Origin of the sequence: Erythrobacter sp. W302b, from assembly GCF_046452395.1 — a bacterium.
GTDB lineage: Bacteria > Pseudomonadota > Alphaproteobacteria > Sphingomonadales > Sphingomonadaceae > Erythrobacter.
In genome coordinates this window covers 667941-779609 of record NZ_JBKFDH010000001.1, presented here as the reverse complement: position 1 = coordinate 779609, position 111669 = coordinate 667941, and the positions used below count along the sequence as shown (strand labels likewise).

The following is a 111669-nucleotide window of genomic DNA, read 5'->3' as shown; positions in this document are numbered from 1 at the left end:
CCAATCGGAAAAATTCAATCTTTCTTCGCAAACGTTCTAAAATATGAATGATTGAAGATTGGCGTCCGCCCATCACGCGCGCGGCTTGAAACCTTGGCCCTGCGGGGGCATCACAAGCGCGGGAGAAGAGGGGACACATGATCATGACCATCGCTGGATTGCGGGCAGGCGCGGCATTCGCGCTGCTGGGGGCGCTGCCGTGCGCGTCGATGCTGGCCGCGCAGGAGCCTCCGTCGCCGCCTACCGCGAGCGAGTCGACCCGCGCCGCGCAGGCCAAGGTTGCGGCCAATCTGCCCGCCGAAGGCACGCGCGACAGCGCGTTTTCGACCCGCGGCTTCCTTGCCACCCGCAGCGATCCGGTGATCGTCAATGCGGCGGGCAAGCCGGTCTGGAACCTTGCCGCCTATGCCTTTGTCACCGGCCCTGCCCCGGACACGGTCAACCCCAGCCTGTGGCGGCACATGACCCATCTGAAGCATCACGGGCTCTATCAGGTGGCGGCGGGCGTATGGCAGGTGCGCGGCTTCGATGTGTCAAACATGACGATCATTCGCGGGGCCACGGGCTGGATCGTGATCGACCCGCTGACCAGTGTCGAAGCGGCGCAGGCGGCGATGGAGCTGGTCAATGCGACGCTGGGCCAGCGGCCGGTCAGCGCCATGATCTATTCGCACAGCCACGGCGACCACTTCGGCGGGGCGCGCGGGGTGGTCGATCCGGCGGACGTGGCGGCGGGCCGCGTGCCGGTGATCGCACCTGAGGGCTTCATGGAGGAAGCGACGTCCGAAAACGTCATGGCCGGGCCCGCGATGATGCGCCGCGCCGCCTTCCAGTTCGGCACCGGACTCGCGCCAGGTGCGACCGGGCAGATGGGCAGCGGCATCGGCATGGGTCTCTCGGCCGGCACGCTTTCGCTGATCGCGCCGACAGACACCGTCGCTGCGACCGGCGACCGGCGGGTAGTGGACGGCGTCGCGCTTGAATTCCAGATTGTCTCAGGGACCGAAGCACCGTCCGAATTCAACATCTTCATCGCGCCCGAAAAAACCTTCCTCGCCGCCGAGATTGCGACCTGTTCCTTCCACAACATCCTCACTCCGCGCGGGGCGAAGGTGCGCGATGCGCGCGCCTGGGCGCATTACCTGGACGAGGCGGCGACCCGCTATGCTCCGCAGAGCGAGGCCGTGATTTCGAGCCATTGCTGGCCGATCTTCGGGCGCGAGGCGGGGACAGCGTGGCTTTCCGCCCAGCGCGACAATTACCGCTGGATCCACGATCAGACCGTGCGCCGCATGAACCGCGGCGAGACCATGCATGAAATCGCCGAAGGGCTGGAGAAAGCCGTCCCGCCCGGGCTGGCGGCGGAATGGTCGACCCACGGCTATTACGGCACGGTCAGCCACAACGCCAAGGCGATCTACCAGTTCTATCTGGGCTGGTATGATGCGGTGCCCGCCAATCTCCATGCCCACCCCCCGGTCGAACGCGCCACACGGCTGATCGCGGCACTAGGCGGTGCGGATCGCACGCTGGCGTTGGCGCAGAACGCGATGGCGGAGGGCGATTATCGCTGGGCCTCCGATCTTCTGCAGAACCTCGTCTTTGCCGCACCGGACAATGCGGCCGCCAAGGCGATGCTGGCGCAGAGCTATCAGCAGCAGGGCTTTCAGGCCGAGAGCGCGATCTGGCGCAACCAGTTCCTTTCCGCCGCGTCCGATCTCACGCGGGGTCGCCCATCGATGAACGCGGCGCAAAGCAACGACATGATCGCCGCGATTTCGACGCAGGAATTGCTCGATTCTGCCGCCACTCTGTTCGCGCCCGAGCGTCCGGGACGGCGCGGGTTCACGGTCGCGATTGATCTGACCGATCGCAAGGAGGCCGCGATGCTTGAGGTCGGCGAGCAGGCGATCATCGGCCGCGTGGGGGCGCTGCCCGCCAAGGCCGACGTCACCTTGCGCGGGCCGCGCCGCGCGTTGCTGGCGCTGCTGTTCGTGCGGATGCCGGTGAGCGCGGTGGCGGGGATGGACGGCGTGAGGATCGAGGGCGATCAGGCGGCGTTGCAGGCGCTGGTCGATGCGCTCGACCCGATGCCCCATGGCTTCGATATCGTCACGCCGTAAAATTCCGGCATCCCCGCGCGAAGGATCAGGCCCATTCAGGCGTTGATCAGGGGTAGCATGGCCAGTGGCCGTGCCGCCCCATTTCGCAGAGCGAGGAAGCCCAGCCATGCGCGTGACCGCCGCCAGCAAGGCCCGCCGATGAGCCCGGCCAGCATTGCACTCAACCGCTTCGGCTATGGCTTCAGCGCAAAGGACGGCGCGGTGGGCGATCCGCGCGCTTTCCTGCTGCGCCAGTTCGATGCTTTCGATCCCTCGCCCGCCGCCATCGCCGCCCGACTGGACACCCGCGCCAGGACCGGCGAAATGCTCGAACTGCTGCGGCGGCTGCGGCAGGATGCCCGCGCGATGACCGCGATGGAGCAGGCCGGCGCGCCCGCCATGGCCGAGGGGATGACGCGGCAGGAGGCGCGCGCCGCCGCGCTCGATGGCTTGCCGCCCGCATATCGCCAACAGCTGGTCGAGGCGCGCCGCGTGCTCGCCGATGACATCGCGGTGCGCGTGAACACCGCCGTCACCAGCCCCGCCCCCATGGTGGAGCGGCTGGTGCATTTCTGGGCGAACCATTTCAGCATCTCGGTCGGGAAGCCCGGCACCCAGTTCGAGGCTGGCCCGCACGAATTCACCGCGATCCGCCCGCATGTGCTGGGGCGGTTCTCGGATATGCTCAAGGCGGCGGTGCTGCACCCGGCGATGCTGATCTATCTCGATCAGTTCCAGTCGATCGGCCCCAATGCGCCCTTCGCGCAGCGGCGTGCAAAGCGGGGCGGCGATCAGCAGCGTCCGCGCGGGCTCAACGAAAATCTCGCTCGCGAAGTGCTGGAATTGCACACGCTGGGTGTGGACGGCGGCTACACCCAGACCGACGTGACCGAGCTCGCCCGCGCGCTCACGGGGTGGACGGTGCCGGGGATAGGCCGGGTGGGCCGCTTTGCCGAGGATCAGCCAAGCGGCGCGGCGTTTGTCGCGCTGGTGCATGAACCGGGCGCGCGGCAGGTCTTGGGGCGCACCTATCCGGCGGGCGAGGCAAAGCAGGCGCTGGCGATCCTCGACGATCTTGCCACGCATCCCGCCACTGCGCGGCACATCGCAACCAAGTTTGCGCGGCACTTCGCCGGAGACACGCCCCCACCGGCGCTGGTGGCGCGGCTGGAGGCGGATTTCCTGACGTCGGGCGGCGATCTCGCCAGCCTCACCCGCACCCTGATCGCAGCGCCGGAGGCATGGGCGCCCGGCCCGGTCAAGTTCCGCGCCCCGTTCGAATGGCTCATCGCCGCGCTGCGGCTGACCGGCACCACCACCCTCCCCCCGCAGCGGATCGTCGGCGCTTTGACCGAGCTGGGGCAGGTGCCGTGGCGCGCGCCCTCGCCTGCCGGATATGATGATGATGCTGCCAGCTGGGCCGGGCCAGACGCGCTGATCCGCCGGGTGGAACTGGCCGAACGGATCGCGCGCAATGCGCCGCACGATGGCGTGATCCCCCGCGCCGAGGTGGCCTTCCCCGGCGCGCTGGGCGAGACCACGCTCACCCAGTTGAAGCGCGCCGAAAGCGGCCAGCAAGCCCTCGCGCTGCTGCTGGTTTCGCCCGAAATGATGCGGAGATAGACGCCATGACCGCCGGATTTGATCGCCGCTCCTTGCTCGCCGGATCGCTTATCGGAGCAGGCAGCCTCGCCCTGCCCCGCCTCGCCTTTGCCCAAGGCACCGGAAGCCGCAATCTGCTGTTCGTGCTGCTGCGCGGCGCGGCGGACGGAATGGCGGTGCTCGCGCCGGTCGGCGATCCGGGCTTCGCGGCTTTGCGCGGCGCGGCCCTCGCCGATTACGACAGCGCGCCCCGCATTGGCAGCTTCTTCGCGGTGCACCCCGCGATGGCGGAAATCGCCAAGGCGACGACGGCGGGCGAGGCGCTGTTCGTTCACGCTGCGGCCACCGCCTATCGCGCGCGTTCGCACTTCGATGGGCAGAACCTGCTGGAGAGCGGCGGCACCGCGCCCTATGCGACCAAGGACGGCTGGCTCAACCGGCTCGTCGGGCTGATGAACGAGGACGCCCCTGCGCCCCTGCGCGCACTGGCGATTGCCTCTGCCGTGCCGCTGGCGCTGCGCGGCGAAGCGCCGGTATCGAACTACGCGCCCTCCGCCCTGCCGCAAGCGAGCGAGGATCTGCTGGCGCGGGTCAGCCTGCTTTACGGCGCCGATGGCGAGCTTGGCCCGCTGTGGGCGCGCGCCTTGGAGACACGGGCCATGGCGGCGGATGACGGCCTCACAAACCTGCGCGATGCCAGCGCGGCAGGGGAGCTTGCTGCGTCACTCATGCGCGGGGCAGGCGGCGCGCGGTTCGGGATGATCGAGCTCGGCGGGTGGGACACCCACGCCAATCAGCGCGGGGCCTTCGCCCGCTCCGCCCGGCAGCTCGATGCGCTGCTGGCGGCCTATCGCACGGGCATGGACGCGGCTTGGGCGGACACCATGGTGGTGGTCGCCACCGAGTTTGGCCGCACGGCGAGGCTCAACGGCACGGGCGGCACCGATCACGGCACGGCGTCGGCGGCGCTGGTGATGGGCGGCGCGGTGCGCGGCGGACGGGTGATTGCCGACTGGCCGGGCCTCGCAGACGGCCAGCTATACGAAGGCCGCGACCTCGCGCCCACCATCGCGCTGGAAAGCGTGATCGCAGGCGCCGTGGCCGAGCATCTGCGGCTCGATCCCACGCTGGCGATGGCGCGGCTGTTCCCCGGTCGCAGCGCTGCACCGCTCGCGGGGATCATCAACGCCTAGAACGAGCACTCCGCTTCGGCGGCGCCCTCATCCCGCGCGATCTCGCTGATCTGCACCGTGAAAGCCCCCTTCGAGGCGAAGGTCAGATTGCCGCCCGTCGTGCCGAGACACTGCGCGCTCAGCACCATCTCGCGCCAGCCCTTGCCCTCGGCAACCGAGAGGCGCTGGGTAATATCGAGCACCTTGCCGCCCGCCGTCACCGTTACGGCCGCGCCGGGCCGCGTGGTGACCTGATAGGTGATGCGCCAGGCAGCGACGCTGTCCGGCCCGGTCAGGGAGAGCCTGGCGCCCGGCGCAAAGGCGATCTTGCGCGCGTCTTCCTGCGCCTTGCGATCGATGCCGGTTGCCGTGATGCCGTTGCCCGCACCGCGCAGATCGGGGAGCAGTGCATTGTCCGCCACCGCCTGCACCTGCATCCCGAGCTTGCCGTTCGCGAACCACACCGCGCCGGTATCCGCTGAAAGCGCGGCGCAGGTCTCATCGAGCGGAACAAACGGCGCACTCGCCCCGAGATCGAGGCCGTAGCCCAGCGGGAACAGCGCGCCTTTGGGCCCATTCACCGGCGTGCCGTCGCAATGCGCAGGCCAGCTGAACGAGAGCCGCCCGGTGGCAGGCCGTGCGCCGAACAGGACATCGGCCACGCCCGCGCCCTCGCTGCCCGGCAACCAGGCGGCGACGAACGCGTCAGCGGCGTTGAGCTCGCGGTTGACCCACATCGGCCGGCCCGAAAGGAACACGGCCACGGTCGGAATGCCGCGCGCGCGGTAGGACTTGAGCAGCGTCAGGCCTTCTTCGTCGCGGAAGGCGAGATCCTTCCGGTCGCCGACGAATTCGGCATAGGGTTCCTCACCGAAGACGACGATCGCGACATCGGGCTTGCTGGTGGCGTTGCCCTTAGGCGCCAGCACCGCCTCGCCCCCGCCTGCCTTGGCCGCCGCGGCGATGCCCGCATAGATCGAGGTCGCGCCGGGGAAATCGGCCGCGGTCAGATCGCCACCGCCTTGCCATGTCACCGACCAGCCGCCCGCCTGCTGCGGCACATTGTCCGCCGCACGCCCAGCCACCTCGATCCGCGCGCCCGCCTTCAAGGGCAGCACGCCCGCGTTCTTGAGCAGCACCTGCGACTTCGCCACCGCCTCACGCGCAATCGCGCGGTGTTCCGCCGAACCGAGCTTGTCCCACTTGCCGCCCAGTGGACGCGCGGAAGGCTTCACCTCGCCCGCGAAAATGCCGAGCTGCTGCTTCAGCCGCAGCACCCGCAGCACCGCTTCATCGAGCCGCGCCATCGGGATCGTGCCGTCCTTGACCTGCTTCAGCAGCGATGCGTGGAGCGCCTTCCAATCCTCGGGCACCATATAGACATCGAGCCCCGCCAGCAGCGCCTGCGGGCAGTTGCCGTTGGTGCAGCCTTCGACCTGCCCATGGCCGTTCCAGTCGCCCACCACGACACCGCCAAAGCCCAGCGCGCCGCGCAGCTCGCCCGTCAGCAGCGGTGCGTTGCCGTGCATTTTGGTGCCGTTGATCGAGTTGAAGCTCGCCATGACGCTGGCGACCCCAGCCTTGATCGCCGCCGGGTAAGGCGCAGCGTGGATCGCCATCAATTCCTTGAGATCGCCGTTGACGTCGCCCTGATCGACGCCCTGCGCAGTACCGCCGTCGCCGAAGAAGTGCTTGGCAGTGGCAGCGACCTTGCCTTCGCCGAGGAAGCCGGGTTCGCCCGGGCGTCCTTGCAGGCCTTCGACCATCGCCGCGCCCAGCGTGGTGACCAGCGCGGGATTTTCCGAATAGCTTTCGTAGGTGCGGCCCCAGCGGTCATCCCGCGCCACGGCAATCGTCGGCGCGAAGGTCCAGTCGATCCCGGTCACTTCGATCTCGACCGCAGTGGCCGCGCCGATGCGTCGGATCAGGTCCGCATCCCCGGTCGCGCCGAGGGCGATATTGTGCGGAAAAACGGTCGCGCCCACGACATTGGCATGGCCGTGCACAGCGTCGGTCGCCCAGACCGCCGGGATCGCCGGTTCACCCTTGGGCAGCGGGGCGGTGGAGGCGGCCCAGTATTCGTCCGCCAGCTTCAGCCAGTCGGCCGCCGGGGCCTTGTCATTGCCATAGGGACCGGAATTGCCGCCATTGAGGATCGTGCCGAAGCGGTATTTGCGCACATCGGCCGGGGTGATCGAGCCGATGTCCGGCATCACCAGTTGCGCGACCTTGTGCTTGAGGCTCATCCGGGCGAGCAAACCCTCGGCCGTGTTCGCGTCCGCCGATGCGGGCACTGTCTCGCTCGCCGAGCGCACATCCGGCGCCGTGCTGCACCCGGCCAAAAGCGCCGCCAGCGCCGCCCCGCAGGCCAGCGGCCCAAACCCGTTTCGTGCCATGCACTCAGTCCCTCCCAAGACCGCGATTTTCTTTGTGAACGTTATCAATCTATGCCGCCGCTCGCCCGCTTTGGCAAGCATCAAGCGCAGGCATCACCTTCGGCGGGCAAAGCTCGCCAGCAGCGCCGCGCTCCCCAGCGACAGGGCGGCAAACAGCACGAACAGCGCGCCATAACCGAAGCGCGGGACCAGCAACACGGTGAGCCACGGCATCACCATGCCCGGCACCGTGTTGGTGAGGTTGAACACGCCCAGATCGCGCGCGCGGTGCTGCGGGGCGGGCAGGACGCGCAGGGTCTGGCTGGCGTGGAGCGCGAGAAAGATCGCCGCCGCGATTGCGAACAGGACATAGCCCGCAATCGCCAGCGCCAGCGTCTCCGCCGCCGCCATCACCAGCATCCCGCAGGCGCACAGCACCGCGGTCGCCACCAGCGGCTGGATCGGGCGGCCGTGCCGGTCGGACCAGCGCCCCAGCAGCAGCGATATGGGCACTGCGCAGACCAGCACGGCACTGAAGATATTGGCCGCGCCGTTTTCGGGATAATCGGGTGCAAGCGAACGCAACCAGTAAAGCAGGAAGGCGAACATCCCGCCTTCCGCGACCTGCACCAGCAGCCGCGCGGCCCACATGCGCGCGACAACCCTTTGGCGGAAGGGGCGGGGTTCGCGGGTGCGCAGGATGGGTTCCATCAGGGCAGGACGCTCTCGCCCCTTGCCCAGCACCACCGCGGGCAGCACCAGCGCGCTCACCAGCACCGCGACCAGCATCAACCGCGCTTCGGGCGCAACCAGACCCGCATAGGTCACGAGCGATCCCGCCAGCGCGCCCAACGCGGGCGAGAGCGCCAGCGCGCCGCCCAGCACGCCCTTCTGTTCGTCTGGAAAGCAATCGCCTGCCCAGGCCATCAGCGGCGCGAGCATCAGGTTGAGCGCGACCTGCCAGACCATCACGAGCACGATGATGTACGTGACGCTCTGCGCCTTGCCAACGGCGAGCAGCAGCAGGTTGGAGGCGATCAGGCCAACGATGATCCACGGTCGGCGCATACGCGTGTAATCGCTGAGCATACCGACCGCGATATTGGCGAGGCTCGCCATCAGCGCGCCGAGGAAGGTGACCTGCGCCAGTGCGGCGACATCCTCGCTCCCTTGTAGATCGGCGATCCGCTGCGGCAACAGCACTGTCAGCAGCGGGACATAGGCGACCGCCCCGCCCGCCGCCGCCAGCGCAAACAGCGCGAGGAACCAGCCGGGCTGGCGCTGCGGCGGCGGATCGGCTGGGGCGGCGTTCAAGCCCGGCCCGGCGCGTGGGCGTGAGCCTGAGCGGGTGCCTCGACGGGGGGCGGCGCGGTGGAGGATCGTTCGACCAGACCGGCAGCGACTTCGATCACCGCGTCATCATCGCCGTCCGGCCCGCGCGCAATCAACTGTTCGACCGCGCGGCTGACTGTCTCGGCAATCGGTTGATCGACCGCGGTGAGCGGCGGCTGGGAGAAGCGCACGATCGGGGTGTTATCGAAAGAGATGAGCGAAAGGTCGTGCGGCACCGACAGCCCCCGGTCACGTGCGACCTCCAGCGCGGCAAGGGTCATCTGGTCGCTCGATCCGATGATCGCGGTCAGATCGGCGTGGCGATCCAGCAGGGCGCGCGCAGCGCGGGTGCCGGAGGCATAGCCGAAGTCGCCCACTTCGAGCAGTCCGTCATGCGGCAGACCCGCCTCGTCCAGCGCGCGCTTCCAGCCATCGATCCGCCAACCGCTCAGGCTGTATTGCGGAGGTCCCGCAATCATCGCGATGCGCCGGTGGCCGAGCTCGATCAGCCGCGACGTGGCGAGATGCGCTGCGCTTTCATCACCCATGGTCAGCGGGATGCCGGGCCCGGGCGCATTGGAGCCGATGCGGGCAAAGGGAATGTTCCGCTCAGCCAGAAGCTGCGTGATCAGACGGTTTTCCGAGTGCGGCGGGGTGAGGAGCACGCCATCGGGCTGCAAGGCGGACAGCGCCGCGCCCAATTCACGCTCGACGTGATCGGAATGGGTATCGACCAGCTCCACCATCATCCGGTAGCCGTGCTGCGAGCAGGTCAGGATCCCGCCAAGCAGCATCTGGTCGACCCAGTCCGTACCGAGCCGCGCGCGCCAATCGGCCAGCGTGCGTTCCCGGTCATTGATGGCGAGAATGATGTAGGAGCGCGATCCGCTCATCCGCTGGGCGGCGAGGCTGGGGACATAACCCAGCCGGTCAATCGAGGCACGCACCTTGTCGCGCAGCTGTGGTCGCACGTTCGGCCCGCCGTTCACCACCCGGCTTACGGTCTGGAGCGAAACGCCCGCATCCTCCGCGACATCCCTGATCGTGACTGTCTTGCGCACCCGCGCCATTGCCCGTCAAACCTCGTCCCGTTTACCGCATGCACGCGCGTCCCGTCGCCGGATCGCTGGCGCAGCGATAGACCCTGATCCAGTCGATTGCGAATTGCGCGGGAAAGGTATCCGCTGCAAGCCCCTTGGCATTGTTTTCTTCCGACAATCGACCGCCCACGGCAAGGTTGGCCATAACATAGAAGGGTTGATCGAACGGCGCCGCCGGGCGGCCCTTGGCGTTCGCTGCGGCAGTGCTCCACTGTTCGGCCGTGACGGTGAGATGCACCCGGTCATCCACCAGAAAACGGATCAGCCCCTCGCCCCATTCGACGGCATAGACGTGGAAATCATCTGACGGCAGGGCCAGATCGGGCAGCGCATTGCGGTGATCGACAAATTTGTTCTGCGGCGCGAAATCGCCGAAATGGAGCGCGCTGATGGTCCGGTTTTCGCCGCGACCGCCTTCGCATTGCTTGCATTTGGCGCCGATATTGACCGCTTCGAGAATGTCGATTTCGCCCGAGCGCGGCCACGCGCCATAGACGTTGTCTTCCGGCATCATCCATACCGCCGGCCATGTTCCCTGCCCCGGCGGCACCTTGGCGCGCACTTCGATCCGGCCATATTTCCACGCGTGCTGGCCGATCGTGCGAACCTTTCCGGAGGTGTGCGACTGGGTAACGCTCGGGTTGCCATGCTCTGCAATCTCGGGCGGACGCGCGGGGCCGGTGAAGCGCTCCTTGCGCGCCTTCAGCAGCAACATCCCGCCTTCGACCGCGATATTATCCGGCCGGTCAGTGTAGCATTGCCGTTCCGCATTGCCGCCGCCCCAGCACGAGACTTCGGGCGTCCACTTGGAGCGGTCGAGCGCCGTGCCTTCAAACTCGTCGGCCCATACCAGCTCCCAGCCCGCCCCTTCCAGCGGAGCGAGCGCTTGCTTCTCACCCGGGGCCGTCGCCCCCAAAAGCAGCAGGGCCGCTGTCAGCGTCCCCGCCTTCAGCAGCCCTGCGATTGTCATATCGTACTCTCTGATCAGAAGTCGAAGCGGGCGATGAAGGTGTAGCGGCGATCATTGCGGAACACCGCACTGATCGGACGCGTTCCGTCATAGTCGATGACCGTCGACAGCTGGGTGGTCTCGTCGAGCAGGTTCACGCCCTGCACGCCCAGCTTGATGTTGTCGGTCAGGCTGTAAAGGATCGTCCCGTCAAGCTGGCCGCCGGCCTCCTGGAAGATCGGCGCGAAGGGGAAGAGATCGTCCCGCTGCGTCACCAGGAAGGCGCTGCGCCAGTTATAGGCGGCGCGCATCGACAGCGGCCCCTTTTCATAGAACAGCGTGGCGTTGACCGTGTGCTTGGAAATCCCGGCAAGCGGCAGCTGACCGGCGAACGGGCCATTGTTGAGCGGCTGTCCGCTCGAATTGACCGAGGGCGAACCGATGCCCGAGATGTTCGGGTTCGGGAAATCGCTGCCGTCGACGTAGGTGTACGTCACGGCCATCCCGAGTCCGTTCAGCAGTCCGGGCAGGAAGTCATAGGTTTGCTGGTAGGCCAGTTCGAGACCCTTAAGAACACCGGAGAGATCGTTGGCCGGACCATTGATGATCACTTCTTCGGTATCGCCATTGGGCGGGTCGTAATTGACGAGGCCCGTTCCGTTGGTAACGATCCCCTTGATATCCTTGACGAAGAAGGCCGCGCTCAGCTGGCCGAGCTTGCCGAAATACCACTCTGCGCTGAGATCGTAGTTCCAGGATTCGGTCGGCCGCAAATTGCGGTTCCCGGTTGCCACGGAGAGCAGCGGCCCATCCGTCACGCGGCCGCTGAAGCCCAGCACACCGCCTGCGTTGAACAGGTTCAGGTCGGGACGACTGATCCCCTTCGACACTGCACCGCGAACAACGATCCCGCTGCCGTTGTCGTAGCGGACGTTGAGGGCTGGCAGGAAGTGATCGAAGTTGATGTCGCGATCGTCGCGGATGAGGGCGCCGGTGTGCAGGGCCGCAAATTCGGCGAGGCGTGAACCGGTGAGCTGGCAGAAGACCTGCTGCGGCACGCCCGGGCCAGCCCCGCGGCAGGCGGCGGCGATTTCAGCCACCTGCACCGTGCCGTCGCCATTGCCGCCGACCGAGGTTGCATCGAAGCGCGCCGGATCGGGGAAGGCCAGCAGCGAATTGTTGCTGACGTTAGTGCGGACGTAACGCAGGCCGATATTCCCCGCGAGCGAAGCGCCTCCGCCAAAATCGGTACCGAAATCAAGGCGCGCATAGGCGGCCGACGTAATTTCGGTGACATCCGAAACTTCCCCGGGGCAGAACGGACCGCAGGCCACCGTCGTACCATCCAGCAGCACACGGGTGCGGCCATTGACGCCGAGGTTGAAGCGTTCCGGCGACTGACCAAGGGTGCTGATCTGGTCCCACTGCTGATCTGTCACGCCCGACAGATATTCGCCAAGGAAGTCATCCCCGCCATAGAAGAACGCACCGCCGCCCGCGATCGGGGTGCTGGCCTCGCCCCGCTGGAAGTTGTCGGCAAAGGGCGTGCGATAGGCAGATGCATCGGGAACTTCATCGGTGAAGACACCACCCGCGATCGCGAATTCCTGCCCGGGCAGACCGGTGAAGAAGCGGCCCGGCTGGAACCCGCCAGTCGCAGCGCAGCCCGGACCTTCGTTCCACGGTGCACAGCCCGCCCGTCCGGCCCAGGGTGCCGAAAGGTTGCCCCAGGTGCTGAAATTGGTGTTGCGGTTGATACGATCACGCGCCGCCCAGCGACCGCCAACCTCGACCTTGCGGAAGAACCCATCGTCGCTGAGGTCATATTCGAGACTGCCGGCAAGGCTGAACAATTCGCCCTCATTCGCCTCGCGGCTGTCGAGACCGAACCAGTAATAGTTATTGCGCCCGCTGGTGAAGTAATCGGTGGGTGCGCCGACCGGAGCCAGGAACTGGATATCCGGCGTCTTGCCCCGCAGATCGATGGAGATGTCACTCCAGGTGCTCAAAGCGCCGAACACCGCATCGCGGCGCAGGTTCGAGTTGAGGCTCTGCAGCTCGACCTTGCCGCGGAAGCGCTCGGTGAAGTTCATCTTCGCGTCGAACGAGATGTCCTGCGTGACCGAATTGACTTCACGCAGGAAGCGCAGCGAATCCGTGGGGATACCACCGCGGCCGAACGGGTTGGCATAGGCATTGCCGACATTCTGCGTGAGTATGCCGCTGACGAAGTTGCCGTTTGCATCAAATTCGAAATTGGTGCCCGGACGCGGCTGGTTGGTCGACACGCCATCGTCGATCCGGCCAAGCAGCGCATATTCCTCCGTAGCAAAGGTCGTTTCCGAACGCAGGTATTCCAGCGTCATCACCAGATCGCCATCCAGCGTTTCGAACTGACCGATCGCCGAGATCGCCTCGCGATCGCGATCCAGCGTGGTCGAACGCACGTTGGCGAACTGCGGCACGACGACCGAGTTGGCCGGCGGGAAGTTTTCCGGCGTGAAGTTGGGCACATCGCCGAACCCGCCCGAGTTGAGGTTGAAAATGCGCGCACAGCCGCCGGAAAGGTCGGCCGGACGATAGCAGTAATCGACCAGCTGCGAGGCATCGGTCCGGCTCTTCAGCTTCGACTTCGAATAGCTCAGCTGAAGCCCGAAGGTGCCCTGTCCGGTATCGAAGGTGTTCGAGGCAAGGATGTTGTAGGTCGGCGACCATTCTTGCCGCAGATCGCCGTAGTTCGCTTCGATCGATCCAGCGACATGGAAGCCGCGCCGGTCGAGCGGCTTGCGGGTGACGAGGTTGACGAGGCCCGCGATATGGCCTTCGATCTGGTCGGCGGTAATGTTCTTGTAGACTTCGACACGGCCCACAAGTTCGGGCGACACGTCTTCAAAGCTCAGCGCCCGGCCACCATTGGCCGAGAAGATGTCGCGTCCGTTCAGCTGCGAACTGACGAAGGGCAAGCCACGAATGATCACGCCCGTGCCTTCGACCGAGAAGCGCGTGGGGTCAGACGTCTTTTCGAAACGGCCGATGTTGACGCCGGGGATACGCTGGAGCGTTTCCGCCACCGAGCGGTCGGGCAGCGCGCCGATATCTTCCGCCGAGATCACGTCGACCACGGTATCGGCATTGCGCTTGATGTTCTGAGCGGATTGCAGCGAGGCGCGGAAACCGGTGACGATGATATCGCCCACTTCCTCTTCGGAAGCGGGGGCCTCTTGCGCGGCGGCGCCAGCATCTTGCGCCCATGCAGGAGCCGCGGTTGCCGCGGAAATCGCCAGCAAGGATGCGGTCCCAAGTGCGAACGGGCGCCGACGCGGCGCAACACTAGCGGTGGTCATAAGTTTCATCTCTCCCCATGCCGCGCGACAGATTCGTGCCTGACGCTGCGGGCTGCGGCACATTCTTAGCGCATCTTGAGAGCGTTCTCAAGACTTGTAATCTCGCGTTCATATTGCATTCTGGCAACACTTCGCAGGGTGATGTAACGCCCGCTGGAATAGCCCGCAGAGGCGCGATCGGGATTGGGGAAAACGTGGCAATAGAACGGATTATCATCGTCGGCGGTGGAACGGCCGGGTGGATGGCGGCGGCGGCTTTGTCGCGGATCAAGGCCGGGCGGGCTGTGGAAATCACGCTCATCGAATCCGAAGCCATCGGCACGGTCGGCGTTGGCGAGGCAACGATTCCACCCTTTGTGGGCTTCAACGATCTGCTGGGCATCAAGGAAAGCGAGATGCTGGCGGCCGTCGGTGGCACCTTCAAACTGGGTATCCAGTTCGAAAACTGGGGCAATCTGGGCGAAAGCTACATCCACCCCTTCGGCGCCTATGGCTACACGATGGGCGGGGTCAGCTTCCACCATGTCTGGCACCGCATGAACAAGGCGGGAGACAAGCGCCCGATCCAGGTCTTCAATCTGGAAACGATGGCTGCCTATTTCGGCAAGTTCGCCCGGACCGAAGATTACGCGCGCGAAGATCTGCCGCCGGTCAATTACGCCTACCACCTTGATGCGGGCCGTTACGCCGCGTTCCTGCGCCGCTTTGCCGAGGAACGCGGCGTGGTGCGGCAGGAGGGGAAGGTCGCCGATGTCGCGCTCGATGCCGAGAGCGGCTTTGTCACCGGGGTCACGCTCGATGATGGCCGCCAGTTTGCAGGCGACCTGTTCATCGATTGCTCGGGCTTCCGCGGCCTGCTGATCGAGCAGGCGCTGAAAACCGGCTATGACGACTGGAGCCACTACCTGCCCTGCAACCGCGCGGTTGCCCTGCCCTGCCAGCGCGAGGACGGCAGCCCGCCCCCGCCCTTCACCCGCGCCACCGCCCACAGCGCCGGGTGGCAATGGCAGGTGCCGCTCCAGCACCGCAACGGCAACGGTCATGTCTATTGTTCGAGCTACATGGAGGACCAGCAAGCGCTCGACATCCTGCTCGGCAATATCGCGGGCAAGCCGCAGGCCGAACCCAACTGGCTGCGCTTCGTCACCGGGCGGCGCAAGAAGTTCTGGAACAAGAATGTCGTCGCGCTGGGCCTTGCGGCGGGCTTCATGGAGCCGCTCGAATCGACCTCGATCCACCTCATCAACACCGGGATCGACAAGCTGATCTCGCTGCTCTCGCTGGACGGGATCACACAGGTACAGGAGGATACCTTCAACCGGCTGACGGGGCGCGAATATGCCCGCATCCGCGACTTCCTGATCCTGCACTACAACGCCACCCAGCGCACCGATTCCGACTTCTGGAATTACGTCCGCACGATGGACGTCCCGGACACGCTCAAGGAAAAGGTCGAGATTTTCCGGGCCAACGGCCAGATCTTCCGCGAGGAGGACGAATTGTTCACGGAAACCAGCTGGGCGGCGGTGATGATGGGTCAGGGGATCACCATGGGCGGCCACAATGCAATGGCCGACGCGCTCGATCCGGCCACAACCCGCACGGAGGTGGACGAGATGGAACGATCGATCCGCTACCTCGTCCAGCATATGCCGGGGCATGGCGATTATCTGGCGCGCTATTGCCCTGCACCCATCGCAGCGTGACGCGCGGCTAGCGGGCGATTCTTGACAAACGCGGGCGGCGCTTGAAAGGGGAAACGTCGCCCCTCCCCGTTCGCCCCGAGGTTTCGCCCCGCCATGACCCCCGATCCGCACGGCTGGACCGCGCTCGTGCTGGCCGGACAGCGCCCGGGCGTTGACCCGGTGGCCGCGCATTTCGGGCTGGACGCCAAAGCGCTGGTGCCGGTCGCCGGTGAATTGATGCTGGGCCGGGTGCTGATGGCGCTGGCCGACACCCCGCAGGTCGCGCGGATCATCGTGCTGGCGCAAAACACGCTCAGGTTGCGAGCGCACCCCGATCTGGCCTGGGCGGTGGAAGAGCCGCGGATCACGTTTCAGGTTTCAGGCCCCACGATCAGCGGCTCGGTTCTCGCAGCCGTGAATGATCCGGCGATTGGCCTGCCAGTGCTGGTCACCACCGCCGACAATGTGATGCTGACGCCCGCCACCCTTGCCGAATTCATCGCGGGTGCCGGGGCGAGCGACGTCAGCGTGGCGATGGTCGAGCGCGCCCGGTTGGAAGCCGCTGTCGGCCCCAACCGGCGGACGTGGCTGGCCTTCAAGGGCGGCGCCTACACCGGCGCGAACCTGTTCGCCCTGACCGGCCCGGCGGCGCGCAATGCGCTGGCGTTCTGGGAGCGCGTCGAGCAGGATCGCAAATCGGTGCTGCGGCTCGCCTCCCACTTTGGTCCGGTCTTGATGGCCAAACTCCTGCTGCGGCGAATGACCGTCCACCAAGCGCTCGCGGCCGCAGGCGCGAAGCTTGGCGCGAGCGCCGCGCCGGTGCTGCTCAGCGACGGGCGCATGGGTGTCGATGTCGACAAGGTCGAGGATCACGCGCTGGCCGAGCGCTTGCTGGCAGAACGGGGCTGACTGCCGGTGCAGCGCATTGCCCTCTATGATCTCGACCGCACGGTGACCCACGCGCCGACCTTCACGCCGTTTCTCGTCCATATGGCAGCAAGCAGCAATCCGTTACGGCTGCTCGGCGTACCACTGTGGGTGTTGGCGATGCTGGGCTACAAGGCGAAATTTTACGGGAGAAAGCCGCTCAAGCAGTTCGGCCTGCGCCTGCTGGTCGGGCGCGAGGTGCGCAATGGGCGGTTGCAACCCCGGATCGACGCCTTCGTCGCCCGGCAGCTGGCGCGCAATATCCAGCCGGGTGCGCGGGCAAAGATCGCCGCCGACCGGGCGGCGGGCGTTCGCCTTGTCCTCGTCACGGCGGCGCCGGAAATCTACGCCGAGGCATTGGCGCAGGCGCTCGGGTTTGAGGCCTGTATCGCCACCCGCCACCAGCGCGATGGTGCGGGCAACCTCCTCGCGCTGATCGACGGTGAGAACAATTACGGCGCGCATAAGGTCGCCCGCGTCGAGGATTGGCTGGCAAGCCAAGGCCTCACCCGCACGGATTGCCACCTCACCGCCTATACCGACCACGCCAGCGATGCGCCGATCCTGAACTATGCCGACACCGGCGTGCTGGTCGGCCGCTACGCCAAGGTGCAGCGCGGCTGGACGCAGGTCGATTGGAGCACGCCTGAACAGGGCCAGGCCGCCGCATGAGCCGCATCTGTTTCCTGTTCAACCATGATCAGACGCACCAATTGGCGCATTCGCTCCCCATTGCGATGGCGCTGGCGGCGCGGAGCGAACACCAGATCGTCCTCGCTTACACCAAGCCTGCGATGAGGGCCGAGATCAAGCGGCAGGCCGATCCTGCGCTGCTCGCAAAAGTGGAACTGGTGCGGCTCACTCTCAAGCAGAGCGGCTCGCAAGCGCTTGCGAGCTTGCTTGAGCGGGTGGTTCCGGCGCGCAAACTGCTCATCTACCGCGACAATCTCGATTTCTTTGCCAGTTTTGATGCGGTGGTTGTCTCGGAAAAGACCTCCCTTCTGCTCAAGACCCTCTATGGTCTGGACAACGTCAAGCTAATCCACACCCGCCACGGTGCGGGCGACCGGGCGATCGGCTTCAACAAGGAAAGCGCCGGTTTCGATCTGGTGCTCGTCTCCGGCCCCAAGATCCGCGACCGGCTGATCGCGGAAGCCGGGCTCACGCCGGACCAGATTGCGCTGGTCGGCTATCCCAAGTTCGATCTGTGCGCGAAGAACCGCTTTGCGGATACCTTCCCCGCGCCCGAGCGGCCAACCGTGATCTACAACCCCCATCCCTCGCCCAAGCTATCGAGCTGGTTCAAACATGGCGCGGCGGTGATCGCGGCGTTTCGCAATCAGGATCGCTACAATCTGATCTTTGCGCCGCACGTGATGCTGTTTGAGCGCAAGTGGGTGGTCACGCTCGACCCGCCGAGCCTTGCGCGGGTGGTGCCGCCCGGCGCACAGTACCGCGCCGAACGCCGCATCCACATCGACACCGGCAGTGCCGCCAGCAGCGACATGAGCTACACCAACCGCGCGGATATCTACCTCGGTGATGTCAGCAGCCAGGTCTATGAGTTCCTGCGCGCACCCCGTCCGTGCCTGTTCCTGAACTCGCACGGCGTGGATTGGCACGATGATCCGAGCTACCTCCACTGGCATGCGGGCCCGGTGCTGGATTCGCCTGCCGATCTGCTTGATGCGATTGATGCTGCGGTCGCTGCGCATCCCGACTATGTCCCGACCCAGCAGGCGCTGATCGACGCGACCTTCTCTCTCAGCGAGCGCGCCTCGGCCGAGCGGGCGGCGGAGGCGATTGGCGCGTTTCTTAAAGGAACCAAGCCTCTTGGGTAGTCTCGGCGATTTCTGGCGTTACGGTGTGGTCAAGACAGCGCGCAAGCTGAAGGCGGCCGCATTATCGCCAGTGTTGGCGGCGCGCGGCGATGGGCCGGTGCGCTCGGCTTACGGCGTGCTGATGGTGCCCAACTGGCAGGACACGACCTTCCGTTATTGCATTTTCGGCACTTATGGCAGCGATCTGTCCGACCTGCTGCTGGGCCAGCGGGAGCCGTTCGTGTTTGTCGATATCGGCGCCAATCAGGGGCTCTATTCGCTGATCGCCCCCCAGAACCCCGCGTGCCGACAGATCATCGCTTTTGAACCCGTGCCTGCCACCCATGCGCGGCTGACGGCGAATGTGGCGCTGAATGGCGGGGCAGAGCGCACGGTGCTACACCAGCTCGCTATTGCCGACAAGGTGGGCGCCGTGGAGATCAGCGTCGCCGCTGACCATACCGGCACGGCAACGCTGGCCGGACGCGAAGGACAGAGCGGTGGCGGCGTAGTGATCCACACCATCGACGCGCCGCTGGTCGATCCGCTATTGGCGGGCGAATTGCCGATATTCGTCAAGATCGACGTCGAGGGGCTGGAGGCGGTGGTCATCGCCGAACTCGCCAAGACCAAGGCCTTTGCGCGGGCTCAGGCCATTTTCTACGAGGTCGATGACCGCTGGGCCAGCGCGCGCGAGATCGAGACTCTGCTACGTGCCAGCGGCTTTACCCGCTTCGCCAAATACGGGCGCGGGCATCACTACGACGTGCTGGCGACCCGCTCCTGAAGCACCGCCTGCGCGAGCGCGCGGCCTGACAGCCACGCCCCTTCCACCCGCGGGCTGTGAAGGTAATCGCCTGTGATCCCGATCCGCAAAGCGGCGTCGAAGCGCGCGCCTTCGCCCCGCAGCGCTTGCGGCAGGGCGTACAGCCAGCGATGCGCGTCGAGATGTTGCGGCACGGCCGGCGCAGCGCCGGTGGCGGCGAAGAAGTCGGCTAGCAGAATTTCTGCAACCTCATGCTTGGGCAGGTCGATCAGTTCCCGGCTGCGGGCGGGCGAGGCGTGGATCACCCAGGTCTCCACCCCGCCACGCCCGGGCTTTGCCGAGTTGCGCGCGGCCCAGCTGACGGGGCCGGTATCGGACCGGTAGGTGTCCGCAGCAACCGGCAGCCGTGCATCGAACCCTGCCATGACGGCCCAGCACGGCGCGGATGGGACATTCCCCGCCAGCGTTGCGAGTTCGGGCGCAGGTTCAGCCAGCAGCACGGCGGCCTGTTCGGCAGGGACAGCCACGAGCACCGTAGCGGCGGTGAAGCTCTGATCGCCTGTCGCGATCCGCCAAACCGCACCGCTGCGCTCCAATCGCTCGGCTCGGAGGCCCCAGCGCACGTCCAATGCCTCGGCCATCGCCTTTACACAGGCGTTCATCCCCGGCGTGCCGACCCACGCATCCGTGCCCGCCGCAGGCCATCGGGCGGCAACGCCTGCCGCTTCCCACGCCGCCACCGCCTCGCGGAATGCTGCGTCGCGGGCGGTGAAATACTGCGCACCGTGATCGAAACCGACCTGCGCGCCGCCGATCTCCGCCCGCCGCGCCGCCATGCGGCCGCCCGGGCCGCGGCCCTTGTCGAGCACGATGATCCGCTGACCCGCAGCCGCCAAAGCGGTGGCCGCGGAAAGTCCCGCCATGCCGCCGCCGATCATCAGAATATCACACTGTTCGTCCATCCTGCGCCAACGCACAGGCAACGGCGAAGTTTCACGGCGCAGACCGCGGCGCGCGGGCTTCGGCCAGCAGCAGGGAGAATTGCTTCGCCTCGTCAGTCCAGCGCGCCCGTGGCTCCCAGCCGCCCGCCGCCAGCAGCATCTGACCCGACCGCTTGGTGAACTTGTGGCTGTTCTCGGTGTGGATGCTCTCCCCCTCCCGCATGGAGAAGACCTGCTCGTTGACCGTGAAAGCGAGATCGTGCCGCGCAACCAGATGCATCTCGATCCGCGCGAAGGTGTCATTCCAGCGCGCTTCATGGCGGAAGGCGTCCACCGGAATGTCTCCGCCCAGCTCGCGATTGATGCGGGTCAGCAGGTTGAGGTTGAATTGCGCGGTCACCCCTGCCGCGTCGTCATAGGCGGCGAGCAGGACGCCCTCGTCCTTCACCAGATCCATCCCGATCAGCAGCAGTGCGCCCTCCCCCAAAGTCTCGCGCATTGAGCGGAGCAGATCGGTGGCGGTGCGGGCGATCATGTTGCCGATGGTCGAGCCGGGGAAGAAGCCGAGCTTGGGCAGGCTGGCGACCTCTGCGGGAAGCTCGACCCGGCGCATGAAATCGGCCTCGACCGGATAGACCGGCAGGCCCGAGAACTTCTCAGCCAGCGCCGCCGAGGACGCGCGCAGGAAATCGCCCGCGATGTCGAGCGGGACATAGGCCGAGGGCGAGATCGCCGACAGCAGCAAGGGCGTCTTGACCGATGAGCCCGAGCCGAACTCCACCACCGCCCGGCCCGGTCCGATCAGCTCGGCAATCTCTTCCGACCGACCGCGCAGGATCGCCGTCTCGGCGCGGGTCGGGTAATATTCGGGGAGCTGCGTGATGTCCTCAAACAGCTGCGATCCGGCATCGTCATAGAACCAGCGCGCCGGGATGGCCTTCTGCTCGGCCGCAAGCCCCGCCAGCACATCAGCGCGGAACGCCAGATCGACCCCGCCCGCATCGCGATTGACCAGCATGAGGCCCTTGGCAAATGTCATGTCAAACGTCCTTGGCCAGCCGCAGGCCGGTGAACTGCCAGCGCTGGTGGGGGTAGAAGAAATTGCGGTAGGAGACGCGGGAGTGTCCACGCACCGTGGCACAGGACGCGCCGCGCAGCACCACCTGACCGCTCATGAACTTGCCGTTGTATTCGCCCACCGCGCCCTCGGCGACGCGGAAGCCGGGATAGGGCAAGTAGGCCGAGCGGGTGAACTGCCAGCAATCACCGAACAGGCCGGGCGAACCCATCGGCATGACCGGTCCCGCACAATAGAGCTGGTTGCCAGCCGAGGGATGATGCGCCGGCGCGCTGGAAGCACCATCCTGTCCGCGCGCGATCGCTTCCCATTCGAACTCGGTCGGCAGGCGCGCGCCGGCCCAGGTCGCAAAGGCATCAGCCTCGAAATGCGAGATATGGGTGACGGGTGCGTGGGGGTCGCGGGTCTGCCAGCCCTGGTGGGTGAAGTGCTCATCCTCGCGCCAATAGAGCGGTGCGGTGATGTCCTCGCGCTGCACCCAGCCCCAGCCATCGGCGAGCCACAGGCGGGCATTGCGGTAGCCGCCATCGGCGATGAAGGCGTCCCACTCACCATTGGTGACCAGCCGATCAGCCAGCGCAAAGGGTTCGAGCAGCACGCGGTGGCGGGGGCCTTCATTGTCGAAGGCGAAGCCCTCCCCCTGATGCCCGACCAGCGCGATCCCGCCGGGATGCGCGTACCACCCGATAGATGCGGCAGGCGCAGCGGCTGCGGGCAGCGCTCCCTCCCACATCGCCGGGCCGAGCGGGTTCTGGAACAGCGCGTGCTTGATATCGGTGAGCAGCAATTCGATGTGCTGCTGTTCATGCGCCACGCCGAGCGCAATCAGCGGCGCGAGAGCGGGGTCATCGAGCAGTGGCACCATGGCGTCATTCACCACCGCGCGCCATTCCAGCACCTCTTGCAAGCGAGGGCGCGATAGCATCCCGCGCGCTGCCCGGCTGATCCTTGCGCCTTCCGCCTCGTAGTACGAATTGAACAGGAACGGCCAGTCTTCCCGGTGGAGCCGATACCCCGGCGCGTGTTCGCGCAGCAGGAAGGTTTCCCAGAACCAGGTCGTATGCGCGAGGTGCCACTTGGCAGGGCTCGCATCCTCCATCGATTGGATACTGGCATCGGCGTCGCTCAGCGGCGCGACCAGCGCTTCAGTCAACGCGCGCGTCGCCCGGAACCGATCGACCAAACCGGCACGCTCGTCGGCGCTGGCAGCCGTCTGTCGTTCGTTGCGCTGCAACCCGCGTCTCCCGTTCCACCCTGCAACGGCAGATACGGATCATGTCCGCCTGCCGTTACACAAAGAAGACGCAACATAGGCATGAAACGCCGGGAAAATCATCACACGCATCAGATTTTCCGGCCGGACAGGGGCGGACAGAGCCCGCCTCCACCCGAAATCAGGCCGCGTTGGCGCTGATTTCGGTCTCACGTTCGCCTGCGGCGGAGTTCAGCATCTCGGCCACCAGGAACGCCAGTTCGAGCGATTGCTCGGCGTTGAGGCGCGGATCGCAATGGGTGTGATAGCGGTCACCAAGGCGCTCCTCGGTGATCGCCACGGCCCCGCCGACACATTCGGTGACGTCCTGTCCGGTCATCTCGATATGAATGCCGCCGGGGTGCGAGCCTTCGGCGCGGTGGACGGCGAAGAAGCCCTTCACTTCGCGCGTAATCCGGTCGAATGGGCGGGTCTTGAAGCCGGTGTCGGACTTCACGACGTTGCCATGCATCGGATCACAGCTCCACACCACCGGATGCCCCTCGCGCTGCACCGCGCGCACGAGGCGTGGCAGGCCATCTTCGACTTTGTCATGGCCGAAGCGGCTGATGAGCGTAATGCGCCCCGCTTCCCGCTTGGGATTGAGATCGTCGAGCAGGCGCAGCAGAGCGTCAGGCTCCAGCGAAGGCCCGCACTTCATGCCCAGCGGATTGCCGATCCCGCGCGCATATTCGATATGCGCCGAGCCGGGGAACCGCGTGCGATCACCGATCCACAGCATGTGGGCCGAGGTCGCATACCAATCGCCGGTCAGCGAATCCTGCCGCGTCATCGCCTGCTCGTAGGGCAACAGCAGGCTTTCGTGGCTGGTGTAAAAGCTCGTGCCCTTCAATTGCGGCACGGTGCCCGGATCGACCCCGCAGGCCTCCATGAAATCGAGCGCTTCGCCGATGCGGTCGGCCATCTCGCTGAACTTTTCGGTCCAGGGCGTGCGGCCCATGAAATCGAGCGTCCACTGGTGGACCTGCCGCAGATTGGCATAGCCGCCGCCCGCAAAAGCGCGCAGCAGGTTGAGCGTGGCGGCCGCCTGCGAGTACGCCTTGACCATGCGGGCCGGATCATTGCGGCGGCTGACCGGATCGAACTCGATCCCGTTGATATTGTCGCCCAGGTAGCTCGGCAGAGTCACGCCATCGATCGTTTCCGTCGGCGCCGAGCGCGGCTTGGCGAACTGGCCCGCCATGCGGCCGACCTTCACCACCGGACGCTTGCTGGCGAAGGTCATGACGACCGCCATTTGCAGCAGCACGCGGAAGGTGTCGCGGATGTTGTTGGGGTGGAATTCGGCGAAGCTCTCCGCGCAGTCCCCACCTTGCAGCAGGAAGCCGTGGCCATTCGCGACCTGCGCCAGATCGGCCTTGAGCGCGCGCGCTTCACCCGCAAACACCAGCGGAGGATAGTGCGCGAGGGTCTTTTCCGCTTCCGCCAGCTCGGCCGCATCTTCGTAATGCGGCAAGTGGCGCGCTTCGTGGGCCTTCCAGCTATCCGGGGTCCAGGTCTCGGGCACAGTCAAACTCTTTCTTCTCAGTGGCGCGCGGCAAGGTTTGCGCGGGGGCGCCCGCTACAGGAGCGGGGCACGAATTGTAAAGCAGCAATGCCGCTCAAAACAACTTTATTTCCCGAACAGTGTCAGTGAGCGCAGCGATCAGCGTCCCGCGGGCGCTGACAGCGCAGCATTTGCACGCGCCCCGCCAGCGGGAGCCTCGGCCAAGGTCTGGCCTTCGGGGATGATGGCAAGGCGGAACGGCGAAGCCTTGGCCAGATAGCGCTCAGCCAGGAACTGCATCACCTGCGGGCTGGTCTGCGAATAATCCGCCAGCAGGCTGCGCAGCAGCACGACACGCTGGGGATCCTGCGTCGCGCCCTCCAGATTGTAGAGCCAGAACTGGTTGCCGGTCGATGCCCGGCGGATCATCTGGCTGAGCGGCTCGGTCACCCGCGCGAGTTCATCGGCAGTGGGCGGGCTGGCGGCGAGATCCTTGGCGATCTTCTCGGCCTCGGCAAAGAACACCGGCACAAACTCAGGTTCAAGCTGGGCCAGCGCGGTGATCCGCCCGCCGCTGGCGAGATCGGTCGGCCAATTCGAGAACACCTGCGGCGAATAGCTCGCCCCGGCACGCTCGCGCAGCGCATCCATCAGACGGTTGTTGAACAGCTGGGTGAGGATTTCGAGCTGGCGGCTTTCGCGCAGGCTCGCGACCCCGCCCCCACTCGGCCAGGCGACCACGGCGGCGGCCTGATTGGCATCGCCGCGGTGGGTCACGACCGAAGGGGTTGCCGAAGCCGGCGCGAACGGCGGAACACGTGCAGCGACATCAGCCGGGATCGGCTCCCGTGGCGCCAGCGCGCCGAAGGTGAGGCGCAACTGCTCGATCACGGCGGGTTGATCGAATTCACCGAACACCAGCACTTCGATCGGGCCCTGCTTCAGCAACGGTTCCCACACCGCGCGGAAGCCTTCGGGCGTTACGGTCTTGAGCGCGGCCGGATCGGGCGTCGCAAACCGCGCGTCACCGCCGGTCACGAGATATTCGAGATCGCGGTTGAGAATACCGCCGGGGCTGGTGGAATAGGTGTTGTAGGCCAGCTCCGCCGCCGCCTTGGCACGGATCACGGGGTCCTTGTCCCAGCGCGGCATCCCGAGCTTGGCGGCGAACAGATAGAGCTGGTCGTTCACATCTTCCGACCGGGTCTGCGCGGTGAAGGTGAACACCGCCTCGTCGATCGCGAAGTCAAAGCCGATCTTGCGGCCGGTCGCCAAACGGTCGAGCTCGTTCTGGCCGAGCTCGCCCACGCCCGATCCGACCAATGCGCCCTGGCCCAGCGCGGCATAGACCGCGTTGTCCTTGTCAAAAGCGCGGTAGCCTGCGCCAAAGCGCACACGCACCGTCACGCGGCCCGGCTCGGCATCATTGGCCCACACCAGCGCCTTGACGCCGTTGGCGAAGTCGACCTGTTCGATCTCGAGCACGCCGAGCGGCTTTTGTGCAGTGATCGCCCCGGGGGCACCGACCGGGGGCAGTTCGTCGAAGGAGAGCGATTGCGCAGCCAGACGCGCAGAGCCATCAACCTTGGCTTCGGCGGCAAGTGCCAGCTTGAGCGCACCCACATCGGCCTCACCCGCGGTCGGCGTGACATAGACCGAACGGGTCACGGTGCCTTCAAACAGCCCGCGCGTCCGCTCCAGCACCACGTCTGGCGTCAGGCGCGGCTTCATGCCCCGGAACACGTCGAGCACCACCTTGGGCGCGGCCACGGTCTCGCGGATATCGACCGCGTTGACGAGATTATTGGCGAGATCGGAACCCGATTGCACGGTTTCCTGCTCGACGCCGTTGGCAAAGACCACGTCGAACTCAGCCACTTCGCGGTCGATTTCTTCCTGCGTCGGCGGGTTGGTGAGCGCGTCGGCGATCACGGCCCGAACATCGGCGAGCGCCGCCTGCCAGTCGCCCGTGAGCGGGGCAAAGGTCACAAAGGTCGCATCGGTCGAGCGCGAGACATCGTCCTGCTGCACCTGCGCATAAAGGAAGCTGCCCCCGCCGCGGGCGCGCGATTCGAGCCGGCGGTTGATGATCGCCTGGGCGACGGCATCGGTCAGCAAGCCTTCATTATACGCGATCGTATCGGTCACCTGCCGCCACGGACGCATCACCGCATAGGTCAGGCTGCGCGGCAAATCAGGTTCGACGCCAACCGCCAGCTGACCAATCGGAGCGCCGGTCACGCCGTCATCCTGCGCCCCGGCAGGAGGAATGGGATCGCCGAAATCGGGGGCGACGCCGGGCTTGCCGGTGCCTTTCCAGTCTCCGAACCACTGCTCCACGAGCCCTGCCAGCACCATCGGATCGGCATCGCCCGCAACCACGATCACGGTGTTCTCCGGGCGATACCAACGGTCATAGAACGCCTTCACGTCCTTTCCATTGGCGGCCTTCAGGGTCTCGTCCGTGCCAATCGGGCTGCGGGTGGCAAGGCGCTGTCCGGCAAAGAAGGTCTGCCGCGTGAGATCCGCCATGCGCAGCCCCGCGCCGCCGCGCTCGCGCTTCTCGGCGAGCACAATCGGGCGTTCGGCCGCGACATTGGCGTCGTTCAGCACCGGCTCGCGGATCATGCCCGAAAGCAGCTTGAAGCTTTCGCGGAGCTTGGCATCGTCGATATTGGGAATGTCGAGCTTGTAGGCGGTGTGGGTCGGGGTGGTTTCAGCGTTGGCATCGCTGCCGAAGGTCGCGCCCAGACGCTGCCAGGCGTAGATCGCCTCGGCCTGCCCGAGATACTTGCTCTCCCGGAACAGCAAATGTTCGAGCAGGTGCGCATAGCCCTGCTCCTTGTCGGTTTCGTGCAGCGAGCCCGCATCGATCCGCACCCGGATCGAAACCTGGCGCGGCGGCACGCCATTGCGGCGCACCGCATAGCGCACGCCGTTCTTCATCTGCCCGAACAGCCACTTCTCATCGACCGGAACGTCCGAGCCCTTGTACAGCCACGGCACTTCGCTGCCGGTCTGGAGCGCCTGCGGCTGAGGCACCGGCGGGAGCGGTTGCACTTCGATCGGCGGCGGAGGCGCGGCCTGCTGGGCGAGCAGCGGCTGCACCAGCGCAAAGGGGGCGACGAGAATGGCGAGAGCGCGACCAGCACGGGAAAACGACGTCATATCCCGCTTATAGGGCGGCAAAGTGTGAAGCGATAGTGAATGGTTCTCGGCCCATGCGCCCTTGCCCCGCGCAGCCGCCGCACCTAGATTGGGGGCATGTTCATAGAAACCGAAACCACCCCGAACCCCGCTGCCCTCAAGTTCCTGCCGGGCACCCCCGTGATGCCCGCCGGCAGCCGCGAATTTGCCACGCCCGAAGCGGCCGAAGCGAGCCCGCTAGCGCAGGCGATCTTTGACACGGGCGAGGTCGTGAACGTGTTCTTCGGCGCCGATTTCGTCAGCGTCACCGCCGCGCCGGGTGCCGATTGGAGCGCGCTGAAACCGCAGATCATCGCGATCCTGCTCGATCACTTTGTCTCGGAAGCCCCGCTGTTTGCGGGTGGGAGCGGCAACGGGATTGCCGTTCCGCCCGAAGACGAAGCGGTGGTGGAAGAGCGTCCCGAAGATGCCGAGGTGATCGCCGCCATCAACGAACTGCTCGAAACCCGCGTGCGCCCCGCCGTGGCGGGTGACGGCGGCGACATCGCCTATCGCGGCTTCCGCGACGGGGTGGTCTATCTGACGTTGCAAGGCTCATGCTCGGGCTGCCCGTCGAGCACCGCTACGCTGAAGCATGGCATCGAAGGCCTGCTGAAGCACTATGTCCCCGAAGTGACCGAGGTGCGTGCGGCATGACGGTGCAATTTCACGACCACGTCCTTTCGAACGCGGCGCTTGACCAGCTGTTCAATGAAGCGCGCAGCTATAATGGCTGGCTGGACAAAACTGTGTCGGACGAACAGCTTCACGCGATCTGGGACCTGATGAAGATGGCCCCCACTTCGGCGAATATGCAGCCGGTGCGGATCGTGTGGGTCAAGTCGGACGAGGCCAAGGCCAAGCTGGTCGAATGCGTATCCGAGGGCAACAAGGCCAAGGTCGCTGCCGCCCCCGTTACCGCTGTGATCGGTTACGACATCGATTTCCACGAGGAGCTGCCGTGGCTGTTCCCGCACACCGATGCGAAGAGCTGGTTCGAGGGTGACGAGCAGGCGCGCGAGCAAGGCGCGTTCCGCAACTCCTCGCTGCAAGGGGCCTATCTGATGCTCGCCGCACGTGCGCTGGGCCTCGATTGCGGCCCGATGTCGGGCTTCGACGGCGATGCGGTGAATGCCGCCTTCTTCGCCGATGAACCGCGCCACCGGGTCAATTTCATCTGCTCGGTTGGCTATGGCGATCCCGCCAGCATCTTCGAACGCAGCCCACGGCCCGAATTCGCGACCTTCAACCGCATCGCCTGACACAAATCTCACGCTTGCACGGGCGCGCGGTGTGAGGCATCGCGCAGCGCCATGCGCGTGCTTGCCATCGAAACCGCCTCAGAGGCGTGCAGCATCGCCCTTACCGAGGGCGGGGCGATGCTTGCGCATGATCACCGCGTCATGGCCCGCGGCCATGCCGAGGCGCTGGTGCCCATGATCGCCGCCTTGCCGGACAAGGGCCGCGCGGATCGCCTTCTTGTCAGCCTCGGGCCGGGCAGTTTCACAGGGGTGCGCATTGGCCTCGCGACCGCCCGCGCGCTCGGGTTTGCGTGGGCCGCAGAGGTGTTCGGCTATCCGACCCTCGCCCTCATCGCAGCGCAGGCGCAAGCACTGCATCCGGGCGAACCGGTGACGGTCTGCATGAACGGTGGGCATGGCGAATGGTTCGTGCAGGATTTCGACGCCCGCGGAATGCCAGCCGGTGAGCTATCCTCCATGGCCCCTGCGGCGGCGATGGCAGCCGGAGCGCGGAGCCTGATCGCGGGCAATCGCGCCGCAGAATTTGCCGCTCTGCTGGGTGATGCACGCCAAATCGTCCCGCTGCTGCCAGACGCAGGGCACGTCGGCCTGGTGCCGGACGCGCTGCTCTCGACGCACCTCGCGCCCATCTATGGCCGGGGGGCCGATGCCACCCCGATGGCGCTGCGCAAACCCGCATGACCCCCCGCCCCGCCCCCAGTCCCGCTCTCATCGACCGGATCATGGTGGTGATGGAAGCAGCGTTCGACCCAGCCTATGGCGAGGCCTGGAACCGGCGGCAGGTGACTGATGCGCTGACGCTTTCCAGCACCCATGCGCTGGTGGTCGATGCTGACGGCGCGCCGATCCCCGATGTCGGCGACGGCGATGAAGGCCCCGCACCCGCCGGATTCGTGCTGACCCGCTATGTGCTCGACGAAGAAGAACTGCTGCTGATCGCGGTGGTACCCGACGCGCGGCGGCGCGGCGTGGGCGCGGCGCTGCTCGAACACCTGTTCGCCGCTGCCCGAACACGCGGCGTCACGCGAATCTTCTTGGAAATGCGGCGCGGAAATCCTGCCATCCAACTGTATCACAAGTTTGGTTTTGAACCGATTGGTGAGCGGCGTAACTATTACCGCATGGCAAATGGCGAGCGTGTCGACGCGATTACTTTCGGTCGATCAATCTAGTAGAACTCCACTCATCGCAAATCGATGTGCAGGCGGACCACACCAGTTGCCAAGATTGACGACTTGCGCCATGGCGCAGTAACCGGTGCACCTTGAACGCCGTGCAAGAGGAACTCATGCAGGATCTGGAAATTGATATGAACGAAACACTTATCACGCTGACGAGCGACATTGTCGCTGCGCATGTCAGCAACAATGATGTGGCGGTGACTGACGTTCCGGCACTTATCACCAACGTCTACAACGCGCTTGTCAATCTGGGTGAGAAGGTTGAGATCGAAGAACCCAAGCCCAAGCCTGCGGTTGCGATCCGCAATTCGGTCAAGCCGGATCACATCGTCTGTCTTGAAGATGGCAAGGAGCTGAAGATGCTCAAGCGCTATCTTCGCACCAATTACAACATGACGCCCGAAGACTACCGGGCGCGTTGGGGTCTGCCGGCCGATTACCCCATGGTCGCTCCCAACTATGCCGAAAAGCGCCGCGATCTGGCCAAGAAGATCGGTCTCGGCCGCAAGCCCGGCACTGTGATGGCGCCCAAGGGACGCCGGACCAAGAAGACGGCGTAAGGCCGCGCCTTCCGGTCGCATTGTCCATGAGCTGGCCCGACTGCCCCTGTTGAGAGGGTGGACGGCCCGCTTGAGCAAGCAGCCTCGTCCCTGTAGGGATGAGGCTGTCTTGCTTTCGGGCGATCGCATCCCACAGGGGCGGCGCACTCGGCGATGGAGCGTTCCTTGACCCAGAAAATCGATCTCGAACAACTTTGCGCCGAAAAAGGCCTGCGCATTACCGAACAGCGCCGGGTGATCGCCAAGGTCTTGTCGGAAAGTGACGATCACCCCGATGTCGAGCTGCTGCACAGCCGCGCGGCCGCGGTCGATCCGCGGATCTCGATTGCGACCGTGTACCGCACCGTGCGCCTGTTCGAGGAAGCAGGCATCCTCGATCGCCACGATTTCGGCGATGGCCGCTCGCGCTATGAACCCGTGCCCGAAGCGCACCACGATCACCTGATCGACGTGGAAACCGGCAAGGTCGTCGAATTCGTCGACCCCGAAGTCGAAGCGCTCCAGCGCCAGATTGCCGAGCGACTGGGCTACCGTCTCGTCGATCACCGCATGGAGCTTTACGGCGTACGCCTGTCCCGCAATGACTGACGCAGAGTTACGAGCAGCGGCCGCTCGCGGGGAAAGCACGCCGCTGACCCTTGCCGGGTGGTTGCGGCTGATGGCGCGCGCGCTGGCGCTGGTTGGTCTCATCATCGTCTTCGTGCCGTTGCACTATCTTTATCGGGTGGTGTCCTATGGATCACCCTTCCCGATGCTGTTCCTGCGCTATGCGGCGCGGGTGTGCGGGGCCAAGGTCGAGGTGATCGGCACCCATCTGAAGCGCGACGTTTTCTTCGTCGCCAATCACCTGTCATGGGTCGACATCCTCGCGCTGGCCGGGGCCAGCGGCACGGCTTTCGTCGCCAAGGCGGAATTGGCCGAAGCGCCGGTGGTTGGCTGGCTTGCGAGCCTCAACCGCACGGTCTTCGTCAAACGCGAACATCGCATGGGCGTTGCCGAGCAGATCAATGCGCTGAAGGAAGCGCTGGTCGATAACTGGTCGGTCACGGTCTTTCCCGAAGGCACAACGACAGACGGCCAATCGCTGCTGCCGTTCAAGACCTCGATGCTCTCGGTGCTCGAGCCGCCGCCGCCGGGCGTGCTCGTCCAGCCGGTCATCCTGGATTACGGCCCCGTGGCCGAATGGATCGGCTGGATTGGCGAGGAAAGCGGCGTCAACAACGCCAAGCGTGTCCTGTCACGCAAGGGCAGCTTCAAGGTCCGGCTGCACTACCTCGAACCCTTCAGCCCGGAGGACTTCCGCGGCCGCAAGGCGATCAGCCACGAATCGCGCCGCCGGATCGAGGAAGCTCTGATCGAGATACTCGGCAAGCCCCTGCGCCCCTTCGCGCACTCGGTTGGCCCGGTTCGCTATGAGCCGAAAATAAGCGCGGCAGATTAAAGCCCCGCCCTGACCAGCCAATCGTGGAAGATCCGCACCGGACGGCTTTCCAGCGCGACCGGCTTGCACACGAACCAGTAGCTATAGGGGCTCTCGACCGGCTTGCCGGGCAGGTTCGTCAAACGATTGTCGTTGGCGCGGCGCAGGTGATCGTCGTGCATGATCGCGATGCCAAGACCCTGTGCGGCCGCCTCCAGCATCAACGCGCCGGAATCGTAATGGTCGATCGCGGCCGGGTCCATCGTGTCGAGCCCGTTCGCCTTCTTCCACGCCATGAAACTTTCGGGCAATTCGTTGTGGATCAGGAAGGTCTGCTTGGCCATCACCTCGGGGGTGATCTCCGGGATATTGCGCGCGGTCTCCTTCGAGCAGATCGCGTGGACCAGATTGTGGTCGAGGCGCACGGCGTGCAGCCCGCTCGCCGGCCCGCGCGAGAGGATGATCGCGGCGTCGAGCGTGTCGCCCACCCGGTCTTCAAGGTGCGGCGCGGTGTCGATGTCGATGTGCAGCAGGGGGTGGCGCTTGCGCAGTTCGCCCAACCGCGGGAACAGGCGCTGGCTGCCGAACATCGGCAAGACGCCCAGCCGCAGGCGCAGCAGCGCGATATTGTCCGACTGGCTCTCCACCGCACGCGCGAGCGCTTCCATGTGCGGGTTCACCGCCTCGTAGAAAGCCTGGCCCTCATCCGTGAGCTGCATCGACTGGCGCGCGCGGGTGAACAGCTTCTTGCCGACAAATTCCTCGAGATTGCTGATCCGCCGCGACAGCGCCGAGGGGGAAAGCCCGATCTCCTCCGCCGCCGCCCGGGCAGAACCCAGACGGACCGTGCGCATGAAGGCTTCAAGCGCGCGCAGGGGGGGAAGACGACGTGCAGGCATGGACTCTCTCCTTGGTGAGAAGAGATACGCCCGAGACGCCGATTGGATGCAAAAAATCGAAGAAAAAATGCGTGGAGGACGGAAAAGTTGCGCCTACTGCATGTCACTCGCATCTTCGGGCGGGTGCAGGCGCAACCGGGTGACGTGAGTTTCGTCACCCGCTGTCACTTCAATGCGCCAGCCGCTCGCATGTTCCAGCACCGTGCCGACCGGCGGCACCTGCTCGGCGAGCACGAAGGCGAGGCCGCCCAACGTGTCGACCGATTCCGCCACTTCGGCGAGACGGGGGTCGATCCGCTCGGCAATGTCGTCCAGCTCGGCGCGCGCGTCCACGTCCCACATGCCTTCGCCGATGGGGACGATCAGTTCTTCAGGCGTCTCGTCGTGCTCATCCTCGATCTCGCCGACGATTTCCTCGACCAGATCCTCGATCGTGATGAGCCCGTCGGTCCCCGAGAATTCATCGAGGACGATGGCAAGGTGCACGCGCTGCGTGCGCATGTCGGCCAGAACGTCCAGCGCACCCCGCGCCTGGGGCACGTAAAGCGGCTGGCGCATCAGCGTGGTCCAGTCAGCGGGCGGCGGCGTGCCGTTGGCGAGGAAGGGGAACACGTCCTTGATGTGGATCATGCCGACCACGCTATCGAGCGTCTCGCGATAGACCGGCATCCGGGAATGGCCATGCTCGCTGAAGGCGGCGACCATGTCTTCCCAGCTGATTGACGCATCGACCGCGATGATCTCGCCGCGCGGCACAGCCACGTCATCGGCATCATGTTCGGAGAAATGGAGGAGGTTGCGCAGCATCTGCCGCTCGACCCGCGACAGGTCGCCCCCGCCGCTGCCGCCGGTATCGGAACCGGGGCCGCCGTTTTCGTCCTCGTGCTCGTCGATGGCTTCTTCAAGCTGCTCGCGCAGAGAGCGGGCGCCTTCGAGCTTCAGGAGCTTGCGCAGCACAGGCCACAGCCCGCTGCTACTGTCCGCGTCTCCTGATTGAGATGCGGGCGAATGGGAATCGGCCATGGCCTTGAATGGGGCTCCTATGCAGTTTCAAGCGCCATATGGGTCAGCGATGCCCAGTTTGGCAAGTATCGCTGTCTCCAAGGCCTCCATCGCCTCGGCCTGGGCGTCGCTGTCGACATGGTCGTGCCCAGCAAGATGGAGCAGGCCGTGGACGATGAGATGAGTCGCGTGAGCTTCCAGCGACACGCCCTTCTCTGCCGCTTCGCGCGCGCAAGTTTCATAGGCCAGCGCGATGTCGCCGAGCATTTCGGGCGGGCCGTGTGATGCCAGAGCTTCAAGTTCCTCGCGCTCCAGCATCGGGAAGCTGAGGACGTTGGTCGGCTTGTCGCGCGCGCGCCATTCGCGGTTCAGGGTGTGGACCTCGGCATCGCTGGTGAACAACAGGCTCGCGATCAGACGCGGGTTGGCGAGCAGCGGTTCGCCTTCCGCCGCAGCCAAGGCGGCGCGGTCCGCCAGCGCGTCCCAATCGCCCGCAGGCCAGTCTTCGATGTCAATGTCGAGTTGCATGATGGCGCGGTCCTTAGCGCGGAAAGCGCCGCCGCGAAACGCTGGGCTGCGTGACGCGGCCGGCTATTCGTGTCGCAGCGCGTCAATCGGATCGAGCTTGGAGGCGCGGCTGGCGGGATAGTACCCGAACACGATCCCCATACCCGCCGCGAACAGGAAGCTCACCAGATTGATCATCGGATCGAACACGAAGGGCACATCAATCGCCGCGGCGAGCCCGATCGAGGCGCCGAAGCCCAAGGCAATCCCCACCAATCCGCCCAGCGAGCAGAGCACCACCGCCTCGGTCAGGAACTGCAAGCGCACCTCCCGTGCGAGCGCCCCGATGGCAAGGCGGATGCCGATTTCGCGGGTTCGTTCGGTCACGGACACCAGCATGATGTTCATGATCCCGATCCCGCCGACCAAGAGGCTGATCGAGGCAATCACCGCCACCATCGCGGTCAGCGCGCCCGTCGCCGCGCCCAGCGCCTGGTTGACCTGTGCGGTGTCGATGACGTTGAAGTCATTGGGCTGTTCGCCCTGCAACAGCCGGCGCTCCCGCAGCAGATCAACCAGCGAATCCTGAATGACAGACGGCGCATAGGAAGGATCATACTTCAGCACGAAGTAATCGAGGTTGTCGTTGCCGCGGAACCGCCGCTGGACGTTCTTGAGCGGCAGATAGACCGCATCATCATCATCCGCGCCATTGCCGCCCTGCCCGCGTTCTTCCATCACGCCGATAACCTGGCACGAGACATCGCCGAGCCGCATCCGCGCACCGATCGGGCTGGTGCCGGGCACGAAGATGGCTTCGCGCACCTTGAGGCCGAGCAGACAGACATTCTTGCCTGCCTCTTCCTCGTCCTTGCTGAAGGGGCGGCCTTCCTCGACTGTGATCGACTGTGCATCGAGGAAGTCGTTGTTGGCGCCGACGACCCGCGTGTCCCAATCCTGCCCGTTGTAGAAAGCCGTGGCATTGGCGGCGACAGTGCCGGCCGCGATTGTCACCCCGGCGATTTGCTGCCCGACCGCCTTCACATCGGCCTCGTCGAATGGACGGATCGTACCGCGATCGGTGCGGACCGGGAAGACGATGAAGTTGCTCGCACCTAGCGAGGAAATCTCTTCCTGCACCGACGCGGTGACCCCGTTGCCGAGGGTGACCATCGTCACCACCGCCGCCACCCCGATAATGATCCCGAGCGTGGTCAGGATCGAGCGCAGGATGTGGCGGCGGATTTCGCGCAGGGCCAGAAGGAGAGTCGATCCGAGCATCAGGCCGGACTGCCTTCCACGGCATGCGCACTGCGCTCGATCCGTTCGACCAGCCCATCACGGAAGCGTACGATGGTCTTGGCGTAGGCGGCCATGTCCTCCTCGTGCGTGACCATCAGCACGGTGATACCCTCGCCATTCAGGCGTTGCAGCAGCTCCATGATCTCGACCGAGCGTTCGCTATCGAGGTTGCCGGTTGGTTCATCCGCGAGCAGCACATCGGGCTGCGTCACCAGCGCCCGCGCGATGGCGACGCGCTGTTGCTGGCCGCCGGATAGCTCTGCCGGACTGTGCGAGGCCCACGGCACCAGCCCGACCTGATCGAGCGCCCGCATGGCCGCTTCGCGCCGCTGGGTCTTGTTCTCCCCGCGATAGAGCAGCGGCAGTTCGACATTCTCAAGCGCGGTGGTGCGGGCCAGCAGGTTGAAGCCCTGAAACACGAAACCGAGATAGCGGCGGCGCAGCAGACTGCGTTGGTCGCGGTCGAGCTTTTGCACCTCGACCCCGCGAAACCGGAAGATGCCACCGGTCGGCACATCGAGGCAGCCGAGGATATTCATGGTGGTCGACTTGCCCGAACCTGAGGGCCCCATGATGGCAACGAACTCGCCGCGATTGATGGTGAGGTCGACCCCCTTCAGCGCCTGAAACGCCGCCGCTCCGCTGCCGAAGGTCTTGGTGATGCCTTCGAGCTGGATCAGGGGCTCGGCCGTCACTGGGCCGCTGCCTTGATCCCGGTGACGACTTTCATCCCCGGCTTCAGTGCCTTGGACGTGACGACGGTCCGCCGCCCGTCGCTGCGGCCGGTCACGACTTCGATGGCTTTCAGCGTGCCATCGGCTTGCAGTACCTGCACCAACTGGCGGCTGCCTTCGCCGATGCTCGCCTGCTGCTTGCCATCCTCAAGCCCGATCTGCGGATTGAACACGCCACCGCTGGCTTCCTCTTCAGTTTCCGGGCGGAAGCGCAGCGCGGCGTTGGGCACCAGCATCGCGCGACCGGTGTTCTGCGTTGCGATGGTCGCGGTCGCCGTCATCCCGGGACGCAGCAGGCCATCGGGGTTTTGCACGGTAAGCCGCGCTTCATAGCTGACCACGGTACCGCCCGTAGCCGACGCGGTGCCGCCGCCCGCCGCCGCCTGCGTCGTGCCGGTCGAGGCCAGATCGATCCGCTCGACCGTCGCCGGGAACTGCCGACCGGGATAGGCATCGACCGTAAAGGTCGACTTCTGGCCCGGCTTGACCTGCCCCACATCGGCCTCGTCGATCGAAACGCGCAGCTGCATGGCCGACAGGTCTTCCGCGATCACGAACAGGGTCACGGTGTTGAAGCTGGCAACCACGGTCTGCCCCGGCTCGACCCGGCGGGCGAGCACGACGCCGGTGACCGGCGCCCGGATCACCGCACGGGTGCGGGTGGTGAGGTTGCCATTGAGCGATGCCTGAGCCGCTTCGATATTGGCGCGCGCGGAAGCAACGGCGGCGCGATCACGCTCGACGGCCGCCTCGGCCCGCTCAACCTCGATCTGAGACGGCACGCGCCCACCTGACAGGCGGCGCACCTCCTCAAGCCGCGCGAGCTGAACCTGATCGATCTCGATCGTCGCCTGCGCCTGCGCCAGCGCGGCGCGCGCGGCATTGAGGTTGGCGCGCGACTGAGCGATCTGCTGGTCGATGATCTCGGTGTTGATGACGGCGATCACCTGCCCTTTGGTCACGCGGTCATTGACATCGACGAGCACACTGTCGAGCGGGCCGGTGACTTCCGCGCCGACTTCGACCTGATTGGTCGGGCGCAGGTTGCCCGTTGCGGTGACCGACAGCGACAGCGATTCCTGCTCCACCGGGGCGGTGATGTAATCCGGCTTTGGCGCCTCCCCGGTGCATTGCGCGATGCCGAGGATCAGCAGCACCACAATCAGGCCGGGCAGCCAGTATTTCATCCACCGCCGCCAGCGCGGGCGCGGCTTGGTGCCGAGGAATTCATCGACGCTCGGCTGTTCGTCCGGCTTGCTCAAATCGATCACTTGGTGGGCCCCTTCGCCGCAATGTCGTCAAGGCCGGCGCCCTCGGGCATCGACCATCCCCCGCCCAGCGCGCGCGCCAGACTGATAAAGGCGAGCGCGCGCGACGCCTGAGCGTTGACCTCGGCCGTGCGCGTGCTCAGCAGCTGGCTTTCGGTCACCAGCAGCGTCTGAAAATCGATCAGCCCCGCCTGGTACTGGCTGCGAGCGAGGATCGCGGCGTTCTGCGCGCCGTCACTGGCCTCGAGCAGCGCCGTGACCCGCGTGCCACTGGTCTCCAGATCAACGCCTGCGCTCTCAACCTCTTCGAGCGCCACGAGAATACTTTGCCGCCATGCCGCGAGCGAGCCATCGGCAATCGCCTCCGCGCTCTCGATCTGTCCGCGCACCCGGCCGCCATCGAAGATCAGTTGCGTGAGGCCCGCGAAGATATTGCCGGTGACGAGGTCGAACAGGCTGCCCACATCGGTCGCCCGTGTGCCAATCGTGCCAGTCAGCCGCACAAGCGGGTAAAGTTGCGCGCGGGCCACCCCGATACGGTCAAGATCGGCGGCCAGCCGGGCCTCGGCGCCGCTCACATCGGGGCGGCGGCGCAGCATGTCGGCGGGAGCGGACAAAGCAACATCGGCCGGCGGCACAGGAACGGCGCGCGGCGCTTCAGTCAGGGCGCGATAGACCCGGCCGGGCGGCTCGCCGATCAGGGTCGAGATCGCATTCGCCACCGCCACCAGATCGCTCTCCAGCAGCGGAATGCTGGCCGCGGTCTGAGCGCGCTGGGTGCGAGCCTGTTCGACGTCGAGGCTGTCAACCAGCCCTGCCTGGTTGCGCCACCGCGCAATCTGGAGGTTGTCGTCCTGATTGGCGAGAGTTTCGCGCGCGATGGCCAGCTGCGCTGCGAGAGAGCGCGCGTTCACCACCTGGCTTGCCACCTGCGCGACGATCACCCGCTCCAAATCGCCGACCGAATAGCCTGCCGATTGCAGATCGGATCGCGCGGCATCGACCGAGGCGTCGAGCCGACCAAACACATCGGCCTCCCATGCGATATCGCTGCCGAGCGAGAACTGCACATCATCGCTTGCCAGATCGCCGACATCCCGGCTCGCACCGCCGCTTCCGGTGATTTGCGGCAAGCGGGCCGCGCGGGCCTGCCGCAAGCCTGCTCTTGCCGAACGCAGCCGGGTCACCGCTTGCGCCAGATCGAGGTTGCTGGTTTGCGCCTGCGCGACGAATTCCTCGACCAGCGGATCGTTCAGCAGCACCCAATAGCGATCAAGCGGAACATCGGCCCCGGCAGGCTCGGCCAGAACCCATCGGTCCGGGACAGGCTGAGCGCTCGCGATGGCTGGCGGCGCGGCGCGCGGAAGGGCACAACCGGAAAGCGCCAGCACCGCAAGCGACAGCGGTACAATTCCGCGCGACACCGCAGCGCGACCCCGAGGGCGATGAGCGGTCATGCGCAATCCCGAAATTGGTGATGAACCACAACGCCCGCCCCTGTGTTGCCGCATAGATCGGAAGAACTATTCCGGCCGTTGGCGCGGGAATAAAACTTCGCCCTTGGCGACTGAAAAATCATTATGTTGCTAACATTGCGCTCCGATCCTCACAACGCAGTTTCGTCGGACGGACTGCATCGCTCATCGAACAGGCACACCCCGCAGTGCCGTCAGTTGTCCTCGCCCCCGCCCTCATAGGCCTCGACAATCCGCCCCACGATCGGGTGGCGCACCACGTCGGCGGCCGTGAAGCGGATCGTGCCGAAACCTTCGACGCCCTCGAGCCGTTCGACCGCGTCATTGAGCCCGCTCATGCGCGGGCCGCCGGGGATGTCGACCTGCCGCGGGTCGCCGCAGATCACCATGCGGCTGTTCTGGCCGAAACGGGTGAGGAACATCTTCATCTGCTCGCGCGTGGTGTTCTGCGCCTCATCGAGGATGATGAAGCTGTCCGCCAGCGTCCGCCCGCGCATGAAGGCGATGGGAGCGATCTCGATCTCGCCATTGGCGAGGCGCCGCTCCACCTGTTCGGGGGGCATGCAGTCGTTCAGGGCATCATAGAGCGGCCGCAGATAGGGATCGACCTTCTCCTTCATGTCGCCGGGAAGGAAGCCGAGCTTCTCCCCCGCCTCGACCGCCGGACGCGACAGGATCAGGCGCTGGACGCTTCCCGTGATCAGTTGGCTGACCGCCTGCGCCACTGCGATATAGGTCTTGCCGGTGCCCGCCGGGCCGAGAGCGAAGATGATGTCATCCTTGGCCAGCGACCGCATATATTCGATCTGCGTCGCGGAACGCGGGACGATGGTTTTCTTGCGCGTGCGGATCATGATCGGCGGCGCATCCATGTCGCCCGAGATGATCCCTTCCAGCGTCGGTTCGGCCGACATCGCGATCAGCGACTCCACTGCGCCGGCATCCAGCGCCTCACCGCGCGCAAGCCGGTCATACATGGTCTTCAATGTCTCACGCGCCCGGGCGACGTCATCCTCCGGGCCTTCGATCACCACCTGATGGCCGCGGGCGTGGATATAGACGCCGAGCCGGTTTTCCACCTGCACCAGATTGGCGTCGAACTGCCCGAACAACGGCCCCAGCAAAGCCTGGTTCTCAAAGGTCAGATCAACCCGCGCGCGCCGCGGTTCCGGAATGCCGCGCGGATCGGGCGAGAGCGCCGGGTGTCCGGCACGGGAGGGTCGTCGGCCCATAGGTTCCTTTGGCTGCGGCCGTGGGACAATCCCTCGTCCGTGAGTCGCGAGCGTAAGCGGCCGCCCACGCAAAGCAAGCAGGCTGCGGCGAGATGGTGGTGGAAAGTCATCGAAACGCCGCCAAACGAGGTCGCACAAGAGTGGAATTGGACTTGGCCGGATGAGCCGCATTCACCCGGGATTAAGCTTTAACATGTTGATATTTAGCAGAAGGAGTCGCTATCAATGAAGCATAGCCTCGCAGTCCTTGCCGCGCTCACGACCGCGATCAGCATCCCTGCCGCCGCCGAAGACGCGTCCCCTGTAGACGATGCAGTGGTGAACTGGGGGCTTGCGCTGGCCGGGAATGTGCTGCCCGACGGCAAGCTCCACAAGCTGCGCTACCCGATGTGCCTGCTGGTGGCTGCCGAGGATCAAGCTCTCGCGAAAACCGTGGCAGAGCGCGTTGTCGAGAATGCCGAGCAGGCAGGCGTCGCCGTCAAGCGCGGACGCTGCGCTCCCAACACGCTGATCGCCTTCACCGACGACGCGGTCGGGCAACTGCGCGAGATGCGCAATAACTACCTCCAGTTCTATGGCTCGCACTATCTCCAGCAGCTTGACGAGATGTTCGAAACCGAAACTGCCAGCTTCGCTTTCCACGAACCGATGCAACTCTGGATGGGGCCCGAAGTCTTCCAGGGACAGCGCGAGGTGATCGGTCAGCCAGACGTGTTCGGCGCGGCGGTGGTGATCGAACAAGCAGCAACCGAGGGGCTCGATCCGATGCGGCTCGCCGATTACGCGACGCTCCGCCTGCTGGCCCCAACCATCAACGCCAGCAAGATGCCGCAGGACGCCCCAGCCGGCGCGACAACGATTCTCACGCTGTTCAGCGGCCACGACAGCGCGCCGAATATGATGACCGACTTCGACCGCGCCTATTTGCGCTCGCTTTACGCCATGCCGCGCGGGAGCACGGCGAAGGGTGTGATGGCGCACGCTTCCAAGATCGCTCAGGCTGACGCGGGGTCGTAATGGCGGGGCTGGTTCAGCTTGCAGCCCTTCTGACCGCGCAACAACCTGCTCCCGCCCCCGCCCCAGAGCCGGAGCCGCCTGCGATCGTGGTCGAAAGCGAAAGGCCCCGAACCGAACGGGAACTGGCCGAACTCGCCAGCGATCTGGCTGAAAACCCCCGGCCGGATCGCCCGCTGGCCCGGTTCGAAGCGCCGCTCTGCCTTATGGTCGCATCCGGGGACGCGGCGCTGGGGCAGGAGATCGCAGCGCGGCTCATCGCCAATGCCAAGGCCGCCAAGGTCAAGGTGCGCGGCAACGGCTGCTCTACCAATGCGCTGGTGATGATCGCGGATGATGCTCGCCAGCAGTTGCAGGCTGTGCGCTCCAGCGGGCGCCGCCTGTTCGCCGGGCTCAATGCGCGCGATATTGACGCAGCGCTGGGCGCGCGCGATCCGGTCTATGTGTTTCAGGCAAGCCAGACCACCGCAGCCTCCGGACAGGCGATGCTGCGCGCCATGCCAGATACCCCGCCGGAAAACAGGGTTACCGCCATGGGCCGGCTCTCCCGTCTGACGCGCGAGGATATGCTGGCGGCGCTGGTGGTGATCGACAGGGAGGCGGTGGCAGGCCTCAGTCCGGTGCAGATCGCCGATTATGCCAGCTTGCGCCTGCTCGCCCCCACAGGCGAAGTCGATGTGGCCGAGGCCGGAGCGGATGGGCCGCGCACGATCATGACTCTCTTCGCCGCCCCCGCCAGCGCCCCCGAACAGATGACCCGTTTCGACCGCGCCTACCTCAAGGCGCTTTACCGTATGCCCCCCGGCGCCTTCGCCCGCGAAGTCCTTCGCGCTGCGGTGGTGGAAAGCGCGGGCAAGGGTGGCGGGGATGGCGAGGATTAGACGAGGTCGGCACCGCCACGGGGCTTCGGCGAAAAGGAGATGCAGGTGACCTCTTGGATTAATGTGGTTGCGGCGGTTGCCGGAGCGACCGTGCAGACCGCGCCGCCCCCGGCACCGCCAAGCGATCCGATTATCGTCGAGGGCGAGAAGGTTCAGAGCGAGCAGGCGCTCTCCGAACTTGCGCGCGACATCGCCGGGAACCCGCGCCCGCGCCGCCCGCTGGCGCGGTTCGAGCGGCCGCTGTGCCTCATGGTCGCTGCCGCCGATACCGCGCTGGGGCAGCAAGTGGCCGAGCGGATCATCGAAAACGCACGGGATGCAAGGGTGCCTGTACGGGGCAAGGGGTGCAAGCCCAATGCTCTGCTGGCGTTGTCCGATAATGCGCAAGCGCAATTGCGGGACGTCAAGGCGAGCGGGCGACGGCTGTTTGCCGGGCTGAGCGCGCGCGAGATCGACGCGGCGCTGGGCGCGCGCGATCCGGTCTATGTGTTTCAGGCGAGCAGGCAGGCGTCAAACACCGGAGAGCCGATCGTCAATAGTCCGGAGGCCGCCGGGCCGAACGGCTTGCCCGGACCGCCGAACAAGATCTGGAGCGCCGGGCGGCTCAAACGCGATCTGCGCGAGGATATGCTCGCCGCGCTGGTGGTGGTCGACAATGCCGCGGTGGCAGGGCTGACCCCGATCCAGATCGCCGACTATGCCAGCCTGCGCCTGCTCGCCCCAACGGGTGAAGTGGACTTGGCTGAAGCCGGTGCGCCGCATACCATCATGACCCTGTTCGTCTCACCCCAGAACGCGCCGCAGACCCTCAGCCGCTTCGACCGCGCCTACCTGAAGGCCCTCTATCGCCTGCCCGCCGGTTCATTCGCCAGCGAAGTGCTCCGCGCGGCCGTGCTGGAGACGGCACGCAGCGCAGAGCAAGGGGATGATTAGAGCACCAGCCCCTTGAGCGAGTTCGGCCCGGCTTCGGCGAGTGTCACTTCGACCAGATCACCAATCGCGGCGGGGGCTTCGAACCACACCGATTGCAGCCAGGGCGATTTGCCAAGCCACTGGCCGGGGTGCCGTCCGGTGCGCTCAACCAGCACTTCGCAACGCTTGCCAGCGCTCGCCTGATTGAAGGCATACTGATGCGCGCCGATACGCTGCTGGAGGCGCTGGAGGCGCTCGTCCATCACTTCGGGCGCAATCTGGCCGTCCATGGTCGCAGCAGGCGTGCCGGGGCGCGGGGAGTATTTGAAGCTGAAGCACGCGGCGTAGCGAACTTCGTCAACGATCCGCAGCGTGTCTTGAAACTCCGCCTCGGTCTCGCCCGGAAAGCCGACAATGAAATCGCCTGACAGCGCGATATCGGGCCGCGCCGCGCGAAAGCGTTCGATGATCTTGAGGTAGCTTTCCGCCGTGTGCTGGCGGTTCATCGCCTTCAAAATGCGGTCATTCCCAGCCTGCACCGGCAGGTGCAGATAGGGCATGAGCTTGGCCACCTCGCCATGCGCAGCGATCAGGTCGTCGTCCATGTCGTTGGGGTGGCTGGTGGTGTAGCGGATGCGCGCGAGGCCATCGATCTGTGCCAACACGCGGATCAGTCCGCCGAGGCCCACGCGGCGCCCCTTGTCGTCTTCGCCGCTCCACGCATTGACGTTCTGGCCGAGCAGCGTGATCTCCCTCGCCCCCGCTTCAAGCAGTTTCTGCGCCTCGGCGACCAGATGCGCGAAGGGCCGCGAGATTTCCGCGCCGCGGGTATAGGGCACCACGCAATAGGTGCAGAACTTGTCGCAGCCTTCCTGCACGGTGAGGAAGGCGCTCGGGCCGCGCTTCCGGCGCGCCGGGAGCGCGTCGAACTTGGCGATGGCCGGCATGTCGGTATCGGTCGCGCGCTCGCCTTTTGTCGCCTTGTCGAGCATCTCGGGCAGGCGGTGATAGGCCTGCGGGCCGACCACGATGCTGACCGCTGGGGCGCGCGCCATGATTTCCTCACCCTCGGCCTGCGCGACGCAGCCTGCGACCGCAATGAGAGGCTTCTTCCCCGCCTCCTCGCCCGCCTTCACGAGGCGGCCAATGTCCGAATAGACCTTTTCGGCGGCCTTCTCGCGGATGTGGCAGGTGTTGAGGATGACGAGATCGGCGTCCTCACCCTCGGGCGCGGGCGCAATGCCGCGTTCTCCCAGAAGCTCGGCCATCCGCTCGCCATCATAGACGTTCATCTGGCAGCCGAAGCTTTTGACGCGGTAGGTTTTGGGAGGGGCGGCGGCGGGCTTCATCAGGCCCGCGCCTTTAGCGCCGATGATGCGCGCGTTCAATCACCGCTGCGCCCGGTGGCTACTTGCGCTTGCCTTTGGGCTCGCGCAGGCTGTTGTGGATGCAGGGCTCGTCCGGCTTGGTGCCCGGCCCCGGGTGCGGCTTGTCCTCAGGCCCGCACTCCACGAAAGGCTTGGTGATGCCATTGGCCTTCATCACCTCGAAGGCGTCGCGGCTGGCATAGGCCGCAATCCAGGTGATGCAATCGGCGAGCGGGCGCACCTTATGCTTGGTGATGCTGCCCTTGCGCGGCTCGCAATTAATGGTGAAGACATTGGCCGCAGGCGGCTCGCTGCTGCGCGCAAACCGCCGCAAGAACTCGCCGCGCTCGTTGAAGACGGTTCGCCGCAGGGCATTGGCGCGCACTTCGTCGCGGTAGAAGGGCGAGGTGTTGAACAGGAAGGCGCGCACTTCGGGATGCGCATTGGAAACCTCCGTCGCCAAAGCGCCGCCGAGCGAATGGCCGACCACCACCCACGGCAGATCATTGCCCAGACGCGCGCGTTCGGCATCGAAATAGCGCAACGCCAGTTCGATCTGGTCATTGCGCAATGTGCCGAAGAAGATGTCCGAGAGGCCCTTGAAGTCGGTGCCGCGGAAAGCAAGCACCCGCGCGACAGGCTTGCGCGCCGCATCGCTGCCCGAGCCCGGCGCGTACTGGTTGAACAGCTCGTAGCTGAAGCCCTTGCCCGCATCCTCGGGCGCGATCGGCAGGTGCTCGATCCGCTGGAGCACGCGGCCCGGCTTGGCGAAAAGATCATCGTCACCGGTGTAGGCGTTGGTCGATGCGACCGCATAGGGCCAGGCTTCGACCGCTGCGTCGCGCACAAAGCCGCACCACCCGCCCGGCTCAAGCTGGCAGGGCGAGCGCGACTGCGAGATGTCGGGCAAGGTCGCGCAGGCTGACGCCAGCAGCGCGCAAAGCGCTGCCGCCGTCGCCCGGACTGCCGCCCCCTTGCCCTCCATTGCGATCTTAGGCGACCGTCGCCTTGACGATCTTGCCGGGGTTGCGCGGCGGTTCGCCCTTGGGGAGGGCATGGACGTGTTCCATGCCGCTCGTGACCTGACCCCACACGGTGTACTGCTTGTCGAGGAAGCGCGCATCATCAAGGCAGATGAAGAACTGCGAGTTGGCGCTGTTGGGGTTCTGCGCGCGGGCCATCGAGCACACGCCTTCGACGTGGGGTTCGGCGTTGAATTCGGCCGGGAGGTCGGGCTTGTCACTGCCGCCCATGCCGGTGCCGGTCGGGTCACCACCCTGTGCCATGAAGCCGCCGATCACGCGGTGGAAGATCACGCCGTCATAGAAGCCTTCGCTCGCCAGCTCGGTGATGCGCGCGACGTGGCCCGGCGCGAGATCGGGGCGCAGCTTGATCACAACGTCGCGGGATTCGCCATCGCCGGTGTCGAGAGTGAAGGTGAGGGTATCGGCCATTGTTCGGATCTCCGCATGTCATTCCTGTTCGTGCTGAGCCTGTCGAAGCACCCTTCCTCCTTGCGTCACGCAGTGGACCAGAAGAAGAATGCGGCCTTTCGACAAGCTCAGGGCGAACGGGATGGGTTGTTCGCAGGCGGCTTTACGCACCCAATCCGCGCCTGTCACCCTCCAGCCTTGCTTTTCACCCTCCCCTCCGTAAACGCCTCTCATATGGCCGAAGATCGCATCCACGACGACGACCTTGCCCTCGCCGATCACGGTGAGGGTGAAGTGCGTCCGGATGACCGGGTTGATGATGAACGCCATGACGAGGAAAACCGCCTGAAGCCCAGCTTCGTCAGCGCGGTCCACGAAGCGCTGGAGGCGGGCGACAAGGGCGGGGTCTATGATCTGGTCGAGCCGCTCCATGCGGCCGACATCGCCGACCTGATCGAACTGCTCGAACCGCGTGAACGCGCGCAGCTCGCCTCCGCGATCAGCGATCTGATGACCAGCGACGTCATCGCGGAGCTGAACGATTACGTTCGCGAAGACCTGATGGACACCTTGTCCGCACAGGCCGTCGCCACCATCGCCGAACAGCTCGACACCGACGATGCGGTGCAGCTGATCGAGGATCTAGACGAAGCCGATCAGCGTGCGGTGATGGCCGAGCTCGAGCCGGAGACGCGCGAGGCGGTCTCGAGCGCGCTCGCCTACCCCGAGGAGACCGCCGGGCGCCTGATGAGCCGTCACTTCGTGGCGGTGCCCGAGCATCTCACGGTCGGGGATCTGATCGATTACCTGCGCGAGGACGGCGATCTGGAGCACGACTTCTTCGAAGTCTTCGTGATCGACGAGCGGCACCATCCGGTCGGCACCTGCGCGCTCTCGTGGATCCTCACCACGCCGCGCAGCGTCAGGCTGACCGACGTGATGAAGCGCGACCAGACCCTGATCCCGGTGACGATGGATCAGGAAGAGGCCGCGCTGATGTTCCAGAAATACGCGCTGATCTCGGCTGCGGTGGTGGACGAAAGTGGGCGGCTGGTCGGGCAGATGACGGTCGACGACATCGTCCACATCATCTCCGAAGAGGCGGGCGAGGACGCGCTGCTGCTGAGCGGTGCGGGCGACGGCGACATCAACGAGCCGATCCGCGAGGCCTATGGCGCGCGCGTGCGGTGGCTGATCGCCAATCTGGGGACGGCGGTCGTGGCCTCCTCGATCATCGCCTTCTTCGGCGCGGCGATCGAGCAGCTGGTGGCGCTCGCGGTGCTCATGCCGATTGTCGCCAGCATCGGCGGCAATGCGGGCACGCAGACCATGGCGGTGGCGGTGCGCGCGATTGCGACCAATCAGCTGACCCGCTCGAACACGCGGCGCATCCTGTGGCGCGAGTTCCGCGTTGCGCTGCTCAATGGCGGGACCATCGCGGTGCTGATTGGCCTCGCGGCGGCGGTGCTGTTCACCCCGATGATGGGCGTCGTGATTGCTCTCGCCATGATCATCAACATCGCCATTGCCGGCCTTGCGGGCGTGCTGGTGCCGGTGATTTTCGAACGGTTGGATCAGGACCCGGCGGTCGCATCCAGCGTGTTTGTCACCATGATCACGGATTCGATGGGCTTCTTCGCCTTCTTAGGTTTGGCAGTGGCGATGGGTCTGGCCACGTTCTAACTTTCTCCCAGAGGATAAAGGGAGAGAGTGATGGCAGGACGTGTGGCAGGCAAAGTGGTGCTGCTGACAGGCGGCGCTATGGGTCTGGGCAAGGCCGCGACAAAGGCCCTGATGGCCGAGGGCGCGACGGTCATCATCACCGATATCGACGAGGCCGCAGGCCGCGCGACGGCAGCGGAACTCGGCTGCGATTACCTTCATCAGGACGTCACCGACTGGGCGCGCTGGCAGGCGATCATGGCCGAGGTTGAAGCCAGCCATGGGCGGCTCGACGTGCTGGTCAACAATGCCGCGATCACCGTGTTCGGTTCCATCGCCGACATCTCGCCAGAGGATTTCAAGCGCTGTTACACGGTCGATGTCGATTCGATCTTCATGGGCTGCAAGGCGGCGATCCCGCTGATGGCCAAGGGCGGCGGCGGCTCGATCGTCAATTTCTCCAGCGCGGCCGGGAACAAGCCCTCCCCCGATCTCGCCGCCTATAACAGCGCCAAGGCGGCGGTGGTGACGCTGACCAAGTCGATTGCGCTCTACTGCGCGCGCGAAAAGAACGGCGTGCGGGTGAATTCGGTGCAGCCGGGCACGATCCTGACCCCCAATGTGGAAAGCGTCATCGCCGGCACCCCCGACCCTGAGGCGACTCGCGCAGCCTTCTCCATCGCCCAGCCGATTGGCCGCATGGGCGAGGTTGAGGATATCGCGCATCTCGTCGTCTATCTCGCCAGCGACGAGAGCAAGTTCGCCACCGGCGCGCCGTTTATCGTCGATGGCGGCCTGAGCATCGCGTGATGGGCACCGCTGACGATCGCTTCGCCATCATCGACCTTGCCGCGCACTACATGCGCGGGCTTGACCGGCTCGATGGCGACTTGCTGCTGGCCCAGTTCTGGCCCGGGGCGCGCTGCGAATACGGGGTGTTCAGCGGCCCGGCGGAAGACTTCGCCGCGTTCTGCATGGAGATGCTCAAGGAGCACCAGCGCAACCACCACATGCTCGGCCAGCATCTCATCGACTTCACCGGACCCAACGAGGCCTATGGCGAGGTCTATTATCAGGCCTACCACCGCGTGTTCGATGACAGCGGGAGCCCGCGCGATCTGTTTATCGCGGGCCGCTATGTCGACCGGTACGAGCGGCGCGATGGCGTCTGGAAGTTCGCCTACCGTAGCGAGTTGGTCGACTGGGTGCGCGACGATCCGGCCACCGACGGCATGGTCGCAGTCGCCCCCTTCATCATGGGCCAGCGTAAGCCCGACGATTCCCTCTACAACCGCCAAGCGATGAGACACCCATGACCCGACCCAATCTGACCGCTCCGTCGGACCCTGCCCTCGCCCCCGGCGCGGCGCGCTGTCCCGGCCCGTCGATGCAGGACATCCTCGATGCGGACGGCGACAATCCCCCCGCCGCGATGCGTGAGGAATCCTACACCTTCCTCGGCGACGAAGACGTGCCCTTTGCCCGCTACACCGACCCGGCCTTCCACGACCTCGAAATGGCGCGGCTGTGGCCCAACGTCTGGCAATGGGCCTGCCGCGAGGAGCATATTCCCGGCGTCGGCGACCGCTACGTTTATGACGTCGGGCATCATTCGGTGCTGGTCGTGCGCGGGGCCGACATGGCGATCCGCGCCTTCGTCAACTCCTGCCCGCACCGCGGGATGAAGTTTGCCGCCGAAGGCTCCCGCGGGGTCAGGCGCGCCAACATCCGCTGCCCCTTCCACGGGATGAGCTGGAACCTCGACGGAAGCCTGCGTGAAATCCCCTGCCGCTGGGACTTTCCCCACGTGTCGGACGATACCTTCGGCCTGGATGAAGTCGCCTGCGACACCTGGGGCGGGTTCGTGTTCATCCACATGGGCGACAATCCCCCGCCGCTCGCCGAGCAGCTTGAGGTGATGCCGGAGCACTTCAAGCTCTGGCCGATGGATGATCGCTATGTCGCGCTTCATACCGAAAAGGTGCTGCCGGCCAACTGGAAGATGGCGATGGAGGCCTTCCTCGAAGCCTTCCACGTGCTCGAAACCCACGCGCAGGCGGTCTACACTGCTGCTGACGCCAACGCGCAATACGACATCTTCGGCAAGCACGTCTCGCGCTTCATCCATGCGATCGGCGTCCCCAGCCCACATCTGAAGCAGGACATCAGCGAGCAGACCCTGTTCGGCAAGCTCGGGCGCGATCCCGCTACGCTGCCGCCGGGCGTCAGGGCCCGAGCCGAACACGCGCGGCTGCTGCGCGAGGAGCTGGGCGCGGCCTTCGGCACCGATCTGTCGCAGGTCTCCACCACCGAGATGATGGATTCGATCGAGTATTTCCTGTTCCCCAATGCCTTCTTCTTCCCCGGCATCAGCATCCGCCTGTGTTATCGCTTCCGCCCGCTGGGCCCTGACGAGTGCCTGCACGAAATCCTTGTTCTCCAGCCGCTGCCCGCCGACGGCGAGCGCCCCGCCCCTGCCACCCCGATCCGCCTCGGGGTCGAGGACAGCTACACCACCGTCCCCGGCTTCGCGCTCGCCGAGATTCTCGATCAGGATACCGATAACCTCGCGCTCCAGCGGGACGGGGCCAAGGCCTCGCGCAAGGGCGCGCAGACGCTCGGCAATTATCAGGAGGCGCGCATCCGCCAGCTGCAACTGACGCTCGACTCCTATCTCGCCGGTTGACACGCGCGCAGGGGCGCGTGACAGCAGGGCCATGCCGCTTCACCTGACCAAGATCGCCTTCGGGGCGAAAAGCTATGATCATCTCGAAAGCTGGTATGAGGGGCGCGGCGAGATCCGCCTCACCACCCGCAACCGGCCCACGCGGCACGAAGAGGTGGTGGGCGGCTCGCTCTATTGGATCATCAACCACGCGATCGTGGCGCGCTCCCCGATTCTCGGCTTCGTGAAGACCGATGATGGGCGCTGGGACATCGTGCTCGAACCCACCCTGATCCGCGTCCATCAGCAGGCCAAGCGGGCGCATCAGGGCTGGCGCTATCTGACGGACGAGAAAGCGCCCAAAGATCTCGCCGCCGGTGAGGATATCGGCGACGCGCTGCCCGGCAAGCTGGCGATGAAGCTGGAGCGGCTTGGGCTGGTTTAGGCCCAGTCCGTCACCCCGGCGCAGGCCGGGGCCCCGTGAAACGAAGCGCAGCACTGGCCGCACTGGGTCCCGGCCTGCGCCGGGATGACGATGATTTAATGGGCTGCCCGCGTCTTTTCCGCCACCCGGCGCAATGCGTTGACATAGACCTCAGGGGCCTGCGCGCCGGGGATAAGGAACTTGTTCTCCACAATCATCGCCGGAACGCCCGAGATGTTCAGGTCCCACGCCTGCGCTTCTTCCGCGAGGACACGGGCCTCGAGGTCGGGATCGTCCAGCGCCGCCTTGGCCGCCACGCGGTGAAGGCCCGCATCGGCCGCGATGTCGAGCAGAACAGCCCTGTCGGAGAGGTTCCGCCGCTCGTTGAAATGGGCGCGGAACAGGGCGAGCTTCAAGGCGGTCTGGACCTCAGGCCCGGCCTGTTCCAGCGCGAAGGTCAGCAGCTTGTGGCAGTCCCGCGTGTTCCACATCATCGCCGGGGGCGCTTCGCCCTCGCCCTCGTAGGACAGCGAAACGCCCGCGCTGTCCGCAATCGCCTTCATCTGCCCGCGAATGCGCGCGCCTTCCTCGGCGGGGCGGCCATATTTGCGCTGGAGGTGCGCTTCCTGCTCTTCGCCCTCGGCCGGCATCTGCGGGTTCAGCTCGAACGGCCGCCAGCGGATCTCCGCCGCGATTTCGCCCTCCAGTTCGCGCAAAGCCTTGGTCAGCTGGCCATAGCCGATCAGGCACCACGGGCACATGACATCGGAATATATGTCGATGGTGAGGCGATGAGTCGTCAACGGTCGAGCCACCAAGCGACCAGATGATGCGCGATTGCGAAGGGGCGCGGGAAGTAAAGGAGCTCAGTGCCATGCTCCCCGGCCGCGCGCGCCTCTTCCAGCTCGGCGCGGGTGAACCAGCGCGCGTCTTCGAGTTCGGTGGTGTCGATGTTGAGCGTGGGGTCGTCGGCGACCGACGTGCAGCCGATCATCAACTGGCTCGGGAAGGGCCACGGCTGGCTGGCGATATAGCGCACATCGCGCACCCTTACCCCCGCCTCCTCATGAATTTCGCGCGCAACGGCTTCCTCGATCGTCTCGCCCGGTTCGACGAAGCCCGCAAGCGCGGAGTACATTTTGGGCGGGAACCGCGGCTGGCGGCCGAGCAACAGCTTGTCCTCATGCTCGACCAGCATGATGGTCACCGGATCGGTGCGTGGGAAGTGATCCGCGCCGCAATTGTCGCAATGGCGCTGCCATCCGCCCTTCACCAGCTTCGTCGCCCCGCCGCAGCGCGCGCAGAACCGGTGTCGGGCGTGCCAATCGACCAGGCTCCTCGCCCCGCCATAGATCGCGAGATCGGGCGGCGAGAGCAGCTGCATCAGCTGCCACGCCGCGGGCTGCGCATAGGCTGGGCCTTCCGCTCCGGCAGGCGGCACGGGCGCAAAATGCGCCTTGCCGTCCATCATCCCGAGGAACACCAGCTCGGCATCCTCGGCCACATCGGCAAGCGAGCCCCAGACGAGGCCGCCCACATCGTCCACGCCCGGCAGCAAGCCTTCAAGCAACAGCACTCGCGCGCGCCAGTTCATCAGGCCCGCCAGCGCGTCATCATCCACGCGGATATGGTCCGCCCGGTCGAGCGGCGAGCCTGCGAAAGCCATCATGGGCGCGGCGGCGGGCGCGTGCATCAGGCGGCCTTCTTCTTGGTGCGCATCGCGGCAAGGTCGGCTTCCATCGCCGCGATGAACTCGTCGCGGATCGGATAGGCTTCAGACGGCATATACTGGGTCCACAGGCACGAGCGCAGGTTGAGGTCGAAATCGACCGCGGCCAGCGTCCCCGCGGCCCCGCCCCAGCCGAAGGTCGATCCCTTGGAGCGGCCACCTGCACCGTGGCCTTCGCCCTCGAGCCAGCTGCCGGTCAAATCGACCGTCGCCGGGATCAGATCGGACACGCCCACGCGCACCGCTTCCTCGCTCATCACGAACTTGCCGTCGATCCTGCCGTAGCCGAGCAGCATCCGCAGGAAGCGGTCGTAATCCTTGGGGCTCGACACCAGCCCGCCGCCGCCAGCGGGAACTTCGGGCGCATCAAGGTAAATCGAATTTGCCGCCGGATCGAGCGGGAAGACGTTGCCGCCCAGCACACCGATATTGTCGGTCAGGCGATGCGCCTCGCTGGCGGGAACCTGCATCCAGGTGCTGGTCATGCCGCAGGGGTCGAAGATACGCTTCTTGAGAAACGCTTCAAACTCCATCCCGCTCGCCACTTCGATCACTCGGCCGAGAAGGTCGATCGAGCAGGAATAGCTCCACTTGGTCGCGGGTTGATACATCAGCGGCAATTCGGCCAGGCGGTCGGCCCAGGCGGCAAGGCCCGGCGCCGGGGTGACGACCGGGAAGCCGGGAATCGGCATCCGGCTGACCCGCCCGCCCACAAGGCCCTGTTCGTTGTAAGCGGCCTGAAGCGGCCCCTTGCTGATGATCTGGTAGCCCAGTCCCGCGGTGTGCGTGAGCAGCTGGCGGATCGTGATCGGGCGGTCTGCGGGGACCGTGTTCTGAAGATCGCCCGCCGGATCGACCAGCACCCGCATGTCGCGGAACGCGGGCAGGATCTCGGCGACGGGCTGATCGAGGCCGAGCTTGCCTTCGTCGATCAGGATCATCGTCGCCATGCCGGTGATCGGCTTCGACATCGAATAGATGCGATAGAGCGAGTTTTCATCCACCGCCCCCGGCTTGGCGAGCGACAGGTTGCCGCCTCCCACGGTGTGGGCGTGATCTTCTTGCCCCCAGCCGAAGGTCAGCAGCAGGTTCGCCAGCTTGCGCTCGGCCACATACCGGTTCGCCATCGCCGCAACGTTCGGCCAGTTTTCCGCCACATCATGGGCCAGCAGCTGACGGCCAAACGGAAGGCTGGCCAGCGCCGCCCCACCTGCGAGCAGCGCGCTATGGCGAAACAGGGCGCGGCGCGAGAGAGCGGTCGAGGCGATGTCGTGAACAGGCATGAAGGAGAATCTCCGAAGCGACGTTTGATGCCGTGTCTGCGGCAGGTGGCGGCGTCGGTCAATCGCGGGATCAGCCGGAAGGCTTGCAATCGCAAGGTGTCTTGCGCATATAAGACACATGCTCAACGTTCTTGCCTATCTCATCGGCCTCGTCAGCCTCATCATCGTCATTCCGGCGCAGATTCCTTTGCTCGGCTGGGCCAACTGGTTCGCGCTGCCACTGATCGTGGTCGGCATCATTCTTGGCGCCTTGTCGTCGAAGGATGGCGGGCGCAATTTCTGCCTTGTGGTTCTGCTGATTGCCGCCGTGCGTCTGGCGCTGGGCGGCGGGCTGATCTAGTCCGCCGCTAGCGCAAGCTGCGCTGCCTTGGCGAACAGGGTCGCGAGGCCCGCATCGCCAATCTGGCTGACCGGCCACCACGCGCCCGCGCCGTCCGGTTCCTGCGCCGTTTCCAAGGCCATCACCGTCAGCGTCAACTGGGCGTGGCTGAAACCATGCCGTACCGCGCCAAGGCTGCGCCATGCGCCGGCAAGTGGCGGCACAGCTGATCCGTCCGCGCGCGCCGTCCAGCCATCATCGGGCAGCGCGCGCATTCCGCCGAGCATCCCGGTGCCGGGCCGGGTGACGAGCCAGACGTCGGCACCGCCCCCCGACGCACGGGGGCGCGTGATCCAGAACGCCATGCCCTGCCGCTCGGGCACGGCCTTCTTCGCTGGCTTGACCGGGAGGCGCTCGGGCTCGCCCGCCTTGCGGCCCGCGCAGGCTTCGGCCAGCGGGCAGAGCAGGCAGCGCGGGGCGCGGCTGGTGCAGATGTGGGAGCCGAGGTCCATCATCGCTTGCGCAAAGTCGCCCGAACGCGCGTCCGGCGTGATCTGATCGGCGGCGGCGCGGATGGCCTTTCGCGCCTTGGGCAGCGGTTCGTCGATCGCGAAGAGCCGCGCGGTCACCCGCTCGACATTGGCATCCACCACCACGGCGCGCCGCCCGAAGGCAATCGCGGCGATGGCCGCGGCGGTGTAGTCGCCCAGTCCGGGGAGCTTCCTCAGCTCCGACTCAGTGTCGGGAAAGCCGCCCAACTCGGCCACGGCGCGGGCGCATTTGAGCAGGTTGCGGGCGCGCGAATAATAGCCCAGCCCGGCCCAGGCCGCCATGACCTCCTCGTCCGAGGCCGCCGCGAGCGCCTCGACCGTGGGCCAGGTCGCAGTGAACTTGGCGTAGTACGGCTTCACCGCCGCCACGGTGGTCTGCTGGAGCATCACCTCGGACAGCCACACCCGGTAAGGCCACGCGGGGTCATTCGGCGTCGCGCTCCCCGGCGGTATGCGCCACGGCAGATCGCGGGCGTGTGTGTCATACCACGCGAGCAGGTTGTCGGAGATGCTGGCAGTCACGCGCCGCCTATGGCATGGGGCAAGCACACATGGGAAGCTCGAAGAAAACCCCCCCGGCCTCAAGCAGCGAAGCGGCAGGCCGACAAGGCAAGCCCTACGCGCGCCCCCGCGGGACAGGCGCGCGTGCCATCGGCGACCTGATGCCCGAAATCGGCCGCACCGCCTTTCGCCGCTTCGGCTTTGTGCAAAGCTCGGTCGTCACCCGCTGGCCCGAGATCGTCGGCCCGCAACATGCCCGCGTTTGCAGCCCCGAAGCGATCCGCTTTCCCCCCGGCGAGAAGGCGGAAGGCATCCTCGATCTGGTGGTTGTCCCGGCCCATGCGCCGCTGATCACGCAGGTCATCCCCGAGATTATCGAGCGGGTGAACCGCTTTTTCGGTTACCGCGCCGTCGCCCGCATCAAGCTGCGCCAGGGCGCGGTCACGCCGCCCCCCGATGGCCGCCCCGCCAAGCCTCCGCCGTCGTTGAAGCCGATCCCGCTGGAATTGGGCGACAGCTTGCGCGATATCGGCGATCCCGAACTGCGCACCGTGCTCGAATCGCTTGCCCGCAGTCTTGGCAACAGCGAACCTGCCCCTTCACAGGAAAACGACCCGCAATGATCAAGCCCCTCATCCTTGCCGCTGCTGCGCTGGCTCTGACGACCGGCCCTGCGCTTGCACAGCAAGACCTTTCGCGCCCGGACAGCAGCTTCCAGTCGAAGGACAATCCCGGCAACTGGCAGAGCACGATCGCGCGGACGGATCGCGGGCACCTGATCGGTGATCCCAAGGCGGATACCAGGCTGGTCGAATTCATCAGCTACACCTGCCCGCACTGCGCCGATTTTGCCGCACGCGGCGAACCGGCGCTGGAGCTCGTGTTGCTGACGCCGGGCAAGATCAGCTTGGAAGTGCGCCCGGTGATCCGCAACGCGCTCGACCTGACCGTCACCTTGCTCGCTCAATGCGGCGACCCTTCCGGGTTCAAGAGCCGCCATCAGGCGCTAATGCTGGCGCAGGCCGATTGGCTCGGCAAGGCGCGCGCCGCGCCCGAAAGCCAGCGCGCGATCTGGCTGCGGGGTGACAAGGCGGGCCGAATGAATGCCGCCAGCGCGCTCGGCCTGACGACGATGCTCGTCAACCGCGGCCAGTCGCAATCGGAACTCGATGCCTGCGTGATGAATGACGCCGCCGCCAAGCAATTGCTCGATAATGGCCGCGCGGATTTTGACGAACTTGGCGTCAACAGCACGCCCAGCTTCGCGCTCGATGGCAAGCTGCTCAACGAGGTTCACAGCTGGGAGGATCTCTACCCGGTGCTCTCAGCCAAATTCAGCGCCGCCCCCGGCTGAGCGAATTGTTCACAGCCTCATGGCCGGGTGCTTGCTGCATTGGGGCGTGAGGGGTTAGGTTCTCCCTCTTAGACATCCCAAGGATTGGTGCCACGATGACCGTCTCCCGCCTGTTTTCGCTCCCCCTGCTTGCGCTTGCCCCGCTGATGCTGGCAGCCTGCGACGATGCCGCCACCGCGGACGGCGCGGCGAATGGCGAGCCGCTGCCCGCAATCGCTGCTCCGGCGGGTGCCAAGTGGACCGAGACGGTCACGGTCACGCCCGAAGGCGGCTTCCTGCTCGGCAACCCCGATGCGCCGCTGAAGCTGGTCGAATATGCCTCGCACACCTGCACGCACTGCGCCGAATTCGCCAAGACCGGCAAGGAAACACTCAAGAACAAGTACGTCGCCAGCGGCGTTGTCAGCTTTGAACAGCGCGAGGCGTTTCTCAATCCGTTCGACGTGGTGATCGCCGGTCTCGCCCAATGCGGCGCGAAGGAGCAGATGCAGCCCCTGTCCGATGAAGTGTGGCAGAACCTCGATAGTGTCTTCGCAGGGCTTCAGGGCAATCCGCAGGCCGTGCAGGCCGCGGCGCAATTGCCGCTCAATCAGCGCTTTGTCGCGATTGCCGAGGCGACCGGACTGCTCGAATTCTTCGCCGCGCGCGGGCTCTCCGCCGATCAGGGCCGCTCCTGCCTGGCCGATACCGCCAAGATCGAAGCGCTGGTGAAGACCGTCGAAGCCAATAACGCCAAGGACAAGATCGAAGGCACCCCGACCTTCTTCCTCAACGGCAAGAAGATCGACGGCACGACCTGGGAAGTGGTCGAGCCGGTGCTCAAGAGCGCGGGCGCGCGCTAAGGCCGACGGGCGGGGGCGCCGACATAGATGCAGATCCACCGGCTCAAGCTCAGCGGTTTCAAGAGCTTCGTCGAGCCGGCGGAACTGCGCATTGAACCCGGCCTGACCGGCGTCGTCGGCCCCAACGGCTGCGGCAAATCCAATCTGCTCGAAGCGATCCGCTGGGTCATGGGGGAAACCTCGGCCAAGTCGATGCGCTCGGGCGGGATGGAGGATGTGATCTTCGCGGGCACCTCGACCCGCCCCCCGCGCGACTTTGCCGAGGTGGTGCTTCACGCGCAGGATGATGCAGGTGAGGAGCTGGTCGTCACCCGCCGGATCGAGCGCGGGGCAGGTTCGGCCTACCGCGTCAACGGCCGTGATGTGCGGGCCAAGGATGTCGCGCTCACCTTCGCCGATGCCGCCACCGGCGCCCACTCCCCTGCCCTCGTCAGTCAGGGCAAGATCGCGCAGGTGATCGCCGCCAAGCCCGCCGAACGCCGCGCGATGCTGGAGGAGGCCGCCGGGATCGCGGGCCTGCACGTCCGGCGCAAGGATGCCGAGAGCAAGCTGCGGGGGGCCGAGGCGAACCTCGCCCGCCTCGAAGACCTGATGGCCGGGCTGGACGCCCAGATCGCATCGCTGCGGCGGCAGGCCAAGCAGGCGGAACGCTACACCGAACTGACCCACAAGATTCAAGCCGCCGAGGCCCGCCTGCTGTTCGCCCGTTGGCGCGAAGCCGCCGCCGCAGCAAAGGCCGCGCGCGCTGCGGCCGAGACCGCCACCGCGCAGGTTGCCGAGGCGCAAAGCGCTGTCGAGGTGGCGCAGAAGGAGCAGGCCGCCGCCGCCCATGCGCTGGCCGAAGCGCGCGATGAGCTCGCGGACCGGCGCGATGATGCCAGCGCGCATGGACACCGCATGGCCGCGCTGGCCGAAAAGCTGGAGGCTGCCGAAACCCGACTGCGCGATCTGGAACGCCAGCGCATACGGCTGGAGGAAGACCGCGAAGATGCCGACCGGCTGACCTCAGCCGCTGTCGAGGCGCTGGGGCGGCTCACCGGTGAACTCGCCGCCAGCCGTACCGCCGTAAGCGACGCCGAGGCTGCGCGCCCTGCCCTTGCCGAAAAGGCCGAAGACCGCGAACGCGCGCACCGCGCCGCCGAGCTCGCTCTGGCGAAAGCCACCGCCGATCACGCCGGGGTCGAGGCGGAATGGCGCGTGGCCGAAGCGGCGGTGGAACAGGCCGAACAGCGCCTTGCCCGCATAGAAGCCGAAGCCGCCCGGATTGGCCGCGCCCGCGCTGAACTTGCGGCGAGCGGCGACCCGGAAGCCGACGTTATCGCCGCACGCGACGCTGCCGAAGAAGCGGCGAGCGAAGTCGTCCGTCTGCGTGCCCGGCTGACCGCCGATCAGGCGCGCAAGGGCGAATTGCAGGTGCAGCGCGATGACGCCGCGAGCGCCCTCGCCTCCGCCCGCGCCGAACTCGCCGGGATCGAACGCGAGCACACGGCGCTGGCCCGCGACCGCGAAGCCCGCGCCAAGCGCGAAGCCGGGCGGCAGGGCATGGCCACCGCGCTTGATCGGGTGAGTGTCGCACCGGGCTACGAACGCGCACTCGCCGCCGTGCTGGGACGGGACGGCAAATCGCCGCTGGGCGCGCCAGCTGCTGCGCAGGACGGACGGTTCTGGACCGGAGCCGCCGCCCCCGCACAGGTCGCCGACAGTCTGCTCGCCCGCCTCACCCAGTGCCCGCCCGAACTCGCTGCCCGCCTCGCGCTGGTGCACTGCGTCGAGGCCGATGATGGCCGCACGCTCGGCCCGGGTGAATGGCTCGTCACCCGCGCCGGGCACCTGCGCCGCTGGGATGGCTTCGTCGCGCGCGGTGAAGGCGGCGCTGAGGCCGCCCAACTCGAAGCCGCCAACCGCTTTGCCGAACTCGACGCCGCGCTGCCGCCCTTGCGCGAAGCGGCCGCCCGCGCCGAGGCCGAAGACCGGGCAGTGCGGGAAGAACTAAGCCACTTGCAGACCGCGCTGATCGCGCAGGAGCGCAGCATCGCGGGGGCAATCGAGGCAGAACGCCACGCGCTCCGCCGGCTCGACCAGGCCGAAGCCGCCAGAGAACGCCTCGCCGCCCGCCTCGCTGAACTGGCGGCCAGCGCCAGCGAAATCGAGACCCAGATTGCCGCCGCCAAAGCCGATGTGACCGCCGCACGCGCGGCACGCGAACGCCTGCCTGCGCGCGATGCCGAGCGCGCCGCGCTCGAAGCCGCACAAGCCAAAAACGCTGCCGCCCGCGCCGCGGTGCAGGCCGCGCTCGCCGAACTCGCGGCGCAGGATCAGGCGCTGGCGGTGGCGCGCGAACGGCTCGCCGCGCAGACGGCCGATCACGCGGGATGGCAGGCGCGCTCCTCCGATGCCGAGCGGCGCATGGCCGAGACCACGCGGCGCCTCGCAGAAATCGCCGAGGATCACGCCGTCCACGCCGCCAAGCCCGCCGCGCTCACCGCCGAAATCGAAGCGGGCGAGGAAGCGCGCACCCGGATCGCCGCCGATCTTGCCGCTGCCGAGGCCGTGATGCGCGAGGCGGAAGCCCGGCAGCGCGCCGCTGACATGGCGCTGGCCGCGCGGACCGAGGCCCTCGCCCAGGCCCGCGAAAGCCGCGCCAGCCTCGCCGCGCGGGCCGAGAACGAGGAACTACGCCGCGCCGAGATGGCGCGCATTTCGGGGGAGCGGTTCCAGTGCCCCCCGCCCTTGCTGGGCGAACGCTTCGGCTTCGCGGAAGGCGATCTTGCACCTGCCGCGGATGAATCCACCGAACTGGAAAAGCTCACCGCCGCGCGTGAACGGATCGGGCCGGTTAACCTGGTCGCGGCCGATGAACTCGCCCGGATCGAGACCGAGCACGGCACCAGCGCCGACGAGCAGGCGGAGTTGCTCGAAGCCATCGCCCGCCTGCGCGGCTCGATCGGCAGCCTCAACCGCGAGGGCCGCGAGCGGCTGCGCGCGGCTTTCGAGGAGGTCGACGGCCATTTCCGCGTGCTGTTCACGCGCCTGTTCGAAGGCGGGCAGGCGCATCTCGCGCTGATCGACAGCGACGATCCGCTGGAGGCGGGGCTCGAAATCTACGCCCAGCCGCCGGGGAAGCGGTTGCAATCGCTGTCCCTGCTGTCCGGCGGGGAGCAGGCGCTGACGGCAACCGCGCTGATTTTCGCGCTGTTCCTCACCAACCCCGCACCGATCTGCGTGCTCGACGAAGTCGACGCGCCATTGGATGACGCAAACGTCGAACGCTTCTGCGATCTGCTCGATTCGATGGTGCGCGCCGCCACCACCCGCTACCTGATCGTCACCCACAACGCGGTGACGATGAGCCGGATGCACCGCCTGTTCGGGGTGACCATGGCGGAAAAGGGCGTGTCGCGCCTGGTGAGTGTGGATCTGGGAGAAGCCGCGCTGTTGGCGGCGGAGTAGGTTGACTTCGGAGTTTTTGTAGTTACATATTTAAGAAAGCGCGTGGAGATAATCCGGTGCTACCGGCAAAGGAGGCCGTCGTTCCGAGTTGACGTAGTCGGAGGCTGCCTTTGAAGATCGAGTTTGACCCGGCCAAGCGTCTGAAGACGTTGCAAGAGCGAGGACTCGATTTTGCCCGGGCCGGGGAAGTGTTTGCAAACGATAGCATCGATGTTCCCGACGACAGGGTCGACTACGGAGAGCAACGCTGGCTGACATTCGGACTGCTCGACGGCCGTCATATTGCAGTTGTCTGGACGGTAAGAGAAGACCGCAGGCGCATTATCTCGATGAGGCACATGCATGAGCGCGAAATCAAAGTCAGGCGAGGCACATTGGATTGACCCGGATGACGCGCCCGAACTCACCGAGGAAATGGCACGTCACGCCGCAATCTATCGCGGCGGCGTTCTCATCCGCCCTGCTACTGGCAAGCTTGGTCCCAACGGAATCATTCCGCTCCAACCCGGCGACCGTGGCGCTGGCCGCCCGCCTTCGTCCAATCCCAAGCAGCAGGTGACTCTGCGCCTCGACCCGGACGTACTCGAAAAATTCCGCGCCACAGGTAAGGGCTGGCAATCGCGGATCAATGCTGAACTGCGCAAGGCGCTCGGTATCTAAGCCTAAGCCTCCAGCGCAGCCGCCAGCCGGGCGCGGATTGCCTTCAAGGCGGTGATGGTTTCGGCCATGTCGGGGCTTTCCGTGACCATCAGCCTCACGCCGGGTCCGCCATCAGCATCGCTGTCGGCCCGGCGATCGCCGCTGCGGCGGTCATCGGTGCGGCGGTCGAGATCGGATTTGCCCGCTGACCGAAGCACCGCTTCGGCGCCCTTGAGGGTGTAACCTTCGCGGTTGACCAGCCGGTTGATCGTTTCGACCAGCGCGACATCGGTCGGGCGGTAATAGCGCCGTCCACCGCTGCGTTTCAGCGGTTTGAGCAGCGGGAACTGCGCTTCCCAATAGCGCAAGACGTGAGGTTTGATGCCCAGCGCCTCGCTGACTTCGCCGATGGTGCGCAGGGCGTTATCGTCCTTGCCGTCGTCGAAAGCGGTCATCAAACCTCACCTGTCCGCATGTTCCCTGGGCCTGTCAGCCTTTGGCAATGCGTTCCTTGAGCAGCTGGCTCGCGCGGAACGTCATCACCCGACGCGGCGTGATCGGCACTTCGATCCCGGTCTTGGGATTGCGGCCGATCCGTTCATTCTTGTCACGCAGCACAAAGCTGCCAAAGCCAGAAATCTTGACGTTCTCGCCCCGCGAGAGCGCATCGCTCATCTTGTCGAGGATTGCTTCGACCATATCGAGCGATTCAGCCCGGCTGAATCCCATCTTGCGATTGATGGTCTCCGCCAGATCGGCGCGAGTCAAAGTGCCAACGGAACGCATCATGCGTATTCTCCTTCGCGGCGCGACCCGAAAGAAGGCGAAAAGCTTACAAATTTCCTGCGTTTTTGCAATGCGATGCCCTGCGTAATGTCGAGTTTTCAGCAATAGTGTTAGTGAACGGGACACGTGGTGCCCGCACCCGTTACATCCTGATCAGGCTCGCACCCCAGGTAAAGCCGCCGCCCATCGCTTCGAGCATCACCAGATCGCCCGCCTTGATCCGCCCGTCCTTGCGCGCGACATCCAGCGCGAGCGGGACGGAGGCGGCCGAAGTGTTGGCGTGGCGGTCGACCGTGATGACCACCTTATCGGGCGCGATGCCGAGCTTTTTCGCGGTCGCATCAAGGATCCGGGCATTGGCCTGATGCGGAACGACCCAGTCGATCGCCTCAACGCAAACCCCTGCGTCCTCAATGACTTCTCGCAGCACGGCGGCCAGGTTCACCACCGCGTGGCGGAACACTTCGGGGCCTTTCATGCGGACATGCCCCACGGTCTGCGTGGTCGAAGGCCCGCCATCGACATAGAGCAGATCATGCTGCGCCCCATCGGCATGGAGCCGGCTGCACAATATCCCTGGAGCGTCCTTGCCCCCATTTTCGGCGCTGGGCGCGTCGAGCACCACGGCCCCTGCCCCGTCACCGAACAGCACACAGGTGGTGCGGTCTTCCCAGTCGAGGATGCGGCTGAAGGTTTCGGCACCAATCACCAGCGCGCGCTTGGCCATGCCGGTCTTGAGCAGCGAATCGGCGACGCTCAGCGCATAGAGAAAGCCTGAACAGACGGCGGCAACATCAAAGGCGATGCCGCCATTGCAGCCGAGCGCGTCCTGCACCTTGGTGGCGGTGGCCGGGAAGGTGTTGTCGGGCGTAGCGGTGGCAAGCACGATCAGGTCGATGCTTGCCGCGTCCACCCCCGCATCGGCCAGCGCCGCGCGAGCGGCTGCGGTCGCCAGCGTGGCGGTGGTCTCATCCTCTCCGGCAACATGGCGCTGGCGGATGCCGGTGCGCGCGGTGATCCATTCATCCGAGGTGTCGACCCGCTCAGCGAGTTCGGCATTGGTGACCACCCTGCGCGGCAGGGCCGAACCCGTTCCGAGTATCCGTGCACCGTTCACGCAGGAGTCTCGCTGTCCTTGGACGCGGCGCCGCGGCCGTTCTTGCGCAGGGTTTCCTCGCCCAGCTGCGACAGATCATGCGCGATCCGTTCGGTCAGCTTGTTTTCGAGCAGCCGCGCGGTCACCGCCACCGCATGGGCGACACCCTTGGCCGTCGCGCTGCCGTGGCTTTTGACCACCACGCCATTGAGGCCGAGGAATACCGCGCCATTGTGGTTGTTCGGATCGAGGTGATGCTTGAGCAACTCGGTCGCCGGGCGCGAGACCAGAAAGCCGATCTTGGAGCGCAGCGAGGACGTGAACGCCTGCCGCAGCAGGTCGGTGACGAAGCGCGCCGAACCCTCGATCGCCTTCAGCGCGATATTGCCCGAAAAGCCGTCGGTTACGACAACATGGGTTTCGCCGCGGTTGATCTTGTCGCTTTCGACAAAGCCGTCGAATTGCAGCGCCAGCGTGCCTCCCAGCGAAGCGGCGGTGAGCATGGCCGCGGCATCACGGAGCTCTTCGGTGCCTTTGATCTCTTCGGTGCCGATGTTGAGCAACCGGACGATCGGCTTTTCAAAACCGGTGACGATCCGCGAATACGCGGCGCCCATCACGGCATATTGCACCAGGTTGCGGGCGTCCGCTTCGGTGTTGGCACCGAGATCAAGCATCACCACGTCATGCGCCTGCAAGGTCGGCATGATTGCGGCAAGCGCAGGGCGGTCAATCCCCGGCATGGTGCGCAGCGCGAGCTTGCTCATCGCCATCAGCGCGCCGGTGTTGCCTGCACTGACCGCAGCGCCGGCATCGCCGGTCTTCACGGCATTGACCGCAAGGCCCATGCTGGTGGTCTTGGCGCGGCGAATCGCCTTGCTGGGCAGCTCATCGCCGCCCACCACGTCATCGCAATGGAGGATTTCGGAGGCCGCCCGGAGATTGGGGTGGTTTTGCAGCGCGGCTTCGATCCGCTGGCCGTCGCCGACGAGCAGGAAATTGAAGCTGTCATGATCACGGCGGGCAAGCGCCGCACCTTCGATCATCACGCGCACGCCTTCGTCGCCCCCCATCGCATCGACAGCGATACGCGGGAGGCTCATGATGCGTTGCTCCGGTCTATGGTCCGAGCCACCGGCAATCAGCCGACGGCGACGACCTGACGCCCGTTGTAGTGGCCGCAGTGGCCGCAGATGTTGTGCGGGCGCTTCAGCTCACCGCAGTTGGGGCATTCGTGGAATGCTTCAACCTTGAGCGCGTCGTGCGAACGACGCATGCCGCGACGGGAAGGCGATACTTTTCTCTTGGGGACAGCCATGGTGGCACCAATTCCTCAAATAATACGTGTGTTCGCGCCACCGGCGCCATGATTCTCGAAGGCCGCCCTTAGGGCAAGGAAGCCGCCCGCACAAGCATCAGCACGTGCGCGCATTCCTTGGCCAGCCGTGGCGGGAAGGCGCGCGCTATAGCGGAAAAATCGCGCGTTGCAACCCGCGCTGGCGCGCCCTAGCACCGTGGTCACATAATCGAGGGGATCTCACTATGATCGTGCTACCTGTAACGCTCGCCGCCGCGGCGGCGGCCGCCGTGCTCAATATCTGGCTGGGGATTCGCATCGGCGCACTGCGCACCGCGCTCCAGATCAGCGTCGGCGACGGCGGGAGCGAGGCGCTGCAACGCCGGATGCGGGCACAGTTGAACTATGTCGAGAACACCGGATTCGTGCTGGTGCTGATCGCCGCCATCGAGCTGGCGGGTGCAGGCAGCTGGTGGCTGGCCTATGTCGCGGCCGCCTATTTCCTGGCCCGGATCGCGCACGGCTTCGGCATGGACGGCGGCAAGGCGCAGGTTGGCCGGATGATCGGCACGCTCACGACGATGCTGGTGCAACTGGGGCTGGCGGTGGTCGCGGCACTGGTGGCGGCGGGAGTGATGTAGGCCGCCCGGTCCCTCCCCGTCCCGGACCTGATCCGGGATGGGAAGGCACTTCACACATCAGCTCAGCGCGTAGTCGCTCACGAAGGCATTGGTCTTGCGCTCGCGCCCGAAGGTGCTCGTCGGGCCATGGCCGGGGATGAACATCACATCCTCGCCCAAGGGCCAGAGGCGCTGGGTGATCGAATCGATCAGGTCCTGATGATTGCCGCGCGGGAAATCGGTGCGGCCGATTGAGCCCTGAAACAGCACATCGCCAACGATCGCGAAGCGGCTGGGTTCGTGGAAGAACACCACATGGCCCGGGGTGTGGCCGGGGCAGTGGATCACGTCGAGTGTGAGTTCACCTACCGTCACCGTGTCGCCGTGCTTGAGCCAGCGGGTGGGCGTGAAGCTCTTCGCCACCATCCCCCAGCGCGGACCGTCATCGTCGAGCTGGTCGATCCAGAAGCGGTCATCCTCATGCGGGCCTTCGATAGGCAGGCCAAGTTCCTCGGCCAGCATCCCGGTCTGCCCGCAATGATCGAGATGCCCGTGGGTGACGAGCAGCTTTTCGAGGGTAACGCCCGCCTTGGCGACGCCCTCCCTCAGCTTGTCCAGATCCCCGCCGGGATCGACCAGCGCGCCTTTCATGGTGGCGGTGCACCAGATCAGCGAGCAGTTCTGCTGGAGCGGCGTCACGGGGATGATCGCGGCGCGCATGGGGAGTTGGGCTTGGTCGGTCATGCAGGAGGGATGGCGAGAGCGGGAGCCAATTGCAAGACCCGCCATAGCCCCGCCCCGGACCTGACCCGGGGCCCCGCTCCTGGGAAACAGTGCAAGACAAGCGGGGCCCCGGATCACATCCGGGGCGGGGGGACGTTGGCGAACGACATCACACGCGCCCCCCCTTCCACACAACCCGCCCGATAATCGTCACCTCATCCGCCGCCACCTCAACCGGCGGATAGGCGAAGTTCTGCGAGAGCAGCGCCAGCCGCCCTGCCCCTACGCTCGCAACACGCTTCACCATCAGCGTTTCGCCCAGCCGCACCACATGAATGCCGTCACGAAACGGAAGCGGGCTGCAATCGACGAGGATTTCATCCCCGTCATTGAGCAGCGGCTCCATCGAATCCCCCTCGACCCGGATCGCGGAAAGCTGCGCGCGGGCGAGGCCCTGTTCCTCCAGCCAGCGGCGCGAGAAGCGGAAGGTGTCGAACGCGGCCTCACCGCCCGCGACCCGGCCCGGCCCCGCCGAAGCGCCAAGATCGAGCCGGGGCACATCAAGCCAGCCGCCGGTCTCACGCCGGCTAGGGACTTCCGTATAGGAATTTTCCTGCGCCTCACGCAACTCCTCTTCCCCGACACCAAGGAACCGAGCCAGGGTGGCGCGGTCCTGCTCCTCCAGCTTGCGCGGACTGCCCTTACGAATAAATTGCTGAAGATAGCTGGGATTGCGTCCAATAATTTCGGACAGCGCCGCCAAGCTCACCCCCCGCGCCTGCGACAATTCGAGTAGCCGCGCACGCGGGCCGGTGATGGCATCACGGGCATTCTGTTGGGTTTCCTGCATGGGAATATCCTACACGAAGGATTTTTCCTAGACAAGTAGGAAATGGCGTTATTATACAAAAGGTACCCAACCTATGCCTAGGATGATAAAAGCCATAACGATTGAGGACTTGGCGCGAGTCTCGTTCCCCAATCGGGGCGCAGCCGGAGGCAGGTTTGTCATGCTGGAATTCTACTACGACGACAGTGGCACCCACGGTCACTCGAACGTGATCGTTTGGGGCGGTGTGAGTGGTCACAAGCAAATCATGGATGAATTAGATAAGGCGTGGAGCGCGAGGCTCGCCCGTCCAACCGGCAATCGTCCTCCGATTAGCAAGTTCAGAATGTACGACCTCATGCACGCACAGAACGAATTCGAGGGCTATTCCGAAGGGGAGAAGCTGCGTGTTCGTCGAAATTTTCGTAAGTGCATCGTCGATTCAGGAGCGTCGGTGATAGCTTATGCGATATCTAGGCGTGACTGGGATGCGGTCGCCACCCCTGCTGCTAAGCTAATCTTGGCTGGTGCCGAGCGCACCATCTTTGGCGTAGCGGTAATGGAGAGCTGCAAGATCGCCGAAAAATACGGAGAACCCATTTCGTTCATCTTCGACAAGGGGCGCAGTCCTCAGTTAGACAGCATCATCGCACCAGCCATTGAAGCAGCCGACTTTGATCCCAATCGTGTCAGTTATGGGTTCAGGACGGTTGCTTCTGTTAACGGGCTCCAAGCCGCTGACCTTGTTGCTTATGAAGCGTATCAGTTTGGTTGCGACTACCTTGAGGACAATAGCGCCGACCCGAACCCACACATGCGCGCGCTACTCGATCAATGCCACGACCACCGGATAGGCTGGATTGGGCGCGATCAGATCCAGGCGGTAATTGATGGAACTGCGGATATGGTGAAGAAGCTGGGGCTTGCCTGATCCCGATTATCCGCTTGATGCATTTTTAGGTCTGATGTTGTGTAGGACTGATTCAAGCAGGAGGCTGATATGCAGAAACTCACCGTTCACGCCCGCATTGAGGTCGCAATCGTCGCGGTTCTGCTGCTGTCCAGTTGTACACTCGACGACCAGCAACAGGATGAGGTTTCGGACATAGCCGCCGATGTGGCTTACGACGTTGTGCTAGAGCACGAAAAAATCGCGGACTTAGAGAGCCGTATTGAGGCGCTAGAGTCAGTTAACCCCTACTGAGGTTGCCAATCAGTGCCTCAGAGGTTTGAATATACCGACGATATTCTCTGGGGTTCGCACGGCAATTTGCACGTGAGTTTTGTCTAGAAATGCACACCCATCGTAGACGGGGGCGCCCTCGGTGAACATCCCTCTGACCGTATCAAAAGGCGGTGGGCCTACACCCTCATCGAATCCGCGCTCCATCATCGTGTGTAAGCGCTGTAGCACCGCGTAATCAAGAAAGCGCAGAAGCCTATCGCCATACGGATCGGCTTTGGTGCCTTCATTTTTCGGCATGGGGGAACCTACCGTTTCGGTATAGTCCTTCAAGGCTTCAAACGCGCCACGAAGTAGGTCTAAGTTTTTTCGATTAGACAGATCAAGGCAATTACCCAAATCAAGCACCGCCCCCACAACTGCTGCTTTGTCGTATTCCCCGCGCGAGACTTTCCACTCAGCGAACTCCATTGCGCGTTGAGGGTCAGACTCCCAAAAATATACACCGCTACCCAGCCAGTCATAATCCTGACTGCTTGGTATCATTCGATCGTTGCCGGATATGAGTTTGGACGCGACCTTCGCGTCGCAGCCGTGGTAACCTAAAACAAACGACGTAGCGAGGCGGCTCAAGCGACCGCGACCGCCCTCTTGCGAGTGCCGCCGAACCGAACGCGCAAGCGCCCCTTGGTAGTATACGTGCCGTCAGCAGCGAGAGCGGCGCGCGCAGTGGAAATAGACGCGGTTTCACGTCTTGTCTGCTCGGCCATCATTTCCAAAATTTGGGCGTTTCGTTGCTCAAGGGTCATGCCTGTCTCCCACGGTCAGAAGATAGGGCACACACCAGAATACACCAAACCCTACGGGGATGCCCCGCAAAATACATGGGTGGGGTGTTGTCGCGATGACGCGCGTATGGTAAGGGCGCGCCATGAATGACATCCTTGAACAACTTAAAGACCGTCATGCAAAGGCGAAGGCAAGGCTTGAAAAAGCGGAAAAAGCTTTGGAATCAGCCCGTTCAGAATTTTCTGACATTGAAACAGCTTTGCGCGTTCTTCAGGAAATGCAGGGAATCGGCGCGTCAGGGGGCGTCAAAAGCGTTGCAACCGAAGTGGTGGCTGAACGGCAGTCGAACATCCTGAAGGTCTTGAGAGAGGGGCGTAATTCAGCTCTAGAGCCCAAGGAACTCTACGTATACTACTCCCTGACATTTGGCGATGACGTTAGTCTTGACACTTTCAGGACAACCATCTGGCGTATGAAAGATCGCGGACCGTTCGCTGATGGCGAAACGCGTTGGACGGTCGAGAATGAGGATGGCCGCTATTGGAAAGAGCGGATACCGCAGGACTACGACGATATTTTTTAGGATTTGGTGGGGCCGGAGGTCAGGTGACCGGGATGCATTTAGAGGTACGCCCATGGGGTTCAATTCCCCCCGGCTCCACACCAGTTTTCGTACCAGCTTGGGTGCCGCAAACACCTTGGCTGGATGTAAGTTCAACCCTCTATCACGCCTAGCAGAGCAGAAAGTGAGTATCCCTATGTGGCAAGCCGTCACATTAGTCGGGCCCACCGGGGCGGGGTGCTGAAGCGCCCTGCCCTTGGTGGGTTTACTAGCAGAGTCTCAAGAATCCGTCTATAGGCCTTGCGTTGAGCGAGCCCCTTTGCGGACTAGGGCCTCAAGTGCCTTATCGGCCTCGATGGGGCTTAGTTCGCCAGCGTCGATTAGCTTTTGCGCCTCGGCCTTGAACCGGGCGCTTTGCTCCGCTGGCGTCTCCTTGCGCTTCTGCTTTGGCATTAGGCCCTCGCACTAGTTGTTTCATAGGTGAGGCGCTTGCCGATGACTCCGCGTAGGATCAAGTCGGCGCGCTCGGTGTCCTCGATACCAGTTGCCGAGCGGTTGGTGTAGCGGAAGTCATATTCCGCAAGATAGCGGTGCAGGTGCTTCTTGCTGCAATGCTGGTAGATGCCCCGCATCCCGCGCTTGAAGATGCTGAAGAAGCCTTCGATGGTGTTGGTGTGAACGGTGCCACGCACGTATTCGCCAGCGCCGTGGTTCACGCGCTTGTGGTCGGCAACGTAGAACGGAACGAAGCGGTAAACGGGGCTTTCGTCGGTCATAATGCGGGTTTCGCGACGGACGTTTGCGGCAACAATCGGCTCAATTTCGTCGGCGCTCACCTTGTCCACCACGTATGAACGGGCGCGGCCCGAACCACGCTCAACAAGCGAAACCACTTTCATCTTATGGTGATACGACTGGCGAACTTCGGTGCCGGGTTCACGCCCGATGAAGGTTTCATCGACCTCGACAACCGAGCCGATCCCGCCAAGCGGGAAGCCGCTATCGTCGCGCATAGCTTCACGGATGCGGTGGGACATGAACCACGCAGTCTTGAGGGTAACACCAAGGATGCGGTGAAGCTGGTTGCTGGAAATGCCCTTCTTGCTGCCAGCGATCAGGTACATCGCCTGCAACCACAGACGCATGGGAACCTTGCTGTCCTCAAAGATGGTGCCGATCTTCACGGTGAACGGCTTGCGGCACTGGTAGCACTTCCACAGACCAGCACGGGTGGTCTTGCCCTTCAGCTTACCGACGCGATCCACGCCCCCGCAATGCGGGCAAACGGCACCCTGCGGCCACAGGCGGGCCTCAATGTACTCGTAGGCTTTTTCCTCATCATGGAAGTGCGGGGCGGAAATGTTCGACACGGCTCTAACTCCTTGGGATTCTGTCTATCCCTCGGAAGTGGGTACGTCAAGTATAATAACGCCTAGGAAATGGGATTGAACAAATATAGAACATCGGGCGAATCGTTCGGTGGATGCCAACCCAAACAGCACTTTAGAGGGACGCGAAACCATGCTGCTTCGGACCATCGAGACCTTCTTGCGAACCCATGCCATGCCCGCCACCAAGTTCGGGCGGCTCGCAGCCCATGATCCGCGCTTCGTGCTTGACCTGCGGATGGGGCGCATCCCCCGCCCCGATACCGAACTGCGCATCCGCGCCTGGATGCAAGGCTATGCCGACCGCGCGGCGGCTTGCACGCAGGAGGCCGCATGATGCTGACCGAAAGCTTCGGCGATCCCTTCGCCCACCTCAATGCCGGGTTCGACCAGATCGAGGTCAAGTCTGCCCCCCCTCCTCGGCCTTACCCGCTTCCAGCGACCGCGCCGCACGCTCGCCGACCGAGTCCGCGCCGCGCTGCTGCTGATCACCGCCGGTGAAGGGACGGTGCTGTCCCACGAGGAGAAATGCTGGGCCTCGATCACCTTTTCGGGCACGCGCCACGAGGTGGTGATGGAGTTCTGCGGCCCCGAAGCTGTCCTTGCGGGCGAGGGGCTGATCGAGCAGCTGCCCGATCACGAATTCACCCTCCCCGGCCAGCTCGTCGCCGATGCGACCATCGCCAAGGTCGACCACCGCTTCGGCGCGATGGAACGGCTTGAGGTGACCGCGGTGCTGCTGCTGCTTGAGGAGGGGTAATCCTCCCCTGCAAGGGGAGGGGGACCAGACGAAGTCTGGTGGAGGGGCACGGGCAGTTTTTCCGAAACGCCGCCGTCGCGATCCGCCGCGCCTGCCCCTCCACCATGCTTCGCATGGTTCCCCTCCCCGTTCCGGGGAGGATTATGTCCGCCGCACGATCAGATTCCGGATCTCGCTCATGTCCTCCATCGCGAAGCGCACGCCCTCGCGCCCCAGGCCTGAGTCCTTCACCCCGCCGTAGGGCATGTTGTCGACACGGTAGCTCGGCACATCATTGATCACCACGCCGCCGACATCGAGCCGGTCCCATGCGTCGAACATCTGGAACAGGTCACGGGTGAAGATGCCCGCCTGCAGGCCGAATTTGGAGTTGTTGACCTCCTCCAGCGCCTCGTCGAAGTGGGTGAACTTCTGGAGGATGGCCAGCGGACCGAAGGCTTCCTCGTTCTTCGCCTTGGCATCATCCGGCACGCCTTCGAGCAGGGTCGCTTCCAGCATATTGCCGCGCGACAGGCCTCCGCCGCACAGCAGGGTCGCGCCTGCGGCCACCGCTTCGTCGATCCAGCCCTTGAGGCGCTTGGCCTCGCCGTCCGAGATCATGGGGCCGATGAAGGTATCACGGTGCTTGGGATCGCCTGCGACCAGCGTTTTCGTCTTGGCGACCAGCATCGCCTTGAAGCGATCGTAAACGTCGGCGTGGATCAGGATGCGCTGCACCCCGATGCAGGACTGGCCCGACTGGTAGAAGGCGCCGAAGATCACCCGCTCCAAGGCGTCGGCAAGGTCCGCGTCCTTGTCGATGATAACCGCCGCATTGCCGCCGAGTTCGAGCACGACCTTCTTCTTGCCCGCCTTGGCCTTCAAGTCCCAGCCCACGCCCGGCGAGCCGGTAAAGGAAAGCAGCTTCAGCCGCTCATCCTCGGTAAACAGGTCCGCGCCGTCCCGGCTGGCGGGAAGGATGCTGAAAGCGCCCTCGGGCAGGATGTCACACTCGGCAAGCACCTCGCCCATGATGATCGCGCCCAGCGGAGTCTTGGACGCGGGCTTCATCACGAAGGGGCAACCGACCGCGATGGCCGGCGCGATCTTGTGCGCGGCGAGGTTGAGCGGGAAATTGAACGGTGAGATGAAGCTGCACGGCCCGATGGGCACGCGCTTCCACATCCCCATGTAGCCCTTGGCCCGCGCCGAGATGTCGAGCGGCTGGACCTCGCCGTAGTTCCTGACCGCCTCTTCGGCGGCGATGCGGAAAGTGTCGATCAGGCGCGTGACTTCGCCCTCGGCGTCCTTGATCGGCTTGCCCGCTTCGACACACAGCGCAAAGGCGAGTTCCTCGAAGCGCTCCCGGAACCGCGCGACGCAGTGCATCAGCACATCCTGCTTCTCGTAGGACGCCAGCCGCGCCATCGGTTCTGCCGCGCGCACGGCACCGGCGATGGCCTCCTCGATCACATCGGGGGTGGCGAGCGCGGTGCGAAAGGCGACCTCGCCTGTGTACTTGTCAGTCACCTCGAGATCGGTGTTGGGCTGCACCGCCTTGTTGTTGAGGTACAGGGGATATACGTCTTTGAGCATGGTCACTTCCTTCCCCCCTTCCCGCCTGCGGGAGGGGTACGAGGTTACAGCTCCTTCGACAGCCGTTTGATATCATGGTTCAGGATCTGATCGTTCTCGGTGTAGTCAACCGGGCAATCGATCAGATGCACCCCCGGCGTGCTGAGGCAATGGGTAAGCAGATCGGTGAGGTGTTCCGAAGACGTGACTCGGTGACCGTTCGCACCGTAGCTTTCCGCATACTTCACGAAATCGGGATTGCCATAAGTAAGGCCGAAATCGGCAAAACCCATATTGGCCTGCTTCCAGCGGATCATCCCGTAGGCATTGTCGCGCAGGATCAGCACGGTGAGGTTGAGGCCGAGCCGGACCGCCGTCTCCATCTCCTGGCTGTTCATCATGAAGCCGCCGTCGCCGCAGATCGCCATGACCTTGCGGTCGGGGTAGAGCATCGCGCTCATCATCGCGCTCGGCAGGCCAGCGCCCATTGTCGCCAATGCGTTGTCGAGCAGCACGGTGTTGGGGAGGTAGGCGGTGTAGCCGCGCGCGAACCAGATCTTGTAGACCCCGTTGTCGAGGCAGATGATCCCGTCCTCCGGCATCGCCCCGCGCACTTGCTGCACCAGATGCGGCGGGAAAATCGGGAAGCGCGTGTCGGCGGCAAGGCCCGCGGTATGGGCGACCTCGGCCACGCGATATTCCAGCATCCGCCGGACATCCCACCGCCCCTGCGGCACGATGTCTTCCTTGATCTGCCAGATCGCGTTGGCGATATCGCCGATCACCTCGATCTGCGGGAAATAGACCGGATCGACCTCGGCCGTGCGGGTCGAGACATGGATCACGGTCGGCCCGCCCGCCTGCATGAAGAACGGGGGCTTTTCGATCACGTCATGGCCGATATTGACGATGCAATCCGCGTCCTGAATCGCGCGGTGAACGAAGTCCCCGGCCGACAGCGCCGCGCAGCCCAGGAACAGCGGGTGGCGTTCATCGACCACGCCTTTGCCCATCTGGGTGGTAAGGAAGGGAATGCCGGTCTTGTCGATCAGCTGGCGCAGCATCCGCCCCGTCATCTTGCGGTTCGCGCCCGCACCGATGACGAGGATGGGCGCCTTCGCCCCCTCAATCGCCAGCACGGCCTGACGCACGGCCTTTTGCTCGGCCGAGGGCCGCCGCGCGAGGCTGGCGGGGATCGGCTGACTGGCTGTGTATTCCTCGGCGATGTCTTCCGGGAATTCGAGGTGGACCGCGCCCGGCTTTTCCTCCTCGGCCAGCCGGATCGCCTCGCGCACGCGGCTCGGGATGTTGTCGGCACTGGCGAGCTGGTGGGCATATTTGGTGATCGGCCCCATCATCGCCACGACATCGAGGATCTGGAACCGGCCCTGCTTCGATTTCTTGATCGGCTTCTGCCCAGTGATCGCCAGGGTCGGCATCCCGCCCAGCTGCGAGTAGGCGACCGCGGTCACCATATTGGTCGCACCCGGCCCCAAGGTGGCGAGGAACACCCCGGTCTTGCCGGTGTGCCGCCCGTAGGTCGCCGCCATGAAGCCGGCGCCCTGTTCGTGGCGGGTGAGGATCAGCTTGATTGTCTCGGACTTCGACAGGCTTTCGAGGAAATCGAGGTTCTCTTCGCCGGGCACCCCGAAAATGTACTCGACGCCCTCGGCCTCAAGACACTTGATGAACAGGTCCGAGGCTTTCTGTGTCTCGCTCATGCTCGCCAATCCCCCCTCTGCTGCGATCAGCCCCCAAGCCCGTTAGTGTGCGTCTGTGACTGCTGCGTGATGACGCAACACCAGCAACAGGTATCGCAGAAAAGCGCCAAAGCGCACAGCCGCAATGTCGGGTGGAGACGATCAGTAGCCGAGGCGCGGATCAAACACCGGCGCGACCGGCTCACCCCGCAGATATTTCCCGAGATTGTCGAGGAAACGGTCGCCGCTGCGCTGGAACATCTTGCTCTGCGCGCGGCCTGACAGGTGCATCGAAATATGCGCGTTATCAAGCGCCCATAGGGGATGATCGGCAGGTAGCGGCTCGGGCGTGGTAACGTCGAGGAACGCCCCGCCGATGGCCTTCTTGTCCAGCGCTTCGATCAGCGCGGGCTGATCGATCACACTGCCGCGGGCGATGTTGATGATGACGGCATCGGACTTCATCGCCGCCAACTCGGCCGCGCCGATCATGCCTTCGGTCTCTGGCGTGGCGGGGACGGCGAGGATGATCCAGTCGAACTCCCCCAGCCGCGCGCGCCATTCATCCGGCCCGAGGGTCTTGGGGTCGCCAGAGACAGGGGACGAGCGGCGGACGACGGAGACCTCGACATCAAAGGCGGCCAGGCGCGGCGCGATCAGCTTGCCGATCGCGCCATAGCCGAGAAGCAACGCCTTCGATCCCGCCAGCTCGCGCTTGCCGGGCGAATCGAGCAGCCATTCGCGCCGCTCCTGCGCGCGCACCACCTCGCGATAGCCCTTCGCGATATTGAGCATCCCCATCACCACATATTCGGCGATGGTGATGGCATTGATCCCGGCCCCGTTGGTCACGGTGATCCCGTGTTCGATCAGCACGTCCATGGGGAGGAAATCCAGCCCGGCGTAGATCGAATTGAGCCACTTCAGCTTTGTCGCCGCGCGCAGGGTGTCGGCCATGGCAGCCTGATCGTTCATGTCAAACCAGCCGATTTCCGCCTCGGCCACGGCAGCGAGCGCCTCCTCGTGGGTCATGAACCAGCGCACGTCGAGGCCCTCGGGCAGGCGGTGTTCGAGCATCGGGCGGATCAAGCCGGAAATGGCAAGAATGGTCATGGATGGTCCTCTGTTCCCCGCCCCGGGCTTGACCCGGGGCCCAGCTTTTCTTGCGCCCGGGTTGGAGGCAGCGGGGTCCCGGGTCAAGCCCGGGACGGGGGAGAGGGTCAACCCAGCTTCCACTCCCAGCCGAGCGGATCGCCGTCCATTACCTCGACCCCTTGCGCCGCGAGTTCATCACGGATCGCGTCGGAAGTGGCAAAGTCCTTGGCGGCGCGCGCTTCCTTGCGGCGGGCGAGCGCGGCTTCGATGTCGGCTTCGGTGATGGTCGCCGTCTTGGGGCGGATGCGCAGATCGGCACGGGTGAGGTTCAGCAGGTTGAGGCCCAGCACCGCGTCCATCGCGGCCGCCAAATTCGCCTTCACCTCGGGATCAATCTTTTTAGCCGCCAAAACGTCGTCGAACGCGGTGAGCGCAATGGCCGTGTTGAGGTCGTCAGCAATAGCCGCATCGAACTTGTCGAGCGCAGGCTGTAACTTGCCCCAGTCGTCACCCCGGCGCAGGCCGGAGCCCATCGCTTCTGGATCCATGCCTTCGCCGGGAAGACGGGCCTTGAGTTGCTCGACCGCCATCACCATCCGCTTCAATCGCGTCAGCGCAGCGCCCAGCCCCTCCCAGCTGAACTCCAGCTCGCTGCGGTAATGCGCAGCCAAGCACATCAGCCGATAGGCGAGCGGGTGGTAGCCCTTGTCGACCAGCAATTGCAGCCGCAGGAACTCGCCCGAGGACTTCGACATCTTGCCCGAGCGTTCGACGAGGAAGTTGTTGTGCATCCAGAAGCGCGCGCCGGAATTGCGCGGATTATCCAAGCCATTCGTGCAGCAATAGGCCTGGTTCTGCGCGATCTCGTTGGGGTGATGGATCTCGCGGTGATCGATCCCGCCGGTGTGAATGTCGAAGGGGAAGCCCAGCAGCGCCTCACCCATGACCGAGCATTCGAGATGCCAGCCGGGCGCGCCCCGGCCCCACGGCGAATCCCATTCCATCTGCCGCGTCTCGCCAGCGGGGGTCTTGCGCCAGATCGCGAAGTCGGCGGCGTTGCGCTTGCCTTCGACGCTTTCGATCCGGCCCTCCCCGTCTTCGGTGACCGCGCGCGCCAGCCGGCCATAATCCGCGACCGTCGAGACATCGAAATAGAGCCCGCTCTCCAGCTCGTAGCAGTGCTTGTCCGCGATGGACTTGCCCCATTCGATCATCGCCGCGACATATTCGGTCGCGCGCGGGTGCTGCTTGGGCTGGACATTGAGCCGCGCGAGGTCCTGCTCGAAATCGGCCTGATAGAACTTGGCGATATCCCACGCGCTCTTGCCCTCGCGCGCGGCCATCTTCTCCATCTTGTCCTCGCCCTCATCCGCGTCCGAAGTGAGGTGGCCGACATCGGTGATGTTGACGACATGGGTGAGCTTGTAGCCCTTCCACTGGAGCGTCCGTCCCAGCGTGTCGGCAAAGACATAGGCCCGCATGTTGCCAATGTGCTGGTAGTTGTAGACCGTCGGCCCGCACGAATAGACGCGCGCCTCGCCCGGATGGACGGGCTCGAACACCTCGAGCGAGCGGGTGAGCGAGTTGAACAGTTTGAGCGGCGTATCGGTCATGGCCGGGGCCTTTGCCTATTCCGTCATCCCAGCGCAAGCTGGGACCTAGGGCCGCAAGCACTGAGCCCGTCGCCCTAGGCCCCAGCTTTCGCTGGGGTGACGCCCCTTATTCAAACCCGATGAACTTGACGTGCTCCTCGAGCGGCACGCGCTGGCGTTCGAAATTGTTCACCGGCGCCTCGGGATCGCGATACCCGATCGCCATGCCGCAGAAGAACATGTAGCGTTCGTGATCGAGGCCGAGGAACTCGCGGATCGTGTGCGCGAAGATCGCCATGTATTCCTGGAAGCAGCTATCGAGCCCCTCCTCGCGCAGCAGCAGCGCGACGGTCTGGAGCCACATGCCGACATCCGACCACTGCGGCTCCTTCATCAGGCGCGGGAAATAGACGAACAGCACCGCGGGCGCTTCGAAGCTGGTGGTGTTGCGCGCCATAGCGGCCATCCGCCCCGCGCCGTCTTCGCGCGCGATCCCCATCGCGCCGAACATCCCGGCCGAGACCGCGTCAAGCCGCGCCTTGTAGGCCTGTTCCTGCCCCGGAGCGGCCCAGTCATACTCGGCCGCCTTGGGCCCCTCGGCGAGCATCTTTGCTTGCAAGTCCTTCAAGGGTTGACCGGTGACGATGCTCGCTTCCCACGGCTGGTAATTGCACCCCGACGCCGCCCAACGGGCCTTGTCCATTACGCGGGTGAGCGTTTCGAGATCGACCGGCTTGTCGAGAAAGGCGCGGATCGAGCGGCGGGTGGTGACGGCTTCAGTGACGTTCATGAGACAAGCCTTCGTTGGCGGTGATGTGGCCGGTGTCTTGCCGACATAGGGAGCGGGACCGCAAGCGACAAAATCGCCAGCGGCCCCGACTTATTCTTTCAACCGGCGAACCGGAAGGATCAGGGGTAGTTGGTCGCCTTGACCGCTTCCGACATGTCCTCGGCATCGACCAGCTTGGGGTTCTTGTGCTTGGTGCGGAACTCGGTCTCGGTGCTAGGGCCGATGTCGGCGCGGCCCGACATGAAGCCGGTCTTGATCTTGCAGCGCACGAACTGGGTCTCGCCTTCCTCGATCTCGAGGGTGAGCGCGTCCTTCGTCTCGAGCGACTTGACGGTGAAGCTGCGCGGCCCGGGGTCGGACACGAGAATAAAGTACTTGCCCGCGCCGAGCGAGGAGAGCTTGTCGGCAGCGCCCACATCGAACACCGCGCAGCCCAATGCCGCACCGCTGAGGCCGCCGGTGCGGTAGAACAGCACTTGGCCCTTGCCCGGCGGGGGCGTGGGTATGGTCAATTCGCCCTCGGCCTCTGCCTGAGCCAGCGCAGCCGGGGCAGCGCCAGTCATCGCCAGTGGTGCAGCAGCCGCAAGAACGGCGGCAGCAATCAATTTCTTCATGGATTTTCCTCCCTCGTTTCAACCTGTGGTTCGGCGGGTGCCGCCGCCTGGGCAGCGGGCCGCGCGAAAAGCTCGTCATTGCGGGTCTTGGCGTTGGCGATGGTGCCCGGTGGGACATTGGTGTTGCCGCCGCCGATGAAGAACCCGAGCGGTCCGGCAAGCGCAGTGGTCACGTTGGAGACGCCGGTATTGTCCTGCCCCTTGCCGAGCGAGGCCTCGCCCGCCTCCATGAAGCGGAAGCTGCGCAGCGCGATCCGGCGCTCGCCCAGATCGAGATAGCGCGCCGCGAGCACCAGTTCGCCCGCAGCGCCCGCCAGCCCCGCCTTCTTGGCGTGCACGACCTCGCCCTGTCCGGTGATCCCGGCGGGGAGCACCTCGACCCCTTCGACCAAGACCGGCTTCACCAGCCGGATCGGGAAGGTTTCGCCGGTCGTGCTGATCTTGGAGCCAAGCTCCTTGTCGATGGCGATGATGAGGGGCGTGGTCTTGGGGAGCAACAGGCCATCAGGCGCGACTTCGTCAGATGCCGGTTCTGCGGGTGTTTCGGCCTCAGGATTGGCTGCGGGCACCGCTCCCTCGGCCGTGGTCTCAGGCGGCGCGGGCAGGCCATCGCTCACCGCCGACGCGGGAGCGGCCTGCTGCAATAAAGCAGCCAAAATCAATGACAACAAGAACACAACCCCCGAACGACCCTGATCGCAACATCGGCCAGACCGGAGGCTGCGTCAACCGGAATTGCGCGCCGGCAGCCGCATCAGCGACTGCGCCCCGAGCCCTTCTCATCCTCGAACAATTCCGCCAGCTGCTCCATGATCGTGCCGCCGAGCTGTTCCACGTCCATGATCGTCACCGCGCGGCGATAGTAGCGCGTGACATCGTGGCCGATGCCGATGGCGACCAGCTGGACGGGCGAGACCTTCTCGATCCATTCGATCACGCTGCGCAGATGCGCCTCAAGGTAACCGGCGCTGTTCACCGACAGGGTCGAATCGTCCACCGGCGCGCCGTCGGAAATCACCATCAGGATGCGGCGTTCCTCGGGGCGATAGAGCAGGCGGCTGTGCGCCCAGATCAGCGCCTCGCCGTCGATGTTTTCCTTGAGCAGGCCCTCGCGCATCATCAGCCCGAGATTGCGGCGCGCGCGGCGCCAGGGCTCGTCGGCCTGCTTGTAGATGATGTGCCTGAGGTCGTTGAGGCGGCCGGGGTTCTGCGGCTTGCCATCGGCGAGCCAGGCCTCGCGGCTTTGCCCGCCCTTCCACGCGCGGGTGGTGAAGCCGAGGATCTCGGTCTTGACCCCGCAGCGCTCGAGCGTCCTCGCCAGAATGTCGGCGCTGATCGCGGCAATCGAGATCGGCCGCCCGCGCATCGAGCCCGAATTGTCGATCAGCAGGGTGACGATCGTGTCCTTGAACTCGACATCGCGTTCGACCTTGTAGCTCAAGGCCGTGCCAGGCGAGATGATCACCCGCGCAAGGCGCGCGGCATCGAGCACGCCTTCTTCCTGATCGAAATCCCAGCTGCGGTTCTGTTGCGCCATCAAGCGGCGCTGGAGCCGGTTCGCCAACCGCGTCACCACACCCTGCAAACCCGTCAGCTGGCTGTCGAGATAGGCGCGCAGCCGGTCCAGTTCCTCGGAATCGCACAGGTCGGGCGCAGCGACTTCCTCGTCGAAGCGGGTGGTGAAGGCCTTGTAATCGACGCTGGCGGGGACTTCGGCCTGCGGACGGTTGGGACGCACCGGGGCGTTGGAGGCATCGCCATCGTCGCTCGGCTCACCCTCGGACATGTCGCTGTCGGTCTCGCTGTCGGAGCGTTCCTCGCCATCGCCCTCGCCTTCGGCCATGTCACCGGCCATTTCGGCGGCCTGCGGGTCGCCTTCGCTCTGGCTGTCATCCTCGCCCTGGCTGTCATCCTCCGGGCCATCCTCGTCATCGGGCGAATCGCTGTCGCTTTCGTCGGGGGCGTCGGTCGGCCGGGTGAGGTCGAGTTCGCGCAGCATGTCGAGCGCGAGTTTCTGGAAGGCTTCCTGATCGCCCAGCTTTTCCGCCAGCGCGCCGAAATCCTTGCCGACCTTTTCCTCAAGGAAATCGCGCACCAGCTCGATCCCGCCCCGCGCGCGCGCGGGCACGGCCTCGCCGGTCAATGCCTCGCGCACCAGCAGTGCGAGCGCGGTCTGGAGCGGCACTTCGGCGGAGTTCTGCGCCCGAACGATCTTGTCGCCCGCGGTGCGCATCTCGGTCGCCGCGTCGAGATTGGCTTTGATGCCGCCAAAGCGGTTCGCGCCCAAGGCTTCGTAACGCACCTGCTCGATGGCATCGTAGCACGCCCTCGCGATGGGTTCAGGCGGCGCGGATTTGGCGTGGAGCGCGGCGTTGTGGTGGCGCAGCTTCAGCGCGAAGGAATCCGCAAATCCGCGCGCCTCGGTCACCTGATCCTTGGGAAGATCCCGCCCCGGCAGCGGCACACGGAAGCGATTGCCCGCCGCCCCCGGAACGTCGGCGCTCCACGCCACCTCGACCTCCGCGTCGCGCGCAATCGCCCGCGATGCGCCGGTGAGCGCCTGCTTGAACAGATCGAGCGGGGACTGATCAGCCACTTCTATCCTTTCGTGCGCGCCCGCGAACTTCCAATTTGCGATTCCCTGCGAAGGCAGGGACCTCATTCCATTGCAAGCCGCCCTTGCCTCACGAGATCCCCGCCTTCGCGGGGAATCGCGAGTGTTACAAAATGCTCTGACCCGTCTTGGCCCAATCGGCCATGAAGCCTTCGATGCCCTTGTCGGTCAGCACGTGCTTGAACAGATCGTGGATCACCTTGGGCGGCGCGGTCATCACATCAGCCCCGATCTTGGCGGCCTGCAAGACGTGGGTGGTGTGCCGCACGCTGGCGACCAGGATTTCGGTGGCGAAATTGTAGTTGTCATAGATCAGGCGGATGTCCTCGATCAGGTCCATCCCGTCGAAGCCGTTATCGTCATGACGCCCGACGAAGGGCGAGATGAAGGTCGCGCCCGCCTTCGCCGCCAGCAGCGCCTGATTGGCCGAGAAGCACAAAGTCACATTGACCATTGTGCCCTCGGACGAGAGCGCCTTGCAGGTCTTGAGGCCGTCGACCGTCAGCGGCACCTTGATGCAGACATTGTCCGCGATCTTCCGGAGGACTTCGGCCTCTTTCATCATGGTGGCGTGGTCCAATGCCACCACCTCGGCGCTGACCGGGCCATCGACGATGCCGCAGATTTCGCGGGTGACCTCCATGAAATCCCGCCCCGATTTGGCGATCAGCGAGGGGTTGGTGGTTACCCCGTCGAGCAGGCCGGTGGCGGCGAGTTCGCGGATCGGCTCGATCTCGGCGGTGTCGACGAAGAATTTCATGGGTTCACTCCGGCAAATTACGATAGCCAGCGCCATATGGCGGGCCTAGGTGGCGCGCATGACACGATGGTCGACGCGTTTCGGGATGCTGCTTGCCGCCACACTGGCGGCTTGGCAACCGTCGAAAGCGCAAGCCAACCCGGAAGACACGCAATTCTGGGTGGTCGGCTTCGCCCGAGGCAAGCTGACCGATGATCTCTATCTGACGGTCGACACATCCTATCGCTGGCGCGACCCGGAATTCGGTGCGGATCAGCAGACCTTCAGAGTGAGCGTCGAAAAGGCCCTCGATGACGAGCTGCGAATCGGTGGCGGGATGTCGCTGTTCCAAACCGGCAGCGTGAGCGAATATCGCCCGCACCAGCAGTTCCGCTATGCCAGTGGCGGCCTTGATCTGCGGACCCGCTTCGAACAGCGCTGGTTCGACGGGGCGGACCGGGTCGAACTGCGCATCCGCCAGCGCGTGCAATATACCCAGCCTGTCGCGCCGCGGCTCGAAGTCTTCGGTTCGGCGGAGTGGTTCGGAATCATTCAGTCACGCCGCGATGCAGGACGGCGCGGCACCGAGCAGGTGCGCAATATCGTGGGGTTGTCCTATCAGGTGAACGACCGGCTCGATATTGCGCCCAGCTACATGCTCCAGATCACGCCGCGCCCCGGCAGCCCTGACGCGATCAGCCACGTGCCGCAACTGACACTGAACTGGCGCTTCTAGATCCGGCCGCCCAGCCCGAACACGCCGATCAGCAGCGGATCGCGCGTGCTTTGCGGATCGGCGCGGATCGCGGCTTCCTCGCGCGCGATTTCGCCCCAGATGGCGTTGTCCACTTCCCGGCCCAACCGGTCGGCCACGCCTGCGGCATCGACCCCGGTGAGCGCGCTCAGCGCCTGCCCGATCAGCGGATCGCGGCTCAGCCGGATCGCCTCGCCCAGTTCGGGCACCACCGCATCGATCAGCGCCGGGCCGACTTCGCTGCGCAAATAGCTGCTCGCGGCATCCGGGCCACCGCGCACCAGCGCAATGGCGTTGTCGAAACCGATCATCTGGATCGCGTCCGTCACCACGGGCGCGGCGCGGAAGCTTGCGTCGATCGCGAAAGTGGCAAAGCGCTCCTCCAGCCGGTCCTTGACCAGCGCCGAGGTGAGAATGCGCGACAGCACATCGCCGCGCGTGCCCATCAGGTTGGCGAGGCCGAGCCGCGCCACCTGCTCGTCCCAGAAGCCGCCGGGGGCAGTCAGGCGCGCAAAGGCGTTCTCGGAGGCGAGTAGCAAGAGCCGCCGCACCGCTTCCACCATCGAATAGCCGCCGGTGCTGGCACAGCCGGGAAGCAGCAGCATAGTCGCGCCGCCCATGGCTCCGGCGAGCAGACTGCGGCGGGTCGGGATGAAGGTCTCGCTTGTCATTTTCTCGGGTCTCCCAGCTTGCCCTTGTCCTTTGCCAAGCCCCATATGGCGGCAAGATGAACCGGGTTCGCCTCCTCATTTTGAACGCCGCGCTTGGCCCGCTGGATTACCGGCTGCCCGAGGGCGTCAGCGCGCCTGCGGGGAGCGTCGTGATTGCGCCGCTGGGGCCGCGCAAGGTGACCGGGATCGTGTGGGACGATGGCCGGTTGCCGGGCGACGAAATCGCTTTCGAGCGTCTGCGTCCGATCCTCGAGGTGCTGCCCGTCCCGCCCCTGCCCGCGCCCTTGCGGCGGCTGATCGAATGGACCGCCGATTACTACTGCGCGTCCCTCGCCTCGGTCGCGCGCATGGCGCTGTCGAGCGGCGGCGCCTTGGGCGGCCCGGCGACCATGACCGAATACCGGCTGACCGGCGCAGCGGCGAGCGGACGGCTGACGGCGCAGCGCAAGACCGCGCTGGAGACGCTCGCAGGCGAGCAGGGCACGATGCGCGAACTTGCCGCGCTTGCGGGCGTTTCGGAAGGCGTGCTGCGCGGCATGGCCGGGGCCGGTCTGCTGGAACCGGTGGTGGTGAACGTCGACCGCCCCTACCCGCTCGCCAACCCCGATCATCACCAGCCGGACCTGTCACCCGATCAGCTTTCGGTCGCGGCGATCTTTACCGATGCCGTCAAGGCAGAGGCCTTTGCCCCCTTCCTGCTCGACGGGGTGACGGGCTCGGGCAAGACGGAGACCTATTTCGAACCCGTGGCGCAAGCGATCCGCATGGACCGGCAGGTGCTGGTTCTGCTTCCCGAAATCGCGCTGACAGAGAATTTCCTCAGCCGCTTTACGGCGAGGTTCGGTGCAGCGCCGGTGCTGTGGCACTCCTCGCTGAAATCGACCGAGCGCCGCCGCGCATGGCGGGCGATTGCTGACGGGAGCGCTCAGGTGGTGGTCGGCGCGCGCTCGGCGCTGTTCCTGCCCTATGCCAATCTCGGGCTGATCGTGGTCGATGAAGCGCACGAGATCAGCTTCAAGCAGGATGACGGCGTGCGCTACAACGCGCGCGACGTTTCCGTGATGCGCGCGCGGTTTGAGGGAGTGCCCGTGATCCTCGCCAGCGCCACCCCGGCGCTGGAAAGCCTGCACATGGCGGATATCGGCGTTTACACGAAGCTCGACCTGCCCGCCCGGTTCGGCGGGGCGAGCCTGCCGACGGTGCGGCTGGTCAACCTCACCGAAGAAAAGCCGGGCAGTCAGCGCTGGCTTGCCGGGCCGCTGGTGGAGGGATTGCGCGACCGGCTGGCGAAGGGCGAACAATCGCTGCTGTTCCTCAACCGGCGCGGCTATGCCCCGCTGACGCTGTGCCGCAATTGCGGGCATCGGTTCAAATGCCCGTCGTGCAGTGCATGGCTGGTCGAGCATCGCCTTTCCGCCCGCCTCGCCTGCCACCATTGCGGGTTCGAGACGCGGGTGCCCGAGGCTTGCCCCGAATGCGGCGAGAGCGATTGCCTCGTCGCCTGCGGCCCTGGCGTGGAACGCATCGCCGCCGAAGTCGCCGCCCTGTTCCCCGCCGCGCGGGTGGCGGTGGCGACCAGCGACACGCTCAACACGCCCGACCGCGCGGCGGAGTTCATCGCCATGGCCGAAGAACGCGCGATCGACATCATCATCGGCACGCAACTCGTGACCAAGGGCTTCCACTTTCCCGAACTGACGCTGGTGGGTGTGGTCGATGCCGATCTCGGTCTTGAAGGCGGAGACCTGCGCGCGGGCGAGCGCACCTTCAGCCAGATCGCACAGGTTGCGGGCCGCGCCGGGCGCGGGGCCAAGCCGGGCGAGGTGCTGATCCAGACCCGCCACCCCGATGCCCCCGTCATCGCGGCCTTGGCGGGGGGCGACCGCGATGCCTTCTACGCCGCCGAAACCGCCGGGCGGCGTGATGCGGGCGCGCCGCCGTTCGGCCGCTGGGCGGCGATCATCCTGTCCAGCGAAGACGAAAAGGAAGCGCGCGAGGCCGCGCATCGGCTGGGCGATGTCCGGCCCCGGCTGGCCGATGTCCAGATCCTCGGCCCCGCCCCGGCCCCGCTTGCCTTGCTGCGCGGGCGCTATCGCTACCGCTTTCTCGTCAGCGCGAAGCGCAGCGCCAATCTTCAGGCGGTGCTGCGCGACTGGATCGGCGCGGTGAACTTTGCCCCCGGCGTGCGGGTGGGCATCGATATCGACCCTTACAGCTTCGTTTGACCCTGTATTTACAGGCGTTCGTCCAATGATATGATGTGACACATGGTGTCGCGCCTGTGCCTGCTGCTCATCCTGATCTTCGGCCCTTCTCTGCCCGCGCACGCCAACCCGTGGCTGCGCGCCGAAAGCGACCATTACATCGTCCATGCGCAGATGGAGGACAGCGAGCTGCGCGCGCTGATGCAGACGATCGAGGATTTTGATCGTGTGCTCAATGGCCTGCTGCCGGGCGAGACATGGCACGGCCGCAAGCCCGAATTCTTCCTCATCCCCAATCCCCGCCGCATTGCGCGGGTGGTCGATTTCGGCGCGACGGCGGTGTGCGAGAACCATGCCGAACTGCCGGTCGCCTATGCGCTCTATGCGCCCGACGCGGCAGGGCAACCCGATCCGGGCGAGATTTTCTACTGCCTGACGCAGTTCCATCTCGGCAACGCTTTCTTCCGACCCAAGCCGATGTGGACCTCGGCGGGCCTGTCGCATTACTTCGCCACCGCCGTCCGCTCCGACAAGCCGGAAAGCGAAGGCGTTTTCATCATCGGTCAGCCGCGCCGCCTGTCACCGGTCAGCGGCATCACCCGCCAGGCGCTGGCCGAAGCGCTGCGCGTCCGCTTTCGCCACCGCACGGAGGAGGAATATGCCCGCTTCCTCGACGTGAGCCGCGCGCTGGCCAGCCCGCTGCTGCTCGAACAGCGCTTCGCCGGGGTGCTTGATCGCTACGTCGATGCCTATGCGAGGGGGCGCGACATGGAGGATGCCGCACGCGAGCTTGGCGATCTCGACGCGCTGGCGCAGGAATTGGCGCGGCGGCGGGTCGTGGCGCCGGTGCGGCGGGTCAAGGTTGATCCGCCCGCTACCTACCGGGTCACGATCCGCCCGATGCGCCGCGACGAGATTGCCGTGATCGACCTCAGATTCGAACGCCTGCTCGAAACCCGCCTCAAATCCACCGCGAGGGACCTGCGCGAAGTGACCGCCGACCACCCCGATAGCGCGCTGGTGTGGTACGAATTTGCCGCGGCCGAATATGCCCGCGTGCAGCACAGCGATTTCGGCGGTCGGCCGGTGTTCCGCGGCTTCGGCTTTTCCAATGGCGAGTTGATCGTCATGGCCAATCCCTATTCCGACGCCGAAGCGTGGCGTGCGGTCAATCGCGCGCTGGCGATCGATCCCGATCTGGAGAGCGCGCAGCGGCTCAAGGCCGAGATCATGCTCGCCCGGCTGGTGCGCGAGGGCAACCCGGACGATCCGCCCTCTTACGATGAAGTGCGGGCGCTGCTGAAAAAGCAGGCGCGCAATCCCGAACGTCATCCGCTCGCCGCCGCGCTCTATCACCAGACCTATATCGAACAGGGCCGCACGCCGCCGCTCGCCGCGCAAAAACAGCTCGAGCGCGCGTTCCTGCATAACGCCGGGGTAGGCGATTTCCGCTATGCGCAGGCGACCGCGCTGAGCCGTCGGGGGGAGAAAGAGATGGCGCGCGGGTTGCTGATCTCGATGCTCAATGATCCGGCCTTCTCCGCCGCTGCATGGCGGGCGCTGGAGGTCACGCAGTAACGCCGGCGCGAAACCAAAGCGGGGGCGCGCGCGTATCCCCTCGCATGACCCGCCCCGTTCTCGTGCCGATCCTTGGCGACCAGCTTTCGCGCCATCTTTCCAGCCTCGATGGCCTTTCGCCTGCCGAAACCCGCATCCTGATGATGGAGGTGTGGGACGAGGCGACCTATGTGAAGCACCACAAGCAGAAGATCGTGCTGATCTTTTCGGCCATGCGCCACTTCGCCGAAGACCTGCGCGCGGAAGGTTGGCAGGTCGATTACGTCGCGCTGGATGATCCCGCCAACACCGGCAGCTTCACCGGCGAAGTCTCGCGCGCGGCGGAACGCCACGGCGCCTCCGAAGTCCGCATCACCGAAGCGAGCGAGTGGCGCGTCCAGCAGGCGGTTTGCGAATGGGAGGACCGCCTGCCCTGCCCGGTCCGCATCCTTCCTGACACCCGCTTCATCGCGACCCACGCCGAGTTCCGCGTCTTCGCCGACGGGCGCAAGCACCTCACGATGGAGTATTTCTATCGCGAGATGCGCCGCAAGACGGGGCTGCTGATGGACGGCGACAAGCCCACGGGCGGCGTCTGGAATCTCGATGCCGAAAACCGCGAACCGCCCAAGGGGGAGATGACAGCGCCCCCCGCGCCGAAATTCGCGCCCGACGCCATCACGCAGGAGGTCATCGCGCTGGTCGGCGAACGCTTCGCCGATCACTTCGGCGATCTGGAACCGTTCGGCTGGCCCGTCACCCGCGCCGAGGCGCTGGAAGCGGCCGAGGCCTTCTTCTCCCAGCGGCTCAACCTGTTCGGCCCCTATCAGGACGCGATGGTCCACGGGAAGGACGACCTCTATCACTCGATGCTCTCGACCAGCCTCAATATCGGACTGCTCGATCCCCTGGAGCTGTGCCGCGCTGCCGAGGCTGCCTATAAATCGGGCAAGGCTCCGCTCAATTCCGTAGAGGGCTTCATCCGCCAGATCATCGGCTGGCGCGAATATGTGCGCGGGTTCTACTGGTACACGATGCCGGGGCTGGCCGAGGCGAACGAACTCGCCGCCCACCGCCCGCTGCCGGAGTTCTTCTGGACCGGCAAGACCGACATGCGCTGCCTTTCAGACTGTATCCGCACCACGCGGGAAGACGCCCACGCGCACCACATCCAGCGGCTGATGGTGCTCGGCAATTTCTGCCTGATCGCCGGGATCGATCCTAGGCAAGTGCAGGACTGGTATCTGGCGGTCTATGCCGATGCGTTCGACTGGGTCGAGCTGCCCAACGTCAGCGGCATGGTGCTCTATGCCGATGGCGGCAGGCTCGCGACCAAGCCCTATGCGGCGTCGGGCAATTACATCAACAAGATGTCCGATTATTGCGGCAAGTGCCGCTACAAGGTTGCGCAGAAGACCGGGCCGAACGCCTGCCCCTTCAATCCCCTCTACTGGCATTTCATGGACCGAAACCGCGCGCGGCTGGAAAGCAATCACCGCATCGGGCGCATCTTCGCTACGTGGGACCGGATGGGCGAGGCCAAGCAGCGCGAATATCTCGAAAGTGCCGAAAAATTCCTCGACTCTCTCGAACCCGCCCGCAAAGGCTGGGCGCGCATCGAACAAGGGAGAGAGCCATGCTGACCATCCACCACCTGCGCCTGTCGCAATCCGAACGTATCGTCTGGCTCGCCGAGGAGCTGGGGCTGGACTACGATCTCAAGCTCTACACCCGCCGCACCGACAACCGCCTCGCGCCCGATGACTACAAGGCGCTGCACCCGATGGGCATCGCGCCGGTCATCACCGATGGCGATCTTGTGCTGGGCGAAAGCGGCGCGATCATGGACTACATCATCGCCAAATACGCGCCCGATACGGCGCTGGTACCGGGGGTGGATCACCCCGACTTTGCCGATCACCTGTTCTATCTCCACTGGGCCAACGCGACCTTCATGACCAACGGCATGATGGCGCTGGTGGCGCAGTTCATGGGCGCCAAGGAATTGCCGCCCTTCGTCGCCGACCGGGTGCAGAAGGGTTGGGCGATCGTCGAGAAGCGGCTGGGCGAGGCCGACTATTTCGGCGGGTCGCAATTGACCACAGCGGACATCATGATGGGCTTCCAGCTCACCACCAGCCGCGCGATGAGCGGGATGAGCATCGAGGGGATGCCGAACCTGCAAGCCTACCTGAAGCGCATCGGCGAACGCCCGGCGTATCAGGCGGCGATGGCCAAGTGCGAGCCGGGGATGCCGCCGAAGCTGGACTAGCTTCGTCACCCCGGACTTGATCCGGGGCCCCACTTCTTCAGCCAAGCACCCGATTAAGCAGGTCATCCCAATCAGGGTTGGCCTTTTCGATCAGCCCAAACTTCCACTCGCGCCGCCACCGCTTGATGCGCTTTTCATGCGCAATGGCGGCGTCGATGGAACCGCAATGTTCGGCCCAGACCAGCCGATTGAGGCCATATCGCGCGCAAAATTCCGATCCCGTGCCCGCGCGATACTGGCTCACCCGCGTGGGCATGTCCGAGGTGACGCCGACATACATCGTCCCGCGGTAACGATCCGCCATGATGTAGACCCAGCCGCCGCCGCGGGTCTCGCGATCCATCAGGTCATTGAAAAAAAAGCGGTCCCCGGCTCGACCCCAAGCATAGACTTTCGGTCGCGGTCCTTCCTCGTCACCTCAGCGAAAGCTGGGGCCGAGGGCCGCACAGGACGGCGCTGGCCGCTCTAGGTCCCAGCTTTCGCTGGGATGACGCGTGGATCAACATCGCACCATCCCTCACACCCCCTCCCTTCTCAGCAACTCCCCCTTGATATCCAGCCCATAGGCATAGCCCCCCAGCGACCCGTCCGCCGCGATCACGCGGTGGCAGGGGATCAGCACCGCGACATGGTTCGCGCCATTGGCCCCGCCCACCGCGCGGCTGGCCTTGGGGTTGCCGAGAGCGGCGGCCAGCTCGCCGTAGCTGCGGGTCTCGCCATGCGGGATGCGGCGCAGTTCTGCCCAGACACGCTGCTGAAACGCGGTGCCGTGGACGTCGAGCGGGATGGCGGCATTGCCCGGCCCCGGCTGTTCGACCGCCGCCAGCACCTCGGCAAACAGGCCGCGGAAGTCGTCGCCCGCCGGGACCAGCTCGGCGCGCGGGAACCTTGCCCGCAACTCCGGCTCGCCCTCCCCGAAGGCGAGACAGCACACGCCCTTCTCGGTCGCGGCAACCAGCATCTCCCCAAGCGAGGTCGCCAGCACCGCCCAATGCACCCGCTTGCCCGCCCCGCCCTTGCGCCATTCGCTTGGCGTCATGCCCATTGTGCCTTTCGTCTCTGCATAGAACTGCTCTGGCTTGCCATAGCCGGCTTGCGCAATGGCATCGCCCACCCGTTGCACTTGCGTCAGCGCCTGGTGGGCCTGCTGTTGCCGCAACGCGCGGGCGTATTGTGCGGGCGAAAGCCCGGTGGAACGCTTGAACAGGCGCTGGAAATGCGTCGCAGTATACCCCGTGAGATCGGCCAGCTCGTCGAGGGTCATTGCCCCCCGCTCCCGGATCGCGGTCAGCGCGGCGAGCACGCAGGCCTCTTCGGCGCTCTGGGTGTTCGGGAAGCACCGCTTGCAAGGTCGTAGCCCTGCCGTTGCCGCTTCATGCGCGTCTCGATAGAACCGCACGTTTTTCCTGAGGGGCGCCCGCGCCGGGCAAGAGGGGCGGCAATAGATCCCGGTCGAATGGACGCCGGTGACGAAGGCGCCATCGAACCGCCGGTCCTTGTCCAGCACCGCCTGCCAGCGCTCGTCATCGGTCATGTTCTTATTATGTTTCACGTGAAACATTCCCTCGTCCGCACCGCCCGCGCGGCAAAGCACCCCCGCACCGCGTTGTGCACATCGACCGCGACGATCGCCCGATCGGCAAACAGCCGGCGGAGGCCAGCGTCCGCCTCTCCCGGCTGCGTCAGCATGGCCTCGACCATCATGCCCGCAGCGTCAAACCCCCGCAAGGAGAGGATGCGCGGCGCAAAGACGGGTGGAACCGCGTTGCTGTAGCGCGCCGCAGTCTCCACCCCCTCGCGCACGAAAATCGCGTGGCTGGTGCGGTAGGGACCGGCGCCCGCACGGCTGACGTGGTTGAGCAGCAGCACGCTTTCCCCCGGCACCGCATCCTCAAGCGTCACCCGGCACGGAAAACCGGGATGCGCATCGACCTGCATTCGCACCACCCCGCGCTGCGCAAGCGCGGCATCGTCCAGCCCGAACAGCGGCGCAAAATCAGCCGGGTCGAGCCCTTCAATCACATAGTCCATCGGGTCCTCCTGGATCGCTTCCGCCCAATAGCGGCTGCCGCACCCGCGCCGCATCCCCAGGTCTTGCGTTCAATGTCGCGCGCCGTGAAAAAATGGCTATAGCTGCGCGCTATGATCCGCCTTCGCTCCGTCTCCACCCTGCTCCTCGCGCTGTTGCTCACCGTGCTGGCCATGCCCCTGGCCACACCGGCGCAGGCCGACCCCGGCGATGTCGATGCGGCGGCGCGCGGCGTGGTGCGGGTGGTGATCATCGGCGAGGAGAATGGCGAGCCTGTCCCCGTGAGCCACGGCACCGGCTTCGCGGTCTCTGCCACGCGGATCATCACCAATGCCCATGTCGTGAGCGAGGCGGCGCAAGACGATACCTTGCGGATCGGGATCGTGCCGCCGGAGGGCGCTGGCGGGGCCTTTGCACGGGTGGTTGCGATCAGCCCGCGCAATGATCTGGCGCTGCTGGAGATCGCGCCGAACAGCCTGCGCCTGCCGCCGCTGGCGCTGGCGGGCGGAGCGGGCGGAAATCTGGGCGAGGTGGCCGCCGTGGGCTATCCGATGAACGTCGATCTGGCCCAAGGGCTCGATATGGCGGACATCTTCCGCGCTCAGCCGCCGGTCAAATCGCGCGGGTTCCTGTCGGGCGAGCGGCCATCGCGCCAGTTCGATACGATCCTCCACACCGCGCCGATTGCGCGCGGCAATTCGGGCGGGCCGCTGCTCGATCCGTGCGGGCGGGTGATCGGGGTCAACAGTTTCAGCGCGGATTCGGACAGCGGCGAGGCGGAGTTCTACTTCGCGGTGTCCTTGCGCGAATTGGTGCCGTTCCTGCGCAAGAACGGGGTCGAGCCCGTGACCAACACCCTCCCCTGCCGCTCGATCGACGAGTTGAATGCCGAGGAGCGCCAGCGGCTCGAAGCCGAACAATCTCTGGCCCGCGAAAAGCTGGCCGACCGTGCCGAAACCCTGCGCGAAGTGCGGGAGACCGCGCGGCTCAGCGCCCAGATGGAGGTGCTCGAAGCGCGCGAAAACCGCATGGCGCTGGCGCTGATCGCTTTGCTGGCCGCGATCGGGATTGGCTATGCCGCCGCCGTGTGGCGCGGTGACGAGGCCCGGCGCAAACACGCGATGATTGCCGCGGGCGCAGCCACCGCCGCGCTGGTCGTCGCATTGCTGCTGTGGTTCACCCGCCCCGGACTCGCCGAGATCGAGGGACGGGTCGCAGCCGCCGTCGCCAAGGCGGAAGGCGGCCCGGAGCGCAGCAGCGAGGTTGCAGACGCCGCCGCCGAGGGCGCATTGATCTGCACGCTGGTCCCGGATCGCAGCCGGGTGACGGCGGCGAAGACTGACGATGTCGCCTTCAACTGGTCGGCCGATGGCTGCGTCAACGCGCGCACGCAATATGGGCTTGGCAAGGGTGGCGAATGGCAGCGGGTCTTCGCCGCGCAGGATGATGCCGCGGTCGCGGTCAACACCTATGACCCCGATACCCGCACCCTGCGTACCGACCGCTATCTGTTGGGGCAGGATGCGCTCGCCGAAGCGCGCGCCGCCCGCGCCGCCTACACCCCGCCCGCTTGCGGGGTGAGCGATGCCGCGCGCACCTTGGGCGAACAGCAATCCGCGCTGATCGCCAAGCTGCCCGAGCGGCCCAACGAGCGGCTGGTCTATTCCTGCACGGCGAAGAAGTAGGACGGTGTCGCCGGGTTAAGCAGCGGTTCAGCTAGTTTTCGGCATCATCCACCTGAAATACAACAATATTTACAGGTGTCCCGGAATGCGTGCTTGGACGATTATCGCGATCGCTGGGGCCGTCATCGCTGCCCCGCTCCACGCCCAAACCGCTCTGCCCGAGCCTGAGCCTGAACCTGTCACCATCGAAGTGCGCGGCAAACGCCAGATTGACAAGGCGATCGTCTCCAACAGCATCACCGCGCTGACGCGGCGGATCAAGGTGCTCGACGCGCTGCCGCGCTTCTTTCAGCCGTTGTGCCTTCAGGTGACCGGTCCCGATATGGACGCCAGCCGGGTCATCGCGTCACGCATCATGGCGGCCGCCGATCTCGCCGGTCTCGATCCGCCCAAGCCGGATTGCCAGGTCAATGCGCTGGTGGTTATCGTCGACGAGCCGGAACGCCTGTTCGACAAGCTCGTCCAGCGTCACCGCCCGATCCTCGGCGGGCTCGACCGCGATATCCACATTCGCCGCCTGCGCGACGATCTGGCGGCTGGCAAGCCGGCGATTGCATGGAGCCGGACCAAGGTCGTCGCACTCGGCGGGCTGGATTATGTCGAGAATGGCGTGCCGGTTCTCCAGAAGGCGCGCGCGACCCGTCTTCAGGGGAGCGTCTATCACTCGAAGATCCTGTCGGTGGTGGTGTTCGATTCCACCAAGCTCGCCGGCGCGGCGCCCGCTCAACTCGGCGATTACGCCGCGATGCACCTGCTCGCAAACCCAAGTCGCACCACCGATTTCGAAACCGTCTCGACCCGGTCGATCCTCAGCCTGTTCGCTGATGGCCCCGATCTGGCGCCGGAGGGCCTGACCGCCTTCGACCGCGCTTACCTCGAAGGCGCCTATGAAGTGGGCCGCAACAGCTGGCGCGGGAAAGTGACACGCGCCGTACTTGCCGCCTATGAAGAGGAATGCGCGGACGAGAAGCCGGATTGCCAGTTCCTCGTTCCTGCGCAAGCGGAGTGAACCGGAGCAAGGGGCCTCCGATCCAGCCGGTGCCCGTGCCAGACCTGCTTGAATGTCCCTCGCCGCAGCGATAGCCTACACGCTCGGGCGGGCGACGGCCCGGCGAGGGGACAAGCGCATGGCCAAACCCAATGTCAGACCGATGTGGGCGGACAGCCCGCGGACGGCGGTCGGCGGATTGCGGGACATCGCCTGATGCGCAGGGTCGGTGCGATACTGGCACTGCTGCTGTCGATGAGCGCCTGCGCCACCCCGCAGAGCGCACGCAACAGCGCGGCGCAATCGCTGCTCGAAAGCCACATCAACGGCTTTGCCATGGCGCACTGCCTGCGCTCGGTCGGCACCAAGGGCTTGCCCGAAACCGACGCCCGGGTGCTTCGGGAACAGGGCGACCGCTGGGGCCAGGTGCTGGTAGAGAAATCCCGCGGCGACATCTTCGCCGCCTTCGACATCCTGCTCCCCGCGCTCGATGCCGCGCTGGCCGCAACCCCGATGGCGCTGGTCAAGGTCGAGGACACCGGCGGGTCGGCCACGGCACCCGTGTTCTATTGCGCCGAGCTGCTGCGCCAGCCTGACGTGGCCCGCGCCATGGACGAAGCGGCCGCGGCACTTGCTCCAGCCTATCGCGAGGAGTGACACGCCCGGCAGCCCCGGCGACCGGCCTGCTTTATTCGCACCTGCACAATTCCCGCCCCTCTTGGCTTGCAGGAACGGGAATCAATTGCTAGGCGCGCGCCAACCTTGAGGGCAGCCCTTGCGCACGCCCCGTTTCCAAGGCCCAAGCAAATTACCCTTTTGAAGGTTCCGAGAGGATTGCACGCGCGTGGATATTTCCGCCGGTATCAAGGCTAGCCTGGCTGGACGCTATGCCTCGGCCCTGTTCGATCTCGCCGCCGAAGGTGGCAAGGTGACCGCAGTCGAGAGCGATCTCGAAACGCTGGGCGCTGCCCTGGCCGAATCGGGCGATCTGGCCGCACTGACCACCAATCCGGAACTGGCCCGCGACGTGCAGGGCCAGGCGATGGCGGCGGTGGCCAAGAAGCTGAAGCTCAGCCCGCTGACGACCAACTTCCTCGGCGTGCTCGCCGCCAATCGTCGCCTCGGCAAGCTCCCCGCGATTGTCAGCGCCTTCAAGGCGATTGCCGCAGCCCAGCGCGGCGAAGTGACCGCGACCGTCACCAGCGCGCACCCGCTGTCGGACGATCAGCTCGCCAGTCTGAAGACCAAGCTGACCGCGCGCGAAGGCCGCACTGTCATGCTCACCGCCGCGGTCGATCCCGACCTGCTCGGCGGCCTCGTCGTCACCATCGGCTCGCAGCGCATTGATGCCTCGATCCGCACCCGTCTCAACTCGCTTGCCAAAGCCATGCAGGCTTAAAGGACACTACCCATGCAAATCCGCGCCGCAGAAATCTCGAAGGTCATCAAGGACCAGATCGCCAATTTCGGCACCGAGGCTGAAGTCAGCGAAACCGGCACCGTGCTGTCGGTGGGTGACGGGATCGCCCGTATCCACGGCCTTGATCAGGTGCAGGCCGGCGAGATGGTGGAATTCTCGAACGGGGTGCAGGGCATGGCGCTCAACCTCGAAGCCGACAATGTCGGCGTCGTGATCTTCGGCTCGGACGCCGAGATCAAGGAAGGCGATGTCGTCAAGCGCACCGGCACCATCGTCGACGTGCCGGTCGGCAAGGGCCTGCTCGGCCGCGTGGTCGATGCGCTCGGCAACCCGATCGACGGCAAGGGCCCGATCGTCGCTGAAAAGCGCAGCCGCGTCGAAGTGAAGGCGCCGGGCATCATCCCGCGCGAATCCGTCTCGGAGCCCGTCCAGACCGGCCTCAAGGCGATTGACGCCCTCGTGCCCGTGGGCCGCGGCCAGCGCGAGCTGATCATCGGCGACCGTCAGACCGGCAAGACCGCCGTCGCCATCGACACCTTCATCAACCAGAAGGAAGCCAACCAGGGCGACGACGAGGGCAAGAAGCTCTACTGCGTCTATGTCGCCGTCGGCCAGAAGCGCTCGACCGTCGCGCAGATCGTCAAGCAGCTCGAAGAAAACGGCGCGATGGAATATTCCATCGTCGTCGCCGCGACCGCTTCCGAGCCCGCCCCGCTTCAGTACCTCGCGCCCTACACCGGCTGCGCGATGGGCGAATTCTTCCGCGACAATGGCATGCACGCCGTGATCGTCTATGACGACTTGTCCAAGCAGGCCGTCGCCTACCGCCAGATGTCGCTGCTGCTGCGTCGTCCTCCGGGCCGCGAAGCTTACCCCGGCGACGTGTTCTATCTCCACAGCCGCCTGCTCGAGCGTGCGGCGAAGATGAACGAGGAAAACGGCCACGGCTCGCTGACCGCGCTGCCGATCATCGAGACCCAGGCGGGCGACGTGTCCGCCTATATTCCGACGAACGTGATCTCGATCACCGACGGCCAGATCTTCCTCGAAACCGGCCTGTTCTACCAAGGGATCCGTCCGGCGATTAACGTCGGCCTGTCCGTGTCGCGTGTGGGCGGTGCTGCCCAGACCAAGGCGATGAAGAAGGTTTCGGGCTCGATGAAGCTCGACCTTGCGCAGTACCGCGAAATGGCGGCCTTCGCGCAGTTCGGCTCGGACCTCGACGCCGCGACGCAGAAGCTGCTGAACCGCGGTGCGCGCCTGACCGAGCTCTTGAAGCAGAAGCAGTTCTCGCCGATGCCGTTCGAAGAGCAGACCGTGTCGATCTATGCCGGCACCAACGGCTTCCTCGACGCGATCCCGGTGAACCGCGTGAACGAATACGAGAGCCAGATGCTCGATTACATGCGTCGCGAGCACGCCTCGGTCCTGACCGAAATCCGCACCTCGAAGAAGTTCGAAGGCGAAGTCGCGGACAAGACCAAGGCCGCGCTCGAAGCTTTCGCCAAGCAGTTCGCTTAAGGACACGCCCCAGTGCCATCGCTCAAGGAACTCAAGGGCCGGATCAACTCGGTCAAGTCGACCCAGAAGATCACCAAGGCCAAGCAGATGGTCGCGGCGGCTAAGCTGCGCCGTGCCCAGGCTGCGGCCGAGGCGGGGCGGCCCTATGCCACGCGCCTTGCAGCCGTGATGGCATCGCTGGCGGGCAAGGTTGCGGGCGATAGCGCTCCCAAGCTGCTTGGCGGCACCGGATCGGATCAGCGTCACCTTCTCGTGGTGGTCAACACCGACAAGGGCCTGTGCGGCGGTCTGAACTCCAACATCGTCAAGGCCGCCAAGGCCAAGGCGAAGGAATTGCAGGCCGCTGGCAAGACGGTGGAATTCTACCTCGTCGGCAAGAAGGGCCGCGCGCCGCTGAAGCGCGAATTCCCGACCCTGATCGGCGGCGGCTTTGACACCAGCACGGTCAAGACCCCCGGTTTCGACGAAGCCGAAGCCATCGCCAATGAGCTGATCGCGCTGTTCGAATCCGGCCGGTTCGATGTCGCACACCTCGTCTACCCGACCTTCAAGTCGGCCTTGGCGCAGGATCCGACCATCAACCAATTGATCCCCGTCCCGGCGCCGACCAATGCCGTCGTGCTGGACTCGGTGGTCGAATATGAGCCGAGCGAGGAGGAAATCCTCGAAGAACTGCTGCCGCGTTACGTGCGCACGCAGCTGTTCGGCGCGCTGCTCGAGCGCGAAGCCTCGGAACAGGGCGCCTCGATGACCGCGATGGACAACGCCACGCGCAACGCGGGCGAGCTGATCCAGAAGCTGACCATCCAGTATAACCGCAGCCGACAGGCCGCGATCACCACCGAACTCATCGAAATCATCGCGGGCGCAGAAGCGCTCTAATCGAAAGCCAAGGAAACAATCATGGCCACCGCCCCCGCTCTCAACCAGACCACCAACGGCACGATCAGCCAGGTCATCGGCGCTGTCGTCGACGTGCAGTTCCCCGGTGAACTGCCCGCGATCCTCACCGCGCTCGAAACCAAGAACGGCGACAAGACGCTGGTGCTCGAAGTCGCCCAGCACCTTGGCGAGAACACCGTGCGCACCATCGCGATGGACGCGACCGAAGGCCTCGTGCGCGGTAGCGAAGTCATCAACACCGGTGCGCAGATCAGCGTCCCTGTCGGCCCGAAGGTTCTCGGCCGCATCATGAACGTCGTCGGCGAGGCGATCGACGAGCGCGGCCCGATCGGCGCCGAAAGCACCGCCCCGATCCACGCCGAGGCCCCGGCCTTCATCGACCAGTCAACCGAAGCCTCGATCCTCGTCACCGGCATCAAGGTGATCGACCTCCTCGCCCCCTACGCCAAGGGCGGCAAGATCGGCCTGTTCGGCGGCGCGGGCGTCGGCAAGACCGTGCTCATTCAGGAACTCATCAACAACATCGCCAAGGGCCACGGCGGCGTGTCGGTGTTCGCGGGCGTGGGTGAGCGCACCCGCGAGGGCAACGACCTCTACCACGAATTCCTCGACGCCGGCGTTATCGCCAAGGACGCCGAAGGCAATGCGACCTCGGAAGGCTCCAAGGTGGCGCTCGTCTTCGGCCAGATGAACGAGCCCCCGGGCGCCCGCGCGCGCGTCGCCCTGTCGGGCCTGACCATGGCGGAATATTTCCGCGACGTCGAAGGCCAGGACGTGCTGTTCTTCGTCGACAACATCTTCCGCTTCACGCAAGCCGGTTCGGAAGTGTCGGCGCTGCTCGGCCGCATCCCCTCGGCGGTGGGCTACCAGCCGACCCTCGCGACCGACATGGGCAAGCTGCAGGAGCGCATCACCTCGACCACCAAGGGCTCGATCACCTCGGTGCAGGCGATCTACGTCCCCGCGGACGACTTGACCGACCCGGCGCCGGCCGCCTCGTTCGCGCACCTTGACGCGACCACGACGCTGAACCGCGCGATTTCGGAACTCGGCATCTACCCGGCGGTTGACCCGCTCGATTCGACCAGCCGCGTGCTCGAACCGCGCGTTGTCGGTGCCGAGCACTACGAAACCGCCCGCCGCGTTCAGGAAACCTTGCAGAAGTACAAGAGCCTGCAGGACATCATCGCCATTCTCGGGATGGACGAGCTCTCGGAAGAGGACAAGACCATCGTTGCCCGCGCGCGCAAGATCCAGAAGTTCCTGTCGCAGCCGTTCCACGTTGCGGAAGTCTTCACCGGTATCCCGGGCGTGTTCGTGCAGATCGAAGACACCGTGAAGAGCTTCAAGGCGGTGGTTGACGGCGAATATGACCACCTGCCTGAGCAGGCCTTCTACATGGTCGGCGGGATCGAAGATGTGGTCGCCAAGGCCAAGAAGATGGCCGAAGAGGTCTAAGAACAAACACCCGTTCGTGCTGAGCTTGTCGAAGCACTGTTTTGCTTGAAGAGGTGCTGCACCGGAAGAAAAGTGCAGCCCTTAGACAGGCTCAGAGCGAACGGTTATTTAAGGCAGGTCCACAATGCCCCTCCACTTCGAACTCGTCACCCCCGCCAAGCTCGTTCGGTCCGAGGAAGTCCACATGGTGGTCGTCCCCGGCACCGAGGGCGAATTCGGCGTGCTCGAAGGCCATGCGCCCTTCATGAGCACGATCCGCGACGGCGCGGTGCAGATCTTCGCCAAGGACGGCGCGGCGCCCGAGATCATTCAGGTGCGCGGCGGCTTTGCCGAGGTGAACGAAAAGGGCCTTACGGTCCTGGCCGAACACGTCGAAGGCTGAGCCTCGCCATCATCGCAACGCATGAGGGCGGCCCCGCGGGGTCGCCCTTTTGCTTTGGCCTCCCCCCACGCGCGTAGCCGGAAAATTAACCATGTCCGTGGCAAGGCTGGCGCCATGTTCGCTACGCCTGTCAGCCGTGCCGCACCTACCGCGATCAGAGCCGATCTGTGGGTGGCCGCGGTATTGCTGCTGTTCACGCTGGTGGTGCGCGGAGCGTGGTTTGGCGATGCCAACGCCGATACCGACGAGCAGCTCTATTCGCTGATCGGCAATGCCATGCTGGATGGCAAGATTGTGTTTGTCGACCTGTGGGATCGCAAGCCCTTCGGCCTGTTCGCGCTCTATGCCCTCGCCCATGCCATCGGCGGACCGGGGCCGGAAGCCTATCAGGGCCTCGCCGCCGCCTTCACCGTGGCTGGCGCATGGCTGACCTTCGTGCTGGCGCGCGATCTGACCGACCGCGGGACGGCGACCGCCGCCGGGCTCCTCTATGTGGTGCTGACCGCGATCTATGGTGCCTTCTCGGGCAACTCCGAGGCGTTCTTCATCCCGATGATGCTGGCCATGGCGGTGCTGGTGCGCGATCCCGACCACCCTCTCGCGGTGCTGCGGATCCTGTGCGCGATGCTGATCGGCGGGCTGGCGCTGCAAGTGAAATACACCGTGCTGCCGCAATGCCTGTTCTTCGGGCTGTGGGCGCTGTGGGGTCAGCATCGGCGCGGAGCGGGGCCTGCGCGGCTGGCGCTGCTGGCCACCGCCTCAGGCGTGCTGGGCGTGCTGCCGACGGCGCTAGTGGCGGCGGGCTATGCGCTGGCGGGGCATTGGGACGCCTTCGTTTTCGCCAATTTCGTGTCCTTCTTCGACCGCCTGCCTGCAAATGCCGGGCGGCTGCACCGGGACATCATCCTGTTCCTGCTGCCGCTTGGCGGGCTGGCGCTGTTCGGCCTCAACGCCGCGCGCCGCGCTGGACCTGCGCCTCTGCCGCAGACCTATGTCTTCGTGCTGCTGTGGCTGGTGGCCGCGCTTGCCACGGTGTTCCTGCCTTCCACCGTCTACCGCTATTACCTCGCCGCGCTGGTGCCGGCCTGTATTCTCCTGAGCCTGCCCTTGTTCCCGCCCAAGCCGGGGGCGCGGCTGAACCTGCCGGTGCTGATCCCGGCCGCACTCTACCTCGCGCTGGTGCCGTTCCAGTATGGTCTCACGCACGACAACCGCACCGCGACCGAGCGGCTGGCGAGCGCCATCGCGCCGCAGATCGACGCTGCCGCTGGGCGCTGTCTGTTCGTGTTCGACGGGCCGACTGCGCTTTACCGGATGACGGGCAGCTGCCTGCCGACCCGCTTCATCTATCCCGATCACCTCAACAATGCGCTCGAACAGAACGCGCTCGGCACCTCGCAGGTGGGTGAGGTCGCGCGCATCCTCGCCACGCGCCCGCCGGTGATCGTCACCGCCGACCGCCCCGTCACACCGCAGAACCGCGCGGCCCAGCGCATGGTCGCCGCTGCAATCGCGCGTGACTACCGCGAAATCGCGCACGAGACACTGGCCACGCGTGACATTCGCGCCTTCATCTTGCGCCCGTAATTTCCCCCAAGCACGGCCTTGCAATCCGTGCCACCTCCGGCCACCTTCGCGCTGCCCTGCCGCCGAAACGGCGCAGCCGCTGCAACCGTGAATGGGAGAGTCGCACTTGAAACTTGTATCGAGGCTGGCCATTGCGCTGGCGATGAGCACATCGACCATAGCCGTCGCGCAGGACGGCGTCCCCGGCCCCGAGCAGGATCCCTATATCTGGCTGGAGGAAGCCCGCAGCCCCGAGGCGCTGGACTGGGTCGCCAAGGAGAACGCCCGCACGCTGGCCGCCTTCGAGGCCGATCCGCGCTATGCCCAGTTGAAGGCCGAGGCGCTGGCGATCTTCGACAGCGAAGACCGCATCCCCTTCGTCAGCTTCCGCCCCGATGGGCTCTACAATTTCTGGCAGGACAAGGCCAACCCCAAGGGTCTGTTGCGCCGCACGACGCTGGAAAGCTACCGCACCGCCAAGCCGGAGTGGGAAATCGTCCTTGATGTGGATGCGCTTGCCAAGGCGGAGGGCAAAGAGTGGGTCTATCAGGGCATGACCTGCCTGCCCCCCGCGCTGACCAAGTGCATGGTCGCACTGAGCGACGGCGGTGAGGATGCCACCATCATGCGCGAATTCGACACGGCAACGAAGCAGTTCGTTGCAGGCGGCTTTGTGCTCGACACCAAGAGTCAGGGCGGGGTGCAGTGGATTGACGCCGACACGCTGCTGGTCGGTCGCGGCTTTGGCGAAGGCACGCTGACGGAAAGTGAATACCCCTTCACCAGCCGCATCTGGAAGCGCGGGACGGCGATTGCCGATGCAGCCGAAATCTTTCGCGGTGAGCCTACCGATGTATGGGCCGGCGCGTCCCTGCTGCGCGACAACAAGGGCACGATCCATGCCCGCACCGCCTATCGCGGCATCAGCTTCCATGAGAGCATCAACTATGTCGAGCACAACGGAACCTGGCTCGAACTCGATATTCCGAAGAAAGCCGGGCTGTTCGGGATCGTCGACGGCCACATCCTGCTCTCGACCGATGTCGACTGGACGACCGACGGCCAGACCTTCCCCGCCGACAGCCTGATCGCGGTCGACCTTGAGGAATGGAAAGCCAATCCCAACGGCGCGAAGAAGACCCTTGTCTGGGCACCGGGTGAGCGCCAGACCAAGCAGGGCGGCGCCATCACCGGCAATGCGCTGTTCGTGACGCTGCTCGACAATGTCGTTGGCAAGGTGCTTCAGTTCAACTTCGAGGATGGGCAGTGGGTCAGCAAGGAAGTACCCCTGCCCGATAACGCGACGCTCGGCATCGCGGCATCGTCGGACGAGACCGACCAGATCATGTATACGGTCAGCGATTTCCTCAATCCGACCACGCTCTACTACAGCGATGGCAGCACGCCGCCCGCCGTGCTCAAGACCAGCCCGGCCTATTTCGATCCGGCCGGGATGGACGTCGAACAGCACGAGGCGACCAGCAAGGACGGGACCAAGATCCCCTATTTCATCGTCAAGCCCAAGGGGATGAAACTGGACGGCTCCACCGCCACACTGCTGACCGGCTATGGTGGCTTCCAGGTGGCGCGCCTGCCGGGATACCTCGGCTCGACCGGCAAGCTGTGGGTCGAAAAGGGCGGCGCCTATGTGCTCGCCAACCTGCGCGGCGGGGGCGAGTTCGGACCCCAGTGGCACCAGACCGCGATCCGCGAGAACAAGCAGCGCACCTGGGACGATTTCATCGCGGTGGGTGAGGATCTGGTGAAGCGCGGCTTCACCAGCCCTGAGCACCTCGGGATCCAGGGCGGCTCGCAGGGCGGGCTGCTGGTCGGCACCTTCTTCACTCAGCGCCCCGACCTGCTGAACGCGGCGATCGTGCAGATCCCGCTGTTCGACATGCTGCGCTACCATGTGATCGGGCGCGGGGCTTCGTGGATCGGCGAATATGGCGATCCGCGCATCCCCGAACAGCGCGCCTGGATCGAGGGCTATTCCCCATATCAGAAGATCGTCGCAGGCGTTGATTACCCCGCGCCGTTTCTCTGGGCTTCGACCGCCGATGACCGCACCCACCCCGCCCACGCGCGCAAGGGTGCGGCCAAACTGAAGGCGCTCGGCCAGCCCTATTACTATTTCGAGGACACCACCGGGGGCCACTCCGGCGGGGTCGACAACGACCAGCGCGCCAAGCTTCAGGCGCTGCAATTCATCTACCTGATGCAGCGGCTCATGGCGCCCGTGGCCGGCGGCTAGGCACGCGCTGACAGGTGATTTGCGAAGGGGCGGTTCCGGCAAGGAGCCGCCCCTTTTGCGTTAGGCCCGCAAGGCAACGCAACTGCCTGTAAACCATGCCGACACTTTCACCTCGGTTCGTCGCACACACGGCACGGGACGCTTCCTCAACGCAAAATTAACCCTGTTTGGAAAGGTCTGGTTAGGTCTTCCCGTCAACACTCAGGCCATCGGGGGCGATGAGCACACATGATGAGGAGCAGATTGATGGCCTACCCCAGAGAGATTTCGATCGCCGATGCGATCAAGAGCTACAACGCCCTGCCCAAGACGCACCGCGTCCACTGGTCAAAGGCGCGCAAGGACGAAGTTGTCCGCGCCGTGCACGAAAAGGCGATCAGCTTCCACGAAGCGCGCGAACGCTATCTGCTGAGCCGCAGTGAGTTCGAGCAATGGGAAGCCGATTATCTCGCCGATGCGCCCGCTGGTACGGGCCGGATGCAGGACGCGTGACGCCCTCCTGCGCCGCCGGTCACTTCGCCGCGACGGGGATCAGCACCTCGTTGCGGCGCAGCGGCCCCGGCACCATTGGCGCGTCGTAGAAGGCAAATTCGGCCTCGCCAGCAGGCATCAGGCCCTGCCCCATCATCCAGTCCCGCAGACGAGCCTCCATCAGCGCGAGATCGCGGGCTCCCCCATTGCCCGAGAACCGGATCGCCGCCATCCGCCGTGCAGGCATTTGGGTGAGCGTAATATCGCTCGGCGCAGGCGGCAGGGTTGCAAGCGTATATTTCGACGGCATCACAAACCGCATCCGCCATTCCCCCGGCTGGGTTTCGTCCTGAAGCACCGGCGCGGTCATGGCGATTTTCTCACCGCCTGCGGGGCGATCCTGCGCAAAGATATAGGCCGCGAGGCGCCGGAAGCTCGCACCACTGGCGCGTTCACGGCTGCCGGTGTGGCTCACTTCGGCGACGACCAGCGAGGGATAATCGCGCAGCTCGAAATCTTCGTCTGCGCTGACCAGCACAAAATCGGGTTCTTCGGTCTGGCGGTATTGCGCATACACCGCGGCAGCTCCCACAGCGGCAAGACCGATCCCGGCAGCGATCCAGCGTCCGGCGTTCATGGCGTTTCTCCTCATGACCTGCACCCCAAGCGGGCAAGCCAGCCGAAAGTTCCACCCCTACCGCGTCGGCGCGTCAAAATCGGCGGGCTTGTTGGCGATCCAGGCGACGAACTTCGCAATAGCGGGATTGTCGCGGATCACACTGGCGTTGTCGCCGATCCGGGCAAGTTCGTTGTTGGTGAAGTTGGCGTGGATCGTCTTGTGGCAGATCGGGTGGATCGGCACCTTCACCTTGCCCTTCTTCGCCTTGGGCACCGGGTGATGCCATTGGACGATATCGCCGAGCGGGCGGCTGCACAGCCAGCAAGTGGGCGTATCGCTCACCCCTTTTTCTCCGCTGCCTTTTTCTTCTTCATTGCATCGTGGAAGCGGTCGGCCCAGCCGTCCTTCACCAGCTGCTCGGCGCGCACCATCCTGAGTTCACCCGGCGCGACATCGCGGCTGACCGCCGATCCGGCCGCGACAATCGCATCCGCGCCGATGGACACGGGCGCGATGAGGGACGAGTTGGAACCGATGAAGGCCCCCGGCCCGATCACGGTCTTGTACTTGAAATAGCCGTCATAATTGCAGGTGATCGTGCCCGCCCCGATATTTGCGCCCGCGCCGATGGTGGCATCGCCGAGATAGGTCAGGTGGCTCGCCTTGGCGCCCTTGTGCATCACCGCGTTCTTCACCTCGACGAAGTTGCCGATGAAGCTGTCCTCTTCCAGCACTGTGCCGGGACGCAGACGCGCGAAGGGGCCAACCTTGACCCCGCTGGCGAGAGTTGCGCCCTCGATGTGGCTGTTGGCACGGATCAGCACCTTGTCGGCAACGCGGACGCCGGGGCCGAAGAAGACATTGGGCTCGATCGTGACATCGCTGCCCAGCACGGTGTCGTGGGCGAAGAAGACCGTTTCGGGCGCGATCAGGGTCGCACCGTCGTCCATCGCTTGAAGTCGGCGCGCGGCCTGCCAGCGCGCTTCGGCGGCGGCGAGTTCGGCGCGGGAATTGATCCCGGCCACTTCGTCCGCGCTGTCCGCGGTAATGACCGCGCAGGTGCGCCCGTCCGCGATGGCGATATTGACGATGTCAGGGAGGTAGTATTCCCCCTGTGCATTGTCATTGCCGACCCGCGCGAGCAGGGCGAAGAGATCGGCGGCGCGCGCCGCGATCAGGCCCGAATTGCACAAGTGGCAAGCGCGCTCGCTTTCGTCTGCATCCTTGTATTCGACCATCTTGAGGATGGTCCCCGCATCATCCGCGATCACTCGGCCATAGGCGAGCGGGTCCTCCGGCTCAAAGCCGAGCACCACGGCAGCGGGATTGTCCTCACCGTGCAGCCGTTCGAGCATGGCGCGCATCGTGCTCGCCTTGACGAAGGGAACGTCGCCGTAGAGCACCAGCACATCGCCCGCAAAACCTTCCAGCGCGCCTTCGGCCTGCTGCACCGCATGGCCGGTGCCGAGCTGCGGCTCTTGCAGGCAGGTCACAGCGCGCGCTCCCACCGCCGTCTCGATCTGCTCACGCCCTGCGCCTACGACCACGGCGGTGCGCTCCGGCCCCAGTTCGGCGACGCTCGCCATCAGGTGATCGAGCATCGCGCGGCCTGCGATTTTGTGCAGCACCTTGTGCGTGTCGCTCTTCATGCGGGTGCCCTTGCCCGCAGCAAGGATGATGGCGGCAAACGGCGTCGAAGTGTCAGTCATGAAGCCCCCTGTAATCGCACCCGCGCCTGCCAGCAAATGCTTGCGGTTTGAAGAACCATCCGCCACCCGTCCCCCATGAACACCATCCCCTTTGACGCCGTCGGCTTCGACCTTGACGGCACCCTGCTCGATACCTTCCGCGATCTGGGCGCGGCTGTGAACCATTCGCTGCGGCTGGGCGGCTTTTCCGAGGTGTCGGTGGAGACCTCGAAAGACCTGATCGGCGGCGGCGCCAAGATCATGCTCGCCCGCGCGATCGAGGCGCAGGGCGGCGTGGACGCGGCGGAGTTCAAGCGCCTCTACAAAGCGATGCTGGGGTTCTACGAACAGAACAACGCCGTCCACACCGTCCCTTACCCCGGTGTCCGCGAGGCGCTGGCCGAGCTCGCCGCAGCGGGAGTGCGGATGGCGGTCGTCACCAACAAGTTCGAAGCTTTCGCGCGCACCGTGCTGACCCAGCTCGATCTGATTGGCGCCTTCGAAACGGTGATCGGCGGCGATTCCATGGGCAAAGGCCCGGATGGCCAGTTCCTCGCCAAGCCCCACCCCGCCCCCGTCCTCGCTGCGCGCGATGCCTTGGGCGGCGGCCGCTTCGTCTTCATCGGCGATTCCACCTATGACGTGCGCGCCGCCAAATCGGCGGGCGTGCCGGTGCTCGCGGCGGCCTACGGCTATTGCGACAAGCCCCCGCATGAGCTTGGCGCGGACGCAGTGATCGATTCGTTTGCAGGCCTGATTCCCGCCCTCGGAGCCTTCAACACGGCGGCCTGACCTTACGGCATCGCACCCTGTCAGTTCGGATGTTGCAAGCCGGGCGCGAAAGTGCCACGCAGCGCCCGCATATTGCTTTACGCAGGCGTAAACCGCGCCGCATGTTTGGACAGGAGAACCCACATGACCATCAGCTTCAAGGACAAGGTCGCCATCGTCACCGGTGCAGGCGGCGGGCTCGGCAAGGCCTATGCACTCGAGCTCGCGCGTCGCGGCGCGAAGGTTGTCGTGAACGACCTCGGCGGTTCGCGCGATGGCACTGGCACCTCGGACGCCGCCGCGCAGGTCGTCGCCGAGATCGAAGCGATGGGCGGCGAGGCGATCGCCAATGGCGGTTCGGTCACCGAATTCGAGCAGATGGAAAAGATGGTCGCTGACGCCAAGCAGAAGTGGGGCGGCGTCCATGTGCTGATCAACAACGCGGGCGTGCTGCGCGACAAGACCTTCGCCAAGATGGAGCCGGCCGACTTCGAATTCGTCGTCAAGGTGCACCTCACCGGCTCGGCCTTCGCCACAAAGGCGGCGTGGGAAACCATGCGCGAACAGGGCTATGGCCGCATCCTGATGACCGCGTCCTCGACCGGCCTGTTCGGCAATTTCGGTCAGGCGAACTACGGCGCGGCGAAGCTCGGCCTCGCAGGCCTCACCAAGACGCTGGCGCTCGAAGGCGCGAAGTACAATGTGCGCTGCAACACCCTCTCGCCGGTCGCGGGCACCCGCATGACCGAAGACCTCTTCCCTGAAGAAGCTTTCAAGTTGTTCGCGCCCGAGAACGTGGTCCCGGCCGCGCTGTTCCTCGTCAGTGACGATGCTCCGACCAACGCCATCGTCGGCGCGGGTGCGGGCGGCTACCACTCCTCGTGGACGGTGATGAACGACGCCGTGTGGCTGCCGGAAGAAGAGCGCACGCTCGAAGGCTTCGCCGCACGCTGGGAAGAGATCAATTCCTTCACCAACCTCATCGCCCCGCAATCGGGCAGCGAGCAATCGGGCAACATCCTGCGCGCCATGCAGAAGGTTACGGGGACGGGGCCGAGCTCGGCGCGCGGCTGATCGACCGGCGCCACGCACCACACCAAGGCCCGTCCCCGCAAGGGGGCGGGCCTTTGCTGTGACATTTCCGTTTGGATGTCCTGTGCCCGATCTTCCGTGCCCGATGGGTCTGGTCGGGTGTCGCTCGTAGATACTTGGCCTGATAATCTCTCAGGATCGTGCGGGTGGCCATTTTGGCCGCGCTGAAGGCCAGCGACTGCTGAACAATGCCCCGGATGACTTTTCGGCGGGGAAAGGCGCAAGATCAGAAGATAAGAATGCTTCCTAAGCCAATGAGCAAACCGAGAACCGCAGACATGGCGATGACAGCGGCGGCGCGCCGTTTGCCGCTTTGGTCAATTGTCGATTTTTCCGGCAGGAAATCACCGGCCGCCTGCGCACCGCTGGTCACCGGCTTGTCGGGCTGTTTTCCGCGTGCGCCAAGCACGTCGACCAAGCGCAAGCTCCTGGGACGATCAACGGGCGCGCCGATGACCCAACTCTGAGCGGCAAGCATCGCTTCCATTTCAGCCAGTGTCTCGGAGTCCACGGCTTCCCCGCGAAGGTTCAGCACAATTGATTTCGGCAGCTTCTCCTCGAACTGAATACCGACGAGATTGCCGCGAACCCATTTGACGGTGCCAAAGATCCTCAACTTCCTGAGGGAAAGCCAAATCGACTGATCAGGAGCAAGTTTTTGATCCGTCTCTACCCGAGCTCCGCCAAGGGACAGATCGCGTATCGAACACGGCGTGCGGCCAAGCGGTGAATCAAGATATCCGCGCAGCGTCACATCGGCTCTGCCGTAGGTTCGATGACAGGCCTCACTTGCGGCTAATTTGGCTGTGTTCAAACTAACCATCTCAGGATATTGGCAATTCTTCGCTAATGCCTTTTTAATGCCTGTATCCGTAGTCGCCTATGTCATTTTGTCTTTTGACGGCGACCGATGGATGGGTTGGTCCTGTTTGGGCGTCATCAGGGAACCGCCCCTTAGCCGCTTTCCGCTCCGATCAGCCTCGGCCCCAAAACCAACGTGCCCGTCACCCTGTTTCCGCCCCGAGATAGCAATGCTGGAAGCCCGAAAGCCGCCGCTGATGCAGCTGGCGCGCACGACACCGCGAGACTAGTCGTCCACCGCCTTCAGCAGCCGACGCTCCATCGGGGCGAGGACGTTGGCGAGGTCGTGCCCGCGCTTCAACACTTGTCCGTGTTCGCCGAAAAGCGTCCACATCCCCTGCTTGGAACGCAGGGCCGGGCGCTTCTCCAGCCGCGCTTGAGGCCGTTCGGCCGTACGACGGAAGGCGGCGAAGGTCGCCGCATGGGCATCGAAATCCATCGCATAATCGCGCCATTGCCCGGCCGCGACCATCCGCCCGTAGAGATCGAGAATCCGTGTGAGTTCGGCCCGTTCGAACCCGACCTGATCTGCGCTCCGTCCGGGAAAGGGAACCACCTGACCATGGCCGCCCGGGCTCTGCATGCCTGAGGTCAACCGGCTAATCCTTGGCCGCGCTCTTGCGGATGCGCACCGGCGCAGGCGGTTCAGCGCGTTCGGCCAGCATTGCCTTCATCAGCGCCATTTCCTCGCGCATCGAGACAATCTCGCCCTCAAGCTTTTCGATGCAGTCACGGCGCGGGCTGCCCTGTTCATCGCAGGGGGGATCATCGCAGGGCGTGCCATAGGGGATGAATTCGCGCAGCCATTCTTCGGCGGGCACCAGCGTCGAGCGGGCCTTGAGGCCGATCATGGTCGCGCCAGCGGGCACATCCTCGGTCACGACCGCATTGGCGCCGACCCGCGCCCGTTCTCCCACCACGATCGGCCCGATGATCTGCGCGCCCGAACCGATGATGACATTGTCCATCAAGGTCGGGTGACGCTTGCCGCCCTTGCCGTTGGTCGGGTTGGAGCCGCCCAGCGTGACGCATTGGTAGATCGTGACATTATCGCCGATCTCCGCCGTCTCACCGATCACGGTGAAGCCGTGGTCGATGAAGAAATTCTTGCCGATGGTGGCACCCGGATGGATGTCGATCGCGGTCACGGCGCGGGAAAAATGGTTCACAAACCGCGCGAGGAAATAGAGCCGCGCCTCGAACAGCCAATGCGCCACGCGGTGCAGCCCGAGCGCGAGCACGCCGGGGTAAAGCAGGATTTCCCAGCGCGAACGCGGCGCAGGATCGCGCGCCCGCACCGAGTCGAGATAGCTGATCAGCTGTTCAAACATTGCCCCGTCACATTCCCACCAAAGCCTGCGCGATGCAACTCGCAGGGCCTAGAACAGGCGCTGCTGTTCGGGGCCATGCAGGGCCTCGAGCGCGGCGCGCCACACAGACATGGTGGCCGGCGTCTGGCGTTCAAGAGAGATCCGGTCGATTGCCGCCACCAGCGCCTCGATCGCGGCAAAGCTGCGGGTGGTGCGCGGCACCAGATAGTCGCTCGCCCCGTCCGCCAGAATAAGCCCGCGTTGCTGGGCATGGGCGAGGATCAGCTCTCCCGCCATCTCGTCATCAGGCGCGCGGATTTCGAGCTGCAAGGATCCGCCGATGCGGGAGGCGAGATCAGGCAATGCGATGCGCCAGCCGCCGTGATCAGGATCGGCATTGGCGATCAGGAGCAGCGCACTGCCCTCACGCGAACCGCCCTGCTGAACGGCGTTCCAGCGGTGGAACAGGGCTGTCTCGTCGAGGGTTTCGGCATCATCGATTACATCGAGCTGGCCTGCGCCGTGGAGGCTCTGCACCCAGCGGCCCAGCACCGTCTTCCCAGAGCGCGGTGGGCCGATCAGCACGGCGACGTGAAAGGGCCAATGCTCGGGCGTCTGCAACGCCTCGATCACCGCTGCATTGGCCGAACCGACAACGATCCGCAGTGCCCCCGCAGGCGCACGCGCTGCCAGCGGCAGGGCAATCTGGGACGGCTCGCCCATCGCGGCGGCCTTAGCGGCTGATCGCGAGCGCGCCCGCCCCGCGCCGCACGCTGAACCCGCGCGCTTCCAGAGCGGCGGCGAGGTCTTCAAGCGAACCGGCATAGCTCACCGCCATCACCGAAGTGCCGCCGATCGCGGTGCTGGTGACGCCCACGCCGCGCACGCCGCCGGTCCCGCGCACTGCGCCAAGCGCCGAATCAAACGCGGCGGCATCGGGAGTCGCAAACTGCACCGTGATGCTCCGCACCGCAGCTTCGCCCGGCTCGACCCCGGCGACAGGCTCGGCTTCGATCCGCGGCACGGCGCCGGCGGCCGCGGCCGCTTCGGCAGCCTTGCGCGCCTGAGCGGCGCGCCCGATCTCGATCAGCCGCTGGATCGCGGGATCAATCTCCCCCCCGGCGCCGAACCGCAGGCTCGGGTCAGGACGCAAAGTCCCGGCGTTCAGCGCGGCGGTGAAAATGCCATCCATCCGCTCGACCGCCTGCGCCAGCATCGCCGGGAGCGCCTCGGCGCTGTCGGCCTTGAGCGTGAAGGTCTCGAGCGGGCGGCTGTCGGGGCCGTAGCGCGCGGTGAAGGTGCCGCTTACCGGCCCGCCGGGGAATTGATGATCGAGCCGGGCAAAGGCCATCAGCACATCGGTCGCGCCATATTGATCCAGCGTCGAGCGCCACCACGCGCGGCTGCGCCTGCCCGCCTGCCCGAAATTGACCAACAGCGAATCGCCCCCCGCCCC

General features: G+C 65.3%; 109 protein-coding genes (1 of these 109 cut by a window edge). 54 read left to right on the top strand and 55 right to left on the bottom strand.

What is annotated here, in order from left to right; all coding sequences use genetic code 11:
- The first annotated feature begins 143 nt into the window (after positions 1 to 143).
- The 3 genes from ACLBKT_RS03750 to ACLBKT_RS03740 all read left to right on the top strand — a co-directional run bounded on the left by ACLBKT_RS03750 (position 144) and on the right by ACLBKT_RS03740 (position 4897).
- Positions 144 to 2123, top strand: a complete 1980-nt coding sequence (locus ACLBKT_RS03750) for an alkyl/aryl-sulfatase (protein WP_410181632.1) — start codon at positions 144 to 146, stop codon at positions 2121 to 2123.
- A 138-nt stretch (positions 2124 to 2261) separates the two neighbouring features.
- Positions 2262 to 3725: a DUF1800 family protein gene (locus tag ACLBKT_RS03745; protein WP_410181631.1), complete on the top strand. Its 1464-nt coding sequence runs from the start codon at positions 2262 to 2264 to the stop codon at positions 3723 to 3725.
- Positions 3726 to 3730: 5 nt separating this feature from the next.
- Complete coding sequence (locus ACLBKT_RS03740) at positions 3731 to 4897, top strand: DUF1501 domain-containing protein (RefSeq protein ID WP_410181630.1); 1167 nt, start codon at positions 3731 to 3733, stop codon at positions 4895 to 4897.
- Here ACLBKT_RS03740 and ACLBKT_RS03735 read toward each other — a convergent pair.
- The 5 genes from ACLBKT_RS03735 to ACLBKT_RS03715 form a co-directional block, all read right to left on the bottom strand.
- The gene (locus ACLBKT_RS03735; protein ID WP_410181629.1) at positions 4894 to 7272 is read right to left on the bottom strand and encodes a glycoside hydrolase family 3 N-terminal domain-containing protein; all 2379 of its coding nucleotides are present in this window, start codon (positions 7270 to 7272) and stop codon (positions 4894 to 4896) included. The genes ACLBKT_RS03740 and ACLBKT_RS03735 overlap by 4 nt on opposite strands.
- A 93-nt stretch (positions 7273 to 7365) precedes the next feature.
- On the bottom strand, positions 7366 to 8565 hold the full coding sequence (locus ACLBKT_RS03730) for an MFS transporter (protein ID WP_410181628.1): 1200 nt from the start codon (positions 8563 to 8565) through the stop codon (positions 7366 to 7368).
- Positions 8562 to 9653 (bottom strand): LacI family DNA-binding transcriptional regulator, encoded by a 1092-nt coding sequence (locus ACLBKT_RS03725; protein WP_410181627.1) that lies wholly within the window; start codon positions 9651 to 9653, stop codon positions 8562 to 8564. Before ACLBKT_RS03725 ends, ACLBKT_RS03730 begins: the two co-directional genes overlap by 4 nt.
- A gap of 22 nt (positions 9654 to 9675) precedes the next feature.
- Positions 9676 to 10653 (bottom strand): family 16 glycosylhydrolase, encoded by a 978-nt coding sequence (locus ACLBKT_RS03720; RefSeq protein WP_410181626.1) that lies wholly within the window; start codon positions 10651 to 10653, stop codon positions 9676 to 9678.
- Between the two features lie 14 nt (positions 10654 to 10667).
- Positions 10668 to 13919: a TonB-dependent receptor gene (locus ACLBKT_RS03715; RefSeq protein WP_410181625.1), complete on the bottom strand. Its 3252-nt coding sequence runs from the start codon at positions 13917 to 13919 to the stop codon at positions 10668 to 10670.
- Positions 13920 to 14170: 251 nt separating this feature from the next.
- On the opposite strand from ACLBKT_RS03715, the gene ACLBKT_RS03710 reads away from it, so the two are divergent.
- The 5 genes from ACLBKT_RS03710 to ACLBKT_RS03690 all read left to right on the top strand — a co-directional run bounded on the left by ACLBKT_RS03710 (position 14171) and on the right by ACLBKT_RS03690 (position 19195).
- The gene (locus ACLBKT_RS03710; RefSeq protein ID WP_410181624.1) at positions 14171 to 15682 is read left to right on the top strand and encodes a tryptophan halogenase family protein; all 1512 of its coding nucleotides are present in this window, start codon (positions 14171 to 14173) and stop codon (positions 15680 to 15682) included.
- A 93-nt stretch (positions 15683 to 15775) separates the two neighbouring features.
- Positions 15776 to 16570 (top strand): nucleotidyltransferase family protein, encoded by a 795-nt coding sequence (locus ACLBKT_RS03705; protein ID WP_410181623.1) that lies wholly within the window; start codon positions 15776 to 15778, stop codon positions 16568 to 16570.
- 6 nt (positions 16571 to 16576) lie between these two features.
- Complete coding sequence (locus ACLBKT_RS03700) at positions 16577 to 17260, top strand: HAD family hydrolase (RefSeq protein ID WP_410181622.1); 684 nt, start codon at positions 16577 to 16579, stop codon at positions 17258 to 17260.
- The gene (locus ACLBKT_RS03695) at positions 17257 to 18429 is read left to right on the top strand and encodes a hypothetical protein (RefSeq protein ID WP_410181621.1); all 1173 of its coding nucleotides are present in this window, start codon (positions 17257 to 17259) and stop codon (positions 18427 to 18429) included. Before ACLBKT_RS03700 ends, ACLBKT_RS03695 begins: the two co-directional genes overlap by 4 nt.
- Positions 18422 to 19195, top strand: a complete 774-nt coding sequence (locus tag ACLBKT_RS03690) for an FkbM family methyltransferase (protein ID WP_410181620.1) — start codon at positions 18422 to 18424, stop codon at positions 19193 to 19195. Before ACLBKT_RS03695 ends, ACLBKT_RS03690 begins: the two co-directional genes overlap by 8 nt.
- On the opposite strand, the gene ACLBKT_RS03685 is transcribed toward ACLBKT_RS03690, so the two are convergent.
- The 5 genes from ACLBKT_RS03685 to ACLBKT_RS03665 all read right to left on the bottom strand — a co-directional run bounded on the left by ACLBKT_RS03685 (position 19168) and on the right by ACLBKT_RS03665 (position 27120).
- The gene (locus ACLBKT_RS03685; protein ID WP_410181619.1) at positions 19168 to 20136 is read right to left on the bottom strand and encodes an NAD(P)/FAD-dependent oxidoreductase; all 969 of its coding nucleotides are present in this window, start codon (positions 20134 to 20136) and stop codon (positions 19168 to 19170) included. The genes ACLBKT_RS03690 and ACLBKT_RS03685 overlap by 28 nt on opposite strands.
- Before the next feature lie 31 nt (positions 20137 to 20167).
- Complete coding sequence (egtD, locus tag ACLBKT_RS03680) at positions 20168 to 21154, bottom strand: L-histidine N(alpha)-methyltransferase (protein ID WP_410181618.1); 987 nt, start codon at positions 21152 to 21154, stop codon at positions 20168 to 20170.
- Position 21155: 1 nt separating this feature from the next.
- Positions 21156 to 22427 (bottom strand): ergothioneine biosynthesis protein EgtB, encoded by a 1272-nt coding sequence (egtB, locus tag ACLBKT_RS03675; protein WP_410181617.1) that lies wholly within the window; start codon positions 22425 to 22427, stop codon positions 21156 to 21158.
- Positions 22428 to 22587: 160 nt separating this feature from the next.
- The gene (locus ACLBKT_RS03670) at positions 22588 to 23973 is read right to left on the bottom strand and encodes a class II 3-deoxy-7-phosphoheptulonate synthase (RefSeq protein WP_410181616.1); all 1386 of its coding nucleotides are present in this window, start codon (positions 23971 to 23973) and stop codon (positions 22588 to 22590) included.
- Between the two features lie 138 nt (positions 23974 to 24111).
- A complete protein-coding gene (locus ACLBKT_RS03665) occupies positions 24112 to 27120 on the bottom strand; it encodes a M16 family metallopeptidase (protein ID WP_410181615.1) in 3009 nt (1002 codons plus the stop codon).
- A gap of 96 nt (positions 27121 to 27216) precedes the next feature.
- Between ACLBKT_RS03665 and ACLBKT_RS03660 the strand changes: the two genes are divergently transcribed.
- From ACLBKT_RS03660 to ACLBKT_RS03630, 7 genes are all read left to right on the top strand, one after another.
- Entirely contained in the window at positions 27217 to 27795 is a 579-nt protein-coding gene (locus tag ACLBKT_RS03660) for a NifU family protein (RefSeq protein ID WP_410181614.1), read from the top strand.
- Positions 27792 to 28400, top strand: a complete 609-nt coding sequence (locus ACLBKT_RS03655; protein ID WP_410181613.1) for a malonic semialdehyde reductase — start codon at positions 27792 to 27794, stop codon at positions 28398 to 28400. Before ACLBKT_RS03660 ends, ACLBKT_RS03655 begins: the two co-directional genes overlap by 4 nt.
- Positions 28401 to 28451: 51 nt before the next feature.
- A complete protein-coding gene (gene tsaB / locus ACLBKT_RS03650; RefSeq protein ID WP_410181612.1) occupies positions 28452 to 29081 on the top strand; it encodes a tRNA (adenosine(37)-N6)-threonylcarbamoyltransferase complex dimerization subunit type 1 TsaB in 630 nt (209 codons plus the stop codon).
- Positions 29078 to 29572, top strand: coding sequence for a GNAT family N-acetyltransferase (locus ACLBKT_RS03645; protein ID WP_410181611.1), 495 nt, complete (start codon positions 29078 to 29080; stop codon positions 29570 to 29572). Before tsaB ends, ACLBKT_RS03645 begins: the two co-directional genes overlap by 4 nt.
- 116 nt (positions 29573 to 29688) lie before the next feature.
- Positions 29689 to 30141, top strand: a complete 453-nt coding sequence (locus tag ACLBKT_RS03640) for a MucR family transcriptional regulator (RefSeq protein ID WP_410183642.1) — start codon at positions 29689 to 29691, stop codon at positions 30139 to 30141.
- Positions 30142 to 30306: 165 nt separating this feature from the next.
- Positions 30307 to 30729, top strand: a complete 423-nt coding sequence (locus ACLBKT_RS03635) for a Fur family transcriptional regulator (protein WP_069311290.1) — start codon at positions 30307 to 30309, stop codon at positions 30727 to 30729.
- Positions 30722 to 31582, top strand: coding sequence for a lysophospholipid acyltransferase family protein (locus ACLBKT_RS03630; protein ID WP_410181610.1), 861 nt, complete (start codon positions 30722 to 30724; stop codon positions 31580 to 31582). The genes ACLBKT_RS03635 and ACLBKT_RS03630 overlap by 8 nt, the downstream gene beginning before the upstream one ends.
- Here ACLBKT_RS03630 and ACLBKT_RS03625 read toward each other — a convergent pair.
- From ACLBKT_RS03625 to ACLBKT_RS03590, 8 genes are all read right to left on the bottom strand, one after another.
- On the bottom strand, positions 31579 to 32460 hold the full coding sequence (locus ACLBKT_RS03625) for a LysR substrate-binding domain-containing protein (RefSeq protein WP_410181609.1): 882 nt from the start codon (positions 32458 to 32460) through the stop codon (positions 31579 to 31581). The genes ACLBKT_RS03630 and ACLBKT_RS03625 overlap by 4 nt on opposite strands.
- Before the next feature lie 93 nt (positions 32461 to 32553).
- Positions 32554 to 33483, bottom strand: coding sequence for a hemolysin family protein (locus ACLBKT_RS03620; RefSeq protein WP_410181608.1), 930 nt, complete (start codon positions 33481 to 33483; stop codon positions 32554 to 32556).
- A 27-nt stretch (positions 33484 to 33510) separates the two neighbouring features.
- Positions 33511 to 33990 (bottom strand): rRNA maturation RNase YbeY, encoded by a 480-nt coding sequence (gene ybeY / locus ACLBKT_RS03615; RefSeq protein ID WP_410181607.1) that lies wholly within the window; start codon positions 33988 to 33990, stop codon positions 33511 to 33513.
- A 63-nt stretch (positions 33991 to 34053) separates the two neighbouring features.
- Positions 34054 to 35250, bottom strand: a complete 1197-nt coding sequence (locus tag ACLBKT_RS03610) for an ABC transporter permease (protein ID WP_410181606.1) — start codon at positions 35248 to 35250, stop codon at positions 34054 to 34056.
- Entirely contained in the window at positions 35250 to 35966 is a 717-nt protein-coding gene (locus tag ACLBKT_RS03605) for an ABC transporter ATP-binding protein (RefSeq protein ID WP_410181605.1), read from the bottom strand. Before ACLBKT_RS03605 ends, ACLBKT_RS03610 begins: the two co-directional genes overlap by 1 nt.
- Positions 35963 to 37276 (bottom strand): efflux RND transporter periplasmic adaptor subunit, encoded by a 1314-nt coding sequence (locus ACLBKT_RS03600; protein WP_410181604.1) that lies wholly within the window; start codon positions 37274 to 37276, stop codon positions 35963 to 35965. Before ACLBKT_RS03600 ends, ACLBKT_RS03605 begins: the two co-directional genes overlap by 4 nt.
- Positions 37273 to 38730, bottom strand: a complete 1458-nt coding sequence (locus tag ACLBKT_RS03595) for an efflux transporter outer membrane subunit (protein WP_410181603.1) — start codon at positions 38728 to 38730, stop codon at positions 37273 to 37275. The genes ACLBKT_RS03600 and ACLBKT_RS03595 overlap by 4 nt, the downstream gene beginning before the upstream one ends.
- 212 nt (positions 38731 to 38942) lie before the next feature.
- Entirely contained in the window at positions 38943 to 39980 is a 1038-nt protein-coding gene (locus ACLBKT_RS03590) for a PhoH family protein (RefSeq protein WP_410181602.1), read from the bottom strand.
- Between the two features lie 225 nt (positions 39981 to 40205).
- On the opposite strand from ACLBKT_RS03590, the gene ACLBKT_RS03585 reads away from it, so the two are divergent.
- From ACLBKT_RS03585 to ACLBKT_RS03575, 3 genes are read left to right on the top strand one after another with little or no spacing between them, the layout of a single operon-like run.
- Positions 40206 to 40997 (top strand): hypothetical protein, encoded by a 792-nt coding sequence (locus ACLBKT_RS03585; protein WP_410181601.1) that lies wholly within the window; start codon positions 40206 to 40208, stop codon positions 40995 to 40997.
- Positions 40997 to 41875, top strand: a complete 879-nt coding sequence (locus ACLBKT_RS03580) for a hypothetical protein (protein WP_410181600.1) — start codon at positions 40997 to 40999, stop codon at positions 41873 to 41875. The genes ACLBKT_RS03585 and ACLBKT_RS03580 overlap by 1 nt, the downstream gene beginning before the upstream one ends.
- 45 nt (positions 41876 to 41920) lie before the next feature.
- Complete coding sequence (locus tag ACLBKT_RS03575) at positions 41921 to 42808, top strand: hypothetical protein (protein WP_410181599.1); 888 nt, start codon at positions 41921 to 41923, stop codon at positions 42806 to 42808.
- On the opposite strand, the gene miaB is transcribed toward ACLBKT_RS03575, so the two are convergent.
- Genes miaB through ACLBKT_RS03560 form a run of 3 tightly spaced genes read right to left on the bottom strand, consistent with a single transcriptional unit; the run spans position 42805 to position 45608 of the window.
- On the bottom strand, positions 42805 to 44136 hold the full coding sequence (miaB, locus tag ACLBKT_RS03570) for a tRNA (N6-isopentenyl adenosine(37)-C2)-methylthiotransferase MiaB (RefSeq protein WP_410181598.1): 1332 nt from the start codon (positions 44134 to 44136) through the stop codon (positions 42805 to 42807). The two genes, ACLBKT_RS03575 and miaB, sit on opposite strands and share 4 nt — an antisense overlap.
- Positions 44137 to 44194: 58 nt before the next feature.
- Positions 44195 to 45139 carry an alpha/beta fold hydrolase gene (locus ACLBKT_RS03565; protein WP_410181597.1) on the bottom strand — a complete coding sequence of 315 codons (945 nt, stop codon included), beginning with the start codon at positions 45137 to 45139 and terminating at the stop codon, positions 44195 to 44197.
- 7 nt (positions 45140 to 45146) lie between these two features.
- Positions 45147 to 45608: a peptidylprolyl isomerase gene (locus tag ACLBKT_RS03560; RefSeq protein WP_410181596.1), complete on the bottom strand. Its 462-nt coding sequence runs from the start codon at positions 45606 to 45608 to the stop codon at positions 45147 to 45149.
- A gap of 213 nt (positions 45609 to 45821) precedes the next feature.
- On the opposite strand from ACLBKT_RS03560, the gene mgtE reads away from it, so the two are divergent.
- Genes mgtE through ACLBKT_RS03535 form a run of 5 tightly spaced genes read left to right on the top strand, consistent with a single transcriptional unit; the run spans position 45822 to position 50359 of the window.
- Positions 45822 to 47270 carry a magnesium transporter gene (mgtE, locus tag ACLBKT_RS03555; protein WP_410181595.1) on the top strand — a complete coding sequence of 483 codons (1449 nt, stop codon included), beginning with the start codon at positions 45822 to 45824 and terminating at the stop codon, positions 47268 to 47270.
- 30 nt (positions 47271 to 47300) lie between these two features.
- A complete protein-coding gene (locus ACLBKT_RS03550; RefSeq protein ID WP_410181594.1) occupies positions 47301 to 48059 on the top strand; it encodes a glucose 1-dehydrogenase in 759 nt (252 codons plus the stop codon).
- Positions 48059 to 48565 carry a nuclear transport factor 2 family protein gene (locus ACLBKT_RS03545; RefSeq protein WP_410181593.1) on the top strand — a complete coding sequence of 169 codons (507 nt, stop codon included), beginning with the start codon at positions 48059 to 48061 and terminating at the stop codon, positions 48563 to 48565. Before ACLBKT_RS03550 ends, ACLBKT_RS03545 begins: the two co-directional genes overlap by 1 nt.
- Positions 48562 to 49935, top strand: coding sequence for an aromatic ring-hydroxylating oxygenase subunit alpha (locus tag ACLBKT_RS03540; RefSeq protein ID WP_410181592.1), 1374 nt, complete (start codon positions 48562 to 48564; stop codon positions 49933 to 49935). Before ACLBKT_RS03545 ends, ACLBKT_RS03540 begins: the two co-directional genes overlap by 4 nt.
- 31 nt (positions 49936 to 49966) lie before the next feature.
- Positions 49967 to 50359 carry a DUF1489 family protein gene (locus ACLBKT_RS03535; RefSeq protein WP_410181591.1) on the top strand — a complete coding sequence of 131 codons (393 nt, stop codon included), beginning with the start codon at positions 49967 to 49969 and terminating at the stop codon, positions 50357 to 50359.
- Positions 50360 to 50454: 95 nt separating this feature from the next.
- On the opposite strand, the gene ACLBKT_RS03530 is transcribed toward ACLBKT_RS03535, so the two are convergent.
- The 3 genes from ACLBKT_RS03530 to ACLBKT_RS03520 are packed head-to-tail and all read right to left on the bottom strand — an operon-like array spanning position 50455 to position 53350.
- Entirely contained in the window at positions 50455 to 51141 is a 687-nt protein-coding gene (locus tag ACLBKT_RS03530) for a DsbA family oxidoreductase (RefSeq protein ID WP_410181590.1), read from the bottom strand.
- Entirely contained in the window at positions 51138 to 52031 is an 894-nt protein-coding gene (gene nudC, locus ACLBKT_RS03525; protein WP_410181589.1) for an NAD(+) diphosphatase, read from the bottom strand. The genes ACLBKT_RS03530 and nudC overlap by 4 nt, the downstream gene beginning before the upstream one ends.
- Positions 52031 to 53350, bottom strand: a complete 1320-nt coding sequence (locus tag ACLBKT_RS03520; RefSeq protein WP_410181588.1) for a serine hydrolase domain-containing protein — start codon at positions 53348 to 53350, stop codon at positions 52031 to 52033. The genes nudC and ACLBKT_RS03520 overlap by 1 nt, the downstream gene beginning before the upstream one ends.
- 118 nt (positions 53351 to 53468) lie before the next feature.
- Between ACLBKT_RS03520 and ACLBKT_RS03515 the strand changes: the two genes are divergently transcribed.
- Positions 53469 to 53690, top strand: a complete 222-nt coding sequence (locus ACLBKT_RS03515; protein ID WP_410181587.1) for a hypothetical protein — start codon at positions 53469 to 53471, stop codon at positions 53688 to 53690.
- Here ACLBKT_RS03515 and ACLBKT_RS03510 read toward each other — a convergent pair.
- A complete protein-coding gene (locus ACLBKT_RS03510; protein WP_410181586.1) occupies positions 53687 to 54742 on the bottom strand; it encodes an A/G-specific adenine glycosylase in 1056 nt (351 codons plus the stop codon). The two genes, ACLBKT_RS03515 and ACLBKT_RS03510, sit on opposite strands and share 4 nt — an antisense overlap.
- A gap of 14 nt (positions 54743 to 54756) precedes the next feature.
- Between ACLBKT_RS03510 and ACLBKT_RS03505 the strand changes: the two genes are divergently transcribed.
- The 6 genes from ACLBKT_RS03505 (at position 54757) to ACLBKT_RS03480 (ending at position 61027) form a co-directional block, all read left to right on the top strand.
- Positions 54757 to 55344, top strand: a complete 588-nt coding sequence (locus ACLBKT_RS03505; protein ID WP_410181585.1) for a DUF721 domain-containing protein — start codon at positions 54757 to 54759, stop codon at positions 55342 to 55344.
- A complete protein-coding gene (locus ACLBKT_RS03500) occupies positions 55341 to 56075 on the top strand; it encodes a DsbA family protein (protein ID WP_410181584.1) in 735 nt (244 codons plus the stop codon). The genes ACLBKT_RS03505 and ACLBKT_RS03500 overlap by 4 nt, the downstream gene beginning before the upstream one ends.
- Positions 56076 to 56170: 95 nt before the next feature.
- Positions 56171 to 56917, top strand: coding sequence for a thioredoxin domain-containing protein (locus tag ACLBKT_RS03495; protein WP_410181583.1), 747 nt, complete (start codon positions 56171 to 56173; stop codon positions 56915 to 56917).
- Positions 56918 to 56944: 27 nt separating this feature from the next.
- Positions 56945 to 60367, top strand: coding sequence for a chromosome segregation SMC family protein (locus ACLBKT_RS03490; RefSeq protein ID WP_410181582.1), 3423 nt, complete (start codon positions 56945 to 56947; stop codon positions 60365 to 60367).
- Between the two features lie 110 nt (positions 60368 to 60477).
- Positions 60478 to 60750 (top strand): BrnT family toxin, encoded by a 273-nt coding sequence (locus ACLBKT_RS03485; protein ID WP_410181581.1) that lies wholly within the window; start codon positions 60478 to 60480, stop codon positions 60748 to 60750.
- Positions 60710 to 61027: a BrnA antitoxin family protein gene (locus ACLBKT_RS03480; RefSeq protein ID WP_410181580.1), complete on the top strand. Its 318-nt coding sequence runs from the start codon at positions 60710 to 60712 to the stop codon at positions 61025 to 61027. Before ACLBKT_RS03485 ends, ACLBKT_RS03480 begins: the two co-directional genes overlap by 41 nt.
- A 2-nt stretch (positions 61028 to 61029) precedes the next feature.
- On the opposite strand, the gene ACLBKT_RS03475 is transcribed toward ACLBKT_RS03480, so the two are convergent.
- The 5 genes from ACLBKT_RS03475 to rpmF all read right to left on the bottom strand — a co-directional run bounded on the left by ACLBKT_RS03475 (position 61030) and on the right by rpmF (position 64206).
- Positions 61030 to 61461: a MerR family transcriptional regulator gene (locus tag ACLBKT_RS03475; RefSeq protein WP_410181579.1), complete on the bottom strand. Its 432-nt coding sequence runs from the start codon at positions 61459 to 61461 to the stop codon at positions 61030 to 61032.
- A 34-nt stretch (positions 61462 to 61495) separates the two neighbouring features.
- Positions 61496 to 61795 (bottom strand): integration host factor subunit alpha, encoded by a 300-nt coding sequence (locus ACLBKT_RS03470; RefSeq protein ID WP_410181578.1) that lies wholly within the window; start codon positions 61793 to 61795, stop codon positions 61496 to 61498.
- 139 nt (positions 61796 to 61934) lie between these two features.
- Positions 61935 to 62909: a beta-ketoacyl-ACP synthase III gene (locus ACLBKT_RS03465; protein WP_410181577.1), complete on the bottom strand. Its 975-nt coding sequence runs from the start codon at positions 62907 to 62909 to the stop codon at positions 61935 to 61937.
- Positions 62906 to 63991 carry a phosphate acyltransferase PlsX gene (gene plsX / locus ACLBKT_RS03460; RefSeq protein ID WP_410181576.1) on the bottom strand — a complete coding sequence of 362 codons (1086 nt, stop codon included), beginning with the start codon at positions 63989 to 63991 and terminating at the stop codon, positions 62906 to 62908. Before plsX ends, ACLBKT_RS03465 begins: the two co-directional genes overlap by 4 nt.
- 38 nt (positions 63992 to 64029) lie before the next feature.
- Positions 64030 to 64206: a 50S ribosomal protein L32 gene (rpmF, locus tag ACLBKT_RS03455; RefSeq protein WP_086736123.1), complete on the bottom strand. Its 177-nt coding sequence runs from the start codon at positions 64204 to 64206 to the stop codon at positions 64030 to 64032.
- A 224-nt stretch (positions 64207 to 64430) separates the two neighbouring features.
- Here rpmF and ACLBKT_RS03450 point away from each other — a divergent pair, with 224 nt between their 5' ends.
- Entirely contained in the window at positions 64431 to 64826 is a 396-nt protein-coding gene (locus ACLBKT_RS03450) for an MAPEG family protein (protein ID WP_410181575.1), read from the top strand.
- 57 nt (positions 64827 to 64883) lie between these two features.
- On the opposite strand, the gene ACLBKT_RS03445 is transcribed toward ACLBKT_RS03450, so the two are convergent.
- A complete protein-coding gene (locus ACLBKT_RS03445) occupies positions 64884 to 65525 on the bottom strand; it encodes an MBL fold metallo-hydrolase (RefSeq protein WP_410183641.1) in 642 nt (213 codons plus the stop codon).
- 172 nt (positions 65526 to 65697) lie between these two features.
- Positions 65698 to 66378, bottom strand: a complete 681-nt coding sequence (locus ACLBKT_RS03440) for a S24 family peptidase (RefSeq protein ID WP_410181574.1) — start codon at positions 66376 to 66378, stop codon at positions 65698 to 65700.
- 160 nt (positions 66379 to 66538) lie between these two features.
- Between ACLBKT_RS03440 and ACLBKT_RS03435 the strand changes: the two genes are divergently transcribed.
- Together ACLBKT_RS03435 and ACLBKT_RS03430 are read left to right on the top strand one after the other, a co-directional pair.
- On the top strand, positions 66539 to 67288 hold the full coding sequence (locus ACLBKT_RS03435; RefSeq protein WP_410181573.1) for a DUF3800 domain-containing protein: 750 nt from the start codon (positions 66539 to 66541) through the stop codon (positions 67286 to 67288).
- Positions 67289 to 67357: 69 nt separating this feature from the next.
- Positions 67358 to 67561 (top strand): hypothetical protein, encoded by a 204-nt coding sequence (locus ACLBKT_RS03430; RefSeq protein ID WP_410181572.1) that lies wholly within the window; start codon positions 67358 to 67360, stop codon positions 67559 to 67561.
- 9 nt (positions 67562 to 67570) lie between these two features.
- Here ACLBKT_RS03430 and ACLBKT_RS03425 read toward each other — a convergent pair whose 3' ends face one another.
- Positions 67571 to 68173, bottom strand: a complete 603-nt coding sequence (locus tag ACLBKT_RS03425; protein WP_410181571.1) for a hypothetical protein — start codon at positions 68171 to 68173, stop codon at positions 67571 to 67573.
- Between the two features lie 298 nt (positions 68174 to 68471).
- Here ACLBKT_RS03425 and ACLBKT_RS03420 point away from each other — a divergent pair, with 298 nt between their 5' ends.
- A complete protein-coding gene (locus ACLBKT_RS03420; protein ID WP_410181570.1) occupies positions 68472 to 68912 on the top strand; it encodes a hypothetical protein in 441 nt (146 codons plus the stop codon).
- 431 nt (positions 68913 to 69343) lie between these two features.
- Here the strand turns inward: ACLBKT_RS03420 and ACLBKT_RS03415 are convergent, their stop codons facing one another.
- On the bottom strand, positions 69344 to 70261 hold the full coding sequence (locus ACLBKT_RS03415; RefSeq protein ID WP_410181569.1) for an IS1595 family transposase: 918 nt from the start codon (positions 70259 to 70261) through the stop codon (positions 69344 to 69346).
- 151 nt (positions 70262 to 70412) lie between these two features.
- On the opposite strand from ACLBKT_RS03415, the gene ACLBKT_RS03410 reads away from it, so the two are divergent.
- Together ACLBKT_RS03410 and ACLBKT_RS03405 are read left to right on the top strand one after the other, a co-directional pair.
- Positions 70413 to 70616: a hypothetical protein gene (locus tag ACLBKT_RS03410; protein WP_410181568.1), complete on the top strand. Its 204-nt coding sequence runs from the start codon at positions 70413 to 70415 to the stop codon at positions 70614 to 70616.
- A gap of 39 nt (positions 70617 to 70655) precedes the next feature.
- Positions 70656 to 71039 carry a hypothetical protein gene (locus tag ACLBKT_RS03405; protein WP_410181567.1) on the top strand — a complete coding sequence of 128 codons (384 nt, stop codon included), beginning with the start codon at positions 70656 to 70658 and terminating at the stop codon, positions 71037 to 71039.
- A 141-nt stretch (positions 71040 to 71180) separates the two neighbouring features.
- Here ACLBKT_RS03405 and ACLBKT_RS03400 read toward each other — a convergent pair whose 3' ends face one another.
- The 9 genes from ACLBKT_RS03400 to fsa form a co-directional block, all read right to left on the bottom strand.
- Positions 71181 to 72614 carry an aldehyde dehydrogenase family protein gene (locus ACLBKT_RS03400; RefSeq protein ID WP_410181566.1) on the bottom strand — a complete coding sequence of 478 codons (1434 nt, stop codon included), beginning with the start codon at positions 72612 to 72614 and terminating at the stop codon, positions 71181 to 71183.
- Positions 72615 to 72658: 44 nt separating this feature from the next.
- Positions 72659 to 74314 carry an acetolactate synthase large subunit gene (locus ACLBKT_RS03395; protein ID WP_410181565.1) on the bottom strand — a complete coding sequence of 552 codons (1656 nt, stop codon included), beginning with the start codon at positions 74312 to 74314 and terminating at the stop codon, positions 72659 to 72661.
- A gap of 141 nt (positions 74315 to 74455) precedes the next feature.
- On the bottom strand, positions 74456 to 75406 hold the full coding sequence (locus tag ACLBKT_RS03390) for a D-2-hydroxyacid dehydrogenase (RefSeq protein ID WP_410181564.1): 951 nt from the start codon (positions 75404 to 75406) through the stop codon (positions 74456 to 74458).
- A gap of 107 nt (positions 75407 to 75513) precedes the next feature.
- Positions 75514 to 77001, bottom strand: a complete 1488-nt coding sequence (cysS, locus tag ACLBKT_RS03385; RefSeq protein ID WP_410181563.1) for a cysteine--tRNA ligase — start codon at positions 76999 to 77001, stop codon at positions 75514 to 75516.
- A gap of 106 nt (positions 77002 to 77107) precedes the next feature.
- The gene (locus ACLBKT_RS03380; protein WP_410181562.1) at positions 77108 to 77770 is read right to left on the bottom strand and encodes a nitroreductase; all 663 of its coding nucleotides are present in this window, start codon (positions 77768 to 77770) and stop codon (positions 77108 to 77110) included.
- 119 nt (positions 77771 to 77889) lie between these two features.
- Entirely contained in the window at positions 77890 to 78384 is a 495-nt protein-coding gene (locus tag ACLBKT_RS03375; RefSeq protein WP_410181561.1) for a hypothetical protein, read from the bottom strand.
- On the bottom strand, positions 78381 to 79028 hold the full coding sequence (locus ACLBKT_RS03370) for a hypothetical protein (protein WP_410181560.1): 648 nt from the start codon (positions 79026 to 79028) through the stop codon (positions 78381 to 78383). Before ACLBKT_RS03370 ends, ACLBKT_RS03375 begins: the two co-directional genes overlap by 4 nt.
- Positions 79029 to 79138: 110 nt before the next feature.
- A complete protein-coding gene (gene cobT, locus ACLBKT_RS03365) occupies positions 79139 to 80980 on the bottom strand; it encodes a cobaltochelatase subunit CobT (protein WP_410181559.1) in 1842 nt (613 codons plus the stop codon).
- A gap of 124 nt (positions 80981 to 81104) precedes the next feature.
- A complete protein-coding gene (fsa, locus tag ACLBKT_RS03360) occupies positions 81105 to 81758 on the bottom strand; it encodes a fructose-6-phosphate aldolase (protein ID WP_410181558.1) in 654 nt (217 codons plus the stop codon).
- A gap of 58 nt (positions 81759 to 81816) precedes the next feature.
- Here fsa and ACLBKT_RS03355 point away from each other — a divergent pair, with 58 nt between their 5' ends.
- On the top strand, positions 81817 to 82473 hold the full coding sequence (locus tag ACLBKT_RS03355) for a DUF2490 domain-containing protein (RefSeq protein ID WP_410181557.1): 657 nt from the start codon (positions 81817 to 81819) through the stop codon (positions 82471 to 82473).
- Here ACLBKT_RS03355 and ACLBKT_RS03350 read toward each other — a convergent pair.
- Complete coding sequence (locus tag ACLBKT_RS03350; RefSeq protein WP_410181556.1) at positions 82470 to 83162, bottom strand: DUF4197 domain-containing protein; 693 nt, start codon at positions 83160 to 83162, stop codon at positions 82470 to 82472. The two genes, ACLBKT_RS03355 and ACLBKT_RS03350, sit on opposite strands and share 4 nt — an antisense overlap.
- A 56-nt stretch (positions 83163 to 83218) precedes the next feature.
- Between ACLBKT_RS03350 and ACLBKT_RS03345 the strand changes: the two genes are divergently transcribed.
- The 4 genes from ACLBKT_RS03345 to ACLBKT_RS03330 are packed head-to-tail and all read left to right on the top strand — an operon-like array spanning position 83219 to position 89195.
- Positions 83219 to 85387, top strand: coding sequence for a primosomal protein N' (locus tag ACLBKT_RS03345; RefSeq protein ID WP_410181555.1), 2169 nt, complete (start codon positions 83219 to 83221; stop codon positions 85385 to 85387).
- A 42-nt stretch (positions 85388 to 85429) separates the two neighbouring features.
- Entirely contained in the window at positions 85430 to 86944 is a 1515-nt protein-coding gene (locus tag ACLBKT_RS03340; protein WP_410181554.1) for a tetratricopeptide repeat protein, read from the top strand.
- A 44-nt stretch (positions 86945 to 86988) separates the two neighbouring features.
- On the top strand, positions 86989 to 88566 hold the full coding sequence (locus ACLBKT_RS03335; protein WP_410181553.1) for a cryptochrome/photolyase family protein: 1578 nt from the start codon (positions 86989 to 86991) through the stop codon (positions 88564 to 88566).
- Positions 88560 to 89195, top strand: coding sequence for a glutathione S-transferase family protein (locus ACLBKT_RS03330; protein WP_410181552.1), 636 nt, complete (start codon positions 88560 to 88562; stop codon positions 89193 to 89195). The genes ACLBKT_RS03335 and ACLBKT_RS03330 overlap by 7 nt, the downstream gene beginning before the upstream one ends.
- Positions 89196 to 89232: 37 nt before the next feature.
- Here the strand turns inward: ACLBKT_RS03330 and ACLBKT_RS03325 are convergent, their stop codons facing one another.
- The 3 genes from ACLBKT_RS03325 to ACLBKT_RS03315 all read right to left on the bottom strand — a co-directional run bounded on the left by ACLBKT_RS03325 (position 89233) and on the right by ACLBKT_RS03315 (position 91226).
- Positions 89233 to 89538 carry a GIY-YIG nuclease family protein gene (locus ACLBKT_RS03325; RefSeq protein ID WP_410181551.1) on the bottom strand — a complete coding sequence of 102 codons (306 nt, stop codon included), beginning with the start codon at positions 89536 to 89538 and terminating at the stop codon, positions 89233 to 89235.
- A gap of 174 nt (positions 89539 to 89712) precedes the next feature.
- Positions 89713 to 90756, bottom strand: coding sequence for a bifunctional transcriptional activator/DNA repair enzyme AdaA (locus ACLBKT_RS03320; RefSeq protein WP_410181550.1), 1044 nt, complete (start codon positions 90754 to 90756; stop codon positions 89713 to 89715).
- Complete coding sequence (locus ACLBKT_RS03315) at positions 90744 to 91226, bottom strand: DUF1203 domain-containing protein (protein WP_410181549.1); 483 nt, start codon at positions 91224 to 91226, stop codon at positions 90744 to 90746. The genes ACLBKT_RS03320 and ACLBKT_RS03315 overlap by 13 nt, the downstream gene beginning before the upstream one ends.
- A gap of 111 nt (positions 91227 to 91337) precedes the next feature.
- Between ACLBKT_RS03315 and ACLBKT_RS03310 the strand changes: the two genes are divergently transcribed.
- From ACLBKT_RS03310 to ACLBKT_RS03260, 11 genes are all read left to right on the top strand, one after another.
- On the top strand, positions 91338 to 92909 hold the full coding sequence (locus ACLBKT_RS03310; RefSeq protein WP_410181548.1) for a serine protease: 1572 nt from the start codon (positions 91338 to 91340) through the stop codon (positions 92907 to 92909).
- Positions 92910 to 92994: 85 nt separating this feature from the next.
- Positions 92995 to 93918, top strand: a complete 924-nt coding sequence (locus tag ACLBKT_RS03305) for a hypothetical protein (protein ID WP_410181547.1) — start codon at positions 92995 to 92997, stop codon at positions 93916 to 93918.
- A gap of 195 nt (positions 93919 to 94113) precedes the next feature.
- Positions 94114 to 94554, top strand: coding sequence for a hypothetical protein (locus tag ACLBKT_RS03300; RefSeq protein ID WP_410181546.1), 441 nt, complete (start codon positions 94114 to 94116; stop codon positions 94552 to 94554).
- 187 nt (positions 94555 to 94741) lie between these two features.
- Positions 94742 to 95296 (top strand): F0F1 ATP synthase subunit delta, encoded by a 555-nt coding sequence (locus tag ACLBKT_RS03295; RefSeq protein ID WP_410181545.1) that lies wholly within the window; start codon positions 94742 to 94744, stop codon positions 95294 to 95296.
- A 12-nt stretch (positions 95297 to 95308) separates the two neighbouring features.
- Positions 95309 to 96838: a F0F1 ATP synthase subunit alpha gene (atpA, locus tag ACLBKT_RS03290; RefSeq protein WP_410181544.1), complete on the top strand. Its 1530-nt coding sequence runs from the start codon at positions 95309 to 95311 to the stop codon at positions 96836 to 96838.
- Between the two features lie 12 nt (positions 96839 to 96850).
- Positions 96851 to 97720: a F0F1 ATP synthase subunit gamma gene (locus ACLBKT_RS03285; protein ID WP_410181543.1), complete on the top strand. Its 870-nt coding sequence runs from the start codon at positions 96851 to 96853 to the stop codon at positions 97718 to 97720.
- Between the two features lie 21 nt (positions 97721 to 97741).
- Positions 97742 to 99199: a F0F1 ATP synthase subunit beta gene (gene atpD, locus ACLBKT_RS03280; protein WP_410181542.1), complete on the top strand. Its 1458-nt coding sequence runs from the start codon at positions 97742 to 97744 to the stop codon at positions 99197 to 99199.
- Positions 99200 to 99323: 124 nt separating this feature from the next.
- Positions 99324 to 99581 (top strand): ATP synthase F1 subunit epsilon, encoded by a 258-nt coding sequence (locus ACLBKT_RS03275; protein WP_410181541.1) that lies wholly within the window; start codon positions 99324 to 99326, stop codon positions 99579 to 99581.
- A gap of 114 nt (positions 99582 to 99695) precedes the next feature.
- Positions 99696 to 101168: an ArnT family glycosyltransferase gene (locus tag ACLBKT_RS03270; RefSeq protein WP_410181540.1), complete on the top strand. Its 1473-nt coding sequence runs from the start codon at positions 99696 to 99698 to the stop codon at positions 101166 to 101168.
- 142 nt (positions 101169 to 101310) lie between these two features.
- On the top strand, positions 101311 to 103401 hold the full coding sequence (locus ACLBKT_RS03265) for a prolyl oligopeptidase family serine peptidase (protein WP_410181539.1): 2091 nt from the start codon (positions 101311 to 101313) through the stop codon (positions 103399 to 103401).
- A gap of 246 nt (positions 103402 to 103647) precedes the next feature.
- Complete coding sequence (locus ACLBKT_RS03260; protein ID WP_160761416.1) at positions 103648 to 103893, top strand: DUF1153 domain-containing protein; 246 nt, start codon at positions 103648 to 103650, stop codon at positions 103891 to 103893.
- A gap of 19 nt (positions 103894 to 103912) precedes the next feature.
- Here ACLBKT_RS03260 and ACLBKT_RS03255 read toward each other — a convergent pair whose 3' ends face one another.
- From ACLBKT_RS03255 to glmU, 3 genes are read right to left on the bottom strand one after another with little or no spacing between them, the layout of a single operon-like run.
- Positions 103913 to 104509 (bottom strand): SOUL family heme-binding protein, encoded by a 597-nt coding sequence (locus ACLBKT_RS03255; protein WP_410181538.1) that lies wholly within the window; start codon positions 104507 to 104509, stop codon positions 103913 to 103915.
- Positions 104510 to 104566: 57 nt separating this feature from the next.
- The gene (locus ACLBKT_RS03250) at positions 104567 to 104833 is read right to left on the bottom strand and encodes an HNH endonuclease (RefSeq protein WP_410181537.1); all 267 of its coding nucleotides are present in this window, start codon (positions 104831 to 104833) and stop codon (positions 104567 to 104569) included.
- Complete coding sequence (gene glmU, locus ACLBKT_RS03245) at positions 104830 to 106200, bottom strand: bifunctional UDP-N-acetylglucosamine diphosphorylase/glucosamine-1-phosphate N-acetyltransferase GlmU (protein WP_410181536.1); 1371 nt, start codon at positions 106198 to 106200, stop codon at positions 104830 to 104832. Before glmU ends, ACLBKT_RS03250 begins: the two co-directional genes overlap by 4 nt.
- Before the next feature lie 75 nt (positions 106201 to 106275).
- On the opposite strand from glmU, the gene ACLBKT_RS03240 reads away from it, so the two are divergent.
- Together ACLBKT_RS03240 and ACLBKT_RS03235 are read left to right on the top strand one after the other, a co-directional pair.
- The gene (locus ACLBKT_RS03240; protein WP_410181535.1) at positions 106276 to 106971 is read left to right on the top strand and encodes an HAD-IA family hydrolase; all 696 of its coding nucleotides are present in this window, start codon (positions 106276 to 106278) and stop codon (positions 106969 to 106971) included.
- Positions 106972 to 107094: 123 nt separating this feature from the next.
- Positions 107095 to 108024, top strand: coding sequence for an SDR family NAD(P)-dependent oxidoreductase (locus tag ACLBKT_RS03235; RefSeq protein WP_410181534.1), 930 nt, complete (start codon positions 107095 to 107097; stop codon positions 108022 to 108024).
- 244 nt (positions 108025 to 108268) lie between these two features.
- Here ACLBKT_RS03235 and ACLBKT_RS03230 read toward each other — a convergent pair whose 3' ends face one another.
- The 5 genes from ACLBKT_RS03230 to ACLBKT_RS03210 all read right to left on the bottom strand — a co-directional run.
- Entirely contained in the window at positions 108269 to 108865 is a 597-nt protein-coding gene (locus ACLBKT_RS03230; RefSeq protein WP_410181533.1) for a PilZ domain-containing protein, read from the bottom strand.
- A gap of 264 nt (positions 108866 to 109129) precedes the next feature.
- Positions 109130 to 109486 (bottom strand): DUF2794 domain-containing protein, encoded by a 357-nt coding sequence (locus ACLBKT_RS03225; RefSeq protein ID WP_410183640.1) that lies wholly within the window; start codon positions 109484 to 109486, stop codon positions 109130 to 109132.
- Positions 109487 to 109502: 16 nt separating this feature from the next.
- Positions 109503 to 110234 (bottom strand): serine O-acetyltransferase EpsC, encoded by a 732-nt coding sequence (gene epsC, locus ACLBKT_RS03220; RefSeq protein WP_410181532.1) that lies wholly within the window; start codon positions 110232 to 110234, stop codon positions 109503 to 109505.
- A 48-nt stretch (positions 110235 to 110282) separates the two neighbouring features.
- Positions 110283 to 110936, bottom strand: a complete 654-nt coding sequence (locus tag ACLBKT_RS03215) for an HdaA/DnaA family protein (protein WP_410181531.1) — start codon at positions 110934 to 110936, stop codon at positions 110283 to 110285.
- A gap of 10 nt (positions 110937 to 110946) precedes the next feature.
- Positions 110947 to 111669, bottom strand: partial view of a heavy-metal-associated domain-containing protein gene (locus ACLBKT_RS03210; RefSeq protein ID WP_410181530.1) — the 3' portion only. It continues 567 nt past the right edge of the window; 723 of the gene's 1290 nt are visible here — the last part of the coding sequence; its start codon lies off the right edge, out of view — the gene reads right to left on this strand; its stop codon occupies positions 110947 to 110949.

What these genes read in the sequence shown, in the direction of transcription:
- ACLBKT_RS03750 (WP_410181632.1), top strand. Translation starts at nt 144, where the DNA reads ATGACCATCGCTGGATTGCGGGCAGGCGCGGCATTCGCGCTGCTGGGG.
- ACLBKT_RS03745 (WP_410181631.1), top strand. Translation starts at nt 2,262, where the DNA reads ATGAGCCCGGCCAGCATTGCACTCAACCGCTTCGGCTATGGCTTCAGC.
- ACLBKT_RS03740 (WP_410181630.1), top strand. Translation starts at nt 3,731, where the DNA reads ATGACCGCCGGATTTGATCGCCGCTCCTTGCTCGCCGGATCGCTTATC.
- ACLBKT_RS03735 (WP_410181629.1), bottom strand. Translation starts at nt 7,272, where the DNA reads ATGGCACGAAACGGGTTTGGGCCGCTGGCCTGCGGGGCGGCGCTGGCG.
- ACLBKT_RS03725 (WP_410181627.1), bottom strand. Translation starts at nt 9,653, where the DNA reads ATGGCGCGGGTGCGCAAGACAGTCACGATCAGGGATGTCGCGGAGGAT.
- ACLBKT_RS03720 (WP_410181626.1), bottom strand. Translation starts at nt 10,653, where the DNA reads ATGACAATCGCAGGGCTGCTGAAGGCGGGGACGCTGACAGCGGCCCTG.
- ACLBKT_RS03705 (WP_410181623.1), top strand. Translation starts at nt 15,776, where the DNA reads ATGACCCCCGATCCGCACGGCTGGACCGCGCTCGTGCTGGCCGGACAG.
- ACLBKT_RS03695 (WP_410181621.1), top strand. Translation starts at nt 17,257, where the DNA reads ATGAGCCGCATCTGTTTCCTGTTCAACCATGATCAGACGCACCAATTG.
- ACLBKT_RS03685 (WP_410181619.1), bottom strand. Translation starts at nt 20,136, where the DNA reads ATGGACGAACAGTGTGATATTCTGATGATCGGCGGCGGCATGGCGGGA.
- egtD (WP_410181618.1), bottom strand. Translation starts at nt 21,154, where the DNA reads ATGACATTTGCCAAGGGCCTCATGCTGGTCAATCGCGATGCGGGCGGG.
- ACLBKT_RS03665 (WP_410181615.1), bottom strand. Translation starts at nt 27,120, where the DNA reads ATGACGTCGTTTTCCCGTGCTGGTCGCGCTCTCGCCATTCTCGTCGCC.
- ACLBKT_RS03660 (WP_410181614.1), top strand. Translation starts at nt 27,217, where the DNA reads ATGTTCATAGAAACCGAAACCACCCCGAACCCCGCTGCCCTCAAGTTC.
- ACLBKT_RS03655 (WP_410181613.1), top strand. Translation starts at nt 27,792, where the DNA reads ATGACGGTGCAATTTCACGACCACGTCCTTTCGAACGCGGCGCTTGAC.
- tsaB (WP_410181612.1), top strand. Translation starts at nt 28,452, where the DNA reads ATGCGCGTGCTTGCCATCGAAACCGCCTCAGAGGCGTGCAGCATCGCC.
- ACLBKT_RS03645 (WP_410181611.1), top strand. Translation starts at nt 29,078, where the DNA reads ATGACCCCCCGCCCCGCCCCCAGTCCCGCTCTCATCGACCGGATCATG.
- ACLBKT_RS03640 (WP_410183642.1), top strand. Translation starts at nt 29,689, where the DNA reads ATGCAGGATCTGGAAATTGATATGAACGAAACACTTATCACGCTGACG.
- ACLBKT_RS03630 (WP_410181610.1), top strand. Translation starts at nt 30,722, where the DNA reads ATGACTGACGCAGAGTTACGAGCAGCGGCCGCTCGCGGGGAAAGCACG.
- ACLBKT_RS03625 (WP_410181609.1), bottom strand. Translation starts at nt 32,460, where the DNA reads ATGCCTGCACGTCGTCTTCCCCCCCTGCGCGCGCTTGAAGCCTTCATG.
- ACLBKT_RS03620 (WP_410181608.1), bottom strand. Translation starts at nt 33,483, where the DNA reads ATGGCCGATTCCCATTCGCCCGCATCTCAATCAGGAGACGCGGACAGT.
- ybeY (WP_410181607.1), bottom strand. Translation starts at nt 33,990, where the DNA reads ATGCAACTCGACATTGACATCGAAGACTGGCCTGCGGGCGATTGGGAC.
- ACLBKT_RS03610 (WP_410181606.1), bottom strand. Translation starts at nt 35,250, where the DNA reads ATGCTCGGATCGACTCTCCTTCTGGCCCTGCGCGAAATCCGCCGCCAC.
- ACLBKT_RS03595 (WP_410181603.1), bottom strand. Translation starts at nt 38,730, where the DNA reads ATGACCGCTCATCGCCCTCGGGGTCGCGCTGCGGTGTCGCGCGGAATT.
- ACLBKT_RS03590 (WP_410181602.1), bottom strand. Translation starts at nt 39,980, where the DNA reads ATGGGCCGACGACCCTCCCGTGCCGGACACCCGGCGCTCTCGCCCGAT.
- ACLBKT_RS03585 (WP_410181601.1), top strand. Translation starts at nt 40,206, where the DNA reads ATGAAGCATAGCCTCGCAGTCCTTGCCGCGCTCACGACCGCGATCAGC.
- ACLBKT_RS03580 (WP_410181600.1), top strand. Translation starts at nt 40,997, where the DNA reads ATGGCGGGGCTGGTTCAGCTTGCAGCCCTTCTGACCGCGCAACAACCT.
- miaB (WP_410181598.1), bottom strand. Translation starts at nt 44,136, where the DNA reads ATGAAGCCCGCCGCCGCCCCTCCCAAAACCTACCGCGTCAAAAGCTTC.
- ACLBKT_RS03565 (WP_410181597.1), bottom strand. Translation starts at nt 45,139, where the DNA reads ATGGAGGGCAAGGGGGCGGCAGTCCGGGCGACGGCGGCAGCGCTTTGC.
- ACLBKT_RS03560 (WP_410181596.1), bottom strand. Translation starts at nt 45,608, where the DNA reads ATGGCCGATACCCTCACCTTCACTCTCGACACCGGCGATGGCGAATCC.
- mgtE (WP_410181595.1), top strand. Translation starts at nt 45,822, where the DNA reads ATGGCCGAAGATCGCATCCACGACGACGACCTTGCCCTCGCCGATCAC.
- ACLBKT_RS03550 (WP_410181594.1), top strand. Translation starts at nt 47,301, where the DNA reads ATGGCAGGACGTGTGGCAGGCAAAGTGGTGCTGCTGACAGGCGGCGCT.
- ACLBKT_RS03545 (WP_410181593.1), top strand. Translation starts at nt 48,059, where the DNA reads ATGGGCACCGCTGACGATCGCTTCGCCATCATCGACCTTGCCGCGCAC.
- ACLBKT_RS03540 (WP_410181592.1), top strand. Translation starts at nt 48,562, where the DNA reads ATGACCCGACCCAATCTGACCGCTCCGTCGGACCCTGCCCTCGCCCCC.
- ACLBKT_RS03535 (WP_410181591.1), top strand. Translation starts at nt 49,967, where the DNA reads ATGCCGCTTCACCTGACCAAGATCGCCTTCGGGGCGAAAAGCTATGAT.
- nudC (WP_410181589.1), bottom strand. Translation starts at nt 52,031, where the DNA reads ATGCACGCGCCCGCCGCCGCGCCCATGATGGCTTTCGCAGGCTCGCCG.
- ACLBKT_RS03520 (WP_410181588.1), bottom strand. Translation starts at nt 53,350, where the DNA reads ATGCCTGTTCACGACATCGCCTCGACCGCTCTCTCGCGCCGCGCCCTG.
- ACLBKT_RS03515 (WP_410181587.1), top strand. Translation starts at nt 53,469, where the DNA reads ATGCTCAACGTTCTTGCCTATCTCATCGGCCTCGTCAGCCTCATCATC.
- ACLBKT_RS03505 (WP_410181585.1), top strand. Translation starts at nt 54,757, where the DNA reads ATGGGGCAAGCACACATGGGAAGCTCGAAGAAAACCCCCCCGGCCTCA.
- ACLBKT_RS03500 (WP_410181584.1), top strand. Translation starts at nt 55,341, where the DNA reads ATGATCAAGCCCCTCATCCTTGCCGCTGCTGCGCTGGCTCTGACGACC.
- ACLBKT_RS03495 (WP_410181583.1), top strand. Translation starts at nt 56,171, where the DNA reads ATGACCGTCTCCCGCCTGTTTTCGCTCCCCCTGCTTGCGCTTGCCCCG.
- ACLBKT_RS03490 (WP_410181582.1), top strand. Translation starts at nt 56,945, where the DNA reads ATGCAGATCCACCGGCTCAAGCTCAGCGGTTTCAAGAGCTTCGTCGAG.
- ACLBKT_RS03480 (WP_410181580.1), top strand. Translation starts at nt 60,710, where the DNA reads ATGAGCGCGAAATCAAAGTCAGGCGAGGCACATTGGATTGACCCGGAT.
- ACLBKT_RS03475 (WP_410181579.1), bottom strand. Translation starts at nt 61,461, where the DNA reads ATGACCGCTTTCGACGACGGCAAGGACGATAACGCCCTGCGCACCATC.
- ACLBKT_RS03470 (WP_410181578.1), bottom strand. Translation starts at nt 61,795, where the DNA reads ATGATGCGTTCCGTTGGCACTTTGACTCGCGCCGATCTGGCGGAGACC.
- plsX (WP_410181576.1), bottom strand. Translation starts at nt 63,991, where the DNA reads ATGAGCCTCCCGCGTATCGCTGTCGATGCGATGGGGGGCGACGAAGGC.
- rpmF (WP_086736123.1), bottom strand. Translation starts at nt 64,206, where the DNA reads ATGGCTGTCCCCAAGAGAAAAGTATCGCCTTCCCGTCGCGGCATGCGT.
- ACLBKT_RS03450 (WP_410181575.1), top strand. Translation starts at nt 64,431, where the DNA reads ATGATCGTGCTACCTGTAACGCTCGCCGCCGCGGCGGCGGCCGCCGTG.
- ACLBKT_RS03445 (WP_410183641.1), bottom strand. Translation starts at nt 65,525, where the DNA reads ATGCGCGCCGCGATCATCCCCGTGACGCCGCTCCAGCAGAACTGCTCG.
- ACLBKT_RS03440 (WP_410181574.1), bottom strand. Translation starts at nt 66,378, where the DNA reads ATGCAGGAAACCCAACAGAATGCCCGTGATGCCATCACCGGCCCGCGT.
- ACLBKT_RS03435 (WP_410181573.1), top strand. Translation starts at nt 66,539, where the DNA reads ATGCTGGAATTCTACTACGACGACAGTGGCACCCACGGTCACTCGAAC.
- ACLBKT_RS03430 (WP_410181572.1), top strand. Translation starts at nt 67,358, where the DNA reads ATGCAGAAACTCACCGTTCACGCCCGCATTGAGGTCGCAATCGTCGCG.
- ACLBKT_RS03420 (WP_410181570.1), top strand. Translation starts at nt 68,472, where the DNA reads ATGAATGACATCCTTGAACAACTTAAAGACCGTCATGCAAAGGCGAAG.
- ACLBKT_RS03410 (WP_410181568.1), top strand. Translation starts at nt 70,413, where the DNA reads ATGCTGCTTCGGACCATCGAGACCTTCTTGCGAACCCATGCCATGCCC.
- ACLBKT_RS03405 (WP_410181567.1), top strand. Translation starts at nt 70,656, where the DNA reads ATGCCGGGTTCGACCAGATCGAGGTCAAGTCTGCCCCCCCTCCTCGGC.
- ACLBKT_RS03400 (WP_410181566.1), bottom strand. Translation starts at nt 72,614, where the DNA reads ATGCTCAAAGACGTATATCCCCTGTACCTCAACAACAAGGCGGTGCAG.
- ACLBKT_RS03395 (WP_410181565.1), bottom strand. Translation starts at nt 74,314, where the DNA reads ATGAGCGAGACACAGAAAGCCTCGGACCTGTTCATCAAGTGTCTTGAG.
- ACLBKT_RS03390 (WP_410181564.1), bottom strand. Translation starts at nt 75,406, where the DNA reads ATGACCATTCTTGCCATTTCCGGCTTGATCCGCCCGATGCTCGAACAC.
- cysS (WP_410181563.1), bottom strand. Translation starts at nt 77,001, where the DNA reads ATGACCGATACGCCGCTCAAACTGTTCAACTCGCTCACCCGCTCGCTC.
- ACLBKT_RS03380 (WP_410181562.1), bottom strand. Translation starts at nt 77,770, where the DNA reads ATGAACGTCACTGAAGCCGTCACCACCCGCCGCTCGATCCGCGCCTTT.
- ACLBKT_RS03375 (WP_410181561.1), bottom strand. Translation starts at nt 78,384, where the DNA reads ATGAAGAAATTGATTGCTGCCGCCGTTCTTGCGGCTGCTGCACCACTG.
- fsa (WP_410181558.1), bottom strand. Translation starts at nt 81,758, where the DNA reads ATGAAATTCTTCGTCGACACCGCCGAGATCGAGCCGATCCGCGAACTC.
- ACLBKT_RS03355 (WP_410181557.1), top strand. Translation starts at nt 81,817, where the DNA reads ATGACACGATGGTCGACGCGTTTCGGGATGCTGCTTGCCGCCACACTG.
- ACLBKT_RS03350 (WP_410181556.1), bottom strand. Translation starts at nt 83,162, where the DNA reads ATGACAAGCGAGACCTTCATCCCGACCCGCCGCAGTCTGCTCGCCGGA.
- ACLBKT_RS03345 (WP_410181555.1), top strand. Translation starts at nt 83,219, where the DNA reads ATGAACCGGGTTCGCCTCCTCATTTTGAACGCCGCGCTTGGCCCGCTG.
- ACLBKT_RS03340 (WP_410181554.1), top strand. Translation starts at nt 85,430, where the DNA reads ATGGTGTCGCGCCTGTGCCTGCTGCTCATCCTGATCTTCGGCCCTTCT.
- ACLBKT_RS03335 (WP_410181553.1), top strand. Translation starts at nt 86,989, where the DNA reads ATGACCCGCCCCGTTCTCGTGCCGATCCTTGGCGACCAGCTTTCGCGC.
- ACLBKT_RS03330 (WP_410181552.1), top strand. Translation starts at nt 88,560, where the DNA reads ATGCTGACCATCCACCACCTGCGCCTGTCGCAATCCGAACGTATCGTC.
- ACLBKT_RS03325 (WP_410181551.1), bottom strand. Translation starts at nt 89,538, where the DNA reads ATGGATCGCGAGACCCGCGGCGGCGGCTGGGTCTACATCATGGCGGAT.
- ACLBKT_RS03320 (WP_410181550.1), bottom strand. Translation starts at nt 90,756, where the DNA reads ATGTTTCACGTGAAACATAATAAGAACATGACCGATGACGAGCGCTGG.
- ACLBKT_RS03315 (WP_410181549.1), bottom strand. Translation starts at nt 91,226, where the DNA reads ATGGACTATGTGATTGAAGGGCTCGACCCGGCTGATTTTGCGCCGCTG.
- ACLBKT_RS03310 (WP_410181548.1), top strand. Translation starts at nt 91,338, where the DNA reads ATGATCCGCCTTCGCTCCGTCTCCACCCTGCTCCTCGCGCTGTTGCTC.
- ACLBKT_RS03305 (WP_410181547.1), top strand. Translation starts at nt 92,995, where the DNA reads ATGCGTGCTTGGACGATTATCGCGATCGCTGGGGCCGTCATCGCTGCC.
- ACLBKT_RS03300 (WP_410181546.1), top strand. Translation starts at nt 94,114, where the DNA reads ATGCGCAGGGTCGGTGCGATACTGGCACTGCTGCTGTCGATGAGCGCC.
- atpA (WP_410181544.1), top strand. Translation starts at nt 95,309, where the DNA reads ATGCAAATCCGCGCCGCAGAAATCTCGAAGGTCATCAAGGACCAGATC.
- atpD (WP_410181542.1), top strand. Translation starts at nt 97,742, where the DNA reads ATGGCCACCGCCCCCGCTCTCAACCAGACCACCAACGGCACGATCAGC.
- ACLBKT_RS03275 (WP_410181541.1), top strand. Translation starts at nt 99,324, where the DNA reads ATGCCCCTCCACTTCGAACTCGTCACCCCCGCCAAGCTCGTTCGGTCC.
- ACLBKT_RS03270 (WP_410181540.1), top strand. Translation starts at nt 99,696, where the DNA reads ATGTTCGCTACGCCTGTCAGCCGTGCCGCACCTACCGCGATCAGAGCC.
- ACLBKT_RS03265 (WP_410181539.1), top strand. Translation starts at nt 101,311, where the DNA reads ATGAGCACATCGACCATAGCCGTCGCGCAGGACGGCGTCCCCGGCCCC.
- ACLBKT_RS03260 (WP_160761416.1), top strand. Translation starts at nt 103,648, where the DNA reads ATGGCCTACCCCAGAGAGATTTCGATCGCCGATGCGATCAAGAGCTAC.
- ACLBKT_RS03255 (WP_410181538.1), bottom strand. Translation starts at nt 104,509, where the DNA reads ATGAACGCCGGACGCTGGATCGCTGCCGGGATCGGTCTTGCCGCTGTG.
- glmU (WP_410181536.1), bottom strand. Translation starts at nt 106,200, where the DNA reads ATGACTGACACTTCGACGCCGTTTGCCGCCATCATCCTTGCTGCGGGC.
- ACLBKT_RS03240 (WP_410181535.1), top strand. Translation starts at nt 106,276, where the DNA reads ATGAACACCATCCCCTTTGACGCCGTCGGCTTCGACCTTGACGGCACC.
- ACLBKT_RS03235 (WP_410181534.1), top strand. Translation starts at nt 107,095, where the DNA reads ATGACCATCAGCTTCAAGGACAAGGTCGCCATCGTCACCGGTGCAGGC.
- ACLBKT_RS03230 (WP_410181533.1), bottom strand. Translation starts at nt 108,865, where the DNA reads ATGGTTAGTTTGAACACAGCCAAATTAGCCGCAAGTGAGGCCTGTCAT.
- ACLBKT_RS03225 (WP_410183640.1), bottom strand. Translation starts at nt 109,486, where the DNA reads ATGCAGAGCCCGGGCGGCCATGGTCAGGTGGTTCCCTTTCCCGGACGG.
- epsC (WP_410181532.1), bottom strand. Translation starts at nt 110,234, where the DNA reads ATGTTTGAACAGCTGATCAGCTATCTCGACTCGGTGCGGGCGCGCGAT.
- ACLBKT_RS03215 (WP_410181531.1), bottom strand. Translation starts at nt 110,936, where the DNA reads ATGGGCGAGCCGTCCCAGATTGCCCTGCCGCTGGCAGCGCGTGCGCCT.